Raw genomic sequence first — 106750 nt, 5'->3', positions numbered from 1 at the left:
TAGGCGGCGGCGCCGCCAGTGAGCGTCTCGGCCAGGGTGCGGCACATCTCCCAGATCGGGGCGACCAGGCCGTAGCACTGGCCTCGGTGCTCCAGGCACTCGCCGATCGCGAAGATGGCCGGGTCGGAGGTGGCGAGGGTGTCGTCCACCACCACCCCGCGGTTCACCTCCAGCCCGCAGGCCCGGGCAAGGGTCGCATTGGGCCGGATGCCCACGGCCATCACCAGGAGGTCGCAGGGGAGCACCCGCCCGTCCTTCAGCCTGAGGCCGGCGACGCGGCCGTCCGCGCCGACGATCTCCTCCGACTGGGCCTCCAGCACCGTCTCCACGCCCTTGGCCGAGAGGGCCTCGGTCAGGAGGAAGCCGGCCGAGGCGTCGAGCTGGCGCTCCATGAGCACGTCGAGCAGGTGGACCACCGTCGCGCCCATGCCGCGCCGGGAGAGGCCGTAGGCCGCCTCGATGCCGAGCAGGCCGCCGCCGATCACCACGGCCTTGGCGCCCGGCTTCACGGCGGCGATCATCGCCTCCACATCGTCGAGGTCGCGGAAGGTGACCACGCCGGCCAGGTCCGCGCCCGGCAGGGGCAGGCGGATCGGGTCGGAGCCGGTCGCCAGGATCAGCCGGTCGTAGGGCGCCTCCAGGCCGCCCTCGGCGCGGACCACCTTGGCCTCCCGGTCGATGGCGGTGACCGTGCGGCCGGCGTGCAGGACGATGCCGTTGTCCCGGTACCAGGCCTCGTCGTTGAGGACGATGTCGGCGAAGGCCTTCTCGCCCGCCAGCACCGGCGAGAGCATGATCCGGTCGTAGTTCACCCGGGGCTCGGCGCCGAAGATGGTGATCTCGTAACGGCCGGGATCGCGCTTCAGCACCTCCTGCACCGCCCGGCAGCCGGCCATGCCGTTGCCGACGACGACGAGCTTCTCCTTGACCATGGGGGACACTCCTAGAGACGCAGGGCGCCGGTGGCGCCGGCGAGTTCGGGCCAGGTGCGGCGCCAGCGCGCCTTCACACCGTTCAGGCCGAGCAAGGCCAGCAGGGCGAGGCCGGCGAAGGCGAGGAGGCCCAACTGGTAGGAGCCGGTGACCTGCTTGGCCCAGCCGAGGCTTGAGGCGAGATAGAAGCCGCCGATGCCGCCGGTCATGCCGACCAGGCCGGTGACCACGCCGATCTCGCGGCCGAACCGCTGCGGCGCGAGCTGGAAGACGGCGCCGTTGCCGGCCCCCAGCGCCATCATGGCGAACATGACGAGCGCGAGCGCCAGCCAGGCGCTGCCCGGCTGGAAGCTGGTGAGGGCGAGGCCGAGGGCGGCCAGGACATAGACCACCGAGAGCGTCCGCACGCCGCCGAACCGGTCGGCGAGCGCCCCGCCGACCGGCCGCAGGAAGGAGCCCGCGAAGACGCAGGCGGCGGTGAAGAAGCCCGCGGTCACCGCCGGCAGCCCGTACTCGGAATTGAAGTAGATGGTCAGGGAAGACGAGAGGCCGACGAAGCCGCCGAAGGTCACGCTGTAGAGGCCCATCAGCCACCAGGCGTCGCGGACCTTGAGCACGTCGAGGTATTCGGCGAGCCGCTTGGGCGGCGGCCGGTTCGGCGCGTCCTTGGCGAAGATCACGTAGACGACGAACGCCAGAGCCAGCGGAAGGGCCGCCAGGCCGATGACGTTCTGCCAGCCGAACGCCTGGGCAAGACCTGGGGCGAAGAGGGCGGCCAGCGCCGTGCCGGAGTTGCCGGCGCCGGCGATCCCCAGCGCCAGGCCCTGGTGCTCCGGCGGATACCAGCGCGAGGCCAGTGGCAGGGCGACGGCGAAGGAGGCGCCGGCGACGCCGAGCACGACGCCCAGCGCCAGCACCTGGTCGTAGCTGTTCACGCCGAGAAACCAGGCGAGGAGGAGGCCTCCCATCACGATCAGCTGGCCGATGATCCCAGTGCGCTTCGGCCCGATGTGGTCGACGAGCAGGCCTGCGCCCAGCCGGAGAAGGGCGCCGGACAGCACCGGCACGGCGACCATGAAGCCCTTCTCGGCGGGCGTCAGGCCGAAGTCCTTGGCTATGGCGACCCCCAGCGGTCCCAGGAGCACCCAGACCATGAAGCTGAGGTCGAAGTAGAGGAAGGAGGCGAGAAGGGTGGGCGCGTGCCCCGCCTTGAGGAACGAACGGTCGAGCATGGCTGGAAGGCCCCGTGCGGGATGGACGAAGCGGCGGCGTCGCCTGGGCGATGGAGGGGCTCGTCGTCGAGCCGGTCCGGGGGGCCGCGAACGCCGTTGTCCTGGGCCTGACCTGAAGGAGATGCCGCTCGGTCGATCCCGTCACGCGATCCGCTGCGGCCGTGCTGCGGAAATCATGTTGCAGCGCAAAAAGTCGGCGCCGGCGGTTCCGCCTGACCGATCTTCAGGCGCCTCGGAGCGCCTGATCGAATGGCTGGGAGCTGAAGACCCGACCGGCAGCGGCCTGGGCCTCCGACCCCGCCTGGCCCCAACGCCGCATCTGTCCCGCCAGCCAGGTGGCGTCTTCCGCCGTGGGACGGTTTTCGCCGAAGGCCACCCTGGCCAGGCTCTGGCGGAGGATCTGCACCGGCTGGCCGAGGTGCTCCGGGCGGGCCAGGAGTTCGGCGACCGCGGTGCGGTTCTCGGGGGCGCCCACCCAGGCGGAGGCGCGGACCAGGGCGCGGACGAGGGCGGAGCGGACGTCCGGGTGGGCCTCGCCCCAGGCCTCGCTGATCCCGAGCGCCTTGTCGGGACTTCGCCCGAGCAGGTCCGCCGCACGGGCGAGCACGCGGCCGGCGCCCGCGGCCTCGGCGAGCAGGTTCCATGGCTCGCCGGCGCAGAAGCCCTCGATGACGCCCTCCGCCAGGAGCTCGGCTGTCCGTGGCGGCGGGACGACCGTCAGGCGCACGTCCCGATCCAGATCGAGCCCTGCATCGGCCATCCAGCCGCGCAGCAGATAGGCATGGGCGGAGTAGGGGAACACGACGGCGAAGGTGAGCGGGCTCGCCCCCTCCTCGCGCCGGCGGGCGACCAGCCGCGCCAGACCCTGCGCGCCGTCGGGTCCGAAGGCGGCGGCGAGTCGGCTGGAAACGGTGATCGCCGGTCCATCCCGGCTGAGGATCATCGGAGCGGCCATGGGGACCGGCTCGCTGCCTGCGCCCAGCGTCGCAGCCAGCGGCATGGGGGCGAGCACTTGGGCCGCGTCCAGGGCCCCTACGGCCAGCTTGTCCCGCACCGTGGCCCACGAGGCCTCGCGGCTCAAGGCGACGTCCAGCCCCTCGTCGGCGAAGAAGCCCATGGCCTGGCCCGCCAGCAGGGCGGCGCTGTCGGTGAGCGGCATGAAGCCCAGGCGCAACGTCCGCTCACCGCTCACGGCGCATCTCCCTTCAGCACGCCGGCGAAGGCCAGCAGGTCGGCGGCCACCGCGCCGAGCGGCCGGCCGGTATCCATGGAGAGCTTGCGCAGCAGGCGGTAGGCGGCGTCCTCGTCGAGCCCCCGCTCCTTCATGAGCAGGGCCTTGGCGCGCTCGATGGTCTTCCGGGAGGCAAGGTCGGCCTTGGCCTTGTCGAGGTCCTGACGGAGCTGGTTCATGAGCTGGAAGCGGCTCATGGCGACCTCCAGGACCGATCGCACCCGGGCCGCGGAGAGGCCATCCACCACATAGGCCGCCACGCCGGCCCGCACCGCCTCCTCGGCCAGGCCGGGCTCGGAGCGGTCGACGAACATCACCACGGGGCGCGGATTGGCGCTGGTGGCCTCGCGCAGGCTTTCGATGGTGTCGCGGTCGGGACTGTCGGAGGCCACCACGATGCAGTCGGGCTCGAAGAGCGCGGCCTCCAAAGGATCGAACACGGTGGCTCGGCGCACCTCCAGCGGCTCGACGCCAGCGAGCCCTTCCGCCACGAGGGCGGCCCGGGCCGGGTCGGGATCGACGACGAGGACGCGCATGCCACCTGACTAGGCAGGGTTGACGCCCAGGCCGTGGCTCCAATGCCGCGTTCCGGGACCAACTCCGTGTTCGCGCCTGTCTGGCGATCAGCCGGCGCCGCCTTGTTGGGCGCCTGGGGGCGCGGACTCAGTTCGCGGCGCGGACCAAGACCACGACGCCGGCCACTGCGGCCCAGAAGGCGGCGCCGCCGACAAGCGCTATGATCATGCCCTTCTGCCGGGCGCCCTTGTCACGTGTGTCGGGGGCCTCGGGACCCGGCGCGACCTGCACGAGCCCCCACCCGTCGCCGCGTGGCTCGGCGGCGTCCTGCGGCGGCAGGTCCGTGGTCGTCACTTCCGGCGGTTGGCTCATCTGACGCGTCCCTTCGTCCGATGCCTAATGGCCCAGTGAACCTGCCGGATCAATTGGGCTTTTCAGCGGCCGAGGTTCCCTGTGGCAAGTTCCCGGTCTTCGGGACGGGTCGCCCTACGGGCGGTTGGGATAGAGGTCGTAGGTGCGGCCGCCGACGGTCAGGCGCTCGGTCTTGATCTCCAGGCGCTTGGGGTCGCGGTGGCGATGGCCGTGGGCGGTGACGCGGGCGCCCTTCGGCAGCGCCCGGGCGGTCAGCCCGGCGCGCTGGATGCCGGCCAGGGGCGAGAGCACCACGTCCCAGGTTCCGCCCGGGCCACTGACCCGGATGCGGCCGTGCGGCTGCGCGAGTTCGGCGACCTCGACGACCCCGGTGAGTTGGAACTCCGCGTCGTGGTAGTCGGCCCAGCCATGATGGGCGCCGGCCGGCAGGGGCGCGGCGAGGAGGGCGGCGACGGAGAGCAGGACGGGCAGGCGGGCCATGACAGGGCTCCCGACGTGACGCCGCACCCTAGCAGACTTCACGGCCGCCCGCAGCGGCGCGCGTTCAGCGCGCCGCGACCTTGAGCAGCTCAGGGGCCGGAGCCGGGCTCGTCACCAGGCGCCGGCTGTCGAGGAGCTCGCGGGCGCGCAGGTGGGTCAGGACGGGATGCAGCCCCGCGAGCAGGGCGATGAGAAAGCCAAGGCGGCCCTCGCGCCAGCCCGCGCGGCCGATGTAGCTGACCATGAAGTGGCCGAGGCCATGGACGGTGCCGTAGCCGCCCGCGTGGCCCGTCTCCGCGCGATCCTCGGCCGCCAGCGCGGTGAGGCGGTTGAGCCGCTCCACCAGCCCGCCCACGTCCTCGGCCACCTGGCGGCGCAGCGCACCCTTGAGGGCGCCCCCCGACGCCCCAGAGAGCACGCCGCCGCCGATTCGACGCGGCGGCCAGCGCTTGGCGCCGCGTCGGAACAGTCGCGCATCCCGGGCCGAGCCCAGGACACCGCCCCAGCCGCGCTCCACGAGGGCGCCGGCCACGTAGTTGGCCACGGGGATCTCGAACCAGTCGCCCTCGGGACGCATCTGCAGGGTGGCGCGGATCTCCCAGGCGAGCGCAGAGTCGACCTGCTCGTCGGCCTCGATCTCCAGGATCCAGTCGCCGGCGCAGGCTTCCGCGCCGGCCGTGCGCCGCTGGCTGTCGAGAGGGAAGATGCCCGCGACGAGGTGGGCGCCGTGCCGGCGGGCGATCTCCTGGGTGCGCTGGGTCGGGCGATCCGCGACCAGGACGATCTCATCGCAGAAGGCGAGACGCCGCAGGGCGTCACCCAACAATGGCTCCTCGCCCCGTATCGAGACGAGCGCAGACAGCTTGACCACGGCGACTCCCCAGCCTCCCGCGCGGGCAATTTACGACCCGTTCACCTGTTATGACGCCGCCGTCACGCAGCGCCCCCCAGTCGCAAGGGTCAGGATTTGAGCAAGGGTCCTAGAAGGCGCCGGCGAGCCGGACGCCGAAGGTCCGCGGCCGCTGCGGCGTGACCTGGCGAAGGCCGTCCCGCCGGAAGCTGAAGGGATTGCCGTAGGCGAAGGTGTCGCCCGCGTCGTTGGTCGGGTTGGAGACGAAGACGCCGGCCGACCACCGGTCGGTGGCCACCTCGGCGGCGAAGCGCGCGCGCAGGTAGTCGCCCATCCGGGACGCCCGCGCGGCGTCGAACGAGACGGCGGAACGGCCGACGTAGCTCGCCTCGCCGGTGAACCTGAGGGTCAGCGCGCCGAGAGGGCGTTCGTAGATGGCGAGGAGGCCGCCGGAGACCTCCGGCACGCCGGGAAGCTCGTCGACCAGCTTCGGGGCGAAATCGATGTTCGGCCGGGTGATCTCGGAGGAGGACAGCAGGGTGTTAGCCTGCAGGGAGAGGCCGAAGTCGAACTCGTAGGCGACCTCGGCCTCCAGGCCCAGGATCCAGGCGTCGGTGACGTTGGCGGTGTAGGCAAGGCCGGAGGGGCGGTACTGGTCGCTCTGGATGTTGGTCCAGCGGTTGTAGAACAGTGCGCTGCGCAGCGAGAGGCGGCGGTCGGCGAGCCGCAGCTTGGCGCCGAGCTCATAATTCCTCAGCCGGTCGGGGACGAAGATCGTGCGGCTTGGCCGGATCGGGCCCAGGAAACCGCCGGTGTTGAAGCCGCCGGGCCGAAAACCTTCAGAGTAGAGCGCGTACACCAGGTCGCCGGAGGCGAACTCCCGCTGTACGGACACCATCGGCAGGATGTCCTGGAAGGTCCGTTCGCCCGAGAACACGCGGGAATACCCCGGCGGGGCCGCCGTGACGTCGGCCAGGGTGCGCACGCGGGTTTCGAACAGTCGCCCGCCGGCCACGGCGGTCCAGCCGTCGCCGAAGCGATAGGAGGCCTCGCCGTAGAGGGCCAGTTCGCGGACCCGGTCGCGCCGGTTCTCTCGGTAGATGGTCTCCAGGCGACCCAGCGCCTCGTTGCGCACGCCGAGCGAGGAGGGGGTCTTCTCCAGGGTGCTCGCGGCGTAGGCGCCCACGAGCCATGCGAAGGGGCCGGGCCCCGACGAGCGCAGCACCAGGTCCTCGACCAGCATGCTGACGCGGGCGGACTCGTAGAACAGGCCGAGGTCGGCGACCTCGTTCGCGAAGAAGTCCTCGAGCGCCTCGGAGGCGTCGTACTGGCTGGCGTAGCTGTGCTGGATGTAGGCCACCGACGAGCTGAGGCTGGCCCAGCCGAGTTCGCCGCGCAGCGTGACCGCTCCTTCCGCGAAGTCGTTCTTGTGGGTCTCGCGCAGCTGGTTCACCCGGGCGCGGCCGATGTCGGGTGTGGTGTACTGGGTGTCGTTGGAGCGCAGGCGCTGGCCCGTGGCCGAAACGTCGGCCTGCCAGGCGTCGGACAGCTGCATGCGCAGGGCCAGGCGGCCGCCGTCGCGGCTCGTGCGGTCCACGTTGGAGACCTGGAGGCTCGTGTTGTCCAGGTAACCGCCCTGGACGTCGTGGTAGGCGACGCCGCGCAGGCCGCTCCGGCCCTCCAGGAGCGGCAGGTTGAGGTGTCCCTCCAGCACGCGGCTGGTCGAGCCGCCCTTGGTCCAGGCGAGCTGGCTGGAGACGGCGCCCCCGAAGCTCTCCAGGTCCGGCTTGCGGGTGACGATCCGATAGATGCCGGTGAGCGAGCCGGAACCGTAGAGCGCGCCCTGCGGACCGCGCACCACTTCAACGCGCTCCACGTCGGTGAGCCGCAGGTCCGGGTCGGGGGCGTTGTAGTTGATCGGCGCGTCGTCGAGGTAGGTCGAGACGGTCGAGCGGGCGCGGCCGGTGAAGGCGCCGTCGGAGAGGCCGCGGATCATCAGCTTGTCGCGGCCGGGGCCGAGGTTGGTGGTCAGGACCCCCGCCAGCTGGCCCGTGGTGCGGCCGATATCCGCCGCGCCCGTGAGCTCGAGCTGCGGTCCCGGAATGGCGCTGACGCCGGCGGCGATGCGGCCGAGGCCTGCGGGACGCTTGGTGGCGGTGACCATCAGCTCGGCCACCAGGGTCGGGACCCGGGCGGGCTCCTGCGCCACGGGGGCGGGCGGCGCGATGCGGACGGTGCGCGGATCGACGATCCGGTAGCTGCAGGGCGCCCCGGCGAGCAGGCGGCGCAGGGCGTCCTCGAGGGTGTGGGAGCCGGAGAGGCTGGCGGGACCGCCGGCGCCGCAGGCGGAGGTCCCGACGATCGAGACATTGGCCTGCATGCCCAGGTCGATCAGGGCGTCGGCGTAGGACTTAGGCGGGATGGAGAAGCGGTAGCGGGCTTCGGCCGCGTCAGCGCGCGTCGCCAGCAGGCCCAAGCCTGCGGCGCCCACCGCCCACGCCACATGCAGCCCCCGGCTGGAAATCGCCCCTGATCCCCATCAGCGCCTCGCGTCGTCGCGTCGCAAGATCACGCTGTCGCCGGAACGTACTGCGCTCACCGGAACCAGCAAGGCCAGGCGACGAATGACCGCGTCCTGATCGTCGACGATGAGGACGCCGGAGATCGGCGTCGCCGCGAGCGACGGGTCCTCGATTCGGATCGGGGTCGGGAACTGTTCGTTCAGGTCGGCCACGACCTCACCAAGCGGACGGTCGCGGTAGACCAGACGGCCCGACCGCCAGCCCAGCACCTCCTCCGGCGCGGCGGCGATGACGCGCGCCTGGGGGGAGCCCTCCACGTGATCGAGCCTCTGCCCCGGACGCAGGCGGAAGGCGCGGCCGCCGGCCTGGGGCGTCGGGCGAACCTCGACCAGGCCTTCAGCCACGGTGACCGAGAGGCGGCCATCCCGGCGGCGAACGTCGAACCGAGTGCCGACCACGCGCACGGTGCGGTCCCCGGCGTCGATCACGAACGGACGCCGGGCGTCGGCGGCGACGTCGAACACCGCCTGGCCCTCGTCGAGCACCACCCGGCGTTCGTGGCGCCCGAGGACGACGCTCAGGCGGGTCCCGGCGTTGAGATCGATCGTCGAGCCGTCGGCCAGGGACACCGTCCGATGCTCTCCAACGACGGTCGTGTAGCCAAGCGGACGATCTTCGGTCAGCCGACCGGGCAAGACAACGACCGCGACCGCGGCGGCGGCCGCCAAGGCGCCGGCGGCGAGGTAGAAGCGGCGGCTGTGCTGCGGGCGGACCCGGTCGGCCCGGAGCGCCCGGTCCACGTCGGGGCCGGCGGAGTCGAACTCGCCCCAGACGGCCAAGGCGGCGTCGTAGGCGCGGACATGCTCCGGCGAGGCCTCCAGCCAGGCATCGAAGGCGAGCGCCTCCGACTCGGCCAGGTCGTCGGCCTGCAGCCGGACGATCCAGTCGGCCGCCTCCGACCGCGCCGCGTCTCCGCCGTATGCCCAGGGCTGGTTCATGATCCTTCCCGGCGCGCCCCCCGGCGCACTCCGTCACCAACAATGACGGCGCCGAGCCGCCTCGCCCCCCCGTCCGAGAATGCAATTCGAGGTAGAATCATCGGCCGAGCCTCGCCGTCAGCGTCCTGAGGGCGGCGCTGATGTGCTTCTCCACCGACTTCACCGACAGGCCCATGATGCGCGCGGTCTCGGCGTGGCTGAGGCCTTCCAGCTTGTGCAGGCGGAAGGCGCGCTGCATCTGGGGCGGCAGCTCGGCCACGGCCTCCACGAGCTGGCGCAAGCGCTGGCGTGAGGCCGCGACCTCGTCGGCGGCCGGCGCGTCGGCCACGTCCTCGCCGCCGAGGGTCACGTGCGCGGCGTGGCGCCAGGCGCCCTCCCGCGCGGCGGAGCGGCGCTCGCCGCGAGCCCGGTCAAGCATCAGGTTGGTGGCGATCCGGTAGAGCAGGGCGAGCGGGTTCTCGGCCTCGGTCGTCTCACCGCGGGACGCCAGCTTCAGATAGAGCTCCTGCGCCAGGTCCTCGGCCGCGCGATGGCCCACCCGGGCGGCGAAGAAGCGCACAAGGGTGTCGCGACGCGCGAGATACGTCCGGACGAGGACGTCCTCGTCGCCGCCCAGATTCGGCCCGCTGGATTGGGTGTCCGACACGGATTCGGTGTGCCCCAATCCCGGCGTTGCGCCAAGCGGCGGCTCAGCGAAGGCCCATTTCCGGCGGATTCCGCTATTGCTACCGGTGTCATAGCGAAGCCGGAGTCTTCGGCGCTGGCGGAACGCTGCGTCAGGGCTGTATGCAGCGGGAGCGCGTGCGTCGTTGTGATCCCAAGCGACTGATCCAAAGGCCTTTTCGCGCGTTGAGGGGCGACCCGGCGCTGGAGCTGGGCTGCAACTTGCAGGACCAGCGCCTGCGGGTGTGTTTGTTGATTGCGTTGATCGCGCGGGGGACCTGTCGGTTCCGGCAGATCAAGGGGCCAGGGAGTTGTTTTGAATGAGCCTTAGGACCATCCCGGGACTTGAGCCCGCGCCCACCAAACACGCAAAACTCGTCCAGTGGGTCCGCGAGATCGCCGAGATGACGGATCCGGACCGGGTGGTCTGGTGCGATGGTTCGGACGAGGAGTGGGAGCGCCTCACGAGCGAACTCGTCGCCGCCGGCACGCTCAAGCGCCTCAACCCCGAGAAGCGTCCGAACTCGTTCTACGCCGCCTCCGATCCGCGCGACGTGGCGCGGGTGGAAAGCCGCACCTTCATCTGCTCGGAGAAGGAAGAGGACGCCGGCCCGACCAACAACTGGCTCGACCCCACCGAGATGCGGGCCGACCTGAAGGACCTGTTCAAGGGCTGCATGAGGGGCCGCACCCTCTACGTGGTGCCGTTCTGCATGGGCCCGCTGGGTTCGAAGATCTCGGCCATCGGCGTCGAGCTGACCGATTCGGCCTACGTGGCCGTATCGATGCGGATCATGACCCGGATGGGCAAGGCCGCCCTCGACCAGCTCGGCGAGGACGGCTTTTTTGTTCCCGCCGTGCACTCCGTGGGCATGCCGCTCGGCGAAGGCCAGGCCGACGTTCCGTGGCCCTGCAACGAGATCAAGTACATCGTCCACTTCCCGGAGAGCCGGGAGATCTGGTCCTACGGGTCGGGCTACGGCGGCAACGCCCTGCTCGGGAAGAAATGCTTCGCGCTGCGCATCGCCTCGGTGATGGCCCGCGACGAGGGCTGGTTCGCCGAGCACATGCTGATCCTGAAGCTGACCTCGCCGGACAAGGACGTGCGTTACGTAGCCGCCGCGTTCCCGAGCGCCTGCGGCAAGACCAACATGGCCATGCTGCATCCGACCCTCGAGGGCTGGAAGGCCGAGACGATCGGCGACGACATCTGCTGGATGCGGTTCGGCGAGGACGGCCGGCTCTATGCCGTCAACCCGGAGGCCGGCTTCTTCGGGGTCGCCCCCGGCACCGGAGTCGAGACCAACGGCAACGCCATCGACGCGCTCCACGCCAACTGCATCTTCACCAACGTGGCGCTGACCGATGACGGCGACGTGTGGTGGGAAGGTCTGACGCGGGAGCCGCCGGCCCACCTGACCGACTGGCGCGGCCGCGACTGGACGCCCGAGAGCGGCGAGCCCGCCGCGCACCCGAACGCCCGCTTCACCGTGCCGGCCGCGCAGTGCCCGGTGATCGCCGACGAGTGGGAGGACCCCGCCGGCGTGCCGATCTCGGCCATCCTGTTCGGCGGCCGCCGCGCATCCGCCGTTCCGCTGGTCAACGAGGCCCGCGACTGGCGCCAGGGCGTGTTCATGGCCTCGAACGTGGCGTCGGAAGGCACCGCCGCGGCCGAGAACGCGATCGGCGAACTGCGCCGCGATCCCTTCGCCATGCTGCCGTTCTGCGGCTACAACATGGGCGACTACTTCGCCCACTGGTTGTCCATGGGCGAGGGCAAGGATCCCGCGAAGCTGCCGCGGATCTACTTCGTCAACTGGTTCCGCAAGGACGAGCGCGGCAAGTTCGTCTGGCCGGGCTACGGCGAAAACATCCGCGTCCTGAAGTGGATCGTCGATCGGCTGGAGGGCCGGGCCGAGGCGATGGACACGCCGATCGGCCGTCTGCCGGCGCCGGGCAGCCTGGATGTCTCGGGCCTGGACCTCACCGACGCCCAGCTGGCCCTGCTGCTCACCGTCGACGCCGACATCTGGCGCCAGGAAGCCGCGCTTATCCCGCCGTTCTACGAGAAGTTCGGCGAGCACCTGCCGAAGGCGCTCTGGGCGGAGTACGAGGGGCTCCTGCAGCGCCTGGGGGAGCCCGCGCGCAAGCCGGCCATGGAGCCGGCGGAGTAGTCAACGCGCCTTGAGGAAGACCTGGAGGTCCTGGGCCAGCGCGCGCAACGCGCCCGCCCAGTCTCCGGGGGCGGGCTGGCGGTAGAGCCGCACCGACGGGTACCACGGGCTGTCCGTGCGGTCGTCGTGCAGCCAGCGCCAGTCCTCGCCCACCCACGGCAGCAGGATCCAGCACGGCTTGCCGAGGGCGGCGGCCAGGTGGGCCGAGGCCGTGTCGACGGAGATCACCAGGTCGAGCTGCGCCATCACCGCCGCGGTGTCGGCGAAGTCCTTCAGCGGCAGCGGACTCTCGTCCGGGAGCAGGCTCTGCGCGCCCGGCAGCGACAGCAGGAAGGCCGCGCCCTCGTAGGGCAGGGAACGGTTGTGGTCGTTGGCGTGGGCGGGCTTGCCGCGGGAGACGACGCCGATCCGCGCGCCCGGCCTCAGCTTGTCGGCCAGGGCCTCGCGCCGGTCTTCTGGCGTGTGGAGATAGGCGGTGCGGCCGGGCAGGGTTTCCAGAGTGACGCCGAGGCGGCCCGGCAGCGAGCCCAGCATCGTCCAGGCGTCGGCGACGGGGATGCGCAGCTGCCCCTGCGCAGGAACGACGGCGGCCCCCAGGCCGCCGAACAGGGCGGCGAGTTCCGGCCGTACGACGAGGGTGACGGCGACGCCGCGGGCCACGAGGTCGGGGACGAAGCGGGCGAATTGGATCGCGTCGCCGAAGCCCTGCTCGTCCCAGACGGTGAGCGAGCGCACCGGGCCGCCGTCCCACTCCGGATAAGGCAGGTCGGGCCGGACGCGACCAGCGGCCAGGGCGGCGCGAGCCTCGAACAGCGGCCAAGCCTCCGCGTAGCGGCCGAGCCCCAGGAGCAAGGTGGCCAGGTGCACGGCCACGTCCGCCGCCTGCGGCTGGCGGCGGTGCGCCTCGCGGGCGACGTCCAGGGCCTCCTCCCAGCGGTGCTGGGCTTCGAGGAGGTGGGTCAGGTGGCGGTAGGCCGCGCCGGCGAAGGCCGGGTGGGTCAGGGCCGCGCGATAGGTGGCCTCGGCGGCGGCGACGTCGCCGGCCAGATGCGCCAGGAAGGCGCGCCGCAGGTCGACGGCGCTCACGGTGTCGGTCACGTCGGATGAATCCTGCGGCTGCGCCAGTCAGCCGCCCGCGACGACGCGCAGATTGGGGGCGGCCCCCGGCTTCTCGCCACGCACCTGGGCCACCAGGTCGAAGACCGCGCCGCGGACCTCGGCGTCCTCGCCCGCCGCAGCCAGCGCTTCGAGGCGCGCCACATGGTCGGGGGTGATGCGGACGGCGGGGCTGGAGACGACTTCCATGACGTTCGGCGCGCAGCTCACGGAGCGCTCGTTGTCGTCCAGCAGGGCTTCGGTGAGCTTCTCGCCGGCGCGAAGGCCGGTGATCTTGATCTCCACGTCCTTGCGGCCGGACAGCGCGATCATCTGCTTGGCGAGGTCCATGATCCGCACCGGCTCGCCCATCTCCAGCACGAAGAGCCGCGCGTCGGGCGCGTCTCCGTCGGCGCGGGTGGCGGTGGCGTGCAGCACGAGCTGCGCCGCCTCCGGGATGGTCATGAAGAAGCGCTCCATGTCGGGATGGGTGATGGTGACCGGGCCGCCGCGCTCGATCTGGGAGCGGAAGATCGGCACCACCGAACCCGCGGAGCCCAGGACGTTGCCGAACCGGACGGCCGAGAAGCGCGTGACGTTGGTCTGCTGAGCCCGGATGAGGGACTCCGCCAGACGCTTGGTGGCCCCCATGACATTGGTGGGGTCCACGGCCTTGTCGGTGGAGATCAGCACCATCTGGCCGGCGCCGCAGGCCTTGGCGGCCTCCGCCACGTTGCGGGTGCCGATCAGATTGGTCAGCACGCCCTCCGAGGGGTGTCGCTCGACCAGGGGCACGTGCTTCAGGGCCGCGGCGTGGAACACCAGGTCCGGCTGTTCGGCCTCGAAGACGGCGGCGAGGCGCTGGGCGTTGCGCACGTCGCAGAGCACGGTGCTGCGGGGCAGGTGCGGGAACGCCTCGGAGACCTCGCGGTCGATCTGGAACAGCGAAGGCTCGGAGTAGTCCACGAGCGTGAGCTGGGCGCACTCGTAGGCGGCGACCTGGCGACAGAGTTCCGAGCCGATGGAGCCGCCGGCGCCGGTGACCAGCACGCGCCGACCACGGATCAGCTGGCCGATGGCGCGGCGATCGAGTTCGATGGGCTCGCGGGCAAGCAGTTCCTCGATGTTGAGCTCGCGCATGGGCAGCGGCGTGAGGCCCTCGTGGTGCGCCAGCTCGACGATGGAGGGCAGGCGCAGGAGGCGGATGCCGTCATTGGTGAGGCGGCCTAGCTGGTCGGCGGTCAGGCCCTTCAGCCGGCCCGGCTCCTCCAGGAACAGGATGGCGCGCGGATAGCGGTTCCAGCGGCGCAGGTCGGCGAGCGCCGCGTCGAGGTTCTCGAGGTGGTCGATGATACAGACGCCGCGCACCTGCTGGCCCACGTCGCGAGCCTCGAGTCCGACGATGCCGACGGGCGTGTAGCTCCGGTCATGGCTACGGGCGACGTCGCGGAGGTAGGTGTCGGCCAGCGAGGTCGGACCGATCAGCAGCAGGGAGGGGCCCTGCGCGACCCGGTCGGAGATCGTCTTGAGCGGGGAGAAGGACTCCAGCACCCGCTCGTGCAGGGCGCGCCGCAGGATCCGCACGCCCATGGAGCCCACCATCTGGAAAAGCGGCGCCATGAACAGGGTGGAGCGCGCCAGGCCGCGGGCCCGGTCCATGAGGAAGACGAAGAGCAGGAAGACGCCGACGGTGAGCAGGGCGACGCGCGCCAGCACCAGGGCGTCGGGTATGGAGGTGTAGCGCCAGGGGGAGAGCTCGCGCCGGAAGAGGGCGCACAGCAGGCCGGCGATGGCCCCGTAGAGGACCACCAGTTGCACGAGATCCAGCGAGGGCAGGCTCGCCCGACCGATGTCGGGGCTCAGGGCGATCACATAGGCAAGCGCGAACGCGCCGGCCGCAATCAGCACGTCGACCACGATCGTCTGCGCCCGGAAGGCCATCCGCTCCATGGCTCGTGCTCCAGTCAAACTCTCCGCCCGCAGCATAGGCTTACCGAAGCGACGAGCCAATGAAGGTCGTGAACGGAAGCGAATCGGAGCGGCGTGGCCCCCCGGCCAGCAGGCGGAGCTTAGGAAATCGTCCGCGGGACGCCAACGGAAAAGCCGCCGCGGAGCACCGCGGCGGCCTTGTCGCGAAACCGCAGGTCTCGGCCGGTCAGAAGGCGGCCTTCACCCCCAGGACCACGCGACCTTCGGCGAGGTAGCCCAGGGCGTCCTCCTCGTCGGTGTCCCAGTAGCGCAGGTCGAAGGAGACGTTGTCCGTGAGGGCGAAGCCCACGCCGGCGTTCCAGGTGGTGTAGTCGACGCCGACCTCCACCCACTGTCGGCCGACCGCGCCGGAGACGCTGAACTTGCTCTCGCCGAGCGGCATGGCGGCGTTGGCTTCGATATAGGTCGCATCCCCGGTCTCGCCGAAGAACTCCGGCGAGTAGTAGACGGCCGCGCCGATCGTGGCCGGACCCGCGGCCGTCGAGGCGGCGAGCTTGCCTTCCCAGTAGTCCTCGTTGGGGCCGGACGGCTGGTCCGTGTAGCCGTAGTAGATGAGCCCCAGGTCGAAGGTGACGGCGCCGACAGTCGGCTTGATGCCGCCGTAGATGTCGAACTCCAGGTCGGTGCCGTTGTTGAACTCGACGTTGGAGACCCAGACCCCCGCATAGCCGATGGAGCCGATGGTGGCGTCCACGCCGCCGAAGACCTGCGGATCCTCGTCCGTCTGGCTGATCCCGCGGAACACGTACTCGGTGGCGGCTCCAACGTTGAAGCTGAGCGAGATCGGTCCCTCGGCTTCCTGGGCCTGGGCCGCCCCGCCCAGCGCCAGCGCCCCGAGCGCGCCCAGCAGCGAGAGTTTCAGAGCTTTCATGTCTATCCCCTTGGTCTCCGGCTTGCCTTCGTGGGCTGCCGTGCGCGGCCATGGTTGCGGCGGGCGCGGCGAGTTCAACGGAGAGGGGAGGGCGCCGCCCAGATGGGCGGACCCTGACGGCGGATTGAGCTTAACCGGGCCAAGGCGCCCGGATTTTGGGCAGATCAGCGCGCCACGAGGGGGGCGTAGCCGAGGTGGGTCCCCGCGTCGACCAGCAGGGTCTCGCCGGTGATGTGGCGCGACGCGGGCGCGGCGAGGAACACCGTGGCCTCGGCGATGTCCTCGGGCTTGGAGGCGGCCTTGAGGGGGGTGTTGGCGGCCGTGCCGGCGCGCATCCGGTCGACGGTCGCCTCGGGCAGGCCCTTGCCGAACCAGGGCGTGTCGATGAAACCCGGGCAGACGGCGTTGACCCGGATCTTCGGCGCCAGCGCCCGCGCCAGCGACAGGGTCATCGTGGTGAGCGCGCCCTTCGACGCCGCGTAGGGCACCGAGGAGCCGATGCCGGTGACGCCGGCGATGGAGGCGGTGTTGACCACCGCGCCGGGCCGGGGGGCGGCCTCCAGGAGGCTGCGGCAGGCTCGCACCATCTGGAAGGCCCCCACCACGTTCACGGCGTAGAGCCGGATGAAGTCGTCGGCCGAGACCGCGTCCATGTCCCCGTGCGCGGCGAAGGTCGTGGTGCCGGCGTTGTTGAACAGGGCGTCGATGCGCCCGAACGGCTCGGCGGCGGCGGCGATCCTGCGGCAGTCGTCGTCGGCGGCGACGTCGCCCTGCACGAGCACGGCCCTGGCGCCCAGCGCCTCGACCTGGCGGGCGGTCTCCTCGGCCTCGTCCGCGCTGCGGGCGTAGTTCACGATCACGACCTGGGCGCCGCGCCGGGCGACCTCCACGGCGATGGCCCGCCCAAGGCCGGTGGAGGCTCCGGTCACCACCACCACGAAGCCGTTGAAGTCCCCGCCCGCCATCTCGCGTCTCCCGTTCCCGTTGTTCGGGCCACCTCTAGCCGCTAAAGCCGCGCGCATGGAAGAGACCCGCCTTACCCAGCTCGGCCGCGACGTCCGGGGTTTCGACAGTCCCGAGACGGCGGTGCTGGAGCGCGTGCCCAACCCGCACGCCGACACGACCTACCTCGTGCGCTTCACGGCGCCGGAGTTCACCTCGCTGTGCCCGGTGACGGGGCAGCCGGACTTCGCCCACCTCGTCATCGACTATGCGCCGCGCGACTGGCTCGTGGAATCCAAGTCGCTGAAGCTCTACCTGGCCTCGTTCCGCAACCATGGGGCCTTCCACGAGGACTGCACCGTGGCGATCGGCCGGCGGCTGGTCGCCGAGCTGGACCCGCAGTGGCTCCGTATCGGCGGCTACTGGTACCCGCGGGGCGGCATTCCCATCGACGTGTTCTGGCAGAGTGGCCCGGTCCCGGAGGGCCTGTGGCTGCCGGACCAGGGCGTGGCTCCGTATCGCGGCCGCGGCTGACCAGCAACTCGCGCGCTGGGCGAGGTCCGCCGGCCGGAAGACGCCGCGGAATACTTGGCCGGATCGGACCTTGGCCGAAGCGCTGCAATAGGTCCGGCGGCTCGACTGGACGACGCGAGCTCTCCTCTCGCGCGAAATGGGCCACTTGCCTCGCCGGCGCGGCCCGGCGGGGGTTTCCAAAAGGGCTAATGCGTCCTATACCTAGTCTCGCCCAACTCTCCTCGGGCGTGTCACCTCAGGCCGGACGGTGCGGTGCGCCGTCCGGCCGTTGTGTGTTTGGGGCCCGGCGGTTCAGCCGTCCCAGCGTGTGGTGAGCGCCGCGGGATCGGGCCGCTCCCGCTCCAGCGGAGCCTCCCTGGGCGTCCCCACCAGCATGAAGGCGGCCACCCGCTCGCGCTCGCGCAGGCCGAGGATCGCGAGCGCCTCGGCGTCGTAGGAATACCAGTCGGTGATCCAGTTGGCGCCGTATCCCAACGCCAGCGTGGCGTTCAGCAGGTTCGCGCACACCGCCCCCGCCGAGAGCAGCTGCTCCCATTCGGGGATCTGGCCGGGCTTCGGCGAGGAGACCACCACGACCGCCAGTGGCGGCGCCCTCAGCTTGGCCAGCTTGGCCGCCGCCGTGGCGTCGCCGCGGCCCTCGGCAAGGGCTTCGAGACGCGCGGCGAAGCGGGCCTTGGTCGCGCCGTCGAGGATGATGAAGCGCCAGGGCGAAAGCTTGCCGTGGTCCGGCGCGCGGGCGGCGATACGGAGCAGGTCCTGGACGGCGTCCGCGGGCGGCGCAGGCTCTCCCAGGGTGACGGCGGAGGTGGAGCGCCGCAGGGCCAGGAAGTCCAGCACCTCGGGCGTGGCGCGAAGCGGCAGGGGCGCGCCGAACTCGGGGGCGGGCGGCAGGCGGGCGGTCAAGGGCGCCTCACGGGTTGAGGGTGGATCAGGGTCTGTTTAATGGGCGCCCCAGCCGCAACCGCAAGGTCAGTTGAGAACATGTCGCAAAAACCTGACTGGCTGCGGCCGCACGGCAAGCCGTGGGGCAGGGGCCCCGAACGGCTGGTCTACGACAATCCGTGGATCCGCGTCACGGAGCACGACGCCGTCGCGCCAACCGGGCGGCCGGCGCTCTATGGGGTGGTCAGCTTCAAGAACCTGGCGCTGGCGGTGCTGCCCTTGCACGATGACGGCTCGGTGGTGCTGGTGGGCCAGAACCGCTTCGCGCTCGCCGACTACAGCTGGGAAATCCCGGAGGGAGGCGGGCCGCTGGACGTCGATCCCCTGGAGAGCGCAAGGCGCGAGCTGGCGGAGGAGACGGGGCTGCAAGCGGCCGAGTGGCGCGAGGTGCTTCGCGCGCAGCTCTCCAACTCGGTCACCGACGAGCGGGCCGTGGGCTTCATCGCCTGGGGCCTGTCGGCGAGCACCGACGGCCACGAGGCTGACGACACCGAGGCCCTGACCCTGGCGCGCGTGCCGTTCCGCGAAGCCCTGAACGCCGCCCTGGCCGGCCACTTGCAGGACGTGCTGACAGTGGCGATGCTGCTGCGGGCCTACCATATGGCTCGTGAAGGGTCTTTGCCGGGCGTGCTGGCGCGCGCCATGCTAGGGTAGGGAGAGAGCGGCAAGATGGGCCGGGAAGACGCTATGAGCCAACGTCTGGAAGTCATCGACCCCGCAGCCGCCCCGCCGGTATGGGCCGCGCTGCGCAATGAGGCCTATGCGGCGTCCAAGAACGAGGCGGCGTTGGCCAGTCTGCTGGCCGCGGTGATCCTGAACCACAAGAACCTGGGCGACGCCCTGTCCTACCAGCTGGCCCGCAAGCTCGGCGACCAGGAACTGCGGGCGATGAGCATCCGCGATATCGCCGAGGAGGCCTTCGCCAGCGATCCCGCCCTGGTGGAGACAGCCGAGGCCGACCTGCGCGCGGTGTTCGAGCGCGACCCGGCCTGCAAGGGCTACGTCCAGCCCTTCCTGTTCTTCAAGGGCTTCCAGGCGCTGCAGACCCAGCGGGTGGCCCACTGGCTGTGGACCCAGGGCCGCGAGACGCTGGCCTTCTACCTGCAGAGCCGCTCCAGCGAGATCTTCCAGGTCGACATCCACCCGGCGACCGTGATCGGCCGCGGCGTGTTCATCGACCACGGCACCGGCATCGTCATCGGCGAGACGGCGGTGATCGGCGACGACGTCTCCATGCTGCAGGGCGTGACCCTGGGCGGTACGGGCGCCGAGCGGGGCGACCGACACCCGAAGATCGGCAAGGGCGTGCTGCTGGGAGCCGGCGCCAAGGTGCTGGGCAACATCCGGATCGGCGACTACGCCAAGGTCGCTTCCGGCTCGGTGGTGCTGAAGCCGGTGCCGGCGCACTGCACCGCGGCAGGCGTGCCGGCCAGGCTCGTCAACTGCCCCACCTGCGAGGAGCCGGCGCGCAGCATGGACCACACCCTGGCCGAGGCTGTGTACGACTACGTGATCTGAGGTTTCCGTCACGCCTCCGAGCAGCTAGGTTCGCGCCGAACAGTTTCCCTGATCCTGGAGCGTTGGGCGTGGACGAGAAGGCTATCCGCAAGATCGAAGGCCACCTGCGGGGGACCTTCGCCAATGCGCGCATCACCCTCGTGCCGCGCCCGAAGCAGAAGGACTCCGCCGAGGTCTACATCGGCGAGGAGTTCATCGGCGTGGTGTTCCAGGACGAGGACGAGGACGGCTCCTACATGTTCGAGATGGCCATTCTCGCCGAGGACCTGCCGTAGGGCTTCCGACCGGGAAATCTTGAAACTCCACGCGATTGGTGGCATTTTGCCACCAGCGAAGGAGTTTGCGTCATGGCCGCGCGCCACGCCTCGGTAAAGCTTTCCACCGACTTCCTTGAAGAGGCCCGCCGGGAGGCGGAGGCCTTCAACCGCTCGCTGGGCGCCCAGGTCGAGCACTGGGCCCGCATCGGCCGCCGCTTCGAGAACGCGCCGGGCGTCGGCATCGACCGGGTGCGCGCCGCGCTCGAAGGTCGGCTCAAGCTCGAGGACCTCACCGAGGCCGAGCAGGACGCGGTGATGGGCCGTGTGGGCGATCCCTGGGACGCGCAGACCGAGGCCCACTACGCCGAGTTGGGGCGAACGGAGGGGGCGGTCGGCCGCGACGAGAAGGGGCGGCTGGTGCGACGCGAAGGCGGGCGGCTGCGCCCGGTCGGCTGATCCTTGGCCGAGCTCCGGCCGATCTTCCATCTGCTGGCGGGACCGAACGGGGCGGGGAAGACCTCGCTCTACGGGAGCTTCATCGGCCGCGTGACTGACGCCGAGTTCGTCAATCCGGACCGGCTGTGCTTAGCGCAACTGGGGCGTCATGCGCTGACCCGCGAGGACGCCCAGCTCGGTCAGCGGCTGGCGGAGGCGCGCCGTGACGAACTGATGGCCGCCCGGCGTAGCCTTGTGGTCGAGACCACCTTCTCGCACCCCTCCAAGCTGGATCTCGTGAAGAAGGCGCAGGACCTGGGCTATCGGCTGCAGGCCTATCACCTGAACCTTGAGAGTCCCGACGACGCGGTGGCCAGGGTCGCGTTCCGGCAGGCGCAGGGTGGGCATCCGGTGCCGGAGGCCAACATCCGCGGCCGCTATGCCCGCAACCCGGCGCTGATCCGGGAGGCGGTGCTGATTGCCGACGTGGGCCAGGTCTTCGACAACAGCCGGATCGGCCGGGCACCGCGGCGGGTCATCCTGTTCCGCCGGGGGATCGCCGTGGACGCCGCGCCGGACCTCCCGGCCTGGGCGACGGCGCTCTATGGCGGCGATCTCTAGTTGGAGGGCGCTGGCGGGGTCGCGGGCGCCGCGGTGGTGCTTTCCACGGGACCGGAGCCATCCACGGGCGTGGAGGCGGCCGTGGCGGCCTGCTGAGCCTGCTGCTGCAGCTGGGCGTCCGGGACCTGGCTCGGCGGCGCCTCGGTGGTGACGGTGGCGGTGGCGGTGCCCGTGTCGACCTCGGCCTTGCGCTCGTTGCTGCAGGCGGCCAGGGCCAGGGCGGCGGCCAGGCCGATGAGCGGCGTCTTCATCTGAACGTCTCCTCCTCTTCCCTGGCGCCTCAACCGAAGCGGAGCCGCTTCGTTCCGGATCAGAGGGCGAGCAGGAGCAGGGCCGCGCCGCCGACGGCGACGACGTCCTCCAGCACGGCGGCGGGCAGGTCGCGGCCGAAGCGTCTCGCCAGGCGCATGCGAGCCGCATAGCCGCCCAGCGTGCCAAGCGTCGCCCCGGCCCCGCCGGCGATGGCGCCCGCCACGCCCTGGTCCGCCGACCAGCCGATGGCCGCGCCGCAGAACGCGCCGCTGATCAGGCGGGCGACGAAGGGGCCTGGGGCCTTGCGGCTGGGCGTCTTCGGCAGCTTGTCGCCGACGAGCTCGAGGGCCGCGAGGCCAGTGAGGACCCAGGCGGCGACGGGGCTGTCCAGGAAGGCCAGGGGCGTGTCAGCGAGGGCCACACGTCCGGTCGCCGCGGCCCAGGCCACAGCCGCGGGCGCGGTGAAGGTGCGCGAGCCGGCGACGACGCCCAGGAGCAGGGCCAGGATCAGCATGCCGGTCATGGGACGGCTGGATTGCCGAGGTCGCCGCTACCGGGCGGCGGGCCCAGGTAGTCGCGGGGATCGGCGACATAGGCTCCGGCCCGGACATAGCCGTTGTCGAGGCAGTCGGGCGTCGGATTGCGGGCGCAGAGGTCGTAGTTCAGGCGCTCGAGGGCGTAGTAGCCTTGGGCGCAGCCGGTGAGGCCGAGGCTTGCGGCTAGGAGCGCCAGGGCAAGGGCCGTTCGCATGACGGGTCCTCCTGTGGCCAACGCTAGCGCGCCTGGAGGGTCAGCGCACCTGGGTGACCTTCAGGCTGCCGGCGGGGAGGGGGCCGAGGGGAGGCTGAGGCTCGGCGGTGTTCAGCCAGGCGGCCCAGTGGCGGCGATGGAGAATGACGATCTGCCGGTCGTGATAGGGCGCAATGTCTGGACCGGGCTCGCAGGTGAGCATGGTGAAGCGGTCCTCGCGGGCGAGGCCGGCGATGCAGAAGAGCTCGAGGTCGTCCGCGCGCTCGAACAGCCACTTGGACTTCGGGGATTTCTCGCCCGTGTACTCGTAGAAGCCGTCGGTCGGGATCAGGCAGCGGCCGTGGTCGAACTGGCGGCCTTCCGAGCGGAAGTTGATCACCGGGCCGCCCTTCCCCTTCGGCGGGAAGCCCCAGCGCAGCTGCTTGAGCTCCGCACCCTCGGGGCTGCCGACGATCACCGGCGCCGGCTCCGTGGGGCGGATGGAGTCGCGCGGCTCCAGGTTGGGGGCGCCGCCCAGCCAGTGCAGCGGAATGCTCAGCTGGCTGAATTCCTGGGCGATCCGGTCGAGGGACTGCTTGAAGCGGTATTCGTTGCACATGCGCCGCCAGATAAGGCGCTGGCCGGCCGGTCGTCCATCACCTCGCGAGCCAGGCGGGCGGCGGTTTCCAGCTCCGCCAGGGCGCGACGGCAGCGTTCGGCTTCGCGGTCGAGGCCGCGGGAGACGGCGCCGCGGGCCGCCTCCACGGCCCGCTGCGCCTCGGCGAGAGCGGCGCACAGCCGGCCCGGGCCCCCCTTGCGCCAGGCGTCGAGCGCGGCGAGCCGAAGCGCGGCCTCGGCCTCCAGCCGTTCGGGAGCGGGCGGCCGGTAAGGTCCCGGGCCCATGGCCGACCAGCAGACGCCGCGATGCCGGGCGGCTTCGCGGGCGTGGGCCTGGGCGCGTGCGTCCTCCGCCCGGCGGAGCTCGGTCAGCACGCGCTGATGATCGGCGGGATCGCTCATGCTGAGACTGTAGTTTAAATACAGAAGCCCGCCAAAGAATTGCTGTACCGAATTTACGGCCGAGCTTCAGGCGGCGCCGCGGATGATCCGGCGGGCCTGGTAGGGCGGGATGATGGCGGTGATATGGGCCGCCCATCGGATCCGCGCGTCATGGCGCGTGGGGCCGGCGACGCTCTCCAGGTCGAACCGGCCGGGCCGGGAGCCGCGCAGCAGGCGCTTGACCAGCACCTCGTCGGTGTCGACCTCCACGACCACCACGTGGCCCAGCATGTCGGGCGTCGGCGGCGTGCGCTGGTCTTCGAAGTAGATCAGGGCGCCGTCGTCGGCCACGCCGCGCATCGAATGGCCGACCACGAGGAGGGCGGCCGCCTTTTCTGTGCCGCCCGGCGGAATGGGCGCGAGATCCGTGGACTCCTGGCCGGTGGCGAAGAGGACGGTGCCCTCGGGATTGGCGCCCACGCGACCGACGATCCGCACGAAGCCCGGCTCCGCGGCCGGGCGCATGGGGCCCGCGGCGTCGTACAGCCACTCTGGCCGCACGCCGAAGGCCGCGGCGTACTCCTTGGCCCGGCGGTAGGAGAAGGGCGCGTTGCCATTCTCGTTGGAGGCGTAGGTGTTGCGGTTCCAGCCGAAGGCGTCGGCCGCCGCGGCGGCGGTCTCGAAACCCTTGGCCAAGCGGGCCTCCCGAAGCCTCTGGGAGCGGTCGTCCATAAGAAAAATCCTGCGGCCGTCTGACGCTGTAGATAACCTACAAAATAGTTTGGCGCAATCGCTGTATCTAACATACAGTTCGCGCATGACGACAGCAGCCCACCCCTCCGCCACCCTCGCGAGCGCCGCCTACGCCGCCCTGCGCCACGGCGGCGCGCCGCCCGCCATCGCCCGCGTCCAGCTCGGCCTCGGCCGCAGCGTCGCCTTCAAGCTGGAGAAGATGTTCCAGGCCCGCCGGAGCGGGGGCTGCGACGCCATGCGCCCGCGCTTCGCCCGCCACGACCTGCACGTGAAGCAGGTGATGAGGGCCGGCGGCTTTCCGGTCCTGCCGGAGCGGCGGCGGTGACCAAGCCCGAGGACGCGGCGGCCGTCGTCGCGGGGGCGCTCGCCCGCCGGGAGGCGCCGGAGCGTGGTCAGTTCCTGCGCGAGCTGATGGCCCACGCCGCGGCCGGCCTCGTGGTCATCGAGGGCGACCGGGCCGCGGGCGAGGCCGTCTACCGCCTCGCTGACGCGGTGGTGGCGCGCGGCGGTCGCTGAACACCCCAACATCCAACGCGAGTATCGGCATGGGACGAGTCTTTGATCCGGCGCGGGCGACGCGCGAGCGGCTGCAGGTGCTGGAGCGCCGCGAGAAGGCGAGGGCGGAGGCGCGCGCCGTCGCAGACGGGGTGGCCGAGACCGTGGCCCTGTCGCGCGCCCGGGGCGGCGCCTTCTCGAAGGAGGGCGGCGCGCGGCCGGGCCGGGAGACGCCCTACCGCCGCCAGACAGGCCTGGAATGGCTGGCCCGCAAAGGGCGGCTGACGCCGCTGCAGGCGGCGGCCGGCGAGCGGTACGGCGACGCATACCGCCGCTGCGGGGCGGCGCCGTCCCTCGGTTCCACACTTGAGGTGCAGCCGGGCTCGACCGCGGGCTCGGGGCCGACGATCGGGATGGTGCTGAAGATGGCGGAGGGGCGCCGCCGCGCGGAGGCCACGCTCCACCACTACCGCCGCCAGCTGCTCGGCCAGGCCGACCTGATCGCGGCCTGCGATCTCTGCTGCGGCAAGGAGCTCACGCCGCGGGAGGCGGCCGGCGGAGACCGGGACGCGGCGCGGCTGGAAGCCGTGCTGAAGGTGGCGCTGGATATCCTGGCCGCAGGCCACGCCGGCTGAGGCGCTCAGCCCTCGGTGTCGATGGTCGCCTGCAGGGCTTCGCTGTAGCGCGGACCGGCGACGGTGTCGGGATTCACCAGCTCGTCGACCTTGGCCATCACGTCGGCCGAAAGGCGCACGCTCGCCGCCGCCGCGTTCTCGCGCATGTGGTCGGGACTGGTGGTGCCGGGGATCGGCACGATGATCTCGTCGCGCGCGAGCAGCCAGGCGAGGCAGAGCTGGGCCGGCGTGCAGCCGGCCTCGTCGGCCAGGGCCTCGAAGCGGTCCAGCAGGGCGAGGTTCTTCGCGAAGTTCTCGCCCTGGAAGCGCGGCATGTTCAGCCGCAGGTCGCCGGGCTCCAGCCGGGCGAGGTCACGGACGCCCCCGGCCAGGAAGCCGCGAGCCACCGGCGAGAAGGCGACGAAGGCGACGCCCAGCCTCCGGCAGGCGTCGAGGACCGCGATCTCCGGATTTCGGGTCCAGGGGGAGTACTCGGTCTGCAGGGCGGCGATGGGATGGACGGCGTGGGCGCGGCGCAGGGTCGGGGCCGAGACCTCGGAGAGGCCGATCGTTCGGATCTTACCCTCGCGGACGAGGTCGGCCAGCGCGCCGACGCTCTCCTCGATCGGCACGCGCCTGTCCCAGCGGTGCAGGTAGTAGAGGTCGATCACGTCCGTCTGGAGCCGGCGCAGGCTGTCCTCGCAGGTGGCCTTCAGCACCTCCGGCCGGCCGTTGATCTCGCGCCTGTCGCCGTTGGTCAGGCCGCATTTGGAGGCCAGGACGAAGTCGCCGCGGCGGGCCTTCAGGACCTCGCCCACGAGGGTCTCGTTATGGCCGAGACCATAGACGGCGGCGGTGTCGAGGAAGGTGTAGCCGGCGTCCAGCGCGCCCAGGAGCACGCGTTCGGCCTGCTCGCGCGGCGGGGGCGTGCCGTAGGCGTGGGACAGGCTCATGCAGCCGAGGCCGATGGCCGAAACCTCGAACGGACCGACGCGCCGGGTGTCCATGCCTTACCCCTCCTGATGCGAGCCCCGGGACAAACCGCGCCGGCCCGTGCGGGTCAAGGTGTGTCCTGCCACCGCCAGCCTGAGCCAGGGGCCAGGAACCAAGCTCCACCTAAGTAGTTCTTCCCCGGGTGGGAGATGCCGTGATCGCCGGAACGCGGACGTGCGCCTTCGGGTGCGCGCGCCGCCGGCTGCTCTGCGTTCCCGTCGTGGCGATGTCAGCGTGAGGGTGGGGTGATGAGCGTGGCCTATGCCGCCAAGCCGGTGATGCGGGCCGCCGTTCTGGCGGGTCCCGGGACGATCCGCATGGACGAGGTGGCGCTGCCGGAGCCCGGACCTGGGCAGGTCCGCGTGCGGCTCGAGGGCTGCGGCGTCTGCGCGTCCAACCTGACGCCCTGGGAAGGGCCGGAGTGGATGACCTTCCCCACCGAGCCCGGCGCGCTGGGCCATGAGGGCTGGGGCGTGATCGACGCGGTGGGCGAGGGGGTCGAGGGCCTGGCGTCCGGCGACCGCGTGGCGGCGCTGAGCCACAAGAGCTACGCCGAGTGGGACATCGCCGACGAGGGCGCGGTGGTGAAGCTGCCGGAGGCGCTGGCCGGCAAGCCGTTTCCGGGCGAGCCGCTCGGCTGCGCCATGAACATCTTCCGTCGGGCCGATATCCAGGCCGGCCAGACGGTGGCGATCGTCGGCATCGGCTTCCTGGGCGCGATCCTCACCCGCCTGGCGACCGACGCCGGCGCGCGGGTGATCGCCGTCTCGCGGCGGCCGTTCTCCCTCGACGTGGCGCGGGAATACGGCGCCGCCGAGGTCGTGCCCATGGACGACCACTGGAAGATCATCGAGAGCGTCCGCGAGCTGACCGGCGGGGTGTTCTGCGACCGGGTGATCGAGGCTGTGGGCAAGCAGTGGCCGCTGGACCTGGCCGCCGAGCTCACCAAGGAGCGCGGCAAGCTGGTCATCGCCGGCTATCACCAGGACGGCCCGCGGCAGGTGAACATGCAGCTCTGGAACTGGCGCGGCCTGGACGTGATCAACGCCCACGAACGCGACCCCGAAGTCTATGCCCAGGGAATCCGGGACGCGGTGGAGGCGGTGGCCTCGGGTCGGCTCGACCCCGCGTCGCTCTACACCCACAGCTATCCGCTGGAGCGGCTGGACGAGGCGCTGAACGCGACCCGGGACCGCCCCGACGGCTTCCTCAAGGCCTTGGTGACGTTCGGATGAGCGAGACCCTGGCGGAGAAGCCTGCGCGCAAGGCGCAGAGCGTGAAGCCGAAGGTGGGCTTCCTTGGCGTCGGCTGGATCGGCCGCCACCGCATGGAGGCCATCGCCGCCACGGGTGCGGTGGAGATCGCCGCCATCGCCGACCCATCGCCGGACATGGCCGCGGAGGCGGGCAAGCTCGCGCCGGAGGCCGCGCTCGTCGCCAATCTGGACGAGCTGCTGGCGAGCGGCGTCGACGGAGTGGTGATCGCCACGCCCTCGGCCCTGCACGCGGAGCAGTCGATCAAGGCCTTGGCCGCCGGCGCGGCCGTCTTCTGCCAGAAGCCTCTCGGGCGGACGGCCGCCGAGGTGGAGGCGGTGGTGGACGCCGCCCGCGTCGCCGACCGGCTGCTGGCGGTGGACCTGTCCTACCGTTTCACCGATGGCATGCGGCGCATCCGCGAGGTCGTCCAGGGAGGCGAGCTGGGGCGCGTCTACGCGGTCGACCTCGTGTTCCACAACGCCTACGGGCCCGACAAGGCGTGGTTCTACGATCCGCAGTTCTCGGGCGGCGGCTGCGTCATGGACCTGGGCGTGCACCTCGTAGACCTGGCGCTGTGGACGCTCGATTTCCCTGGCGTCGCGGAGGTCTCCAGCAAGCTGTTCGCCCAGGGAGAGCCCCTGGCGGAGCGTCCGGATCGGGTGGAAGACTATGCGGTCGCGACCGTCGAGCTGGACGGCGGCTGCGCGGTGCGGCTCGCCTGCTCCTGGCGGCTGCAGGCCGGCTGCGACGCGATCATCGAGGCGGCGTTCTACGGAACCGACGGCGGAGCCGCGCTGAGGAACGTCGGCGGCTCCTTCTACGACTTCACCGCCGAGCGCTTCCGCGGGACGGGACGCGAAACCCTGGCGTCGCCGCCGGACGCCTGGGGCGGCCGCGCCGCCGCGGACTGGGCGGAACGGCTCGCAGCCGGTCAGCGCTACGATCCGGCCGCCGAGCGGCTGGTGGACGCGGCGCGGGTGCTTGACCGCCTCTACGGCCGGTAGTCAGTCCGTCTCCGCGAGCGGGGCGCGGATGTCGCACCGCAGCCCTTCGGGCGCGAAGGTGAGATCCACCGCGCCGCCGAGGTCGCGCGCGAGCCCCTGCTGCAGGAGGCGCGAGCCGAAGCCCTGGCGGTTCGGCGGACGCACGGGCGGGCCGCCTTCCTCCGACCAGGTGAAATGGATCTCGTCCGGTTGGCCGTCGCGGCGGCCTGTCTCCCACCCGACGCGCACCTGTCCTGTGGTGTTCGACCAGGCGCCGTACTTGACCGCGTTGGTGGCGAGCTCGTGGACGGCCAGGGCGAAGGCGAGCGCCTGACTCGGACTGAGCCGCAATCCCCGGCCGGAGACCTGCAGGCGCTCGCGGGGATGGAAGGGCTGCATGACCTCGGCCATCACGTCGCGCAGGTCGGCGCTGTCCCACTGATGACGGGTGAGCACATCGTGGGCGCCGGAGAGCGCCATCAGGCGCCCCTCGAAGCTGTCGTGGAACTCGGCCAGGCTTTCCGCGCGGCGGACCGTCTGGGCGGCGATCGACTGGACGGCGGCGAGCGTGTTCTTCACCCGGTGGTTCAGTTCGTTGATCAGCAGGCGCTGGCGCTGCTCGGCGGCGGTCCGATCGGTCACGTCCATGTTCGTACCGACCATCCGCTGCGGCTTGCCGTCGGGGCCGTATAGGATCTTGGCCGCGCCCTCGATGTGGCGAAGCTGGCCGTCTGGACGGCGGATCCGGAAGCGGAACTCCACGTGGTCGCGGCGGGCGGCCACCGCCTGCCGCACCTGCGCCTGGATGGCGGCGAAATCCTCCGGCGCCACGAGCTCGCGCCAGCCTTCGATCCGGCCGTCGAAGGCGCCCGGTTCGAGGCCGAACAGCCGCTCCTCCTCCTCGGACCAGAGGACGCGGCCGCTGGAGATGTCCCAGTCGAAGATGCCGACGCCGTGGGCCCGGACGGCGAGGTCCAGGCGCTGCTCGCTCTCGCGCAGGGCGGCCTCGGCCTGCTTGCGCTCGGTGACGTCGTTGAGCGCCACGCCGATCCCGCCGCCGGCCATCGGGGCCACACGCAGCTCGACCGTGCGGCCCTGGCGGAGGGCCGAGGGGCTCTCGAAGGTGCTGGTGACCCGCTCCTCCATGGCGCGGCGGCAGTAGCGCTCAAAGGGCGTGCCCCGGCCCTGCGGAAACAGGTCCCACATGCTGCGGCCGATCACGTCGCCCCGCGAGATCCCGAAGTACTGTTCGGCGGCGCGGTTGAAGAGCACGTACCGCCAGTCGCGATCGAGGGCGTAGAAGGCGTCGCTGATGCTCTCCAGCACGCTCTCGAGGCGCGCATCGAGGTCGCCCGTGCCGGCGGCGGGGTCCTCCGGGCCGTCGGGGTCATTGTCGCGAGTCTCGGTCACGCACGCCGCCGGACTTGAACTGAAGTCACCGACACCCTCCGCCCCGCGGACGTGGGCGACAAGCGGAAAGGCGCAGCCTCAGGCGTGGCGGGCGAAGACCCGGGTCTTGCCGCCGGGCAGCAGCAGCAGGGTCTCATAGGCCTCCCGCTTGCCGTCCGGCCGCTCCATGCCCGGCGAGCCGAACGGCATGCCGGGGACGGTGAGCCCGAGCGCCTTGGGCTTCTCCTTGAGCAGCCGGGTGATGTCGGCGGGCGGGATGTGGCCGACGGCGACATAGCCCCCGATCTCGGAGACGTGGCAGGACGACAGCTCGTCCGGGACGCCGCGGCGGCGCCAGTAGGGGCTGACGTCATCGACCGTAACCACCTTCGGCTGGAAGCCGGCGCGCGCCATGGTGGCGATCCAGCCCTTGCAGCAGCCACAGGACGCCGTCTTGTAGACGGTGATGGCCGGGCCGGGCGCGGCGAGCGCCGGAGCGGCCGCGGCGGCGGCGCAGAAGGCCAGGAGGGCGCGGCGATGCAGCATGGGTCCACCTCGAACAATAAGCCGCCCCCATAGCACATCGCCGTGCGGCGAATTTGCGGTGGCGCAACCTGATCAGGCGGCGTTGCGGCCCCGACGCAGCCGGTCGAAGTCATCGACGATGGCCTCCAGCGGCGCTGCGGCGCTCTCCTGCGGTGTGGTGCGGCCCTCGAAGAGGATGGAGGTGAGCTCGTCGCGAGCGCGGCGCACCCGGCTCTTCACCGTGCCAACCGGACAGCCGGCGATCTGCGAGACCTCCTCGTAGCTCATGCCGCCGGCGCCCACGAGGATCAGGGCCTCGCGCTGGAAGTCCGGCAGCATGGCGAGCGCCCGGCGGACGTCCTCCAGCTCCACGGTCATCGAGGGGTCGTCGGGGGCCACCAGGGTACGCTCCATGGCCTCGGCGTCGTACTCGCCGCGCCAGCGCAGACGACGCTGGCCGGAGTAGAAGCGGTTGCGCAGGATGGTGGAGAGCCAGGCGCGGAGGTTGGTGCCCGGCTGGAACTGGTGGCGGCAGGAGAGCGCCTTCACCAGGGTTTCCTGGGCGAGGTCCTCGGCCTGGTCGGTGTCGTGGCACAGGGTGCGGGCGAAGGCCCGCATGAACGGCACGGCCTCCAGCAGCGCGGCCTCGAAGTCGTCGCGAACGCGATTCGGTCTCTGGCTCATCTGACCCCCCTTTCGGGGGGCGTAACGTCTCACGGCGGAGCTTGGTTCCTGGGTCGCGGATGTTCCCGTTTTGTGCTTGACTTCCGCGCGTTTTCAGGCATTATTCCGGCAGCATCCAGTCGTGCGTCCCGAGGCTTTGACCCGCGTCAAGGCGGTGGCTGCAAGCCGCGCCTAAGCCGGCAGCCTCTCCGGGAGGCCGTGGTGCGCGAATTCACCATCTATGCGCTCGATGAGAACGAGCAGGTGCGCGCGTCGCACGGCGTCGCGCTGCAGGACGGGGCGGCGGCGAAGGCGTTCGCCCGCGCCCTGCTGGCCGATCACGCGAAAGTCGAGGTCTGGAAAGGGCCGGTGCTGATGCTCCGGGCCGAGCGGAAAGCCGCGGCCTGAGACCTCGTCAGGCCTGGCCGGACCCCTGACCCGACGACTGCTGACGATCCTGGGCGATCTGGCCGCCGGCTTCGCTCTTGCCGCCCTTCACGTCGGCCTGCGGGGAAAGGTGGCCGTCCTTGGCGGCGCCGCCCTCGTGGAGGCGCTCGCCCCTGCGACCGCCCTGGTCCTGCGACTGCTGGTCGTGCTGCTGGCCTGAGGTGCTCATCCGGGGACTCCCTGGGTTTTGGCTCAGGGCCTCAACAGGCCCCGGCGGGCCCCGGTTCCGCGATCAGCCGGCCGGAACGGCGGGCTGCCGTCCGCGGTAGACGCGCACCGACTGCTGCCAGAGTTCGACCACGGCGGCGTGCGACAGCGCCGCCTCGGCGGCGGCCTTCGCCGCCTGGAGATCGGCGGCGCGGAGGTCCCGACCGAACAGGACCTCGCCCTGGGCGCTCAGGCCATAGAGCTTGTAGCTGAGCACGGCCTCAGCAGGCCGGCGGCGGCGCTTCCGCCCGCAGGCGGCGATGGGATTCCTCGAAAAGGAAGCGAGCCGTCTCGGCCAGGTCGGTCGGCAGGGCGGCCTGGCCCGTGCAGTCCGGGTGGGGACAGGGCAGGGCGGTGACCTCCGGCAGGGCGTGGAGGGGCGCCTCCACGGGGCGGCCGCAGTCCCGGCAGCAGACCTCGACGATCCAGTCGGACGACATCGTTCGCTCAACCCCTCGGTGTTCGCACGCAACCTGACCGGGCGGCGGTGAAGAATGGATGAAGCTGTGCGGTGAACGCCGCGCTAGCCAAGGAGCACACATGGACAATCCCCCCGCCGCGCCGGCCACCGATTACGATCCGGAGCTGGCCCGGCAGATCTGCGACCGGCTGGTTTCGGGCGAACTCTGGCGGGACATCCGCAAGACGGAGGGGATGCCCTCCGACGGCGACTACTGGGCCTGGCGGCGGGCGCGTCCGGCGTTCGAGGCGGCGGTGCGCGACGCCCTGCGGGCGGCGGCGGAGGCCCGCTTCGAGCAGGCGCTCGAGGTGGCGATGTCCTCGGCGTCCGACACCCTGCAGGCCGACAAGCTGAAGGTGTCCACCCTGCTGCACCACGCCGAGCGGATGGACCCCGAGCGCTTCGGGCCGCCGAGCGCCCGCCGAAAGGAGGGGCCGGGCGACGCCGGCGGCCATATCCAGACCCTGGTGGTCCGCCATTTCGAGCGCGCCCTCACCGAGGATGGCGCTTCCTACATCCGCGCCATCGACAGCATCCAGCAGGTCGAGCGATGACGGCCGCGACGACGGGCGGCCCGGTCGTCAACATCTGCGATCGCTGGGTCCCGCGGGACTACCAGCAGGACCTCTGGGAGCACCTCATGAGGGGCGGCAAGCGGGCCGACGTGGTCGCCCACCGCCGCTGGGGCAAGGACGAGGTGGCCCTGAACTGGGCGGCCGCGGCGGCGACCCTGAAACAGGGCGTCTACTGGCACCTGCTCCCGGAGGCGGCGCAGGCGCGCAAGGCGATCTGGGATGCGGTGAACCCCCATACGGGGCGGCGGCGCATCGACGAGGCGTTTCCGCGGCAAGCCCGCCATGGGCGCTGGGAGCGGGAGATGAAGATCGAGCTGACCAACGGCTCGGTGTGGCAGCTCGCGGGCTCCGACAACTACAACTCGCTGGTCGGGGCGCCGCCGGTGGGCGTGGTGTTCTCCGAGTGGGCGCTCTCCAAGCCGGACGCCTGGAGCTATGTGCGCCCGATCCTGGCGGAGAACGGCGGCTGGGCGCTGTTCCTCTGGACGCCGCGCGGCCCGGGTCACGCGACGCGGGCGTTCGAGAGCCGCCGCCAGCGTCCGGAGGAATGGTTCACCCTGCAGGCGCGGGCGGACCAGACCGGCGTGTTCACGCCCGAGCAACTGGCGCGCGAGCGGGCGGAGCTGATCGCCGAGCTGGGCTCGGAGGAGGAGGGGGAAGCGCGCTTCGCCTCGGAGTACCTGGTCGACTTCAACGCCGCCACGCCGGGCGCCTACTACGCGAGCCTGCTGGAGGCGGCGCGGCGGGAGGGCCGCATCGGCCGCGTGCCCTACGACCCCGCCCTGAAGGTCGACACGGCCTGGGATCTCGGCATCGACGACTACACCGCCATCTGGTTCTTCCAGCAGGTCGGCCGCGAAGTGCGGGCCATCGACTACTTCGAGACCTCGGGAGAGGGCCTCCAGGAGGTGGTCCGCAAGGCGATCGCGTCAAAGCCCTATGTCTACGGCACCCATCACCTGCCGCACGACGTAATGGTGCGCGAGCTCGGAGCGGCGGGCCGGAGCCGGTACGAGACCCTGTGGGGCCTCGGCGTGTCGCCGATCTCGGTGGGCGCGGCCATGGACCCGGAGGAGCGGATCAACGCCGGCCGGAGCCTGATCCCGATCACCTGGTTCGACGGCGAGAAGTGCGCCGTCGGGCTCGACCGGCTGCGGGCCTATCGCAAGCGCTGGAGCCGGGCCACGCGCAGCTACTCCGGGCCGCTCCATGACGCCGCGAGCCACGGGGCCGACGCGTTCGGTGAGTTCGCGGCCAACAGGTCCGGCGGCAGGGCGGCGAGCCGGCCGCGCCTGCGCGGATCGGGCGAGCCGCTGAGCTGGATGGGGTGAGGTCCGGTCGCGGCGAGGCGGGCGGCGGCCCCACGGCCGGGGGCGCCTGCGACGAACGGCTCCTGCCCGGCCACATTGCCAAGAGGCGCGCCTTGGTGTGAGGTCGCGCCTCTTTGCCGGAGTGAGCTTGGCGTGACCGGGTCCCAAGACGCCGTCGCCGACGCCTGGACGGACGTCGCCGGCGCCGCCCTGCTGAAGGCCATGTTCCAGGCCGCCGACGTCATGGCCGGCGTCTTCGAGCTGCTGGACGGCGACTACCGCTATGTCATCGCCAATGCCGCGACGGCGGCGTTCTACGGACTGCCGCCGGACGGGCTCAACGGCCGGAAAGGCCGTGAGCTGGGGCTGACCGAAGCGCAGGTCCGCCTGAGGCTGGCGACGCTCCGACGCTGCTGGGACACCGGGCGCACGCTCACCCGCGAATACCAGTTCGGCCTGCCGGGGGGGCGGCCGGGCTGGTTCCTCGGCACCTTCTCGCCGATCCCGGGCCCGACGCCGCGGGTCTCGTTCGTGCTGATCGACGTCACGGCGCGCCACGAGGCGCAACGGGATGCGGAGCGGCAGGGGGCGCGCCTGCAACTGGCCCTCAGCGCGGCGGGCCTCGGGTTGTGGGAGTTCGACCTGCAGCGCGACGTCATCAGCTGGGACCAGCGGACCCGCGAGCTGTTCGGCGTAGAGGCCGACGCGCCCATCGACTACGCGGCCTATGCCGCTCGCCTGCTGGAGGACGAGCGGCCGATGATGCGGGCCGCGTACGAAGGGGCCATCCGTGGCGAGAACGGCGGCCGCTATGTCACCGAGCATCGGACCACGGCGCGCGACGGTACGCAGCGATGGGTGCGCGGATCGGGCCAGGTGCTGTTCGGACAGGACGGCGTGGCGAGCCACGTGCTGGGCACCGTGCAGGACATCACCGAGGAGGTGCAGGCCCGGGACCGGCAGGCGCTGATGATGGCCGAGCTGAACCACCGGGTGAAGAACAACCTCGCGACCGTGCAGTCCATGGCCGCGCAGACGGCGCGCCACGCCACGGACCTGAAGGCCTTCACGGAGGATTTCGAGGGGAGGCTGGTGGCGCTGGCGCGCACCCACGACGTCCTCACCCATAACGCCTGGGTCGGGGCGGAGCTCTCGGTGCTGGTGGCGCGCGAGCTCGAAGCGTTCCGGGGACGGGTGCGCACGTCCGGCCCGGAGGTGCGGCTCACAGCCGGCCAGGCGCTCGCGGTCGGACTGATGCTGCACGAGCTGGCCACGAATGCGGCGAAGTACGGCGCGCTCACCACGACCGACGGGCGCATCGACGTGGCCTGGTCCCTGGTCAGGGGTGAACTGGCGCTGACCTGGACGGAGAGCGGCGGGCCGCTCGTCTCACCGCCCGTCCATGCGGGGTTCGGGACCCGGCTGATCGGCGGCCTGACGCGCAGCGACCTGCAGGGTCGGACCGAGACGGTCTGGCGGCCCGAGGGGCTGCAGTTCGAACTGAGAGCGCCGCTCGGCTAGACGCGGACGTCCACGAAGCGGCCGACGGCGGAGCCGGTGAGCTGACGCGGTGCAGACTTCGGCTGCTCGCGCTCGAGGGCCTTGGCGGCTTGCTCGTCGCGGTCGAGCATGACCGGCCGGACCGGAGGGACCGGGAAGAAGGTCACGGGCTGGACGTTCAGCGACATGGCAGAGACGATAGCCCCGCCCAGCTTAACTCCTCGTTACCGGATGCAACCGGCGAACGCCGCTCCGCATTTGAGGCGCCGGACACACGAGGAGAATTCAAATGAGTGGCGTAGGACTGATCATGGCGATCATCATCGGCATCCTGGCCGGTTGGATCGCCGAAAAGGTGATGCGGCGCAATCACGGCATCCTGATGAACCTGATCGTGGGCGTCGTCGGCGCGTTCCTGGGCTCGTTCATCGCGGGCATGCTGGACATCGAGTTCGGCGGCATCCTGGGCAGCCTCCTGGTAGCCACGGCCGGCGCCATCGTGCTTCTGTTCCTGCTCGGCCTGTTCACCGGCCGCAGGCGTGCGCTGCACTAGAACAATCTCCGCTTCTTAGAAGGAAGCGGAGCGATTGAGGTATACGGCGCGTTTACCATGAGTAGACGCGCCGATACCTTTTGGTAAACGGCGCGCCTTCGGGGAATAATTGACGCGATAACGATATTTGTTCGCGAACGCATAATCATAACAGCGGTATCTGACCTGCGACTTTTGAACGCGGGGCCCGCATGAACATCGGATCTCCCCAGGCGCAGGGCGCCCGGGACGCCGTCATTACAGCGATCGAGGCCCTCCGGGCCCGGTCACAAAAGCCGGAGAAGGCCCAGACGTCCGCTTCGGCGAAGCCCACGGCGGCGCCTGCCGCGCTCGTCCCGGCGAACAGCCCCCTCGCGCCGGCCACCGTCCAGGCGTTGCTCGCGGAGGCCGGGAAGGCCGCCGCCGCCGTGGTCGAACAGATCCGGGACAAGGCCGGCGAGGACGCAAAGCCCCCGCCGCCTCCTGTCCCGCAGCCGCCTGCCGCGCCCGCCGCGCAGGGGCAGGCCGCGAGGTCGTCCGGGGAAGAGCCGGGCAAGGACGGCAAGGACAGGTCGAACACCTTCGCCCCCTCTGCGCCGCCCAGCAACGACAACGACGATCCCGATGGCGAGCGGTTCCCCGGCGCGCTGCTCTCGCTGCTGCTGAAGGTCCAGGAGGCGGCCGGGGAGGCTGCGGCCCACGATCCCAAGAGCCCGCTCGGCGAAGTGTTCCACGCCCTGCTGCACCTGGGTCAGGGCCAGGGCGGTCACGGTCACGGTCACGGCCACGGTCATGGAAACGGCAGCGGCCACGGCCACGGGAACGGCAATGGCAACGGTCACGGCCATACCCCGCCGCCGCCGCCGCCTCCGCCGCCTCCTCCGCCTCCTCCGCCGCCTCCACCTCCGCCACCTCCGCCATCTCCGCCGCCGCCGCCGCCGCCGCCGCCTGCGCCGGCTCCGCCGCCGATCCCAAAGGCCGTGCGAGACCCGCCGAAGCTGCTGGAGTTCGTGCGGGAGCGGCTGCATGAGCGGCCGCAGCCGGTGTACCCGACCCTACCGTTCTCGAAGCGGCAGGCGGCTGCGGCGGCGCGTGCGACCGAGACCTTCCAGGTCGCACGCTCGAGCAACCTGCAGCTCACCGCCGCGCGCTCCGTCTACCGGAACGCCACGGCCCTGCCGCTCATCCAGATGGTTCAGCTGCAGAGCAGCCAGTTCCAGTCGAGCTTCTCGGCCTCGGCCTACCGGTCGCGGTTCTCGCTGCTCGGCGGCGGCCGCATCGTCTAGCACCCCACTACCGGCCGTCTCCCCTGGCCCCGTCGCGGACCCCCGCGGCGGGGCCTTTGCTTTTCCGGCCGCAGACGAAGCGAAAGCGTGGAACTTCGGCGGCGCGTCGCGGCTTGAACCGCCGATCGTGACCGGCAGCGCCAGCCGCCTGGCGCGGCGGTGACGAAACGACACGCTTCGGAGACGCAGATGACGAACATTGACCCGATGGGCGCGGGCCCCGTGGATGCTGGCGAGGGCTCGACGGGCTCCGCCAAGGAGAAGATGGGCCAGGCGACCCAGAAGATGCGCGACGAGGCCGCGCACTTCGCGAGCCAGGCGCAGCAGAAGGCGGCCGGCGAGATCGAACGCCGCAAGGCGACGGCGAGCCAGACGCTCGGCCAGTTCGCGACCGCGATCCGGAAGGCGGGCGACGAACTCGCCGAGGGCGACCAGTCGGTCGCGGGGCGGTTCGTCGGCCAGGCGGCCGACGGGCTGGAGAACTTCGCCCGCACGCTGTCGGAACGGCGGCCGGAAGAGCTGCTGGACAGCGTGCGCGACTTCAGCCGCCGCAATCCGACGGCGTTCGTGGCCGGGGCGGTGCTTGCCGGCCTGGCGATCGGCCGTTTCCTGCGCAGCTCCGAGCAGGCGCCGACGGTGGGCGAGAGCCGCAGCTTCGCGACGACCGAAAGCGCGGTGTTCACCGGCGTAGGCGAGGACGGCGGCGGCCTGGGCGCCCTGGAGACGCAGGTCTCCGGTGACATCGCCGGCGTGGCCGGCCCGACGGACACCTTCGGCTCGGATCTGAGCGATGGCGAAGGCGACGACGTCAACCCGGGCGGCGAGATCGACCGCTCGCGGTTCGGTCCGGGGGCCTAGCCCATGGACATGTCACCGCGTGACGACGCGCGCACCATACCCGAACTGGTCTCCGCCCTGACGGGCGACCTGGCCAACCTGGTGCGCAAGGAATCCGAACTCGTCCGGACCGAGGTGGGCGAGAAGCTCTCCCATGCCGGAAAGGCGGGCGGGAAGCTGGCCATGGGCGCAGTCCTGCTGCTCGGGGCCGTGATGGTGCTCCTGCAGGCGCTGGTGATCCTCCTGTCGAAGGTGATGGATCCCTTCTGGGCGTCGTTGATCGTCGGCGTTCTGGTGGGCGTCGGCGGGCTGCTGATCGTGAAGGCGGCCGTGGCGATGATGAAGCCCGAGAACATGGGACCCAACCGCGCCGCGCGGCAGCTGAAGCAGGACGCCCAGATCGTGAGGAAGACCTAGATGACGACGCAAAAGTCCGCCGCGGACGTGGAGCGCGAGGTCGAGGCCTCCCGTGAAGAGCTGGAGCGCACCGTCGAGGCGCTCAAGGACAAGATGACCCCTGGCGAGCTGTTCAACGAGGCCAGCCGCGCCATGGGCGGAGCCGGAAACAGGATGATGATGAAGGTAGTGGATCAGGCGAAGGAAAACCCAGTCCCGGTGGCGCTGATCGGGCTGGGCCTGGCGTGGCTCATGGCGAGCCAGTCCAAGAAGTCCCACGGCTACGCCGGCGCCTATGGCGCAGGGTACGGCGTGGACTACTACGACGACGCCAGCCATGGCGCGTCGGTGAAGGACAAGGTGACGGACAGGGCCCACGCCGTGGCCGACAAGGCTTCGGGCGTGGTCGCTTCGGCCAAGGACCGGCTGAGCCACACGGCGGCGGGCGCGCGCGAGCACACCCGCTCGGCGATGGACGGCGTGTCGTCGGCGGCCGGCCAGGTGCGCGAACGCGCAAGCCAGATGGGTCACCGGGTGAAGCAGCAGGCGACCGACACGTTCGAGTCCGAACCGCTGCTGCTCGGCGCGCTCGGCCTGGCGGTCGGCCTCGCGATCGGCGCGGCCCTGCCGGCGACGGCGGCCGAGAGCCGCTACATGGGTCCCGCCCGCGACAAGCTGATGGGCAAGGGCAAGGACCTCGCCCGCGACCAGATCGACACCGCCAAGGGTGTCGCCCAGGCGGCCTATGGCCGGGTGAAGGAGGAGCTGCAGCGGCCGGAAACCGAAGGTGACCTGCCGACCCGCGTGGGCGAAGCGGCCCGGGCGGGCGCCCAGGCTGTGCGGGAAGGCCTGCACGACCAGGCCGCAAACGGCGCCGGCACGACGCACTAGGGGTTGGCGACGGCCGGCAAGGTCCGGCCGTCGCTACCTTTGGTCGGACTTGCCGGATTCAGCTCAACCTCAAATCGAGCGCCTGCAATCGCGAATGAGTTGCGAAACTTAGGGGGCAAAGTAAACTTTCCGGGATGGACGCGCTGGAACAGCACCTGTTCGCCCTGGAGTTGATCGTCACCTCGCGCCTGGCGATGGATACTCCCGAGACGCGGCGGCAGCTGGCGTCGGCGATCGCCGACGCTCCGGCCGACTGTGGTCCGATCGAGGCGGCGATCCGCCGCCGGGCCCTGGCGATCGTGCGCAGCGCGGACGGTCCGGACGTGGTCTGAGGGCCGGAGGAGGCCGAGGTGGCCACCTACTTCACCAGCGACGCCCACTTCGGGGACCACCGGGTCCTGAACCTCTATCCCCGGCCGTTCCCGACGGTGGCGGAAATGGACGCGGAGCTGATCCGGCGTTGGAACACGGTGGTCACCGCCGACGACGAAGTCTGGCACCTGGGCGACTTCGCGCGAACCGCCCGTCGGGCGAACGAGGTGCTGGCGCAGCTGAGCGGCCGCAAGCACCTGGTCACCGGCAACAACGATCCCGACGACGTGGGCGGCGGTTGGGCGCGCGTGGCGCCCTACGCCGAGATCGAGCGGGAGGGCCGTTTCCTCGTGCTCTGCCACTATCCGTTCCGTAGCTGGAACCGGCAGCACAAGGGCGCCCTGAACCTCCACGGACACAGCCACGGGCGAATGAAGGAGCTCGCGCGGCAGTTCGACGTGGGGGTGGACGTGTGGGATTACCGCCCGGTGTCGCTCGCCACGCTGCTGGCAAGCCGCAAGGGCTAGAGGAGCCGTCCCTGGCCGCCGGAGGACGGCAGCACGGGACCGGGGTCCGGCAGCCGGACATGGAAGGCCGCGCCGGTGGACCGTTCGATCTCCAAGGTCCCGCCGATCTGCTGCACGAGGGAGCGAACCAGCCGCATGCCCAGGCCGTCGCCGGAAAGGTCGCCTGGAAGGCCCTGGCCGGTGTCGCTCACCGAAAGCACCAGACCGGAGGCGATCCGCTCCAGGCGCACGGCGATTTCGCCCGAGCCACGCTCGGGGTAGGCGTGCTTGGCGGCGTTGGTGACGAGCTCGTTGACCACCACCCCCAGGGCCACGGCCCGGTCGAGGGACATGACCACCGGCTCGGCCTGAACCGTGATCCGCACCCGCTCGTCGTCGAGCAGGGATTCCGACAGGCGGCGGCAGAGATCGGTCAGATAGGCGCCGAAGTCGACATCGTCCTTGCGGCTCGAGCGGTAGAGGCGGGCGTGGACGTCGGCGATCGCCTGGATCCGGTCCACCGCCTTCTGCAACTGGGCGCGGACGTCCGGGGCGCTGCCGCGCGCCTGCAGGCCGAGCATCGAGGAGATCAGGGCGAGGTTGTTCTTCACTCGGTGGTTGAGTTCGTCGAACAGCTCCGACTGCCGCGCGTCGGCGGTCTTGCGGTCGGTGATCTCCATCACGAACTGGGCGAGCTGGTCGGGGGCCACGCGGCTCAGGTGGATCTCGAACCAGCGACGGCTGCCCGGTGCATGGTACTCGAAGGTGAGCGGGTCCCCCTTCAGCGCCCGGTCGCAGGCGCCGAGCCACGCCGCCGGCGCGTTGCGGACCACTTCACTGCCGCGCCGACCGATCACCGAGGCGTCCGTGCCGAGCATGCGCAGGATGGCCGGGTTCGCCTCGGCGATCACATAGTCGACCAGGGTCCCTTCGGCGTCGCGCACCGCGTGGACCAGAGCGAAGCCCTCGGAGATGGCGTCGAACAGCGTGCGGTAGCGGAGCTCGCGCTCGGCGAGCCGTTCGTGGCTGGCGCGCTGGCGGTGGAGCAGGGCGCGCAGGTGCGCGCCGCCGTAGGCCATGAAGCCCCCCGAGAAGGCGAAGAGGAGCAGGTTCACCACCTCGGTCGCTGTGAGCGCGCTGTCGCCTGCGCCGGGCAGGAAGACACGCCAACCCAGCAAGCCGCTGGTCACGAGGGCGGTGGTCGCCGCCGGCCATCCGCCGGCGAGTCCGGCGGCCAGGATCACCGGGTAGTAGAGATTGAACGGCAGCAGGTCGGGGACGCGCTGGCCGAGCCAGAGGCGGCACAGGGTGGCGGCGGCGACGAGCCCGAGGGCGAAGAGCTGCGCCAGTCCCGCCTGCACGAGCTGACCACGCCCCTCCGACCGCACGGGTGTCGCGTCCTCCATGGAGCCCCACGCTATTCACAATGCTCGCCCGACAGGCATGGCGCCGATTTCCGCGTTTGGCGACCCACGAATTCTGGGGAATGACAGTTATCAAGCGAAGGAAAGCGTCGGGAGAGTTCGATGAGGGGCGACGTCTGCTCGCAAGTACGGCGGAGGTCGGCGCCCTTTGCTACCGCAGATAGCGCAACGTCCGGCGGCTTTGCCTGTCGTGATCTGCGGAAGCACGCCGGGACGCGCCGCAAGACGGGATGGAGTCCTGCCACGCTGGGTGGCGGTGAGCCTGGGCGGCGCGCCGATCCCGCGTTCCGAGCCGAGGCCGCCAGAGCCGGACACTTTCGCGTCGAAGGGGAACGGCGCGGGTCCCGGCGGGTTGTGGCGGCGACAAGCCCGAACCTCAAAGGAGACCCGCGATGGACGCGACCCACGAACGCGCCGTGAAGGTGCTGAACAGCCTCATCGAGACCACCCTCGACAGCGCCAACGGCTACGAGGAAGCCGCCGAGAACATCCCCGACGGTCAGCTGAAGACGTTGTTCGCGGAGCGCTCGCGCCGCCGAATGGACCTGTCGCGCCAGCTGCAGGAGGAGGTCCGCACCTTCGGCGGCACGCCGGAGCACGACCAGTCGATGCTGGGCAAGGCGCACAACAAGTTCGTCGACATCAAGAACGCCGTCATGGGCGGCGCGAGCGAAAAGGCGGTCATCGACGAGGTCGAGCGCGGTGAGGACTTCATCAAGGGCAAGTTCGAGCAGGCGATGCGCGACGACGACCTGCCGGCGAATGCGCGGAGCGTGGTGAGCCAGGCCTATGAGTCCATCCGCGCCGACCACGACCAGATCAGCGCCCTGAAGCACTCCATGCACTAGGCCCATCGGGTGGGGCGGCGGATGGCCCGCCGCCCCTTGCGCTGCGCGCCAACCCCGGCCTTTTAAGGTCCGACCAACGGCCGGAGGCGCGAGCATGGACGAAGCGGGACGGATTCTGGCCCTGGAGGCCCAGCTCGCAGACACCCAGCGCAGCCTGACGGCGCACGACTTCCTGCTGCGGGCCCTGCTCACGCATCTGGCCCTGTCTGACGCCGACGCTTTCCAGGGCCTGGTCGGCGGGTTCGCCCGGTCAGGCTTCTATGGCGAGCGCGCGGCCGGCGGTCTCACGGGGGAGGTGGGCCACGAACTCACGGACATCCTGGAAGAGGTGGCGGCGCGGGTGGCCGCCCGGAGGTAGGGCCGATGCGACCACTGATCGTGCTGATCGTCACCCTGGCGGCGCTGGCGCTCACCGCGATCGTCTGGGTGGTCAGCGACGGACGGGCGTTCGTGTTCATCCTGCCGCTGCTCTTCGGCCTCCCGTTCCTTTGGCGGCGGCGCGGCTGATCAAATCTGACTGTTACGTAGAAATCCCAGGAACGGGGGCAGTCGCCTGGCGTTGGCCGAGAAAGGCAGGGATTCCCGTCATGATCGACCTGAACACCGCGACCGCGGAAGAGCTCGCGACGTTGCCGAGCGTCAGCCTCTCGGCGGCCTACGACCTGATCCTGTTCCGGCCCTATCTGAGCTGGGAGGAGGTCGAGTACGCCCCCGGCTTCGGCCCGGAACGCGTGGAGGAGATCCGCGCCGCCCAGGCCACGCTGGGGCCGCCGCCCTCGCGGCCGTGCCTGGTCGAGCGCGACCGTCACGATCTGCAGGCCTAGACGCCCCTCACCAGTTGCAGCGGTTGTCGATCCAGAGGGTCATGGAGCCTACCGCCTGGCCGGCGTCGTGCTGCGTCATGCACGCTACGAACGCGGTCTGAAAGCGGGAGAAGCCGGGCGCGCCGCCCGTGAGCATCAGGCGCGTCGTGGCGGTCTCGCCGGCCGCGAGCGCGCAGCTGCGGGCCGTGGCCACGAGCGCGGCGGGCACGGGCCCGGCGGCCCGGAACTCGCCGACCAGCTCGCCGCGGCTTTCGGCGACGGCATATCGCTGCCTGGGCTGGAGGAAGGTGAGCAAGCGCCGGCGCTGCGGGGTGAGGCACTGCTCGGTGGTGAGGCTACCCGACCACAGACTGTCGGCCGGGCCCGCGAAGCCCACATTGACCTTGGGCGTCGGCTGGTAGGTCGCCTCGGCCGCCTCCGCCGCCGTTGCGGCCGCAAGCGCCATGAGAGCTCCAGCGCCCAAGCCCCAGAAACGCATCGGAATTTCCCCTTCCCTGCGCGGAAGGCGCCAGAGCTTGGCCGTAGAGTCAACGGATTCTTAAGGCTCTAAGGTTAACCGCGAGCGTTTATGTTCGTCGTTTGTTCTTGACATTCGCGCGCGTTTTTGCGAGAGTTTTGTCAGCGTTGCCGGTTGCGCCGAGAGTCGAGATGCCCGCTGAGGCCGTGCGGCCATGCGGACTCTATGTGCTGCCGGCCACCCCAACCCAGTCGGACCTGGAGATCGGATACGCCACGCGCGGCGCCCAGCTCGTCGCCTGCGACGCCGCGCGCCGGCTTGCGGTGCAGACCCACGCGGCCGAGCACGCCCTGGAAGACAGTCGCCGGCCCGCCGAGCGGCGGCGCTAGGGGAGGCGGGCGGCGCGCTCGGTCGCGGCGAGTCGGGCCAGGTACGCGCCGACGTCGCGAGGCCAGGCGGAAATCAGGTCGTCGAAGCGGGGATCATCGCGGGCGTAAAGGGCGCGCGCCGCCTCTTCGAAGCCGGGCAAGTCGCCGGCGAGCGTCGCCATCACCTTGTAGAGCGCCTCCTGGGCGCGGCGGGCGCGGTCGGCTCCTTCGCCCGCCCGCCGGGCATCCTCCACGAGCCGCCGCAAGGCGGCAGACGCGCCGCCCGGCTGGCTCGAGAGCCAGTCCCAATGGCGCGGCAGCAGGGTGACTTCGCGTGCGACCACGCCCAACCTGGGACGGCCCCGGCCGGAGCGGACAGGCTCTGCCTCCGGAGCCGGAGCGCCCGCAAAGGCCGGCTCGGGGCTGAAGGGGTCGAGTTCGACCTGGCGCCCTGAGGCGTCCTCGAAGACCAGTATGTTCGCAGCGCCGCGGGCCTGCGCCTCGCGGGCAACCCGCGCGACGTCAGCGCCGGTCCCGGCGGCGAGCTGTCGGCCATCGGCAAAGGCCGTGTAGATCGGCGAAGACATGCGCCGTCTTCAGCCATGGCGGGGGGATCGTCAATATCACCCGGGTAGTATGCGAGCGCGCACGAAAGCAGCGGGCGCCGAAGCGCCCGCTGCCGGGTCTCTCTCGATGAGAAGAGAAGTGGTGCCGCCGGGCAGGATTGAACTGCCGACCTCAGCCTTACCACAGCGCCTGTATAGTTGCGGCCGAGTTCTATAAAGCGCGAAAAAATGCGCAATTACCGCAAGGTCACTAGACTTCCGTCATCTCTTTCGTACGCTGCGGTGCGACGCAATTTCCGGCCCGGTGCTTATCATATGCTTTCCGAAGATGCTGCAGCAATCGTGATATCTGGTCGGCGCGGCTCCCGGCGGCGCCTGACGAAGAAGCGGGTGGAGCGGGCCCCGGTTCCGGCAAAGCCCGGGTTCATCTGGGATGCCGAGCCGGTGGGTTTCGGCCTCAAGCTCACGCCTAACGGAGCCCGGATCTACGTGCTCCAGTACCGGTTCGAGGGGCGCAGCCGGCGATACGTCATCGGCAACCACGGCTCACCGTGGACCGTGGAGACGGCACGCCAGGAGGCGCTCCGTCTTCTTGGGCGGATCCAGGCGGGGCACGACCCCCAGAAGGAGAAGACCGGCGCCCGCCGCGACATGAGCGTGTCCGAGCTCTGCGACCTCTACCTCTCAGAGGGCCTGCGGGCCGCCAAGCCGCTCTCGGTCCAGTCGGCCGAGACCGACATCCGCAACCACATCAAGCCGATCCTCGGCGCACGGCTGGCCGCTTCGATCACGTCCGAGGACGTCGAGCGCATGATGTTTGCGATCGCCGAGGGCCGGACCAAGCTGCGACGGCGCACAGGCCGCCGGCGCGGGCTTTCCCGCGTCCGCGGCGGGAAGGGCGCTGCGAACTCTGCCGTGGCCGTGCTCTCGGCCGCCCTGACGTTCGGGATTCGTCGGGGGGTGCGGCCGGACAACCCGGCGCTCGGAATCCGCAAGTTCCCAGAGAAGAAGATGGACCGGTTCCTGTCGCCTGCCGAGCTGGCGCGGCTCGGCGAGGTGCTGGCCGCGGCCGAAGCCCTCGGGGTGGAGAGCCCCTACGCCATCGCAGCCTTGCGGCTGCTGATCCTGACGGGTTGTCGAAAGAACGAGATCGTCAAGGCGGAGCGGACCTGGGTCGACATGACCCACAGGTGTCTTCGGCTTCCCGACAGCAAGACCGGCGCGAAGGTGGTCCATCTGGGAGAGGCGGCCATGGAGGTGATCAGGAGCGTGCCTCCGCTCGAGGGCAACCCGTACCTGCTGCCGGGGCGCGGCGCGGCTGTGCCGATCGCAGATCTCCAGTCGAGCTGGGAACGGATCAGGGCGGCGGCGGGCCTGAAGGACGTCCGGATCCACGACCTGCGGCACGCATTCGCCAGCTTCGGTGCGGCCACAGGGGAGAGCCTCCTGGTTATCGGGGCGCTGCTCGGCCACAGGGTCGCCACGACCACCGAGCGATACACCCACCTGGCCGACACTCCGCTCAGGGGGGCGGCCGACCGCATCTCCGGCGAGGTGGCCCGTCTAATGGGGCTATCGCTCCCGGCCGAGCGCGCAACGCTGCTGCGCTGCGCAACCCCTGCGGAGCCACCGCCGGGCGCACAGGGCGTGCTCGGCGAGGTGATCCAGACGCGCTGGCTCGACACGCCCGCGGCGGCGGCCCTCCTGGGGAATACGATCGGCACTCTCCAGACCTGGCGATGGATGGGCGTCGGTCCTCCCTTCCGCCGGATCGGCCGGCGGATCGTATATGCTCTGGGAGACCTGGACGCTTGGCGCCGTGAGCACGGCCAGGCCTCGTCCACCCTGGGGGCAAGCACGGCGAATGTCGTCCGCCTGACCGATCACCCGGCACGGCGCAATCGCCCATCAGCCGCGAGTTGAAGCGACCGGCGGAGCTGCAGATAGTGCGAAAGGTGCGACATCGACGGATGGCAAGATAGAAGGGCGCGGGACCTGAAGGTCCTTGGCGCCTGTGGGTGTTGGGGAATTTCCGGGACCCGGCGGGGCGCCAGGGTCCCGCGTCGGACGAAAACACCAGCAACATCAACCGAGATCGCGGGACCATCCCTTGAAACACCGCTTCGTTCACGAAGGGGAAGGGGCTTTCGCGACACGCCGAGCCAAGGCCGGCCGGCGGGAGCGGGTCAAGGCTGCGCAGCGGCAGCTGCGCACCGCGCAGCGGCGGCGAAGCCGGCCTTTACGCGCTCGAAGAGCCGGCCGGCACGCTCGCGCGGCGAGCGAAAACCGCGGCGATCGGGGAGGGGGCGCCTGACCCGCAGGGGCTCATAGACCGGCGCAGCCGCGGCTCCTGGCCGACGCCCCGGTTTGCAGATGGATCTCTCGCCTGACGCCTGGGGTGTCTGCTCCTGGACCACGGGGCAGCTCATCGCGTCGACTTGGCGGGGTTGCTGGCGGATCAGGACGAACTAGGCGTCACCGTCTTTCGCCACCTCGTCGACCTCGTCCTGCGTCGCGCCGCGCGGCTGTTTCGGCTGACGCATCAGAAGGTAGACGACGGCTGTCATCACAAGGATGCCGGCCGCTACAGCTAAGAACGCCAAAACTGACTCCCCCCGGTTCGACACCCCTGCTAGCCGCAGGTGAGTTACAAATGCGTTGCCTACGGATGGTCTTCGGGCGCGCCGTAACCCTTCGTTGCGATTCCTGTGCGACTCGGGGGCTCTGATGAGAGGCTCCCGACTTGCGTAGTTTTGGCTTTACCGGTGCGGCCGCGGTGCTCGCCGTCGCCACGTCCGCCCAGGCGGGCGGTTTCCAGGTCCCCGAGCTTTCGATCCGCGCCCTGGGCATGTCCAACGCCGGCGCGGCCGCGCTGGCGGGCGCCGACGCCCTGGCTTCGAACCCCGCGGCGATCGCCCGCTCTGGCCGAGAAGGCGTGGCAGGCCTGGCCTTCCGCCAGACCTCCCTCGTCCTCGCGGACACCGGCTCGACGCTCACCCGTCCGGGGCAGGCGCCTGTCCCGGCCGGCGGCGCGACCCGCCTGGAGGACGCCGCGGAGGACTTCCACGCCCCCAACCTGGCGATCGCGGTTCCGGTGACCGACCGCGTCGCCGTGGGGCTGGCGGTCACCAAGCCGTTCCACCTGCGGCTGGAGTACCCGGTCCCGTCCTTCGTCCGCTACGACCTGCACCGCAACCGCATCGAGATGAGCGAGGTGCGGGCGGCGATCGCCGTCCGGGCCACCGACTGGCTGGACCTCGGCGTCTCGCTCGACGCCCAGGAGACGCGCGCGGCCCTTGACGCCGCCTCGCCGAACCTCGCGCCGGCCTCCCCCGACGCGCTCCAGCAGCTCACCGCCAAGGGCTGGGATCTCGGATGGGGCGCCGGCGCCCAGGCGCGTTTCGAAGGCCTCACCCTGGCGCTCGGCTGGCGCAGCGCGATCGAGCGTGACCTCGACGGGCGGCTCTCCATGGCCGGCCTCGCCGGGCCGCTCGCCGCCGCCAACTTCGATGCGCCCGCGCAGGTGGGCTTCTCGACGCCGTGGACGCTCAGCGTCGCCGGCCGCTGGCAGGCGACACCGGACCTCGCGCTCCATGCCCAGGTCCAGCGCAACGGCTGGAGCCGGTATGACAGGATCGAACTGGCCTTCGCCGGCCAGACCGCCGCCATCGTCCAGGCCTACGATGACACCACCAGCGCCGCCCTGGGCGCCGAGTGGCGCGTCCGGGACACGGTCACGCTGCGCGGCGGCGTGGGCTTCGACCCTACGCCCACCCCCGACCTGATGCGGGAGCCGGGCGTCCCGGACGCCGACCGCACCACCTATGCGGTCGGCGCGACCTTCGCGCTCTCGCCCGCAGTGAACCTCGACCTCGCCGGCGCCTACGCGGCCTTCGACGACGCACGGCTCAACCGCGACCTAGCGTTCTACGAGGGCACGCCGGCGGCCAGCTCGGCGACCATCCGCGGCGACATCGACCGGGGAGAGCTCACCCTGGGCCTGGCGGTCCGCACGCGGTTCTAAGTCCCAGATCGGGCCCTCAACGGCTCAGCAGGCGACAGCTGCCGGCCACCTTCGGCTGCCTGGCCGTCCGGGGTCGAGGGCAATCCCTCACGGCCGCCTGAACAGGCAATTTTTGAGTCGCTGAAGCGGGCCCAAACCCGAGCGTTCGCCCGTCCCCCAGGCGAGAAGCCGCGTCCTGGCGCTTACTATGTGCTTACCCGCGCATGCCGAACTGATGTTTTGGAGGGTTGGCGTTTCCCCAAGCCTTTGAAAGGCTTGGGGAAACATGGTGCCGCCGGGCAGGATTGAACTGCCGACCTCAGCCTTACCAAGGATGCGCTCTACCACTGAGCTACGGCGGCGAAAGGCGAGGCGCGGCATATAGCGGGACGACTCGGCCTCGTGAAGCCCCAATCGAAGGCGAAGGTGCTTGACGATGCGGACGGGTCGCCGCACCCGTGCGGCATGGCCGCCGAAGACGACCGCAGGACGCCGCCGCCAGAAAGCCGCGAGGCCAAGCTCGCCCAGGCGCTTCGCGCCAACCTTCGGCGGCGCAAGGCCGGCGGCCGGACGCCATCCGTCAAACCTGCACCGGAAGAGGACGCGAAGTCCTGAGCGGCGCTCTTTGCGCGGCCGCGGGCGCACGCTAGATAGCCGGCGGAGAGCTGACTCCGCGACTTCCCGCACAGCGTCGCCGTTTCGAAGGATTGGGATTGGACCGCATCGCCATCACCGGCGGCGCGCGCCTGAAGGGAGAGATCCCGATCAGCGGCGCCAAGAACTCCGCCATCAAGCTGATGGCCGCCAGCCTTTTGACCGACGAGCCGCTGCGGCTCACCAACATGCCGCGGCTGGCCGACACGCGCTTCCTGGGGCGCTTGCTGCAGCGCCTGGGAACCGACGTCGTCGAATCGGACGGCGAGAACGGCTCGGAGACGCTGCTGACAACCAAGGAGATCGTTTCTGGCTTCGCGCCCTACGACCTCGTCCGGCAGATGCGAGCCTCCTTCAACGTGCTGGGCCCGCTGCTGGCGCGAAGCGGCCAGGCCAAGGTCTCGCTGCCGGGCGGCTGCACCATCGGCGCCCGGCCCGTGGACCTGCACCTGAAGGCGCTGGAGGCGCTCGGGGCGCGGATCGACCTGCACGAAGGCTATGTCTACGCCCAGGCGCCACGAGGTCTGCGTGGCGGCGAGATCGACTTCCCCTTCGTGTCGGTCGGGGCCACGGAGCACGCCCTGCTGGCCGCCGTGCTCGCCGAGGGCGAGACGGTAATGACCAACGCCGCCCAGGAGCCGGAGATCACCGACCTGGCGGAATGCCTGAACAAGATGGGGGCGAAGGTTTCCGGGGCGGGTACGTCGACGATCCGCATCCAGGGCGCGACGAGCCTGGCGGGCGCGACCCATGCGGTGCTTCCCGACCGGATCGAGACCGGCACCTATGCCCTCGCGGCGGCCATGGCCGGCGGGGAGGTGCGACTGACCAGGACCCGCAGCGATTTCTTGACCGCGCTTATCGACAAGATGGTCGAGGCCGGCGTGGAGGTGACGCCGCACAACGACGGCCTGACGATCAAGCGCAACGGGGGACGCCTCCGCGCCGTTGAGATCGAGACCGACCCCTATCCCGGGTTCGCGACCGACCTGCAGGCCCAGTTCATGGCTCTGATGACCCTGGCGGAAGGCGAAAGCGTCATCCGCGAGACGATCTTCGAGAACCGCTTCATGCATGCGCCCGAGCTGCGCCGGCTGGGCGCCGACATAACGGTGCAAGGCGGCGAGGCGCGGGTGCGAGGCGTCGAGGCGCTGGAAGGCGCCCAGGTCATGGCGACCGACCTCCGCGCCTCGGTGAGCCTGGTGATCGCCGGGCTGGCGGCGCGCGGCGAGACCGTGGTGAACCGTGTCTACCACCTCGACCGCGGGTTCGAGCGACTCGAGGAGAAGCTCGGCGCGTGCGGGGCCGAGATCCGCCGGATCAAGGGTGACGGCGAGGCGGAGGAGTAGACATGGCCGATGCGCCGCCCCTTCGCCTCCTGGCCCAGGACGAGGCCGACCTCGCCGTCATCTCCGCCGCAATGCAGGACGCGGTCGCCAAGGTGGGCGACATCACGTTCGAGCCCAAGGCGCACCGGCTGACCATCGCCTTCAACCGCTACCGCTGGGAAGCGGGCGGCGGGGCCCGGGTGCGTTCGGCCCTGCAGCTCGGCGGCGTGTTGAAGTTCGAGACCCGCAAGATCCGCCGCGATGCGCCGGACGCCGTGCTGGAGCTCCTGGCCGTCACCTTCGAGCCCGGCGAGGCGCCTGGAGGCGTCGTGACCCTGAGCTGCGCGGGCGGTGGCGACCTGCGCGCCACGGTGGAGTGCGTCGAGGCCGTTCTGGCGGACGTCTCGCAGCCGTGGCCCACGCCCCGCAAACCCGAGCACGAACTCTAGTCTTGGCATGGCGCTCCGGGCCGGCGGTCGCTAAGTAGCCCGCGATGCGCCGCTTCCGCTTCTCCGATCCGGATTTCGAGGCCGCCTTCTGCGCATTCGTGGAGGAGCGCCGGGACACGCCTGAAGAGGTGGACGCCATCGTCCGCGACGTGCTGACGGCGGTCAGGACCGAGGGGCTCTCCGCCCTGCTGCGCTTTGCCCGCGAGTTCGACCGGGTAGAGCTGGACGAAGCCAGCCTGCGGGTCAGCGAGGCGGAGATCGAGGCCGGCGCCGAGGCCTGCCCGACGGAGGTCCGCGAGGCTATCGCTTTCGCCGCCAAGCGCATCCGGGCCTATCACGAGCGCCAGCGGCCGGCGGACCAGCGATTCACCGACGATGCCGGCGTCGAACTCGGCTGGCGCTGGACGCCGCTGGACGCGGTGGGAATCTATGTCCCGGGCGGGCGCGCCGCCTATCCCTCCACGGTCCTGATGAACGCCGTGCCGGCCGCGGTCGCGGGTGTCGGGCGCATCGCCATGGTGACGCCGCCGGGTCGCCTGCAGCCGGCGGTGCTGGCGGCGGCCAAGGCCGCGGGCGTGAGCGAGATCTGGCGCGTGGGCGGGGCCCAGGCGATCGCCGCGCTTGCCTACGGGGCGGGCCCGATCCGGCCGGTCGACAAGATCGTGGGGCCCGGCAACGCCTTCGTGACCGCCGCCAAGCGTCGCGTATACGGCGTTGTCGGCATCGACGCCCTGGCGGGTCCCTCCGAGATCGTTGTCGTGGCGGACGGGGCGAACAACCCCGACTGGATCGCCGCTGACCTGCTCTCCCAGGCCGAGCACGACCCGGCCGCCCAATCCATCCTGATCACAGATGACGAGGCCTTCGCCGCGCGCGTCGAGGCCGCCATCGAGGCGCAGCTCCCGTCGCTGGCGACAGGCGCGGACGCCGCCGCCTCGTGGCGGGACCACGGGGCCGTGGTGCTCGCGCCGCTGGATGAGTCTCCGCCGCTCGTGGACCTGATCGCGCCCGAGCACGTGGAGTTCGCGGTTGAAGCGCCGGAGCGCCTGTCCGACCGCGTGCGGCACGCCGGCGCCATGTTCCTGGGTCGCCACGCGCCCGAGGCGATCGGCGACTATGTGGCCGGTTCCAACCACGTGCTGCCGACCAGCCGCGCGGCGCGGTTCTCGTCAGGCCTCTCGCTCTACGACTTTCTCAAGCGGACTTCGTTCGTGAAATGCGACGAGGCGGCGTTCGCCGCGCTCGCGCCCGCCACGGTCGCCCTGGCGGAGGCCGAAGGCCTGCCGGCCCATGCGCGCTCAGCCGCCATCCGGATGGACGACCGGTGAACGGAACCGCCGTATTCCAACCTAGTTTCTCGGGCACGGCGTGAGCCGAAGCCCTAATCGGAAGTCTTGATGTCCCCCGACGCGAATACGGCCGGCGCCTGGTCCAAGAAGCTCGCCCCTTATCGTGAGCCGAGAACCGGCCGCAGCATTCTCGAGATCGTCGTTACGGCGGTTCCGCTCCTGGCGCTGTGGACAGCGGCCTGGTTTCTCTATGCGCGCGGGCTCTGGTGGGCGGCTCTGCTGCTCGCGGTCCCCTCGTCGCTGTTCCTGGTGCGGCTGTTCATGATCCAGCACGACTGCGGCCACCAGGCGTTCTTCGGCGACCGTAAGGCCAACGACTGGGTGGGACGCATCATCGGCGTCTTCACCCTCACACCCTACGACTATTGGCGGCAGACCCACGCCATCCACCACGCGACCTCCGGGAACCTGGACCGGCGGGGCCTGGGGGCGATCGAGATGCTGACGGTGGAGGAGTACCGCGCCCTGTCGCCCTTGCGCCGCCTCGGCTACCGCCTCTACCGGCATCCCGTGGTGATGTTCGGGCTGGGCCCGGCGTTCGTCTTCTTCCTCATGAACCGGGTGCCGATCGGCATGATGCGCCAGGGGTGGCGGCCCTGGGTGAGCGTGCTCGGCAACACCCTGGCTCTGGTCGTCGCAACCGGCGTCCTCATCTGGGTGTTCGGGCCCGCGCCCGTGCTGATCGTCAACGCCATGACGATGCTGCTCGCCGCCACCATCGGCGTGTGGCTGTTCTACATCCAGCACCAGTTCGAGGGCGCGAGCTGGTCGCGGAACGGCGTCTGGAAGCGGGACGAGGCCGCGCTCGCCGGCAGCTCGCACTATGACCTGCCGCCGGTGCTTCGTTGGTTCACGGCGAACATCGGGATCCATCACGTCCACCACCTGTCGAGCCGCATTCCCTACTACCGCCTCCCGAAGGTGCTTCAGGACTTCCCGGAGCTGAGGCCGATGAGCCGCGTGGGGCTGATGGAGAGCTTCCGGTGCGCCCGCCTGGCGCTCTGGGACGAGGCCAAGGGCCGGCTGGTCTCCTTCCGCGAAGTCAGGGCCTGACGCCGGGCGGGCGCCGGAACCGTGGCTACGGCGAAGGCGTTCGGCGCGGACGCCAGATCGTGAAGGCTCCGCATGTCCGCTGCTCCCGCCGCCGCACCCGCCGCGGCCTCCACCGAGGCTGTCCAGCCGTCGCTTGCCGAGCAGCTTTCCGCCTTTGGACGCGACGCCTGGGCCCATCTGACCCAGCTCGATCCGGGTGAGGCGGGCCTCAACTTCCTGGTGTCGGCCGCGATCCTTCTCGGCGCGCTCGGGCTGATCTGGCTGCTGCGCCGCCTGTTCGACCACTGGGTCCGGCGCTTCGCCGACAGCTGCAACGTGGAGGTGGCCGAGGCGGAGAAGAAGACCTCCCGGGCTGCGGGCCTGTCCTGGGCGCTGGCGCGCATCCTGATCCTCGGCGCGGCCCTGCTGCTGGTGATCAGTGTCTGGGGTATCGACCCGTGGGCCTGGATCTCCGGCGAAGCCGGCGCGCGGCTCGTGCGGCTGGCGCTCATCCTGGTGCTGGTCACCGCGCTGGTGGAGGTCGCGGGCTTCGTCACCCGCCGCTTCGTGGAGGGGTTCGCCTCGCGCAGCCGGGACGGCCGCCGCGCAGCGCAGATCCGTTCGCTCGGCCCGCTGCTGACCGGCTCGATTCAGGGCGTGCTGATCGTCGTCGGCCTGCTCACCTTCCTGTCGGAGCTCGGTCTGCAGGTCGGTCCGCTGCTGGCCAGCGCCGGCGTTGTGGGCTTGGCGGTGGGATTCGGGGCCCAGACCCTAGTGAAGGACTTCCTCACGGGCGTCTTCCTCATCGCCGAGGACGCGGTCTCTGTGGGCGACAATGTCCGCATCGGCGACGCCAGCGGCACTGTGGAGGCCATGACGCTGCGCACCATCCGGTTGCGCAACATGAACGGCACGCTGCACATCTTCCCGTACAGCGAGGCCCAGGTGATCCACAACCGGACCAAGCTCTTCTCCTCTTATCTGTTCGATCTGCAGATCAGCTACGACGCGGACATCGACCGCGCCCTGTCGGTCATGGGCGAGGTCGCCGAGGAGATGCGGGCGGACGCCGAGTTCGGTCCGATGATCACCAGGCCCTTCGACATCCTGGGTGTGGACAAGCTGGGTGACAGTGGCGTCGTGCTGAAAGCCCGCGTCACGACGACGCCCAAGGACCAGTGGAAGGTGGGCCGGGAATACAACCGTCGCATCAAGCTGGCGTTCGATCGCGAGGGGATCGAGATTCCGTTCCCGACGGTGCAACTGGTCGCGCCGAAGCCGCCGATGAAGCCGCAGGCCGGGGAGGGCGCGGTCGACCGGCCCGCCGGGACCCGGTCCTTCGCCCCGCCCGAATCCCCTCCACGAAGCTGAACAGTTCCTGTCAGGCCGGCCCAAAGGGCGTTCAGGCTGGGCCTTCTATGGTCGCACCGTATCGAGGCCGCTGGGCCTCGCGGAACAACGCGAACGGACGGAGACCAAGATGCGGACTTCGAAGATCAACCGGATGATCGGCGGCGGCGCGGCCGCGGCCGTGCTCGCCAGCGCCATGGCGCTGGGGGCCGGCGGCGCCCAGGCGGCCGGCATCAACGGCGTGACCAACTGCTCGGCCCCAGGCGGCAAGCAGGAGGTGGGCGCGGTGCTGGGCGCCGTCGTCGGCGGCCTGGTCGGCAACAAGGTGGGTGGCCGCCATCCCACGGGCGAGACGGTGCTGGGCGCCGCCGCCGGCGCGGCGGCCGGCTCCGCGATCGGCTGCCAGATGCAGAAGAGCACCGCCCGCCAGTATGGCCAGGGCGCGACCTACACCCGCGGGGGCTATCGTCTGTCGTCGTACGTTGCGCCGGCGAGCTACAGCCGGATCGGCGACACCTTCGTGGCCACCCGCTCGGTGAACCTCCGCGCGGCGCCCACCACAGGTTCGGAGCGCGTGGGCTCCCTGCGCTCGGGCGAGCGCTTCCAGGCCCTGGCGCACGTGCGGGGCTCCGACTGGATCCTGGTCGGCCAGGGCGGGGTCGGCGTGGGCTACGTCCACGAGGCCTACGTCCAGCCGGAGGGCTACCGCTACGCCCGCTACTAGCCGTCCTCCAGAGGACCGAAGAGACGCCCGGCGCGATCCGCGCCGGCGTTTTTCGTTATCCGGCCGCCGATCGCGCGGGGCGGGATGACGCGCACCCCCGGTTTGCAATAAAGCTCCCCCACCGCCGCAACGCCGGACCCCATGGCCGACGACGACCGCAAGAAGCACCGCCTGCAGAGCGTCGAGCTGGACGAGGAGTCGCTCGCGGCGGTCTCGCGCGACCAGGAGCAGGAGCGGCAGATCGCCATCTTCGATCTGCTCGAGGAGAACTACTTCGCGCCCGAGGGCGCCGAAGGCGGGCCCTACGACCTGCACATGGGACTGATGGAGAACCGGCTGGTGCTTGACGTGCGAGGCCCCGGTTACGAGCGGCGGCACATCCTGTCGCTCTCGCCGTTCCGGACGCTGATCAAAGACTACTTCATGATCTGCGAGAGCTATTACCAGGCGATCCGCAACTCGACGCCCGCGCAGATCGAAGCCTTGGACATGGGCCGGCGCGGCCTGCACAACGAGGCCTCCCAGCTCCTGCAGACCCGCCTGAAGGGCAAGATCGAGACCGACCTCGACACCGCCCGCCGCCTGTTCACGCTCATCTGCGCGCTGCACTGGCGGGGCTGAGACGCATGGCGAGTGACGACAGCGTCCCAGCGCCGGCCGCGGTGCTCTTCGCGTGCAATCTGAACCGGGTGCGCTCGCCCATGGCGGAAGCCCTGCTGAAGCGGCTGGTCGGGGATCGGATGTTCGTCGACAGCTGCGGGCTCAAGCCCTGGCGGGAGGAGGCGTCGGACGGAGAGGGGGCCGATCCCTTCGCGATGGCGGTGATGGCGGAGATCGGCTGCGACCTCTCGGGTCACGAAGCCAAGACCTTCGATGACCTGCAGGACGATTCGTTCGACCTGGTCATCTCGCTCACTCCCGAAGCCCAGCACCGCGCCGTGGAGATGACCCGCGGGCGGGCGGCGGAGATCGAATACTGGCCGATCTTCGATCCGACGCTGTCGGAAGGATCGCGGGAGGCGAGGCTCGCCGCCTATCGCGAGGTGCGGGACGCACTGGCGGCGCGGATCGCCGAACGCTTCCGGCGCTGACGGCGCCCGCCCATCGACCAACGCCGGGCCGCTGCGTTATAATTCCGGCGCTGTTCACGGCTCGCGACCTGATTTAAAGGCGCGGGCCGTCGTTTTATTCTCCGGTGGGAGCCTGCATGGCGAAGGAAGAGCTTCTGGAATTTCCGGGCACGGTCAGCGAAGTCCTGCCCAACGCGACGTTCCGCGTGAAACTCGAGAACGACCACGAGATCATCGCCCACACGGCGGGCAAGATGCGCAAGAACCGCATTCGCGTGTCGGCCGGGGACAAGGTGCTCGTGGAGATGACGCCCTACGACCTGACCAAGGGCCGCATCACCTTCCGCGTCCGCTAGGCTGCCAGGGCTTGGCCCACGAGCCACAACGCCTGGTGCTGGCGTCCGCAAGTCCCAGGCGGCTCGACCTGTTGCGCCAGATTGGGCTCGAGCCCGCTGCCGTGGTCGCCGCCGAGGTCGACGAATCCCCCCTCAAAGATGAAACCCCGCGGCTGCTGGCGATCCGGCTGGCCGGGGCCAAGGCCGCGCGCGTGGCCGCTGACGAGCCCGCCGCCTATGTGCTGGGCGCCGACACCGTGGTGGCTCTGGGCCGCCGGGTGCTGCCGAAGGCCGAGACCGCGGACGAGGTGCGCGCTTGCCTGGACCTGCTGTCGGGACGGGCGCACCGGGTGCTGACCGCGGTGGCGGTTGTCGCGCCGGGCGGCGGCCGCACGGCCCGGCGGCTCGTGGAGACCCGCGTCCGCTTCAAGCGGCTGTCGCCTCAGGACATCGCAGGCTACCTCGCGTCCGGCGAAGGCCTCGGCAAGGCCGGCGGCTATGGCGTGCAGGGCCGAGCCGGCGGCTTCGTGACCGCCCTGCAGGGCTCCTATCCGGCGGTGGTCGGCCTGCCGCTCTACGAAACCGCGAGCCTTCTGGGCGGGCTGGGATACCGACTGCCATGAGCGAGCGACACCTCTACCTGGACCGCGGGATGGGCGAGAGCCGGGGCGTGGTCACCCTGGACGGCCAGGCCGAGCGCCTGCTTGTCCGTCGCGACGGCGACGACCCGCGGCTGGCGTTGGGCGCCCGCTGCGTCGCCCGTGTCGCTAGCCTTGAGCCGGCGCTCGCCACCGCCTTTCTGGACCTCGGCGGCGGTGCGGAGGCCATCCTGCCGTTCAAGCCGGACGCCAAGCCCGTCAGGGGGCAGACGCTGGAGATCGAGATCCGCAGCGAGCCCCGCCGGGGGAAGCTCGCCATCGCCCGCGCGCTCGGCCCGGGGGAGGGGACGCCGCGCCTGCTGGGGCCGCCGCGCGATCTCGCCGCCGAGCTCAGCGCGCTCGTTCGTGAGGCTGACATCGTGGAGGGCGCCGTCGCCCGGGAGATGGCCGACCAAGCCGAGGCCGAGGCGCTGGAGGTGCTGCACCCGATCCCGGGCGGGGGCGTGCTCGCCGTCGAGCCCACGCGCGCCCTGACCGCCATCGACATCGACCTGGGCGAGCGCAAGGGCGCCGACGCCAAGCGGGTCACACGCCAGGCGAATCTCGCCGCGCTGGGGCTGGCCGCCCGTCTGCTGCGCCTGAAGGGGCTGGGTGGGATCGTCGTCATCGACCTGGTCGGGCGTGGGCACGACGGGAACGCCCTGATGTCCGCGGCGCGCGCGGCGTTCGGGCCGGACAACCCTGGAGTCGCCATCGGCCCCGTCGGCCGCTTCGGCACCATGGAGCTGTCGCTTCCCCGGCGCGTCACGCCCCTGGGCGAGATCCTCTGCCGCGAGGACGGGCAGATCAGCGACCGTACGCTCGCCCAGCGCCTCATACGCCGGCTGGAGGCCGAGGGCGCCGCCCAGCCGGGCGCCCGGCTTGAGGCGCGCTGCGCGCCTGGCGTGGCCGAGGCCGCTCGTCCGCTGGGCGCGCTCCTCGCGGGACGCATCGGCGCCCGGTTCACGATCAAGGCTGATCCGGCCGTCCCGCGGGAGCGCCTCGAGGTTTCCGCCGGATGAGCCGGGCGAAGTGTCCGATCTGCGGCAAGCCGCCGACGGCGGAGTACCGGCCGTTCTGCTCCCGCCGCTGCGCCGATGTCGACCTGCAACGGTGGCTGACCGGCGGCTACGCGGTCCCCGCGGTCGAGGAGGACGACGCCTCGAACGACGAGCCGCCGCAGGACTGAAAAGGCCTGCTGGACTTCGCAAAAGGCCTCTTCTATAGACGCGGCTCCCGCGTCGGCGGCCCGGCGCCTGGGTAGCTCAGTTGGTAGAGCAGCGGATTGAAAATCCGCGTGTCGGTGGTTCGAATCCGCCCCCAGGCACCATTTCCTTTGTCCGGAAAGATCAATCCGCCGGCGACTGCGTCTTGCACAAGCAAAGGCGCCGCGCGGCGCCTCCCGGGCGCCGAAGATTCAGTTATGTGAGCTGGAGTATTCCACAACGCGGTTCCGCGGAAAGTTGCTGCAGCGCAGCATCTAAATTCCCGGCGAAGTGGAAACACGTCGTAGAAAAGTTGGCCTACGCATTGTGCATCGCAGCACCATGGGCGGCAGATGAAATTTCACAATAGCGCGAAGGCTTCTGCCCCCTTGACGCCTTAATAAGGGGTTGCCAAAGGGTCGCAGCCGCACGTCTAAGATAGCGGTAAGACTTCGGGTTCCTTCGGGAGTTCGGGGTCGCCTCGCGCCTTCGAAACGCCAATCTTCCACGAGCAGTTGGGAGTACGCGTTACGGGTCGGGCGCAGCGACAGCGGCTCTGTCGTCTCGGTCCGGTAAAACGGTTCGGGACGGCGGGCTTGTTTCAACTAGGGTGGAGACGCTCTCGCGCGACGACCCTCCGGCCAATCGTGCTAGACCAACCAGGAACTGGCGACAGATGCTCGACAACAAACTGAAGACCCCTTTCATCGCTCTCGTCGGCGCGCTGGCGCTGACGGTGAGCGCGCCGGCGTTCGCCCAGGACGCCGCCGCTCCGGCCGCTCCGGCTGCGGCCGCCCCTGCCGCTCCGGCGGCTGACACCGCGGCCGCTCCGGCCGCCGCCCCGGCCGGCGAACCCGCCGCGGCGGCTGGCGAAGCCGCCGATCCGCCGACCATGAAGCACGCCGGCAAGCTCGGCATCGGCACCATGTTCATGGACGCCGACCCGGTCGTTAAGGTCGTGATGATCGGCCTGGTGCTGGCCTCGATCTTCTCGTGGACGCTGCTGCTCACGAAGCTGCTCGAGTTCCGCAACCTGAACCGCGTCACCGACAACTTCCTCGAGCAGTTCCGCGGCGCGAAGTCGATCAACGACATGAACCGCATCGCGCTCTCGGAAGAGTTCGACGGCAACCCGCTGGCGGACATGGCCGCCGCGGCCGCCCAGGAGATCGAGCTGTCCCGTCAAGCGGGCCTGCAGATCGCCGGCGAGCACCGCGACACCACGATCATGCGCGCCCAAGCCGCCGTCGGCGCGGTGCAGGCCTCCCTGGCCCGCCGCCTCTCCAGCGGCATGCAGTTCCTGGCCTCCGTCGGCTCCAACGGTCCGTTCATCGGTCTGTTCGGCACCGTCTACGGGATCATGAACTCGTTCATCGGGATCGCGAACACCAACACGACCAACCTGGCCGTCGTCGCGCCCGGTATCGCCGAAGCCCTGCTGGCCACCGGCCTGGGTCTCTTCGCCGCCATCCCGTCGGTTATCTTCTACAACTACTTCCAGACGCGGATTTCGGCCTATGGCGCCCGCACTGAAGGTTTTGTCGCTGAGCTGATGAACGCGATCTCCCGGCAGCTCGACAAAGGAGCCTAAGCCACATGGGAGCAAAACTCTCGGGACCGAGCGGCGACAGCCGGTACCAAGAGGAGCAGAACGCGGAAATCAACGTCACCCCGTTCGTGGACGTGATGCTGGTTCTCCTGATCATCTTCATGGTGGCGGCCCCTATGGCGGCCGTCACTGTGAAGGTGGCCCTGCCCCCCGCGGTCGCGCCGCCTTCGACGAACCCGCCGAAGCCGGTCTACATTTCGCTCCAGTCGAACGGGCGGATTTTCATCCAGGACTTCCCGTCGGATCTCTCCACCCTCGGTGACGATCTCCGCACGAACCTGGGGGCGAGCCGTAACCCGACGAAGGAGCGGATCTTCATCCGGGCCGACAAGGACGTGCTCTACGGCGACTTCATGGGCGTTATGAACATGCTGCAGGACAACGGGTTCTACAGCGTGGCCCTGGTCGGCGAAGAACAGTGAGGACGGTGACGCATGGCTGATACTCAAGAAGCCGTCCACGTCCGGCACAATCCGTTCGACGACCCCAAGCCGAAGATGAGCAAGGGGGTCACGATCGCGATCGTGGTTTCCTTCATCGTCCACGTGGTCATCGGCATCTACCTGTGGAAGACGCGGTTCGAGCCGAAGTACCGTGAGTACTCGGACGAAGTGACGGACGTGGCGATCATCAAGCCGGTGCCGCCGCCTCCGCCGCCTCCGCCGCCGCCGCCGCCGCCGAACACGCCGCCGCCGCCGCCGCCCAAGCTGCAGCCGCGACCCCCGGTGGCGATGCCCGACGTGCCTTCGATCCCGCCGCTGCCGGTTCCGCCGGTCGAGCGTCGGATCGAGGCGCCCAGGCCGCCGGCTCCGCCGCCGCCTGAGCCCCCGCGTCCGTCGGTGATCACCCAGCCGGACTGGCTCCGCCGTCCGTCGGGTGAGGACATGGCCCGGTACTACCCGGAACGCGCCCTGCGGATGGAGGCCGAAGGACGGGCGACGCTCAGCTGCACGGTCAACGCCCGTGGTACGCTGGCGACCTGCTCCGTGGCTTCCGAGGAGCCGGAGAACATGGGCTTCGGCGACGCCGCGATGCGGCTCTCCAAGCTCTTCCGGATGCGACCGCAGACCAAAGACGGCCAACCGGTCGACGGGGGAACGGTGCGGATCCCGATCGTCTTCCGCCTGCCCAAGGGCTGAGCCGGACGATCCGCGACAAAGGAACCCCGGAGGCCACCGCCTCCGGGGTTTTTTGTTTGCCGAAGGGCAGGCCCCCGCGGCCGCTTGATCACACCGCCGGTCACGACTAGAACCGGGCGCTCGCGAAGCGCGCCGCCCTAGCTCAGTTGGTTAGAGCGCCAGATTGTGGCTCTGGAGGTCTCCCGTTCGATCCGGGAGGGCGGTACCATCGCAAGACACTGAAAAGGCCGGAGAAACCTCCGGCCTTTTTTCAGTTCACAGAGTGATTTTTGTCACTTTTTTCCACTTTTCCATTTTCCACTTCCTGGAAGGCCATTTCGCGGGCCATGGCGACCCGTCGCGCGGCGGCGTCCGAAAGGCGGGTCCGGTCTGCCTGGCGGCGGTACTGGGTGAAGCTGTGGGCGCTCTGGTGGCCCATCATCGCCGCTCCCTCCGCGTCGCTGCAGCCCGCCAGCGCCAGCTCCACGCCCCGCGTGTGGCGCAGGCCGTGCAGGTCGTAGCGGTCGCTGTCGAGCAGGCCCTGGGCATGCAGGGCGCCCACCAGCTTGGCGAGCTCCTGGCCCAGGCCGTCCTCGGTGTAGGCGAGGCCGGCGACGTTGAAGACCAGCGTCGTTGTCACCACGGGGGCCTCGCCCGCGGCGATCCTGCGCCGGCGGCGGGCGCTGACGGGGGCTGCGTCCGGAATCGCCTCGAGCCAGCGGGCGAGCGCCGGGTCCTCGGGGATGTCCACGTGGACGCCCCGCTTGCCGGAGTGGAAGCGGAAGCGGCCGTCCCGGCGCGCGGTGCGGGGTATCCGCACCAGGTCGCCGCGGCGCGCGCCCGTGTAGCGGCCGATGGCGACGGCGCGGGCGAGGCCCGGGCGGTTCGCGGCCAGGGCGGCCTCGATCACCGTGGCCAGCACATCGTCCGACCAGATCCGGTGCGGCTCCCTGAGCGCCCGTGGGCGGCGGACCTGGCCCACCAGGGGGAACGGGTCGGTCCTGAGCGTTCCGGCGATCAGGCAGGGCTTGAGGACATTCTTCAGGACCTGCAGGCGCAGGTTGGCGGCCCGGTGGCCGCGCCGCGCCCACAGGGTCTTCAGGCGGTCCACATAGGCCGGTGTGAAGGTGGAGACCGGGAGGCGGCCCAGGTCCTCCTCGAACTCCTTGAGCATGAGCCGGTACTCGTACTGGGTGGAGGCCGCCAGGCCCCGGAAGTCGGGGCTTTCCAGCTCATAGGCGCGCAGCGCGGCGCCGAGCGAGGCCGCCGGCGGCGCCGGGGGTGGGGCCCGCTGCGCCAGCAGGGCCTCCACGTGCGCCCTGAGCGCCGCCGGGGCGAGCCCGTCCGGCAGGCGGATCGGGGGCACGCCCTTGCGACGGAGGTAGAGGTAGGTGGAGCCGTCCGCGCCGCGGACCTGTTTGACATGTTTCATGGCTCTCCAGACGCATCCGGGCGTCCACCACCCTGGCGGCGCGCGACGGCCTCGAGGGCGGCCTCCGCGGCGGCGGCGCGGGGCGCGAAGCTCGCCGCGCCCAGGCGCTCGGCCAGGAGGTCGAGGTCAGAGCGGCGCCAGCGGCGGGTGCGGGGCCCAAGGAGGATGGGGTCCAGGCCTTCGCGGGCGAGCAGCCGGCGCAGGGCGCGCGGCGAGAGCCCCAGGTAGGCGGCGGACGTCCGGGCGTCCATCAGGACGGGCCATTCGCGGGCGGACGGAGACATGGTTACGGAACCGCCGGGACGCCGCTTCGGTCCGGCGGGCGCGCAGAGACGTGCGTTCGGCGGGTCGCCGCGGCCGGTCCGGGCTCAGGCGAGCGCGTCGGCGAAGCCGGCGAGGCCCTGTCGTCTCAGCATCGAGACCAGCCGCCGCCGTTCGGCGGCGAGCGCCATGCCGGTGCGACCCGAGCCGGCCGGGATCTTGGCATAGGGATAGGTCACCCCATCCCGCTCGCCGCTGTAGACCGAACACGCGGGGGGGCGGGGTGGCGACGTTGGGAGCGGTGTGCGAACAGGCTCTGCACCGCAGGTGAGAGCGCGTGCATACAGACAATTCTATCGATCTTGTCTGTACGTGGTCATGGTTGCCCGGGGTCTCGGCGGGCTGCGGCCCCGGGCCGCATGGTCAAGCTTGATCCGCGCCGATACCCCGACCACGCCTGGTTCGCGCGGCATGCTCGCGCCGGCGATGGCGCGGCGAGCGGGCCGCGGAGCGGGAGGAGCTTTCCTCCCGCTCCTGCCGTCCTCCACGCTCGACGGCCCGCGGATATCTCATGCCGAGCGTGGGCCAAGGCCGCGCCCGTCCGCGGTCATCCGGCGGGTAGGGATCGCCCTGAGGCTGTGGCGTGTTGTGTCACCTCCCCGCTGTCGCCCCACATTGGGGTTCCCGGAGGTTGCAGGCCGTTCCATTCCTGAGCGAAACTGCCTTGTCGATCACCTCCGAAGGGTGGTCGGCTCGGTGAGCGGGAGAGAGCCGAAGACATCGCCCGCAGCCTGGCTACGTCCCCCTGGACAGGGAGCCGGCCGCCCCCGGGGAGCGTGATGCCCCGTTTCTTTCCATCGTGCTGGCCATCGCCGCTCACACGGCGTGGCCGTGTCCCCGCGACGCCGCCGTGGAGGTGAGCACGGGGGCCCGGCCAGGCAAGCCGCCGGCCGCGCAGGACGCGTCCACGCCATCCGCCGCCTCGGCGCACACATGTGGCCGATCCCATCCGGCGGTCTGTACAAAAGATACAGTTATTCTTTGGCGCCCGTGGCGGCCGCGCTTATTCTCCACCCATGGCCCGCCGCTCCCCCACACCGATCCGGAACTCGCTCTCGCTCAAGCTCGGCGGCTGGCTGGAGGCGCACGCCACCGGCTGGGGCGTGGTTGCGATCCCCATCGTCGTGGTCCTCGTCCTGGCGGCGGAGGGCCTGAGGCTCTGGCTCGGCTGAGGCCGCGGACGCAGTCGCGCCACGGGCGTTTGGGCCGGCGCCTAGATCAGGTCGAGGATCTTCGCCACCGGCCCGGCCCAGTCCCCGTGCCGCGCCTGGCGGAACACCTGAACCGAGGGATACCACGGGCTGTCGTCACGCCCCTGCATCCAGCGCCAGTCCTGGCGCAGGTAGGGGAGCATCAGGAAGGTCGGCTTGCCCATGGCGCCGGCGAGGTGGGCGACGGCGGTGTCCACGGTGACCAGGGCGTCGAGCTGTTCGAGAACGGCGGCGTTGTCCGCGAAATCGCCGAGCGGCTCGGTGAGGTCCACGAGCGGCCGGCCCAACGCTTCTAGGGGGGCGAGCAGGTCCTTCGAGGGCATCGAGCGGTGCGGGTTGGGGGTGGGGCGGCCCTTCCACACGATCCCGATCGCGCCTTTCGGGGCGTAGCCCGCCCACTTCCGGCGACGGTCCTCGGGCGCGGTGAGGTACGGGGCGCCAGGAATGGTCTCCGGCGTCATGCCGAGCTTCCCCGGTATGGAAAGCGGAAGGGTCCAGTAGTCGGGCTGCGGGAAGGTGGTCTCGGCGGACTGCTCCACCACCTCGACGCCCAGAGTGGCGAAGAGGGCGGTGAGCTCGGGCGGCGCCACGAGCGTGACGCGGGCGCCCTGGTCCCGAAGCATCGGGGCGAAGCGGGCGAACTGGATCTGGTCGCCGAAGCCCTGCTCGGGCCAGATCACCAGGGAGCGGCCGGCGAGCGGTTCGCCGTTCCAGCGGTTCGGCAGGTCCAGCGGCTCGGCGTTCTGACCGGGCGCGCCGATGCGGCTTTCGTAGAGAGGCCAGCCTTCCTCGAACTTGCCGAGCCCGAGGAGGAGCTTCGCCACTTCGGTGCGCAGGCTGGGGGTGTCCTGCGGCCCGGCCAGGGCGCGGCGATAGGGCGCCTCAGCCTCGGTCCAGCGGCCCACGGCGTTCAGGAAGCGGGCGAGCGCCAGGTGCGACCAGGGGGCGTCGGGCTTCAGCGCCACCGCTCGGCGGAGCTCGCGCTCGGCCTCGTCGAAGCGGAAGAGCTCGAGCAGGGCGGAACCGTAGTTGGCGCAGGCCTCCGCGCTCTGCGGCGCGGCGGCGGTGATCGGCTCCCAGATCTCCGCGGCGGCCGCGAAGTCGCCAGCGTCCTGCAGGCGCATGGCCTCATGAAAGGACGGCAGGATGTTCGCCTGGGTGATCTGGCGTTTCGGCGTTGCCGCTGCAGGCGCCCGGGCGACGACCTCCCGGACCACAGAGGCCCAGTCGCCGGGCGCGGGCTGCCGGAACAGGGTCATGCTGGGGTACCACGGGCTGTCGGCGCGGCCGCGCAGCCACCGCCAGTCGGCGAGGTAGGGCAGGAGGAGCCAGGTCGGCTTGCCCATGGCGCCGGCGAGGTGGGCGACAGCGGTGTCGACCGTGATCACCAGCGAGAGGCCCGCGATGATGTCGGCCGTGTCCTGCAGGTCCTTGGCGCCGGTATCCTCGGGCGCCAGGCTGCGGGCGCCGGGAAGCGTCAGCAGGGCTTCGGCCGCCGCGTTCGGCAGGGAGCGGCCAGGGTCCGGCGCCTGCCGGCCGCGCACCATGATCCCCACGCCCTGGCCACCGTCGCGGCCGGGCAGATACGGCTGGGCGGGGAGCGTCTGCAGGGTCACGCCCAGGCGACCCGGGAGGGAGCCCGCCATGACCCAGTAGTCATGGCGGGGAATCGTCACCTGGCCTGACGCTTCGATCACCTCGACCCGCAGGCGCCGGAAGAGGCGGGCGAGCGGCGGTTCGACCAGCATGCTGACGCGGGCGCCGCGGTCCGCAAGGGCGCGGGCGAAGCGGGCGTGCATAATCTGGTCGCCCAGGCCCTGCTCGAACCAGATGAGGATCGAGCGCCCCTCCAGCGGTTCGCCCCGCCATTCGGGGAAGGAGAGGGCCGGCTTCGCGACCCGGCCCTGCGGCCGCTCGAAGCGCACGTCGTAGAGCGGGAACCCTTCCTCGTACTTCCCCTGGGCCAGCAGGCTCAGGCAAAGGTTGTCGCGGGCGTTCACGAGCCCCGGCTGTTCGGCCAGCAGGCGTCGCCAGATGACCTCGGCCTGGGCGTCCTCGCCGGCCCGCTGGAGGGCCACGGCCGCGCGGAAGGCGGTTTCGGGGGAATCCATGCCCGGCGCATAGCACGTCGGCCGTCGCCGCAGGTCCGGGATTCTCCGAGACGAGGCACGGCCCGGGTGGCCTGCCCCTCAGGCGCGCCACGCCGCACGGCAGCCTCCCACAGGCCGGCGATCCGGACCTGATAGGCGGCGATCGCGGCCGACATCGCTGGCGCATGAACGGATGCGTTCGGGTCGGTAGCGGCCCTTGCGGCAGCCATCTAGAGTGGACCTTCGGCCGCCGCCAAGCGCAGAGGGCGCCGAGAGCCTAGGTGCAGACCTCTCGGACGCAGGCCCTAAGCCAGCGATGGGCCGGATCCGTGTCCAGGCGTGGATGCCAGAGCATTGAGACGGTGAACTGCCGCTCCGCGGTGGGAATCGGGAAGCTGAACATGCCGTCCCTTAGCGCGTGGGTATGCCGCTCCGGCGTCGTCGCCACCAGGTCCGAGGCCCGGGCTAGCGCGAGCGCCGCCGCAAAGCCGCTGACCGCGCTCACGACCCGCCTCTTCACCCCATCGGGCAACAGGGGGCCGTCCACGGCGTCGTCGTCGAGCCCGGTCCGCGAAACGATGACGTGGCCCGCTTCAGCGTAGTCGGCCAGCGTGATCTTCGGCCGCGCCAGCGGATGTCCGTTCCGAACGACCCCGATCAGCCTGTCGTGAAACAGCGCCTGGCTGCGCAACTCGGGCCCGGTTCCGGCCTCGATGACGCCAGTCTCCAGATCCACCCGGCCTTCCCGCAGCGGAGCGCTGTCCTTGTCCGCCTTCTGGAGGAAATTCAGCCGCACGCCCGGCGCCTCTGCCGCGACCCGCGCGAGCAGGCCCGGCCCGAAGTTCTCAACGAAGCCGTCGCTCGTGCGCAGCGTGAAGGTCCGCGAGAGGGTCGCCGGATCGTGCTGCTCTGCCGGTCTTAGCACCGCCTGCGCCTCATCGACCAACTGGCGGGTTTGCACCCGCAACGCCTCAGCGCGGGGGGTGGGGACGAGGCCTCGCCCGGAGCGCACGAGCAGGGGATCTCCCGTGACGTCGCGCAGACGGGCGAGCGTCCGGCTCGTGGCCGACGGGCTGAGGCGCAGCCGCCGCGCGGCGCGCGCCACGCTCCCCTCCGCGAGCAGAACGTCGAGGGCCACGAGGAGATTGAGATCGGGCGTCTGCATCGAAGCCTCCCTGCGCTCGATATATGGCGCACGATGCACGAATAGAATGCAAATGCTGCGTCTTCCGCCTGGTCTGCGGCGTCGGCACCTTGCTTCGCAGCACGAAGGAGATCGCCATGCGCAGTTCGCTCGACCAGTTCGTCGCCACCGTCCGCTCGGCCTGGAGCCCTCTCACGAGCGATGTGGTGTGCGCCGCCCGCAATGGACTTGAAGCGCTAGCGCGCGCGCCGGGCCAGGAAGCCTGGCTTGCAGACCTGCTCGCCGAGGCGCCGGCAAGCGAGGAACTCCATCGCGATCAGGACCTCGGGTTCGTCCTGCTGGCCCACACCGAGTCACAGGGTCTCTATCGACCGCCGCACGATCACGGGCGCGCCTGGGTCGTATATGCCGTTCCGCACGGCGAGGTGGAGATGCGCACCTACGCCCGGATCGAGTCGGGTGAAGGTCAGGTTCGGCTGGTGCAGCGCGACGCCCGCATAATGCGGGCCGGTGACGCCCAAGCCTACCTCCCCGGCGACATCCACGACACCCGCTGCCTCAGCGCCTCGGCGCTGCTGTTCCGCTTCACCGAACGTGATCTCCGGCACGAAGGGGTCGAAGGACGGTTGACCCGCTATCCGGCACCGCGGGACGGCTGGACGAGCGGCCAGTGAGAACCCTTGCGGCCGCCCCGCCGCGCGGGCCCGAAGGCCGGCCCTCGGTTCAGCGCGCACTCTCCGTCTTCGCCGTCCTGGCTGCGATGACCCTGGTCGTTCTGGACGCGGGCATCGTGAACGTCGCCCTGCCCGAGCTTTCGCGTGTCCTGGTGGTCGGGTCGTCCGAGGGCATCCTGGTGGTGACGGCCTATCAGGCCGGTCTCGTCATGGCGCTGCTGCCGGCAGGAGCGCTGGGAGAGCGCCTGGGGCACCGGCGCGTCTTCACCTTCGGAGTCCTGCTTTTCGCGGCCGCGTCCGCTGGCTGCGCCATATCCCCCTCCCTCCCTTGGCTCGTCGCCGCACGGTTCGTGCAGGGGCTGGGTGGCGCCGCAATCATGGCGCTCGGCGTCGCATTGCTTCGACTGACGGTCGCCCGCGAGCGACTCGGCGCAGCTATCGGCTGGAACGCGCTCACCGTCGCGCTCGCCTCGGCAGCCGCCCCGAGCTTGGGGGCGGCGATCCTCTCCGTCGCTCCCTGGCCCGCGCTGTTCGCGATCAACCTTCCCGTCGCTGTCGCGGCGCTGTTGGCGGCCCGCGCCCTGCCGGCCTCAATCCCTGGCGGCGCCTCACCCGACGGCGTCAGCATGGCGTTGAACGCCGCCGCGTTCGGAGCCTTGATCGTGGCAGGAGAGGCGGTGCTCGCGACGCCCGGTCCGGCTATCGGACTGGCGTTCGCCGGGGTCGTCGTCATGGCGCTTCTCGCCCGGCGTGAAGCCAGCAAGCCTAGCCCACTCCTTCCCCTGGATCTGCTGCGGTCCGAGCCATTTCGTCTCTCCGTGATCGCCTCGATCCTGTGCTTCATGGCCCAGTCCATGGGACTGCTCGCCCTACCGTTCCTGCTGCAACGCGACCTCGGGCAGACGCTCCTGCAGGCCGGCGCCTACATGACGTTCTGGCCGCTCACCGTCGCCGCCACCTCGATCGTCGCCAGTCGGCTGGCGGACCGGGTCCCCACGGCTTGGCTGTGCGCTGCGGGCGCCGCGTTGCTTGCGGTTGGCCTTGCCGGTGCGGCCGCATGGCCGCTGGGCGGCCAGGCGGAGAAACTGCTGCCGTTCCTCGGTCTTTGCGGAGCCGGCTTCGGCCTCTTCCAGTCACCCAACAACCGCAATCTGTTCCTCAGCGCCGCGGCCGAGCGCAGCGGAGCCGCCGGCGGAATGCAGGGAACAGCGCGGGTGACGGGTCAGACCGCAGGTTCCGTGATCGTCGCGCTCCTGTTCAGCGTCCCAGTCTCGGCGCCGTCGGTTAGCCTGGCGCTTGCCGCCGCGCTCGCCCTGCTCGCCGGCCTGGTCAGTCTCTTCCGCATCCCGGGCGAGCAACCGAGACCCGCTCAGGGCTCGCAGGAGAGCTAGCAGGACCTTCGGGAGGCCGACGTGACCTGTGTGGGTCATCAGCAGACCTTCGGCGGTTCGCTTTGCGCCCTGGAGGGCTCCCGCGAACTCGTGGGTCTCAATTGGCAGCGGCGTACGTGTCTCCCTCCGCCGCTGGCGCGATGTCGGCCAGCCGCCGCGCGACCTCAGGCGCCGGCAGCTCGGGCCGGGTGGCAAGGCCGGGGAACACGGCCTCGGGCGGCTGGCTGTCTGGGAGCACGTAGGCGATGCCGCCGTCCGGCGCGAAGGTCGGCCGCACCACCGTGTCGAAGAACGGCTGCGGGACATTGATGCAGCCGAAGGTGATGCGGTTGTCGTCGGGGCTGGGCGACGTCAGGCGCTCGAGGCGCCGCTCGGCGCGATTGGATGTGACGACCGGATGCAGGGAGACGGCCGCCGAGAAGTCGATCCAGAAGGTCTCGCCCTGGCCCTCCGCAGGGCCGAACCGGGCGCGGAACCGGCCCGCCGGCGTGGTGCGCTCATGGGCGGCGATCTTGGCCAGAGGCCGGTCGCCGATGCCAGCGACGCTGTCGTCGCCCGTCGCGAGGCCGATGAGCGCGGGCGAGGAGCTCAGCTCCCGGCCGTCGGCGTCGAACACCGAAACCTCGGCCGACCGCTTGTCGAGGATGAGGAACGGCAGGCCGTTATTGTCGCCGCGCGCCGTCACCCAGGCGGCCATCGCCGTGAGGTCCGTCCGGTCGGCGACGCTGGCGATTGCGGGGTCCGTCTCGGCTCGGGCGTGCGAGGTCGCGGCCGAAAGCCCCAGCGACAGCAGGGCGGCGACGGCGGGTGAGGGGAATCGCATGCCTGTCTCGGGCTCCTCGGGGCGGCGGCATCGGGAGAAGGCGGAGCTGCGGGTCGCGTTCCCGCAGCTCCGCAGATGCGCCTAGTTGCGGGGCCGCCGGCGGACGGACTGCTGCTCGACCGTGTCCACGCGGGTGGTCAGCTGGTCGATCCTCTGGCTGGCGGTGCGGGCGTCGGTGGCCGCAGCCTGGGCTGCGGCGTTGGCGGCGTCGGCGCGCTGGATGGCGTCGCTCGCCTTCGCGTCGACCGCGTTGATGCGGGCGTTCACGGCGGCGATCTGTTCGTCCACATAGCCACGGGTGGCGCAGGCGCTGAGGCCAAGGCCGCCCAGCAGCAGCACGGCGGCGAGCCTGGCGGCCCGGACGGGCGTTCCGGGGATGGACATGAGACATTTCCTCCTGGGTTCTTTGTGAAGCCGCGAACCGTCGTGTCGGAAAGTCGACGGACGGCCGGGCCGCGGATGAAACACTGGAGCTTGGGTCCCGTTCCCGCGCCGCCGCGGCAGGCGGCGCGCGGCCGCGCGATCCGAGGTGGGACCTGCGGGCGCGTCCCCGTCCGCTGAGCGGTCGTTGGGGGCGCGTGAGCGGCGGCGCGGCCCTTCCGAGCGGCCGCGGCGGCAGCTGAAAGTCCGGCCGGAAGGTGGAGGAGGGACGCGGCGGGGCGGCCCCGCCTGATGGGGTCGTTCATCCCGGAGGCGCGCCATGCGCGCGGCAGCAACCCATCCCCCGAACCCCACCCCGGCCGAGCCGCCGCCCGGAATGTCCGACCGGGAGGGCGAGCGGCTGGCGGAGCTTCGGGCCTTCGCCGCCGAGCACGGCCTGGGGGCCCTGTCTGCGGAAGAGGCGCTCACCGTCTTCCTGGCGCGGCCTGCCGGCCGCGCCGCCGGCGTCCTCGCCCGGCGTCTGCTGGACCGCTTCGGCTCCCTCCCCGAGGTCCTGGGGGCGCCGCGACCCGAGGTGGCCCTCCTGGCCGGGCGCCGGGTCGCCCAGGAGGTCCGGCTGATCCACGAGCTGCAGTGCCGGGCGCTCGTGGAGCCGTTCCGGGTCAGGCCGCTGCTCACCGCCTGGTCGCAGGTTCGGGACTATCTCCGCGCGGCCATGGCGGCGGAGCCCAGGGAGCAGTTCCGGGTGCTGTTCCTGGACCGCCGCAATCACCTGATCGCCGACGAGGTGATGTGGCGCGGCAGCGTCGACCACGCGCCCGTCTATCCCCGGGAGGTGTGCCGCCGGGCCCTGGAGCTGAACGCCTCAGCCGTCGTGCTCGCCCACAATCATCCAGGGCGCGATCCGACGCCTTCGGCGGCCGACATCGAGATGACGCGGCAGGTGGTCGAGGCCTGCCGCGCCCTGCGGATCGCCGTGCACGACCACCTCCTGGTGGCCGGCGAAGAGGTGGTGAGCCTGCGGGCCCAGGGGGTGATGTGATGTCGCTCGCCGCCATCGTCCGGGCGTTGGGCGGGGATCTCTACGCCGGCGGCTTGCGGGCCAGCATCCCGGCGCCGGGCCACAGCCCCGCGGACCGCTCGGTCTCCCTGCTGCTGCAGGGCGACCGGGTGATCGTCCACAGTTTCGCGGGAGACGACTGGCGCGAGGTGCTCGGGGTCCTGCGCGCCCTGGGCCTGGTGGACGCGTCCGGACGGCTCCGGCGCGCGACGGCGACGGACGGACCGGAGCGGCCCGGCCGGGAGGGCCGGCGCGCCCTGGCCGCAGCCCTGTGGAGCGAGGGGCGCACGGCGGCCGGCTCGGTGGCGGAGCGGCATGCCCGCAGGCGGGCCGTCCGCAGGAGCCTGCCGCCCGACCTCCGCTTCCACCCCGCAGCGCCGCTCAGCGTCTACGCGCCGGCCGGAGGGCCCAGCCGGCCCGCGCTTCTGGCGGCCGTCCGGGACCTCTCCGGAGCCCTCTGCGCCGTGGAGGTCACCTACCTGTCCCCGGCCGGGGACCGGGCGCGCCTGCGCCTGCCGCGCAAGACGGTGGGCGTCCTGCCGCCCGGGTGCGCGGTCCGGCTCGATCCGGCGGCCGACGCGATGCTGGTGGCGGAGGGGGTGTTCAGCGCGCTCTCCGCCGGCGAGGCGTTGCGGCTGCCGGCCTGGGCCCTGCTGTCCGCCGGCCGCCTGGCGGTGTGGCGCCCGCCTGCGGGCGTGCGGCGCGTGCTGGTGGCGGCCGACCGCGGGACGGCAGGGGAACGCGCCGCAGCGGCCCTGGCCGGGCGGCTGGGCGGGATGGGCGTGGTGGCCCGCGTCCGGTTGCCGCCGGCGCCCTTCGGGGACTGGAACGAGGCCGCGCAGGCGGCGGCGCCGGCGAAGGAGCGGGAGGAGGGGCGGGCGGAGGCGAGCCGGTCCGGGGGATGGTCCGCCGGCGGCTCCGGAGATCTGCCATGACCGCCCTGCCAGCTTCCGCCCCTGCTGCCGCCGCCGCCGCCGAGCCGGTCCGCGTCCGCGTGCGCCTGTCCGACCTCGGCGTCGCGCCTGAGAACCTCAGGGCCGGCGAGCCCGCCGACGACGGGATCCCGCGCCTCGCCGAGACGATCCGCGCGGCCGGCCTGATCTATCCGCCGGTGGTGCGCCGCGGACGGCGGGGGGAGCGGCCCTGGATGGTGCTCGACGGGCGCCGGCGGCGCTTCGCCCTGCTGAAGCTGGTGGAGACCGGCGCCCTCCCCGACGACCACGAGTTCGAGTGCCTGCTGGCCGAGGGGCGGCGGGCCCAGGCCGCAGCCGCCGTGCTCCCGGCCGCCGAGCACGCCCCGGTGCACACGGCCGACGTCATCGAGGCCATCGGCCGGTTGCGGAAGTCGCGCATGGACTGCGCCGCCATCGCCGCGGCGCTCGGCTACGAGGAGCCGGAGGTGCGGCGGCTGGCGGCGCTCGCCGGCGTCCATCCCCGGGTGCTGGACGCCTACCGCAAGGGTCGCCTCGTCCTGCGGCAGGTGCGGCTGTTCGCCAGGCTGCCGGACCGGAAGCGCCAGGCGGACCTCGCCCAGGCGGCGCTGGACGGCTGGTTCCACGACCACCAGCTGCTGGCCCTGGTGCAGGGCGGGCGGACGACCGTCGAGGACCCGCGGTTCGCGCTCGCGGGGCCCGAGGCCTACGCTGCGGCGGGCGGGCGGCTGAAGGCGGACCTGTTCGGCGAGATGCCCGCCGAGGTCCTCGACCCCGATGTGCTGGACGCCGCCTGGCGGACCTCGGTTGCGGCCGTGGCGCAGGGCCTGGCCAGCGAGGGCCTGACCGTCTTCCTGGCCCGGGAGCGCGGTCATCTCCCGCCGGATGGCCTTCGCGGCCTGCCGTTCGTGCACTGGGGCGGACTGGACGAGGCCGCGGCGGCGGCCTTCGACGCCGCCCGGGCGCGGATCGAGGCTGCGGCGGCGCTCGTGGACGCGGCCGAGGCGGGCGAGGCTCGCGCCGCGACCCTCCCGGCCCTGCTGCAGGCGCGCCTCGACCTCGCCCGGCTGACCGCCGGGCAGGGCGTGGTCCGCGCGGTGCTGCTCACGCCGAGCCGGGCGGGGCTCGACGCCACCTTCTACCACGAGCCCGCGCCCGAGCCGGCGGAGCCGGACCTCGACGCAGCGGGGGCGGACGACGAGGCCTCGGGCGGCGAGCGCTCCGCGCCGGAGATCCCGGAGGCCGAGATCCGGGTGGAGGTGGTGGGCGTCGGACATGGCCAACACGCCCTGCGCACGGACATCGCCACCCGTGGGCTGATCCGCGATCTTGCGGACCATCCGGAGGCAGCCCTGGTGGCGCTGACGGCGCAGCTCTTCCGTCACCTCGCCCTGGAGAGGCGGGTCTGGAGCGGCGCATCCGCGCTCGCCATCGCGGCCACGGCCTATGGCCGGGGGGAAGACGCCGTGGAAGGGCTGGACGCCGTCGTCCGGGCCCGGCTGGCGGGCCGCCGCGCGGCCTATCTGGCCGCCGGCCTGCGGCCGATCCCGTGGGTGGCCGGCCTGGAGGCGGACGACCGGCTCGCCCTGCTCGCGGAGCTGGTGGCGGCGAGCCTCGACCTCCACGAGCCGCGCACCACGGGGATCCGGCCCGAGGCGCGGGCGGAGGCCGCGGAGATCGCAGGGCTCTGCGGCGCGGACCTTGCCCGTCACTGGACGCCCGACGCCGCCTTCCTGTCGGCCCACGGCAAGGCGCAGCTGCTGGGCTTCCTGGAGGCCATGGGGGCGGCCGATCCGGGCGCCGGCGCCCTGAAGAAGGCGGAGCTGGTGGCGCGCACGGCGGAGGCGGCGGCCCAGCGTCGCTGGGTCCCGCCGGCGCTCACCTGGCTGTCCCGGGCGGACGGCCCCGGGGCGCAGGCGCCGACCGGACCGCAGGCGGAGGACGACGACTGTGCGTGACCTCCGCTGGACCGGCGACCGGGTGACGGCGCTGCGCACGCTCTGGGCGGAGGGTCGGAGCGCCGCGGAGATCGCGCGAAGCCTCGGCGGCGTCACCCGCAACGCGGTGCTGGGCAAGGTCTGGCGGCTCGGGCTCTGCGGAGGGCGGTCGCACCCTCCGCCGAAGCCGGCCCGACCTCGGCCCGGCCCACCCCGCCGGACGGCGCGGGCTCGCCCGTCGGCCCGCGCAGGGGTCCCGTCGGCGCCGGGGCCGGAGGTCGGGCCGGGCCTGGTGGCCCGGCTCCTCGACCTGGGCCCCCGCCAGTGCCGCTGGCCAATGGGCGATCCGCGGAGTCCGGGGTTCGCCTTCTGCGGGCGCGAGGCGGCGTGCGGGCCGTACTGCCGGGCGCATGCCCAGGCGGCCCACGTCCGGGCCTGATGCGGCCTGCGGAAGGGCGGCCGAAGCCTGGACGGAGGGCCTCACCGGCGCCCGGGGCGCAAGGGACGCGGAGGCTCTCCAGGGGAGCCCTTGCGCCCCGATCGACGGCGAGGCGGGCGGGACCCGGGCTTCGGCCCGTCCCTTCCGTCAGGAGATCGCCATGCGCCCCACCCGTCACAGCTTCCTCGACACCGCCGACCTCGACGCCTTCGACGCCCGCACCGCCGCGCTCGAGGACCCGCGCCCGCACCCGACCGAGGCCGCCCTCACCCAGCTGGGGGCGGCGATCATGTCGGAGACCCTCGACCTGGTGCTGGGCACCGCCCTGGAGGACCACGTCCGCACCGTCGGCGAGGCCCTGCTGGGCGGCCTGCACACCGGCGTGCAGCGGCTCGACCGGGAGGCAGACCGGGCCCGGGACGTGCTCGCCGCCGGCCTGCGCGACTTCGACGGCAGCGAGGTGGCCGACGTCGACCTGCAGTCGGCCCGGCAGGCGGCGGAGGCCGCCGACGTGGCGGCCATGGCGCTGGCCTATGTGCGCGACGCCGCCGCCGAAGCCTATGGCGCGGCGACCGGTGAGGTCTGGTCGCCGTGGCGCACCGGCGGGCGGCCGCTGAGGACGACCGCCGCCGAGATCGAGGCGCGCGAGGCCCTGCGGGCGGTGCGCGAGCGCCGCCTGTCGGCCTGTGCGCCGGGCGGGCCGGTCGTGGCGTTGCGGGGCGCGCCGTCAGCCGTCGCCGAGGCGGACGGCATGCGCCTGTTCGACGCGCTCAACTGGGCCCGCGGCCAGTGGCCGGGGATGGCGCTGGCCATCACCGGAGCGGCGGGACCCGAGCGGCTGGCCCGGTCCTGGGCCGGCCAGAAGGGCGTGCGGCTGATCGTGGCCCGGCCGGACTTCGCCCGTCACGGCCGGGCCGCGCCGTTCCGCGCCAACGACGAGCTCATGGCGCTCGAGCCGGTCTGCGTGCTGGCGCTCACCGCCACCTTGGACGGCGGCGAGGCCGCCGGGCGGCCCTTCGGCCCGGCGCTCGGCCTGCTGCAGCAGGCGCGCGCGCGGGGCGTGCGCTGCGTGCGCATCGGGCGCAAGCCGCCGGCCTAGCTGCGGCCGGCCGGCTCGTTCTCGTTGCCCTCCGGCGCTGAGCCTCGGTTGTGGTCACGGGGTGTTCTTCACCTTCCCGTCGCGCTGGTTGACGCGCCACAGGGTGGCCACCGCGCGTCCCGCGCACCGCGGAGTTCGGGAGGGAACCGCCCGCAGTTTGCATGGATTTTTAATCAGAAAACTTGCATTCTATGGTCAGGAGCCTAGGTGACGCGCATGGACAGGTTTGAGGAATTCCGTCGTCGGTTGCGCCCGGGGAAGGTCTACCGCCGCGCGGATCTGGCGCGGTGGTCGAACGCCGTCGACCGGCATATCCGCCAGGCGGTGGCGGCGGGCGTGCTGGCGAAGGTCCGCGGCGGACTCTACTACGCGCCAAAGCCGACGGTGTTCGGAAAGGCGCCGCCGGCGGATGAAGCGCTCGTGTCCGGCTTCCTCAAGGGCACCGACTTCCTGATGACCTCGCCGAACGCGTGGAACGCCCTGGGTGTGGGCGCCACCCAGCTGCACAACCGCACGGTGGTCTACAACCACAAGCGTCACGAGGACGTGGCGCTCGGCGGCCGCACGTTCGAGTTCCGGCGCAAGGCGGCCTTTCCGAGGACCGCCACCCCGGAGTTCCTGCTGGTCGACCTCGTGAACAACGTGGAGCGCACGGGGGAGGACTCGCGTGCGGTGCTCGACCGCGTGCGCGCCAAGGCGCTGACCTACGACCCGGCCAGGCTGAAGCGCGCCGTCGGCAAGTACGGCAATGAACGGACCAAGCGCGTCTTCGCCCAGGTTCTGGAGGCTCGGGCGGCGCATGCCGCCTGAGCTGCTGCACCGACATCCCCAGTTCGGCGACCTGATCGCCATCGTCGCGGACGAGATGAAGATCGTCCCGGCGCTGGTCGAGAAGGACTACTGGATCATGCACAGCCTCTGGGGATTGCAGAAGGGCGGGCACACCTTCGAGCTGAAGGGAGGAACGTCCCTGTCCAAGGGTTACGGCTGGATCGGACGTTTCTCCGAGGACATAGACATTCGGATCGAGCCTCCGGCGGCGCTCGAGGTGGCCGTTGGTCGCAACCAGAACAAGGCGGCGCACGTCGAGAGCCGCAGGCGCTTCTATGACCATCTCGCGCAGACGTTGAAGATCGACGGTGTCGTCGCCGTGACGCGCGACGAGGCCTTTGACGATCCCACCTATTACCGCGGCGCGGGCATCCGCCTCGCCTATGAGAGCGCCCACGGCTCCGTGGCGGGGCTGAAGGACGGCATCCTGCTCGAGGTGGGCTTCGACGACGTCACGCCCAACGCGACGATCGACATCTCCTCCTGGGCCTGGGACTACGCCGCGCCGCGCGTGGAACTCGTCGATAACCGGGCGAAGGCGGTCGCCTGCTACGATCCCGGCCACACCCTGGTGGAGAAGTTGCAGGCGATCTCCACCAAGTTCCGGGCGCAGCAGCAGGACGGCGTGTTCCGGCCGAACTTCATGCGCCACTATTACGACGTCCATTGCCTCTTGCAGCAGCCCCAGGTGCGGGCGTTCGTCGGGAGCAAGTCCTATGAGGCGCACAAGGCGCGCCGTTTCCGGCAGGCTGACGAGAAGGACCTGACGAAGAACGAGGCCTTCATCCTCTCGGACCCCGAAGTGCGGCGGGAGCTCGCCGACGCGTACGCCGCATCGGCGGCGCTGTATTACCGCGGTCAGCCGCCGTTCGAGGAGCTGCTAGCGACGCTCGAGGCCTGGTGCGCGAAGCTCTAGGACAGCGCACGAAAGGCTCTGCTCCGGGCCATGAACAGTGACGGTCGGCCAAGCCTCTGGAGCGCACACCGACACCGTCGCGGGCGCCTCCTGCTCATGGGCGGTCAAGTCACTGTTCAGGCCAGGGTGCGCTGAACTCCGAGGCGGGCATGCGGAGGCTCGGCTGCGTAGGTCTTCCTCTCGAAGACGCTCCGCAACCGGTTGGCGGCGCCCCCCCAACCCCCAGGTCTGCTTCAAGGGCCTGTCTCACGGGCCGTCGGCCATCCGAGACGTCAGGCTCACGCCGGGCCCCGCGGCTCGGCGCCCGCCGGTGCGGGCGCTTAGTCCGAGGGCTCGTCCGGCGGCGGATCGCCGCCGGGCAGCCGGGCGAACCAGTCCTCCACCAGCGGATCGCGTCGGACGGCGATCTCCGCCAGCTCGCCCAGGGCGCGGCTGAACTGGGCGATCAGGGTGCGCGGCTCCAGGCGGGCGATCTCGGCGCCGGCGGCGGCCTCGAAGTCCTGCACCGCCATCATCAGGATCAGCATCAGCTTGTTGTCCGCGCAGGCCACCGCGAAGGCCGGCGAGCCCAGGGCCAGCGCGGCGAGGATCGCGAAGGCGTCGGTGTCGGTGGCCTGGGCGAAGGCGTGGATCCGGGCGATGTTCAGCCGGCCGCGGCCCGCCTCGAAGTGTTCGTAGGACCGGAGCGGCATGGCCATGGCGTCGGCCACCTGGCAGGCGCGCAGCCGGCGGTGCCGCCTCAGCGACTTGAGCACCTCGGACAGCCGGCGGCCCGCGGCCGGTCCGCCCGCAGGCGCGAGGGGGAACATTGATCGTGACGCCACGCCATCAACCCTGACTTGTGCGTCACTTTTGCCGCAAGCCGCCGTGGGGTCAAACGCCGCGGGAGTTTTCCGGGCGCCCGCCGCATCCCCGGCGAGGAGATAGGGTCAATATTCGGCAGGGATGGCGGGTATGGGCAGGCGGTTGTTTCGATATATCCGGCGTGCACGAAGTATATTTCCCGCAAATTTTTTGCGGGTTCCCCGCAACGGGGTTGCGGTGACTGATCATCGCGCCGTCCCGGGATAATATTTCTCGACAGTGCTGGGCTTGAGATTATCCACTCCGCTGGAATCAAGTCCGGGGCGGGAGATGACAGCCAAACGTGCCGAGCCGTTTCTTGTGGCGCTGGGGGCCCTGCGCGAGCGGTTGCGGCAGGGCGCCTTCGACTATGAGCGCCGCCTGGCCGCCACCGAGATCGCCCAGCAGCTGGCGCTCAGCGCCACCCCCGTGCGCGAGGCCCTCGCCCGGCTGGCCGGAGAAGGGCTGGTGGAGGAGCGGCGGGGGCAGGGCTATTTCGTCCGCCGTCCGGGCGCCGTCGACGTGGCCGACCTCTACCGCATCAGCCAGGCCCACCTGCTGATCGGACTGGAGCCCCGGGGGCTGCAACCCCAGGCGGTAGGGGCGGACCTCGCCCCGGAGCCGGTTGCGGACGGCGATCCGCCGGAGGCGGCGGTGGCGCGCGTGGAGCGCCTCTTCGAGTCCTGGCTGGAGGCCGCGGGCGGCTGGGACCTGCTCGACGCCCACCGGCGGGTCGCCGGCCGGCTCGGACCGGTGCGCCGGCAGGAGCCGCGGCTGATCCCCGACCTGGCTGCCGAGGCCGCGGCCCTGGCCCGGGTGGCGGCGGGCGGCGACCGCGCGAGCCTGCTGGCCGCGGTGCGCGCCTTCCATCGCCGCCGCATCCGCCTCGCCGACCGGCTGGCGGGCCTTCTGGAGCGCCGCCCGCAGGCTTCGCCGTATAGGACCGATATAGTTTGAATAGGGTGAGCCAGGGTTGTGGGATGGTCAGGCCGCAACTTCCAGCGGTGACAAACGGCCTTTGAAGGAGGTCACCATGTCCAAGACCCTCACCCTGCCGGCGCTTCGGCTCGTCTGCTTCGGCGGCGCCCGGGCGCTCACGAACTCGGCCTCAGGCGAGGTCCACCCCGAAGAGATCCCGGTCGACCTGTACGACTGACCCTTCGGGGCCGGCGCCGGTCCTGCCGGCGCCGGCCTTGCCGCACTCTTCCGCCTCGCGGGTCCCATGGAACATCCCCTTTCCCCCGCCGCCCATGCCGTCGCCATCGGCGACGACCTCGTGTTCCTGCAGGTGATGCGGGACGCCTACCTCTGCGTGCCGGGGGCTCCCGGGCGGCTGAGCCTGTCGCGGGATGGCGGGGCCGTCGCCTTGGAGGACCCGGCGCTGCTGGCGTCCCTGCTGGCCGCCGGTCTCGTCGGCGGCGCCGGACCGCGCCTCGGCGTGACGCCGCCGCCGCCTCCGGCCCAGAGCGCCGTGACGGGGGAGGGTCCGGCGCCAGGCTGGCCCGACGCGACCCGCCTCTTACGGGCGATGGTCGACGCCGGACTGGGCTATGGCGGGCGGCCGCTGGCCGCCCTCGTGCGCGGGGTCCGTCCGGCGGGCGTCCCGCCGCCTTCCGGAGCGCCCTCGCCGGAGCTCCTGGCCGAGGCCGCCCGCTTCCACGCCTGGATCCCCTACGCCCCGTTGCCGGGCAAGTGCCTCCTGCGGTCGTTCCTGCTGCTGCGGGCGCTGCGGCGGCGGGGACACGACGCCGCGTGGGTGTTCGCGGTGCGCACCTGGCCGTTCCGCGCCCATTGCTGGCTGCAGGCCGGAGACGTGGTCCTGGACGATCACCATGAGCGGCTCGTCGCCTATCATCCCATCATGGCGGTCTAGGGCGTGGCGATCGGCGACTACCTGGCCCTGGCCTGGCCGGCCGGAAGCGCCGAGGGCGCGGCCCATGCGGCGACGCTGGGCGCCCGGCTGGAGGCCGAGGCCGGCTGGCGGTCGGTGGGAACCACCGACCGCCTCCGTCTCTACACGCCCGCGGCGGGCGGCGCGCCGGTGACGGCGCTCCCCTGCGCGGCCGGTTTCGTGGTCGGGGAGCGGTTCCGGAGCCCAGGGGCCGTCGACGCCGGGGAGCTGCCGCGTCGGCCGGCACAGGCGGCCCTGACCCTGCTGCGGTCGGGGTGGGGCCGGTACGTCGCCCTGCTGCACGGGCCCCCGGGGGAGACGGCGGTGTTCCGCGACCCGCTCGGCGAGCTGGACGCGCTGGTCTGGCCGCTCGCCGCCGGGGTCGAGGCGGTGGCCTCTGACCTGCTGGCGGTCCCGCCATGGCTGCGGCCGCCCCGGCTGTCCCTCAACTGGGACGCCATCGCCGTCTATGTGGCGCTGTCGAGCGCCATGCGGTCCGAGCTGCTGTTCGACGGCGTGGCCGCCGTCACGCCGGGGACCCTGCAACCGCTGCCCCTGGGCCGGGCCGCCATGGCCCTGTGGCGGCCGGCGGACCAGGTTGGCGATAGTCGGCCCGACGAGGTCGCGGCCGGAGAGGCGCTGGCGGCCGCGGTCGACCAGGTTACCAGGGCGCTGGTCGTGGACAGGCCTGCGGTCCTGATGGAGCTCTCCGGCGGCCTCGACTCCGCCATCGTGGCCGGGACGCTGGCGCGGCTTGGCCTCGCCGGGCGGGTGTCCGCATGGCTCAACTATGTGGCGGACCGCACAGAGGGGGACGAGCGGGCGTACGCCCGCGCCGTGACCGAGCGTCTGCGGGTTCCGCTGACGGTGGTGGAGAAGCCGCTCGCCCCACTAAGCGAGGCGGACTTCACCGAGGTCGCCACGGGCGTGCGGCCGGCGCTGCAGGCGGTGGACGCACCCCGCGACCGCGACATCGCCGCCCGCATGGCCGCCCTCGGCGGGGCGGCGGTGCTGTCGGGTCAGGGCGGCGACGCGGTCTTCTTCCAGATGCCGAGCGTGCTGGTCGCCTCGGGCGTGCTGCGCCGGGAGGGCCTGGCCGGGCTGGGCTCGCCGGTGCTGCGCGCCGTCGCCCACCGGACGCGACGCTCGGTCTGGCAGGTGCTGGCGGAGTGCAGCCGGGCCGAGCGGCGCGGGGATGGGCTGCCGTCGCAGCTGTCCCCCCTCGTTGCGCCGGGGGTGCGGAGCTGGCTCGCCGGCCGCGCCCACCCCTGGGTGGAGGACGCCGGAGACATTCCCGGCGCGAAGCGGCTGCAGGTGCAGGCCATCGCCAATGCACAGCTCTACCGCGGCGACTGCCGCAAGCGTCGCGCCGGCGACCTGCTCTATCCCTTCCTTTCCCAGCCGGTGGTGGAGCTCTGCCTGTCCCTCCCCGCCGACCTCCTGGCCGGCGGGGAGCAGGACCGGCGGCTCGCCCGGGCGGCCTTCGCCGACCGGCTGCCGCCGCAGGTGCTGGCGCGCCGCTCGAAAGGGGAGTTGGGCGCCTACTATGGTCGGCTGCTGGCCGCGAGCCTCGACGTCCTGCGGCCCCTGCTTCTGGAGGGCTGTCTGGCCGACGCCGGGGTGCTCGACCGGGCGGCGGTGGCCCGCCAGCTCACCCCGGAGCAGCTGCTGCAGGCTCCGGCCACCGGCGCCATCCTGACCGCGGCGACGGTGGAGGCCTGGGTGCGCCACTGGCAGGGCCGCGTCGGGGACTCGGCGCGCGCGCCGCGCCGGCGGCATTGAGGGCGCGGGGCAAGGCAAAAATGCCCCGTCCGGGAAATAAGTGTTCTCCGCGGGTCGTCGGGCCTTCTGTTTACCCGAACGGGATATTTCAGCTTGACGCGGGTCCGGAAAGGAGAAATTTTCCCGTTCGGGAAATCAGATGGTCACGCCTCAGGAGATCGGTCAGGCCGTCCGCCACGCGCGGAAGGCCTTGGGCCTCCGCCAGGACGAGCTCGCCGCCGCGGCCGGCGTGGGGCTGCGGTTCCTCGTGGAGTTGGAACGGGGCAAGACGACGGTGCAGCTGGACCGGGTGCTCGCGGTACTGGGCGCCCTGGGCCTGCGCCTCGAGCTCGTCCGGCGGAATGGGACCGCCGACGGCCGGGCCGGAGACGCCCCCGGCGCGGGTTCGCCCTCCGGTGAGCCGGTTCCATGATCCGGACCCTGGTCGTCTGGTGGGAGGGGGCGCGGGTCGGGCGCCTCGCCATCGACGCCCACGGGGACCTCGGCTTCGCCTACGACGCCGGCTGGGTGGCCGATCCCCGCCGGCCGGCGGTGTCCGTCTCGCTGCCGAAGCGCCTCGAGCCGTTCGGGCGGCGGGAGACCCGGCCGTTCTTTGCGGGCCTGCTGCCGGAAGAGGCCCAGAGGACGGCCGTGGCCCATGCCCTGGGCGTCTCGGCGACGAACGACTTCCGGCTGCTGGAGCGGCTCGGCGGTGACGTGGCCGGCGCCCTGACCCTGTGGCCGGAGGGCGAGGCGCCGCCCGCGCCGCTGGGGGTTTCGGCCACCGAGCCCCTGGACGACGCGGACCTGCGGTCCATTCTCGACCGCCTGCCGGAGCGGCCGCTCCTGGCGGGGGAGGAGGGGCTCCGACTGTCCCTGGCGGGGGCCCAGCCGAAGCTTCCCGTCGTGCTGCTGAACGGCCGCATCGGCCTGCCCGCGCCCGGCCAGCCCAGCACCCACATCCTAAAGCCCGCCATCGCCCGGCTCCCCGGCGCGACCGGCAATGAGGCCTTCGCCATGCGGCTGGCCGCCGCCCTCGGCCTGCGCGTGGCTGGCGTGGAGGCGCGGCGGGTCGGCGCGTGGCCGTTCCTGCTCGTCGAGCGCTACGACCGGGTGGTGTCGGCTGAGGGGACGATCCGGCGCCTGCACCAGGAGGACGTCTGCCAGGCGCTGGGGGTGACGCCGGAGCACAAGTACGCGTCCGAGGGCGGGCCGATCTTCCGGGACATGTTCGACCTCGTGCGCCGGGCCTGCGTCGCGCCGGCGCCGGCGCTGCTGCGCCTGCTGGACGCCGCCATCTTCAACGTGATGGTCGGAAACGCCGACGCCCACGGCAAGAACTACAGCCTGCTCTACACCGATGCGGGGCTGGACCTGGCGCCGCTCTACGACCTCATGTGCACCGCCGCCTATCCGCAGGTGCACGGCAAGCTGGCCATGAAGGTGGGCGGACGCTCGGTCCTGGAGGACTTCACCGCTGACACCTGGGACCTGTTCGCGCGCGAAGTCGGGCTGGGCGCGCCCTTCGTGCGGCGGCGGGCCGCGGCCCTGGCGCGCGAGGCCCTGGCCAGGATCGGCCCGGTGGCCGGCGAGCTGGCGGAGGCCGGCTTCGGGGACGAGGACCTTGCCCGCGTCGTGGAGGTGGTGGCCGGGCGCGCCAGGCTCCTGCTGGCTTTGGACGAGTCGCGCGGCGCCTGAGCCCGGCCCTGACTGGCCCGCGACACTGCGGATGGCACGGGGGCTGACGCCTCGCGGGTCGGCGGCTAGGCTGGACCAATGCTTGACGTGACCCGCGCCTATGGCCTCGAGTTCCTGCTTCCGGCGGGGGACACGGCCGCAGGTCTGCCCCTGCGCGGGCACAGGGAATTCGACAGGCCGGAGATCGACCTGATCTGCCGCCTCGACCGCGGGACCTTTGTCGATGTGGGGGCCAGCATCGGGGCGATCGCCCTGCCGGTGGCCGCCGCCCGACCCGACCTGAAGGTGGTGGCCGCCGAGGCGCACCGGGGGCTGGCGGGCCTGCTGGCCGCCAATACCTACGGCAACCGCCTGGACAATGTGGAGCCGCACCATGTGGCGGTGGGCCGCACGCCGGGCGTGACGGCCTTGGCCATGCGCCCGCTGCGCAGGATCGGCAACTTCGGGGAGGGGGCCCTCGCCGATCCCGAACCCGCGCCGGAAGAGCCGGTGAGGATGACGACCCTCGACGAGCTTGCGCCCGAAGACGTCGGTTTCGTGAAGGTGGACGTCGAGGGTTTCGAGCCGGAGGTGCTGGCGGGGGCGACCATCACCCTGGCGGAGCGCCGACCCGCCTGGCTCGTGGAGGTGTCCAAGGCTCGGCCCCAGGTGGCGGCTGAGGTGAGGCGTCTCCTGTCCGACGCCAACTATAGCCTCTTCTGGTTCTTCTCCCCCGTGTCCGCCCCGCGCCGCGCCAGGGCGCGGTTCCGCCCGCAGCCGCTGGAGGGCGACCTCTCCTTCCTCGCCCTGGACGGCGAGCCGCCGTTTCCCCTGCCGCCGGTGGGCGCCTCCTGGCCGCAGGACGTCTCCGAATTCCCCCACCTCTCCGGCTGTGGACTGCGCCCGGCCCTGTCGCAGGGCTCAGGCGGCCCGAGTCGCGCGTCCAGGAACCCGAAGGCCCGGGCGTAGAGGTCGCGGACATTGCCGGGGCTCACGATGTGGTGGCGCTCGCCCCAGTAGGTGACCAGCAGGGCGTCCCGGTCCTGCCGGTGCAGGGCCGAGAACATGGCCTCGGCCTGGGTGATCGGGATGTTGTCCTGGTCGCCGTGCATCAGCAGGATTGGCGTGCGGATCCGGTCGGCGGACCACAGGGGGCTGTTTCGGGCGTAGCGGGGGAGGTCCGTCCAGGGCGGGACGCCCATGTCGCCCTGGGCGGTCTCCACCCAGCCGGCGCTCCAGGCGGTCCACAGGCCCTCCTCGGGCCAGGCCCGGTACATGGGCGGGATCGTCCCCCACTTGCTCAGCAGGTCCACCGGCGCGGAGATCACCACGGCGGCGCGGAAGCGGTCGGTCTGGGCGACGGCGGCGAGCGCCGTGTAGCCGCCGAAGCTCTTGCCCCAGAGCGCGATGCGTCCGGCGTCGAAGGCGCCCGCCGTGGCGGGATCCGCCGCGGCCGCATCGACGATGGTGAGGATCCGGTCGGCCAGGCCGGCGGCGGGCTCGCCGCGGGGCTGCGGCGTCGGCAGGCTGGGGACCAGGACCGCATAACCGTGGCCGGTGAGGACGCGCAGGTCGGTGGCGAGGCCGCGGGGCTCCGGGGGATCGGTGGGCCGGGCCCGCAGGGTCTCGCCGGCGTAGGCGCGGACGACCAGCGGCGGGGGCGGGGCGCCGGGCGCCGGCGGCGGCAGGAACAGCCAGCTGGTGAGCGGGCTTCCATCGGGCCCGGCATGGGCGACGGGGACGGCGCGCGGCGGGTCGACGTCGGCGAAGCGGGGGTTGAGGCGGGCGAGGATCCGAGGGGGGCGGTCCGGCCGGGCGAGCTCCAGGCTGTCGAACCCCTGGACGTGGCCGGGCGCGGTGCGGCGGAAGGCGGCGCTGGCGTCGGGACCGGCGGCGAGGAGCATGGCGTCCGGCGGCAGGACGGCCCCCGTGCGGACGCCGTCGGGGGCGAGGCGCACGAGCCGGCGTTCGCCGTCGACGCTGGCGGTGGCGAGGCCGGCGGGGGGGATCACGGTCCGGAGCCGGTCGCCGGTGAGCGGGCGCGGCGCGGCGACGGGTCGGACGTCGGCGAGCGGAAGGCGGGCGGCGCGACCCGCGGGATCGATGCGCCAGGCGACGCCGTCCACGACGGCGACCAGGCCGGCCGGGCCGAGGGCGGTCAGGGAGCGGGGCGCGGCCGGAAGGCTGCTCGTCAGGTTGACCGGGCCGGCGGCGGCGAGGCGATACCAGTCCGGCCGGGAACTTGGGGCCTCGGCAGGCCGGGCGAGCACCACGGGGTCGGCGCCCATCCAGCCGGCCGGGACGAGGGTGGGGCGGCCTTGGGCGACCGGGACGAGGCCCCCGCCGGGGCGGGTGACGGCGCCGCTGGCGGCCGCGATGCGGACCAGCTCGCCCCGGGGCCAGGGGGCGCCGGTGGGGCGGGCGTAGGCCAGCAGCTCGCGGCCGTCCGGCGACCAGGCGAGCAGGTGGGGGAGGAGGTCGCAGGCGGGGCAGGGCGCCGTGCGGATGCCCGTCTGGAGGTCCAGCAGCGTGAGCCGCATGGCCTGGGTCCCCAGGCCGCGGTCGCCCTGCAGGGGCTCGTCGCCGTGCAGGGGGAGGTCCTCGCCGGCCTCGAGCAGGGCGACGGACCGGCCGCCGGGGGCTGTCTCCAGGTCGACGAGCTCGCCCGTGGCCAGCACGGTGCGGCGGCCGCTGCGGACGTCGATCCGCAGCAGGCGGCGCGGGGGCGGCCGGGCGCGGACGCCGGCGAAGGCGCCGCTGCCGAGGATGGTGACCGCCAGCCGGCCGCCCGCGGCCCGGGCCCAGAGGCCGGGCAGGCGCTCGGCGGAGAGCCGGCCCAGCCGCATCAGGACGGGCAGGCTGCCGTCGGGCCGGTCGATGACCAGCAGCTCGTCCTCCGAGCGCCACTGGACGGTGCGTCCGTCCACGGAGAGCTCGGGGGTGACGCCGAGCCACCGGACCTGGCCGGTGGCCAGGGTGATCACGCCGAGGGTCCAGCCCTCACCGTCGAGCCGCTGGACGGCGAGCCGCGTCCCGGCGGGGGAGAAGCCGGCCAGGCTGTGACCGGCGTGCGCCTCGGGCGTGAGCAGGGGGCGGGCCGGGCCGTCGCCGTCGAGCGGCGCGACCATAAGCCGGCTGACGGTGAGCGGGGTGAAGTGGTCGAGGTCGAACCGGGGCGCGGTGGCGTGGGCGTCGCGCCGCTCGACCACCAGCCAGCGGCCGGCGGGGTCGACGGCCGCCGCGCCGAAGGCCTCCTGGGCCAGGAGGTCCTCCACCGTGAACGGCCGGGCCGCCGCCGGGGCGGGGGCCAGGGCGAGCAGCAGGCCGAGCAGCAGGCCGAGCAGCAGGAGTTCCGCCGCGCGGGCGGCGGGCAGGCGGACCGGCATGGGGGCTCACCAGGCGCGGGTGAGCTGGACCCAGGCGAAGCGCCCGATGGGGTCGGCGTTGGCCGGGTCGTAGGCCACCCCGGCGACATTGTCGTAGAAGGGCGGGTCCCGGTCGAAGGCGTTGCGCACCCCGAGCGTCGCGGCGATCCCCTTCAGCGGCCCGGTCTCGGCGGGGGCCAGGCGCAGCTGCAGGTCCACCGAGGGCTGGGCGGCGATGCGGGTCCCGAGGGCGTCCTCGTAGGCGCTGACATAGTTGAGAGCGGCGCCGGCCGTGAGGCGGCCCCGGGTCCAGTCCGCCGTGAGCCGCCCGCGGAAGTCGACCGGGAAGTTGGCGACGCCGGCCCGGTCCACGGCGGCGGCGTCGGGCGTGGTCCGCTGCTCATAGGCCAGGATCCAGGAGCCGGAGGCCCCGAGCGCGATGCGGTCGTCGCCGAGGTCGACGGTCCAGGATCCGGTGAGGTCCACGCCGGAGACCCGCAGGTCGGCGGTGTTGACGTAGCGGTTGTCGGCGATCGCCCCATAGGCCTCGGGCGGGAAGCCGGCCGAGGCCGGGATCAGCGCCGGGCTGGCCAGCAGGGCCTCCATCAGCGCCCGGTCGGCGGCGTTGTCGGCCGGCGAGATGCGGGTGATGAAGCTGGCCAGCGTCGGGTCGGACAGCGCGTTCAGGATGTTCTCCTGCACCGGCTTGCCGATGCGGTCCTCGAAGCGGACCTCGAACCAGGTGGCGCCCAGGCGCAGGCCGGGCAGGGCGGCGGGCGTCCAGTCGGCGCCGGCCGTCCAGGTGGTCGCCGTCTCCGGCCGCAGGTCCGGATTGCCGCCGTTCAGCAGCAGGGTGCGGATCCGCCCCGCGCCCAGCGGCAGCAGGCTCCCGGAATAGGCCTCGGGGTCGTGGACCTCGCGCAGGGCCGGCGCGCGGAACGAGCGGCCGTAGGTGGCCCGCACCGTCAGCCCGTCCACCGGCGCCCAGAGGAGGCCCGCCTTGGGGTTGGCGGTGGTCCCGACGTCGGAGTAGCGCTCCACCCGCCCGGCCAGGGACAGCTCCAGCCGCTCCAGGCCCGGCCGGCGGTTCTCCGGCCCGACCAGCGGCGCGCGCAGCTCCAGGAAGGCCGCCGCCACCGAGCGGGCGACGTCGGCGCCCTGCTGGGGCACGGGCGTGGGCGAGGCGGAGAAGCTCATCCCCGTGCGGACCAGGGTCTCCCGGCGCAGCTGGCCGCCGACCGCGGCCTGAAGGGGGCCGCCTGGAAGGGTGAGCAGCGTCCCGTCCGCCTGCAGGTTGGCGGACATCACCTGGCCGCGGGTGTGGGTGTCGGCGTAGCCCGAGCCGATCACCGCCAGCAGGGCCGGGCTGTTGGCGCCGGGCGTCCCGCTGAACGGGTTGAAGTAGCCGTCCCGGGCGGCGGAGAAGGGCGTCTCGGGCCGGTCTGCGACGGAGCCCACCGCCTCGGCCAGCAGGGCCGTGTTGACCGTGCCCCGCGCGTGGGTGGCGGTCCTCTCCTGGGCGAAGGCCAGGTAGCCCTCGCCCCGCCACGCCCGCGGCAGCCGCGCCGTGGCGCCCAGGGTGAGCGCCAGGCTCTCCTGGCGGCCGTCCAGCCGGGCGTTGCCGACCTCCTCGGCGAAGCTGTAGGCCACCGAGTGGGAGGAAGCCCCGGTGGGGGAGACGAAGAAGGGGTTGGCGCGGGTGACGGCGATGTTGGCGATGGAGCTGGACAGCCTGACGCCGAAGTCCCGGCGGCCGTAGCGCAGGTCGGCGGTGAGCTCCACGGCCTCGCCCAGCTGCTGGTCGGCGGCCACATAGAGGGCGTGCAGGTCCTGGCGCGGCAGGATGTCCACGCCCCGGCGCTGGTTGCCGAGGTTGGCCTGGCCGGCGAGCAGGTCCTGGGGCCTGAGGCCCACGCCGTCCTGGCCGGCCGGGATCGCCCAGCCCACCACGGTGCCTGAGGGTCCCGTCGTCAGGATGTTGCCGGGGAAGGCGTTGGTCAACCGCTGGTCGGAGCCGCCGAACCGCCGCAGGTCGGCGTCGGCCGCGAAGTCGCGGTCGTCGCCGGAGAGCCGGCTGCGCCGCCGGAGTTCGTAGGCGACCAGCAGGCCGCCGCCGTCCCAGCGCCGGCCGAGGAGCTGGGACAGCTGGAGCTCGGTGGGCTCGCCATCCGTGCTCGCGCCCGCGGTGAGCCGGGTCTCCGCCCCCTCGTAGTCCCGGCGCATGATGATGTTGACCACCCCGCCCACGGCGTCCGCGCCGTAGAGGGCGGAGGCTCCGTCCAGCAGCACCTCCACCCGCTGGACCGCGGCGCTGGGCAGGGTGGAGATGTCGGCGAAGTCGCCGAAGCTGCCGGCTCCGGCGAGCCGGCGGCCATTGACCAGCACCAGGGTGGCGTCGGGCCCGAGCCCCCGCAGGTTGACGCTGGAGCCGTAGCCGGAATTGCGGCCGACCCGGTCGGCGCCAGTGGTGCTGGCGCCCTCGTTGGCCACCCCGCTGAAGTTCTGCGGCAGGGCGCCCAGCGCCGCGGCCACCGTCGCGTGGCCGGAGCGGTCCAGGGCCGCCCGGTCGAGGACCAGCAGGGGCGAGGCGGTGCGCGCGCCGCGGATGTGGGTGCCGGTGACCTGCACCTCTTCCACCGTGGCGGCGGCCGCGGCGGGGTCCGGGCTTGTCGTCGTCGCCGCGCCGGGCGCGGTGGCCATCTCGATGGCGGTGTGGTCCGCCTCACCGCCGAAAGGGCGCGGCGGGCCGCCTCCCGGGCCGGCGGTGGGCGTGGGCTCGCTCCGGCGGCGCAGGACCAGGACGCCTGGGGCGGGGCGGGTGATGACGACCTCCTCGCCCGGGAACAGCCGGCGCAGCGCCTCCTCGGCCGTGAACCGGCCGCTGAGCGCCGGGGCGCGGCGGCCCTGCGCCAGCTCCGGCGGATAGAGCAGCTGCTCGTGGGTCTGGGCGGCGAGCGCCACCAGGGCGGCGTCCAGCGCCCCCTCGGGCAGGTTCACGGTCTGCGTAGGTCCCGCCTGGGCGGCGCCGGCGGCGGCGAGCGCGGCGGCCATGGCCGTGGCGGCCGCGAGGCGGGCGAGCCGGCGTTGCGGAGCCCGGGCGGGACGGCGGGTGTGGTGCTGCTGATCCAAGGTCTTCCCCCTTCGACGCCGCCGGATCGGCCTGCCGGCATGGCAGGTCCTCCGGCGCCCGGCGGTCCGTCAGGGGGGAAGACGCAGGGCGGGGCGGGGCGCCCTGGCGGGGGAGCGGAAGATTGTCGCCGTCAACCGGCGGGCGCCTTCAGGACCACGGCGCCGTCGGGGGCGCGGCGGGCCTCGAGCCCGAACAGGCTGCTGGCCGCGGCGACGAAGGCCTCGGTGTCGCCGGTGTCGAACACCCCGTTGACCGGGGCGGCGGCGAGCGCGGGGGCCTCGAGGCTGATCTTGTGCGGGGCGTAGCGGTTGACCTCGGCGACGGCGGCGGCGAGCGGGGTCTCCCGGAAGACGATGCGGCCGGTGGTCCAGCTGGTGGCGCCGGCGGTGTCGGCCGGGCGCGGGGCGGCGGCCCGCCCGGGGGCCACGGTGAGCTGCTGGCCGGGGGCCAGGGTCCAGGCGGCGTGGGTTTCGTCGTCGGCGCGGGCCGCGTCGGCCTGCACCCGGACCGACCCCTCCACCAGGGTGACCTGCACGGTCCCGTCCAGGCGACGGACGTCGAAGCGGGTGCCGAGCGCCCGGACGTCGGCCGCGCCCGCGTCCACCGTAAACGGCCGGGCGGGGTCGTGCGCCACCTCGAAGAAGGCCTGGCCGCGGACCAGCTCCACGCGGCGGCGGTCATCGTGGAAGCGGATCCGGACGCGGCTGTCGGTGTTGAGGCGCACGCGCGAGCCGTCCTCCAGCACCACCAGCCGCTGCTCGCCCACCCCGGTGTCATAGGCCGGGGCGGCGAGGCCGGGCCCGAAGCGCAGGGCGGCGGCGAGCGCCAGGGCGGCGAGACCGGCCGCCCCCCAGGCGAGCGGCCCGCGGGGAAGGCCGGCGGTGCGGCTTCGGGGGCGGCGGTCGAGGGCGGCGTGGGTGGCGGCGCGGATCTCGGGATCCTGGGCCAGGGTCCCGGCCTTGGCCCAGGTCCGCTCCACCTCGGCGTAGGCCTGGGCGTTGGCGGGGGTGCGGCGCCAGTCGCGGAAGGCCCTGAGCGCGTCCGTGGTCACGGCCTGCCGGCCCAGCCTGGCGAACCAGGCCGCCGCCTCGCTGCGGGCGCGGTCGCGTCGATCGCTCATGAAGGGCGTTCGCCTCAGTCGTGGAGACGGGCGGCGCAGGCCGCCAGGGCGCGCGTCATCCGCCACTCCACCGTCTTGGTGGAGATCCCCAAGCGTCGCCCGATCTCGGCATAGGTCAAGCCCCCGAAGCGGCTGAGCACGAAGACCTCGCGCAGCGGCGGGGGCAGGGAGAGCACCACCTGCTTCAGCAGCAGGGCCTCGTCCTGCCCGGGGAGGGCGGGCAGCTCGGGCAGCGGGCGGGCCCCGTCGGCCTCGGTGAGCGGCGGGCGGACGGCGCGCCGGCGGTGCTGGTCGCGGGCGGCGTTGAGGGCCACCGTGAGCAGCCAGGCCCGGGGACGGCGCAGGGCGGCGGGATCCGGTAGGCGGGCGGCGCGCAGGAACGCCTCCTGGGCCAGGTCCTCGGCGGTGTCTCGGCCGAAGCGCAGGCGCAGGACGGCCACGAGCCAGCCGCGGTGGCGGCGGACCAGGGTCGTCAGGAAGGCGGTGTCGGGGACGGCCGGGACGGCGGCGCCGTCCTCGGGATCGAAGGGGGTGTCGGGTTCGGCGAGGTGGGGGGCGGGGCGCATTTGGGAGAGCCTGAAGGGCGGCCGAGTCGTCAAAGTGCTACGTAAAGTCTGTAGATGTAAAGTCGGCGCCACCTGACCCTTCTGGCCCATGAAGCGGGGCGCAGACGTGGGGCGGCTGAGGCGGGTGATCGCCCAGAACGTGCGCCGGCTCCGCAAGGCGCAGGGCTTCAGCCAGGAGGGCTTCGCCGACGCCTGCGGCCTCCATCGCACCTACATCGGCGCCATCGAGCGCGCGGAGCGGAACGTCTCGGTCGACAACATTGAACGGATGGCTGACGCCCTCGGTCTCGAGGGGTGGGAACTCCTGAGGTCGTCCGCGACCTGACCGTGAGGTCGTGCGCCGACGACGCCACTTGGGCTTCGGGCGCGAAGCTGATTCTGCGAAGGAGCGCATCGGGAGTGCCTGCGCGGATATGGAAAAACTGCATATGACGGTTTTCCGTATAGCTCAAGGGCCGCACCAACGGTGGCGGTCCGTCCATGCCGAAGTCAGTCTTCTCGGGAGCGCATCGACATGTCGTCGACGCCCTCGTGGAGGGCCGCCGGCGTTCCGGACTGACCCAAGCGCAGGTCGCCGAGCGGATCGGCCGCGACCAGAGCTTCATCTCCCTCATCGAGAACGCGCAGCGCCGGGTGGATGTGCTGGAGTTCTTCGCCCTGTGCCGGGCGATGGATGTGGATGCGATCGCCCTGCTGAAGCAGATCGAGGCCAAGCTCCCCGGAGACCTGAGGATCTGAGGGGCCTCGTCCGGAAGGGAGAGGCGGAGCCTCAGTAGGGTCTGGGTTCGTCCTGAGCCGAGAGTGCGTCGTCGCTGCGCTCCGATCGGGAAGGGCGGTCTGAGCCGGAGAACCCCAATTCCCATCGAGCTCCCTGGATCGAATGCTGTCCTGGTGGACCGATCCCAGGGGTCGCCTGCAGCGCCAGCGGGAGCATCCGGCGGACGCGGAACCGCACCTTCATTTGAGGCTTGATCCTCCTCTGGAGGTGCTGGTGCTGCTGGATCCGGGAACGACCTGCTGGCGGATGGAAGAGGCCGAGCGGGCCGCCATCATCATCGACATGGCCGACTACTTCACCGCCGCGAAGGCGGCGATGCGGGCCGCCCGGCGATCCGTGCACCTGGTCAACTGGGCGTTCGATCCGGACACGCTCTTCCATCCGCAGCCGGGCGGCGGCGGGCCGGACGAGGACCGCATCGGCCCCTTCCTGACGCGGCTCGCAGACGAGCGTCCCGAAATGGACGTTCGGGTCCTGTGCTGGAAGGCGTCACTGCCGATCTCCGCTACCCAGAACTTCTTCACCCTGAAGGCGCGCCGGTGCTTCGCGGGCAGCCGCGTCCGGTTCCATCTCGACGGAAGCCTGCCGTTCGGCGCGGCCCACCACCAGAAGATGATCATCATCGATGACCACCTGGTGTTCTGCGGCGGCGGCGACATCGGACCGGATCGCTGGGACACGGTGCGCCACCGTGACGACGATCCCCGGCGGTTCCGGCGCGGTAGGAAGTGCTACGCGTCCCGGCACGAACTGATGATGGCCCTGCAGGGGGCGCCGGCTCGGGCGCTCGGGGAGCTCTTCCGCGATCGCTGGCGCCGTGCGACCGGCGAGGAGATCCGTGCAGCGCCCGGCGACACGGGGGCAGCGCTCTGGCCGGCCTGCCTTGAGGCGCGCTTCGGGGCGGTGACCACCGGCATCTCGCGGACCCGGTCGCGATACGGCGACCTCGCGGAGATCCGGGAAAGCGAGGCGCTGTTCCTGGCCATGATCGCCAGGGCGAAGCGCCGCATCTACCTCGAGAACCAGTACATGACCTCTCCGATCCTCGCGGAAGCCCTGGCTGCCCGGCTGGCGGAAAAGGACGGACCGGAGGTGATCCTGGTCTCCACGCTCCACTGCCCCAGCTGGTTCGACCAGATGACCATGGATCGGACGCGGTCGGCGTTCATCGGGCGGCTCGAGCTCGCCAACGTCCACCGGCGGCTTCACGCCTACTGCCCGGTGACCTCCGGCGGCCGGATCATCATCGTCCACGCAAAGGTCGCGATCATCGACGACGACCTGCTGCGCATCGGCTCCACGAACCTGAACAACCGGTCGTGCGGCTTCGACACGGAGTGTGATGTCACGCTGGAGGCCACCGGCGGGGGGGCGATGCAGGCCCGGCGGGAAATCGCGCGCGTGCGCTCCGATCTGGTGGCTCACTGGCTTGGGGTGGCGAGCGAGGTCCTCGATCGTGCAGTGGACAGGGCCGGCGGACTGGGTGCGGCGATCGAGATGCTGCAGGCCGGCGGCCAGCCGCGCCTCCGGCGGTTGGGCCCGAAGCAACTCGGCCCGCTCGCCACCTTCATCGCATCGCACCACATCGGAGACCCGATCGGGCCGGCGGACGCCTGGCGACCGTGGCGGCGCAGGCGGGACATGGAGGCCGCCCTGGCACGGCAGAAGGCGGCGCTCGCGCGCGCCGATCTGCCCGCGCCCGCGGCCGAAGGGGTGCGGGAAGTGGTCTAGCAGCGCGGAGCGGCGTGGCCGCCGATCGGGGCCTCGCTCCAGGCCTTCAGGCATCCGATCTGGTCGAGGCGTGCGAACATCCGGCGTACGTTGCCGGCGTTCTCCTCCATCAGTGTCAGCACCTGAGGCCTGGCGACGGCCGCTGCGGGCACGATCAGGCCCCCCTCCGTGCGCCGGCAGAGGCCCGCCCGTTCCAGACGGGCCGCACGACGGCGCAGGGTCTCGGCGGGAATGTTCAGGCGCGCCGCCAGGGTGGAGATCGGGACGGGACGGCGCAGACGGTCGGCGACGGGGTAGCCCTCCGGGGGCTCACGCCCCGGCAGGTGCTGGATGTTGGCGCGGGCCGCCTCCAGCAGCAGGAGAGCGGCAAGGGGATCCCGCGCCTGACGCATCACGGCTTCGATGAACCGCAACAGATGCTCGGCGAGGATCCGGTTCACCACGCGCACGGGCGGATCATCGCCGTCCCACCGCGGTTCCGTCGTCGCGGTGGGCGATGTCCCGATGTCGGGGAGGGCGCCGGCCGCCAGGAGGTCGGCGTGGAACTGCCTGAGCCGTTCGAAGCGCGCAACGCTCAGCCGCTTGAAGCCGGGGCTCGCCAGGGCCGTCTGCGGGACGACGATCCCGCCGTCTTTGGCGACGCAGGCGCCCTCCCGTGTCAGGCGGGCGATGCGGCGGCGCACCGTCTCGAACGGGAGGCCCACGGACTGGGCCACGGCGTTGACGCTCACCGGGCGGAGCAACGCGTCGGGCGAGGGGGCGTCCAGGGCCCCGTAGGTGAACTGGAGGCCCTGATCCAGCTTGATGGCGCCCAGGTTGGCGTCGATGACAGCTGCGATCAGCAGGCGGTCGACGATGTCGGCGCCGTTCCGGCTCAGGTGGATCTGGTCGAGCAGGTAGGCCAGGGACAGCCGGGTGAGCCGCCACAGCCGGGCGGGCGCCGGACGTCGCGGGTTCGTTGACGGTGTGGCCGGTACCAAGCGCCTTTCCCCTTTCAGCGCGTGCGCCTCCAGCGTTCCAGCGAATGGACGCCTGCGCAATGGGGGCGTTCCGCGTGGGGTGTTCCCCCGGGGACGTGAGATCCGCCGTCAGCTTTCCCGGCTTGTTGGGGCCTAGCCCAGCCGCGGCGTCCTAGGTCCCGGCGCGCAGCCGGCCGATCAGGCTCCGGAACTGTTCGACCTCGCCCGGGAGGAGGGTCTTCCTGGGGTCGTCGTTCGCGATCTCCGCGCGAAAACAGAACTCCAGGCATGCGTTCACGACGGCGAAGGCGGTGCCGTCGCGGGCCCGCGTCCTGATCTTCACCAACTCCGCGATCTCTTTACTCATACGGCAAGCATAGCGTGTTCGGTGAACGCGGTATAGTCCGCGTAAAGAGGGTTGTGAAACGTGGTCGCGGGCCCTCTCGTCCCGCCGCGCCCCCTCCAGGCGCTGCCCAAGGGAGGCGCGCCCCCTGCGCTTGAGGGGCGCCGCCAGACCGGCCGCCCGCCTTCGCCGGACGGGGGGCGGCCGGAAGCGCTCATGGGAACGCGGGATAGCAGTCAGCCGCCAGGGAAGCGCCTCGCCCCGCGCGCCCGTGTTGGGGAATCGTTGGGCCGGTCAGTTGCTCTTCAGGCGCTGCGCCGCCGCGTTCAGCGCCTCGCGGTCATTGCCGTGCCGGGCGATCAGTTCGCGGGCCTCGTCCATCGACAAGCCATGCTGGTCGGCGAAGTAGCGCACCTCGTAGTCTTCGGAACCGGAGACGCGGCTGCGATCCGGCTCTCCGACGTCCTGCTTGTTGTCAGCCATATGTTTTCTCCGTGGGTGAACCCTCGGCAGAATCCCGATCGCCTAGGCGCGGTTCCATCCAGCGGTAGTGCGAGCTGGCGCGGCGTGGCGTCCAGCTCAAAGCGGCGTCTCGCCCGCCCGCTCGCGCACCACCTCGGCGGGGTCCTTGTCCTCGCGCAGGCCGACGAAGCTCGCGTGGCGTATCATCCCGCTGGCCGTCCATTCCTGGAACTCCGCCTGGGCCACCAGCTCGGGCCGCACCCAGTGGACCTCGGCGCTCTTGCGCGGGCTCTCCAGCGCAAACGGGCTCTTCGCCGCCGCCAGCGGCTGCAGCCGCTTGAGCAGCCCCGGGGTCCTGGCGAACCCCCGCTCCAGGCTCCCCACATAGCGCAGCCGGCCGCCTTGGTGGACGCCCACCAGCAGGCCCTTGAAGTGGCGTCCCGGCTCCTGCGTCCAGCCGCCGATGACGAACTCCTGGGCCAGCCGGCACTTGGACTTCACCCAGGTCTCGCCGCGCCCGGCCACATAGCGGCTGTCGCGGCGCTTGGAGACGATGCCCTCTAGGTCCATCCGGCAGGCCGCCGCCAGCAGCGCCGCGCCCGACTGCGGAAGGGGCTCCACCGCCCGGATCCGCGAGGAGGGCGCATCCGCCATCACCTCCGCCAGGATCGTCTTGCGGTCCTTGAGCTGGAAGGTCCGCAGGTCGGTGTCCCCGCGCCACAGCACGTCGAAGGCGAAGAACACCAGCCCCGCCGTCTGCCGCCGCCCGATCGCCGCGCGCAGGCCCGAGAACGCCGGCTTGCCGGCCGCGTCCAGCAGGCACAGCTCGCCGTCCAGTATGCCCTCGAAGCCCAGCTCGGCGACGTCCTCCACGAGCTCCGGCAGCTGGTGGGTCCAGTCGTGGCCGTTGCGGGTGAACACCTGCGCCTCGCCGCGCTCCGCGCGCAGCTGCATCCGGTAGCCGTCGAACTTGATCTCGTGCAGCCAGGCCGCGCCCGACGGCGGCTCGGCCACGAGCCGGGCGTGCTGGAAGTCCACGAACCGCGGCATCGGCTGGGCCACGTACTGCCGCTTCGACGGTGGAAGGCTGTCTCTCGGGCGGCTGGGCAAGCGGGAACCTCCGGGCGCGTGGAGAGTCGAGTCCGTCCGAGACAGAGGAGTTCCCATGAATCCCGAGCATGCCGAGCACGACGCCCTGGGTCACGAACGCCGGCTGGCGGAGGCGCTGGGCGCCCTCGTCCAGCAGGGCGACATCTCCGACTACCGCGACAGCCTGGGCCATCCGCTGACCAACAACCTCGCCTTCCGGCATGCCCAGTCCATCGTCGAGAAGTTCGGGGTGACGCACGAGGATATCTGCGAGGTGCTGGACACCTGCGGCGACGACGGCGCCGAGGCGTCGCGACGGCTGGTGCGGCGGACGGGCGAAGTCCGACCGGCGGACAAGCCGCCGGAGTATCGGACCTGGACGACGGGACCCTGAACTCCACGGAGCCGTGGATTCGCAGTGGGACGGAGTGGCGCCACCTGAGATGTGCCGCATATGTGCCGGGATGCCGAAGCCCATCGCCTGCCGGAGGCGATCGCGGGCGCACACGTTCGCGTAGTTATCGGCTGGACGAAGGGCCTGAGATCCTTCCAGCGCGCCAGACAGGTGTGGCGGCGCGGATCCCCGGTTGCCTTTGCGCTCCAGCAGCGCCCGTATCACAAGATATCGATGTTAGGATGCGACTTGCTGGAACGCTACCACGACTAAGGGTGGTCACGTCCTTGTCGTGAAGCGCGTACGTCGCCTTCGCGCGGATTGCACCGCGCACCCGACCTCGTCCGCGCCCCATCTTCAACTTTCCGGCGGGCGGGCGGCGGGCTACGCCGCTCAGATACAGTCTCAGGCGGTTTATGGAGCGCGGGCTCTTCTGGTCGGTGTGTCGATTCAGGAGCCCATGCGCGTGGCTAATCCAGAACAACGATGGGCGGCTGGGCAAGTCGGCGCGGATTGAGCATGCGCTTCTTGGCTATGCCGTTTTGACCTGTGCGCTTGCCACATTTCCCCGCCTGTCGGTGTGTCTGGCGGCGGCTGTCGTGCTGCGAGAAGGCGCCGCCGTCGAGTTGCTGCAGGACGTTCGGGGGTTTCCTGGCAATCCTCAGGCCGGGGACAGGCTCTCCGACATTCTGGGTGTCGTTTTGGCGGCGACAGCCTTCCTGGTTGGCTGGAGTTCAGATCGGGGCGCGAGATTACGTGAAACCCCGATGCGCTTAGAGTTGCAGTTTGGACCTTGGGGCGCCCGTGATCGGGGCGGGCAGCCGTTCGGCCTGTCCCAAAGCGCCATCCTCCATCTGCCAGCGCCATGTGGATTGTGGTGGGCGATGCGCCAAATGCGAGGGCCGACACCGCACCCAGGGCGGCAGAGTGGCGGAATGAGCCACGCACCATCGAGCGCCCCCTGGGCGGCAAATGAAAACCTCGAAGGGGCCCTCCGCCACCCGGGGTCGTGTTCCCGCGCGGATTACTCAAGCGACACGCCGCTCACCGGGCCAGAGCGCACAGCCCTGGCGATGCTCCGCTGTGGGCGCAATTTCGCCGAAGCCTCGGAGAGTAGCGGTGTCGCCGTGGCGGGACTGCTCGCCTTGTGGAAACGGCAGAGCGCGGACTAGAGACTAGGCGCCTCGGCGGCGGACCATCGCCCTGGCGGCCTCGGTTTCCGGCGCGACCCAGCACCGGCTGTACTCCCAGAAATCGCGGACGACCTGCGCTTCATCGAGGCCGCCGTGCGCAAGGCGCGGTGTCGACGGTGGTGCTGACCGGCCGGTGAGGTGGCCCTGGGTTCGCCACGGCCGCCGCACCCTCGGGGCGGCCAACTCACCTGCTACGCCCGCAGGGGCCCGATTGCCCAGGCCCTGCCGGCCTTGGTGGAATGGTACGGGAGCTTCTGCGGCGCCTGAGCCGCGGGCGGTCGCCCCCGTCAACGTGAACATGGACGAGGGTAATCCGCCCGGCTGGACGAGGCCACCGAGGGCTCTCAATCCTTTGTTTCGACATTTAGAAAGATCGGCCGCCAGTCTCTCATGAAAGCGGATGGGGCCGGGGCGCCGTTTCAGCCACCCCGTTTCAAGGCGTTCACCGCAAGCGTGCCAAGAGTATTGGGGCTCGGGAGCAAGACGCTCTGCATTCGCGCATAGCCGCGGTTCTGAGCAACGACGAGAAGGGCGATCGCGCTCACAGCGCTAATCACAAGGATCACCTTCGCCGCTCCGAGAGCACCCCATATTGGCGCAATGAACACAAAGCCCATCACCGTGAGAGCCACCGTGGTGGCTTCGATGATCGACAGCGCTGCACCTCCGGCGTTGGCCTTGAAGACCGCGGCAATGCAGAGCTTCGCGCTTTGAACGGCTCCCGCCAGCAGCAGAACCTTTGCGAGGGGAATTGCGGGTTTGAAGGAGGCTCCAAACAAAAGCGGCAAGACCCAATCGATCAGCGGCCAAAGAACCGCGGCCGCCGCCGCTGATAGCAGAATTCCAGCGCTGATTGTCGCCTCGCTCAATCCGCGGCGAGTTGACGGATCGGATCGGTGAGTCAAAGCGGGAAACGCAATTAGATCGATCGAGTATCCGATCAGGAAAACCAAATAGGATATCGCAGTGGCGACCGAATAATGTCCGAGTGTCGTCATGGATACGAAGGCGGGTAGGAGAATTTTGTCGGCGTTATCTCGGGTCACGATGGTCAATCTCTGAACGACCATCGTGCGGCCATAGGCGAAAAGGCTTCGGCTCAGACCAGCGCTCGGGCGTTTGCAGGCGAGAGAGGCCCCGCTGAAGAACAAGCCAGTCAGCGTGACGACCGAAAGGGCAATGACGTTCGCGGAGACAATCGCCGCGAGATTCCCGCGCCCGAAAAACCAAGCACCACCAATGAGGGCTAGGTAAAGCGGACCGTTTGCCGCCCGAAGCAGGTTCCAAATTAAGTGCCTAGGGCCGACCTGCAGGAACGAGAGGGCGAGTTGGTTAAGGTGATAGAGAACCGGGTAAGCTAGGAAAATCAGCCCGGCGACGGCGACCATTCCGCCGAGCGGGGCGATAGCCAATATGTAGAACACTACGCAGGCCGCTAGCGCCAAGCTTGATGTCAAGGCCGACGCCATTAGCGATGACGAGATGATTTCGGCCTTGTCCCACTGTCTCAAGGCAAGCTGATAGACGGCTGCCTCGTTGAGCCCAAGCATTAGAACCGGGGCGATAAACGAGTAAGCGGCAACGATGAAGGCTAAATTCCCCCTGTCCTCGGGGCCGAGTAGGCGTGCCACAAGCACCCCTGATCCCAGGTTGACCAGTTGGATCAGGAACGTGGCACCGAAGGTGGCGAAGGTCCGGCTCATGCGCTGTGGAGAGCCGAGGCGGCATCCTGCCTGCCGCCCGGCGCGTCTCCAGCGTTGACGAGCTGTGTGAGTAGGCGACGACCGACGTCGCGCAGAGAGGGGTCGCTGAGCACGCGAGCGTTCGACTGAATGTGTAGCGGGTCGCGCGATGAGAACAGAACGAGTCCATCTGGGTTCGCCGCAATCGCCGCAGCGAGCATCGCTTGGCCGAACATAGTAGGGTTCGCGAGATCGGCTCCGCAAGCCGAGCTCATCCTATCGAGGGTGGTGGGGCTTTCGGCAAGGCGCTTGCGAAGGGGGCCTGCCGCGCTGCGCAGGATGCTGTGCAAGGATGTGGGGACCCCCGAACGGGCCGAGAAGTCGGTCGGACGCCACTCGTGTTGCCAGAGTTGAAATTCATGAGGATGAACTGATCGAATGCGGGCGGTCTGCTCGAACGTCGAGGCGACGCCGACGAGCCCGATCGCGCCGGACGACCGGAGCCGTTCTAGAGCCATCAGAAGTTCATCAGTAATCAGATCGAGTTCCACTTCGTGCAGAAGCAGGGCCTCAACGTGCTCGCGCTGCAGTTCGCGAAGACTGGCGGTCACAGACCGTTCGACAAATTGAGCGGAGAATTGGGCGCGGGTGGTTGATTGCGAGTAAGCTGCCTTACCAGCTCGCGAAGCGAGATTCGGAGCGAAAGCACGCACGCCCCCGCCCACCCATCGCGCGGTGAGGACGACTGACGATCTCACTCGAGAGGGTGGGGCGATGCCGACTTTGGTTGCTACAGTTACTCCGCCGAAGTCTCGCAGCGCCCTGCCGAGCGCTTGTTCCGCCGTGCCCATGCCATAGGCAGGGGCGACATCGAAGTGCCGGATCCCGTTGTCATAAGCCTCACGAATTCGGCGGATGCTCTGGCTGAGAAACGGCCCCCCAAACACTCCGCCGCAGCCATAGCCCAATGAGGAGGTGCGGCTCGGCAATGGAACGGCTGGAGTCATCGTTGGCAAAGCCCTTTGAGGTGAGTGGAGAGCCTCAGGCCTAGAGCGATCGCTGTGAGCGTGGGGTTAGAGAATCCCGAAGTCGGGAATACCGCGGCACCTGCGGCAAACAGGTTGTCGCAGCCGAAAACGCGCAGGTTGGCGTCAGTTACACCATCGCTTTCGCGGCCTGCCATGCGGACCATACCCATCTGATGATTCGCGTCGTCGATCGTGGCCAAGAACGCCGGGTCTCGTGCGAGCAGAGTTGGGCTGAGGTCAATATCAGCGAGCGAAGCGCCCCGGAGCGCGTCTCGGACCGACGTTGCGAAGCGAGCCATCGTATCCAGTTCGGACCCATCGATGTGCCAGTCCAAATTGACACAAGGCATCTCGAGCTCATCGACGTCACGCCGTAGGGTAAGTCGGCTCGTGCGTAGCGGTATCTGCTCGGTCGTGAGGCGAAGCTGAATGCCTTTGTCGGCTGGATTGTACATTCGCCGGTAGCGAAGGTATCGCGTCGCCATCGGGAGTACTATTTTCCTCAGTTCAAAGAATTCGCTGACACTGCGCAAGTCAATTTTTTCAAAGCGTCCGCGCAGCAGGCCGCGGACCAGGATTTTTAGGTTCGCGATATGCTCTGATTGCGCCGAGTTATAGACGAAATGCGCAGCAACGCCGACAAGCCGGTGAGACCTTTGAGCTTGTTCGGATAGCTTGATTTTGGGATGGTGCTTAATCCCAGACACAAACGCGTTGTCGAACGCTTGGTCGAACTTCGCCCGCGAGATGGGCTTCACATCGCCGGCGAAGGCGTCGATGTGGTCCATAAACCCTCGTCCAAGCCACGGATTTTCCGACCAAGGTCCAACCGCCCCGCCCTCCAGCGGAAGCATCATTAGCCGCGCCATCTCAACAGTGCCGTTCGCAAGAACTATGTGACGGCCATGCAGCACCTGGCGTTGGCCGCCGCTCCTCAAGATCACAGGGGCCACACGCTCTCCCCGGTCGAAAGGGGCTAGACCGACGACCGGCGAATTAAGGTAGACGTGTAGATTCGTTCTTGTGGTGAGCTCGGGCCGAAAAAGCCGCGCAAGGTTAGGCTCCGGTGCCCACCGCGTGAAGAACACCTCCAATTCGTCGGGAAGGTTTGGCGGGATGGAAGCCAATCTCTCCCAAACTTCAGCATCACTCAAGGCTGTGACACCCAGCATTTGATACGCAGCGCTGTAGTGCGGTTGCAGATTGCTGTGCGTAACAGGCCATCGCGCATCAGCAACCCACGGCCGTTCCTCGAAGACTACTGAGTCGAACGGCGCCAGCTGCCCGCCCCAAAAATTGGTGGTGCCCCCGAGCGCTCGAAATCGGCCGACATGCAGCCCTTCCAGGGGATATCCGCTCCAAGACGCTCGCCGAAAAATGGACTGCGAAGCGTTCGCTAGCGTGCGTCCACCCGCTTCCAAGAGGGCGACCTTGAGATCGCTGCGCGCGAGATCGATAGCGAGGCACATGCCAACAGCGCCAGAGCCAACGACAATGACATCGTACTCTGTTGTCGCCGGATTGTCGGGAAAGGCATCAACGATCAAGAGTGTGCCCCGCGGAGAACGACAAACTGGTGCGCTCGGACTCCCTCGCGCCAATGCCACCTTCCTTAACGACCAAGGCTCCCAGCGCAAAGAAGAGCATTCGTGCAATGTCCATGAAGTAGCTCACTTGGTGTTGCACGAGCAGCGCAAGCAACACTAGCGCGACGCTGAACATGGTGAGATTCTTGTATTCCGAGATCGTGGCCGCGGCTCTGTATACAGCAGCCAGCACGAGGGTGGCGAACATGCTGAGGCCGACCAAGCCGAGTTCGGCTGCTACCTCCAAGAATATATTGTGGGGATACATTAGCGTCGAGGGGGTTGTGCAGGTATAGCCGCATCCGATCAGGGGGCTGTTTACGAATTGACTAACGGCGAGAGCCTGGACCACTTCACGCGCGCGAAACGCGTAGTCTTCTATCGAATAGCCTGTGTCGAGGCCGAGCGTCTCAAGGGCGACAATCACCAGGCGCGAGAAGCGATCTCTCCCGAGGGTGCCGACCCACTCCACGATGGCTGCTTCAAAGAGGTGGATGAAGACGAGGGCAACGGCGAGGGGTACGCCCGCGAGGAGAATCTGTCTTTGTAAGCGGCGACTTCCACCGATCCACAAGGCGGCTGCGAGCGCGACGGCGGCGCCAAGCAGCGCGCCGCGGGAGCCATTGTCCAACAGAAGAAGCGTGCCCCAGACGATGGCTACCGGCCCAAGCGTCCATGCAACTTGGCCTGGAAGCGTATTGGCGTCTGGGCCCCGCATGTTTCTTGCCTTCCAGGCGAACAGGACGACGGCCAAGCCAACAACAATCCAGATATTCAATGGGTAGGAGAGGCCCACGGCCGTCGCGCCGACGAATATTTGTCTGTCCCAAAGCTGCTGTAGGTTCGGGCTAAGAACGTATGCCAGCGGTATCAAGAGAAATCCGACGAGCATCTCTAGGGCGAAATGCCGACCGTCTCGTGAGCTCGCAATGATGCGGCCCGAGGTGTAGTAGGCTAGCAGCAGCGCGTTGTTCATCAGGAGCTCGATGGACGTCTTGTCTATTTGGGTTGGCGCCCAAGCGTTGGAAATTAGCCGGTAGGCGATGAAGGCGAGCATGAGCGCGTCAATCCGATGAAATCGCACGGAAGATCGGCGAAATTGCACCGCGGCGACCAGCGCTGGTGCGATCGCCATCAATCCCTGGAGCCAACCAGGCAGATAGAAGGCGTGCTCAAGAGTGTAGAGGGATGCCGCCAACGCCAAACCTACTCCTGGATACCGGATCGAGGCGACTAGTGCAGATAAGATGACAAGGATGATGATCATTCGCGCGCTTGTATTCAGGTGAAATCAGGTCTTGCGGGAGAGTCGACGCTTAAGCTTCCCTGCAAGCGCGATCCCGTCCTGCACCCGCGCCTCCCAGGAGGCAGCCACCTTGTCCAGTGCAGGGTAGTCGACGCGTATCTCCGTAGGAAACGTCACCTCGTAATCGCTCATCTTGGATGGGCGGGTCAGGAGGTAGTACGGGTTGAGGCGAGAGCCGTGTGTTCCGCCCTCTCCCGATACACCGATGTTATTTACGAGAGTCCTCGGGGGATAGATGTACAGGCCGCCGTGCATAAAAACAGTGTAGTACCACCTGATAAACCAACTATTCACCCGTCCTTCAGTTGACAGTTCAAGTATATCGCTAAATCGCCGCACGCCAGCGGCATTAAAGAACATCCTGAAGGAGCGAGACGAGAGGATTGCGGGCGCGACCTCTTCGTTTGGATCGAAATGGTCCCAAGCTCTTGACCAAGTCGCCCACCCCCACGGATGCGCAAACGGCAGTGCGAAAGCTGCCTGCCGGCCGCGCAGAGATGGCGTGTCATACAGATAGGCGCCAAGTCCCCACACGCGTTCATCGGACGCGTAGGTATCCAGACCACGGTTGAAATATTCGAGCGTCGCGGGGGAGAGCACGAGATCATCTTCCAGTACGATGGTCCGACCAAAGCGCTGGCAGAGTTCGCTGACGCCAGAGTAGATCGCGTTTTTCAATCCCACATTCTCTTGGCGGAAGCGGGCCTCGATGTTTGGTAATTTAAGGCTGGTGACAAGAGCTCTGACCTCGTTCACCGCAGTGACATCGGAGGCTCCCTTTGGACCGTCGACGAAGATCGTCACATGAGTGTCCGCGAACCCACGGCAGGCCCGCAGACTGTCAAGCATTCGGGCTAGGTGGTCTGCCCGTCTGTAGGCAAAGACGGCGACCGGCGCGAGTGCTGGCTTACTGCGCTTCATTTGTGTGAAGCCCTTCTAGTGCGTCAAAGCGGAGTAGGGGTCAGCTCGACACAATGCAGCGATCAAGGAACCATGCGTACGTACTCGCAGCGCCTTGTTCGAGGTTGATCCGCGGCAACCAGCCCATCCCGCGGAGCTTGTCACCGCTCATCAGCTTGCGGGGAGTGCCATCGGGCTTGGTCGTGTCATTGAGGATCTCACCGCGGAAGCCGACGACGTCGCAGACCAGACGGGCGAGGTCGCTGATGGTGATGTCCTCGCCGGAGCCGACGTTGACGTGCTCGGCGTCAGAATAGGTCTTCAGCAGGAAGACGAGCGCGTCAGCGCAGTCGTCGGCGTGGAGGAATTCGCGCCTCGGCGTGCCCGTGCCCCAGATGGTGATCGAAGGGGCGTTTGCGACTTTGGCCTCGTGCGCCTTGCGGATCAGGGCCGGGAGCACGTGGGAGGAGTCGAGGTCGAAGTTGTCGCCGGGCCCGTAGAGGTTGGTGGGCATGGCGCTGATGAAGTCGCAGCCGTGCTGCTTGCGGTAAGCTTGGGCCAGCTTGATGCCGGCGATCTTTGCGATCGCGTACCACTCGTTGGTGGGTTCCAGCGGGCCGGTGAGGAGGGCGTCCTCCGGGATCGGCTGGGGCGTGAACTTCGGATAGATGCACGACGAGCCGAGGAACAGCAGCTTGCCCACGTTCGCCCGGAAGGCGGCGTGGATGATGTTCCCCTCGATCATCAGGTTTTCGTAGAGGAAGTCGGCGGGCTGGGCGTCGTTGGCTAGGATGCCGCCTACCTTGGCCGCGGCTAGGACCACGGCGTCG

120 protein-coding genes, 3 tRNA genes and 1 pseudogene (2 of these 124 only partly in view) are annotated in these 106750 nt (G+C 70.9%); 69 read left to right on the top strand and 55 right to left on the bottom strand.

Annotated features, from left to right (window positions below):
* The 10 genes from nirB to VM685_RS17210 form a co-directional block, all read right to left on the bottom strand.
* Positions 1-932, bottom strand: partial view of a nitrite reductase large subunit NirB gene (gene nirB, locus VM685_RS17255; protein WP_325461416.1) — the start only. It extends 1522 nt beyond the left edge of the window; 932 of the gene's 2454 nt are visible here — the first part of the coding sequence; the start codon lies at positions 930-932; the stop codon falls past the left edge of the window.
* Positions 933-943: 11 nt separating this feature from the next.
* A complete protein-coding gene (locus VM685_RS17250) occupies positions 944-2164 on the bottom strand; it encodes a nitrate/nitrite transporter (RefSeq protein WP_325461415.1) in 1221 nt (406 codons plus the stop codon).
* 223 nt (positions 2165-2387) lie between these two features.
* Entirely contained in the window at positions 2388-3356 is a 969-nt protein-coding gene (locus VM685_RS17245; protein ID WP_325461414.1) for a CmpA/NrtA family ABC transporter substrate-binding protein, read from the bottom strand.
* A complete protein-coding gene (locus tag VM685_RS17240; protein ID WP_325461413.1) occupies positions 3353-3931 on the bottom strand; it encodes an ANTAR domain-containing response regulator in 579 nt (192 codons plus the stop codon). The genes VM685_RS17245 and VM685_RS17240 overlap by 4 nt, the downstream gene beginning before the upstream one ends.
* Before the next feature lie 127 nt (positions 3932-4058).
* Entirely contained in the window at positions 4059-4283 is a 225-nt protein-coding gene (locus tag VM685_RS17235; protein WP_325461412.1) for a hypothetical protein, read from the bottom strand.
* A 114-nt stretch (positions 4284-4397) separates the two neighbouring features.
* Complete coding sequence (locus VM685_RS17230) at positions 4398-4763, bottom strand: DUF6152 family protein (protein ID WP_325461411.1); 366 nt, start codon at positions 4761-4763, stop codon at positions 4398-4400.
* Between the two features lie 64 nt (positions 4764-4827).
* Positions 4828-5586 (bottom strand): glycosyltransferase family 2 protein, encoded by a 759-nt coding sequence (locus VM685_RS17225; RefSeq protein ID WP_325461410.1) that lies wholly within the window; start codon positions 5584-5586, stop codon positions 4828-4830.
* Between the two features lie 157 nt (positions 5587-5743).
* Positions 5744-8116, bottom strand: coding sequence for a TonB-dependent receptor domain-containing protein (locus tag VM685_RS17220; RefSeq protein ID WP_325461409.1), 2373 nt, complete (start codon positions 8114-8116; stop codon positions 5744-5746).
* A 36-nt stretch (positions 8117-8152) separates the two neighbouring features.
* Positions 8153-9133: a FecR family protein gene (locus VM685_RS17215; protein ID WP_325461408.1), complete on the bottom strand. Its 981-nt coding sequence runs from the start codon at positions 9131-9133 to the stop codon at positions 8153-8155.
* A 97-nt stretch (positions 9134-9230) separates the two neighbouring features.
* Complete coding sequence (locus VM685_RS17210; protein ID WP_325461407.1) at positions 9231-9779, bottom strand: RNA polymerase sigma factor; 549 nt, start codon at positions 9777-9779, stop codon at positions 9231-9233.
* A 337-nt stretch (positions 9780-10116) separates the two neighbouring features.
* On the opposite strand from VM685_RS17210, the gene VM685_RS17205 reads away from it, so the two are divergent.
* Positions 10117-11970 carry a phosphoenolpyruvate carboxykinase (GTP) gene (locus VM685_RS17205; RefSeq protein ID WP_325461406.1) on the top strand — a complete coding sequence of 618 codons (1854 nt, stop codon included), beginning with the start codon at positions 10117-10119 and terminating at the stop codon, positions 11968-11970.
* Here VM685_RS17205 and VM685_RS17200 read toward each other — a convergent pair whose 3' ends face one another.
* From VM685_RS17200 to VM685_RS17185, 4 genes are all read right to left on the bottom strand, one after another.
* A complete protein-coding gene (locus VM685_RS17200) occupies positions 11971-13068 on the bottom strand; it encodes a glycosyltransferase family 9 protein (protein WP_325461405.1) in 1098 nt (365 codons plus the stop codon).
* 27 nt (positions 13069-13095) lie between these two features.
* The gene (locus VM685_RS17195; protein WP_325461404.1) at positions 13096-15015 is read right to left on the bottom strand and encodes a nucleoside-diphosphate sugar epimerase/dehydratase; all 1920 of its coding nucleotides are present in this window, start codon (positions 15013-15015) and stop codon (positions 13096-13098) included.
* Between the two features lie 205 nt (positions 15016-15220).
* Positions 15221-15925, bottom strand: a complete 705-nt coding sequence (locus tag VM685_RS17190; protein WP_325461403.1) for a TorF family putative porin — start codon at positions 15923-15925, stop codon at positions 15221-15223.
* Positions 15926-16089: 164 nt separating this feature from the next.
* Positions 16090-16947: an SDR family NAD(P)-dependent oxidoreductase gene (locus VM685_RS17185; protein ID WP_325461402.1), complete on the bottom strand. Its 858-nt coding sequence runs from the start codon at positions 16945-16947 to the stop codon at positions 16090-16092.
* Between VM685_RS17185 and queF the strand changes: the two genes are divergently transcribed.
* The gene (queF, locus tag VM685_RS17180; RefSeq protein WP_325461401.1) at positions 16946-17401 is read left to right on the top strand and encodes a preQ(1) synthase; all 456 of its coding nucleotides are present in this window, start codon (positions 16946-16948) and stop codon (positions 17399-17401) included. The genes VM685_RS17185 and queF overlap by 2 nt on opposite strands.
* 291 nt (positions 17402-17692) lie before the next feature.
* Here queF and VM685_RS17175 read toward each other — a convergent pair whose 3' ends face one another.
* Positions 17693-18304 carry a nitroreductase gene (locus VM685_RS17175; protein ID WP_325461400.1) on the bottom strand — a complete coding sequence of 204 codons (612 nt, stop codon included), beginning with the start codon at positions 18302-18304 and terminating at the stop codon, positions 17693-17695.
* Positions 18305-18382: 78 nt separating this feature from the next.
* On the opposite strand from VM685_RS17175, the gene VM685_RS17170 reads away from it, so the two are divergent.
* The 5 genes from VM685_RS17170 (at position 18383) to VM685_RS17150 (ending at position 21174) form a co-directional block, all read left to right on the top strand.
* Positions 18383-18997 carry an NUDIX hydrolase gene (locus tag VM685_RS17170; protein ID WP_325461399.1) on the top strand — a complete coding sequence of 205 codons (615 nt, stop codon included), beginning with the start codon at positions 18383-18385 and terminating at the stop codon, positions 18995-18997.
* A 33-nt stretch (positions 18998-19030) separates the two neighbouring features.
* Positions 19031-19861, top strand: a complete 831-nt coding sequence (gene cysE, locus VM685_RS17165; protein WP_325461398.1) for a serine O-acetyltransferase — start codon at positions 19031-19033, stop codon at positions 19859-19861.
* A gap of 68 nt (positions 19862-19929) precedes the next feature.
* Entirely contained in the window at positions 19930-20136 is a 207-nt protein-coding gene (locus tag VM685_RS17160) for a DUF3126 family protein (RefSeq protein WP_325461397.1), read from the top strand.
* Between the two features lie 72 nt (positions 20137-20208).
* Positions 20209-20574 carry a TA system antitoxin ParD family protein gene (locus VM685_RS17155; protein WP_325461396.1) on the top strand — a complete coding sequence of 122 codons (366 nt, stop codon included), beginning with the start codon at positions 20209-20211 and terminating at the stop codon, positions 20572-20574.
* A 3-nt stretch (positions 20575-20577) separates the two neighbouring features.
* A complete protein-coding gene (locus VM685_RS17150; protein WP_325461395.1) occupies positions 20578-21174 on the top strand; it encodes a zeta toxin family protein in 597 nt (198 codons plus the stop codon).
* On the opposite strand, the gene VM685_RS17145 is transcribed toward VM685_RS17150, so the two are convergent.
* From VM685_RS17145 to VM685_RS17120, 6 genes are all read right to left on the bottom strand, one after another.
* Complete coding sequence (locus VM685_RS17145) at positions 21171-21425, bottom strand: hypothetical protein (RefSeq protein ID WP_325461394.1); 255 nt, start codon at positions 21423-21425, stop codon at positions 21171-21173. The genes VM685_RS17150 and VM685_RS17145 overlap by 4 nt on opposite strands.
* Before the next feature lie 59 nt (positions 21426-21484).
* A complete protein-coding gene (locus VM685_RS17140; protein ID WP_325461393.1) occupies positions 21485-21949 on the bottom strand; it encodes a DUF4126 family protein in 465 nt (154 codons plus the stop codon).
* Positions 21946-22176: a hypothetical protein gene (locus VM685_RS17135; protein ID WP_325461392.1), complete on the bottom strand. Its 231-nt coding sequence runs from the start codon at positions 22174-22176 to the stop codon at positions 21946-21948. The genes VM685_RS17140 and VM685_RS17135 overlap by 4 nt, the downstream gene beginning before the upstream one ends.
* A 40-nt stretch (positions 22177-22216) precedes the next feature.
* Positions 22217-22774: an SOS response-associated peptidase gene (locus tag VM685_RS17130; protein ID WP_325461391.1), complete on the bottom strand. Its 558-nt coding sequence runs from the start codon at positions 22772-22774 to the stop codon at positions 22217-22219.
* The gene (locus VM685_RS17125) at positions 22711-23175 is read right to left on the bottom strand and encodes a hypothetical protein (RefSeq protein ID WP_325461390.1); all 465 of its coding nucleotides are present in this window, start codon (positions 23173-23175) and stop codon (positions 22711-22713) included. Before VM685_RS17125 ends, VM685_RS17130 begins: the two co-directional genes overlap by 64 nt.
* Before the next feature lie 66 nt (positions 23176-23241).
* The gene (locus tag VM685_RS17120; RefSeq protein WP_325461389.1) at positions 23242-23850 is read right to left on the bottom strand and encodes a S24 family peptidase; all 609 of its coding nucleotides are present in this window, start codon (positions 23848-23850) and stop codon (positions 23242-23244) included.
* A gap of 121 nt (positions 23851-23971) precedes the next feature.
* Here VM685_RS17120 and VM685_RS17115 point away from each other — a divergent pair, with 121 nt between their 5' ends.
* The 3 genes from VM685_RS17115 to VM685_RS17105 are packed head-to-tail and all read left to right on the top strand — an operon-like array spanning position 23972 to position 25037.
* Positions 23972-24232, top strand: coding sequence for a hypothetical protein (locus VM685_RS17115; protein ID WP_325461388.1), 261 nt, complete (start codon positions 23972-23974; stop codon positions 24230-24232).
* Positions 24229-24423 (top strand): hypothetical protein, encoded by a 195-nt coding sequence (locus VM685_RS17110; protein WP_325461387.1) that lies wholly within the window; start codon positions 24229-24231, stop codon positions 24421-24423. The genes VM685_RS17115 and VM685_RS17110 overlap by 4 nt, the downstream gene beginning before the upstream one ends.
* Before the next feature lie 29 nt (positions 24424-24452).
* A complete protein-coding gene (locus VM685_RS17105; protein WP_325461386.1) occupies positions 24453-25037 on the top strand; it encodes a hypothetical protein in 585 nt (194 codons plus the stop codon).
* A gap of 5 nt (positions 25038-25042) precedes the next feature.
* Here the strand turns inward: VM685_RS17105 and VM685_RS17100 are convergent, their stop codons facing one another.
* Entirely contained in the window at positions 25043-26023 is a 981-nt protein-coding gene (locus tag VM685_RS17100; protein ID WP_325461385.1) for an aldo/keto reductase, read from the bottom strand.
* A 234-nt stretch (positions 26024-26257) separates the two neighbouring features.
* Between VM685_RS17100 and VM685_RS17095 the strand changes: the two genes are divergently transcribed.
* Entirely contained in the window at positions 26258-27244 is a 987-nt protein-coding gene (locus tag VM685_RS17095; protein ID WP_325461384.1) for an MDR/zinc-dependent alcohol dehydrogenase-like family protein, read from the top strand.
* Entirely contained in the window at positions 27241-28269 is a 1029-nt protein-coding gene (locus tag VM685_RS17090; protein WP_325461383.1) for a Gfo/Idh/MocA family oxidoreductase, read from the top strand. Before VM685_RS17095 ends, VM685_RS17090 begins: the two co-directional genes overlap by 4 nt.
* On the opposite strand, the gene VM685_RS17085 is transcribed toward VM685_RS17090, so the two are convergent.
* The 3 genes from VM685_RS17085 to VM685_RS17075 form a co-directional block, all read right to left on the bottom strand.
* Positions 28270-29658 (bottom strand): sensor histidine kinase, encoded by a 1389-nt coding sequence (locus VM685_RS17085; RefSeq protein WP_325461382.1) that lies wholly within the window; start codon positions 29656-29658, stop codon positions 28270-28272. It abuts the gene before it with no gap.
* A gap of 78 nt (positions 29659-29736) precedes the next feature.
* Positions 29737-30183 carry a DUF411 domain-containing protein gene (locus VM685_RS17080; protein ID WP_325461381.1) on the bottom strand — a complete coding sequence of 149 codons (447 nt, stop codon included), beginning with the start codon at positions 30181-30183 and terminating at the stop codon, positions 29737-29739.
* A gap of 72 nt (positions 30184-30255) precedes the next feature.
* Positions 30256-30846, bottom strand: coding sequence for a sigma-70 family RNA polymerase sigma factor (locus tag VM685_RS17075; RefSeq protein WP_325461380.1), 591 nt, complete (start codon positions 30844-30846; stop codon positions 30256-30258).
* A 201-nt stretch (positions 30847-31047) separates the two neighbouring features.
* Between VM685_RS17075 and VM685_RS17070 the strand changes: the two genes are divergently transcribed.
* A complete protein-coding gene (locus tag VM685_RS17070) occupies positions 31048-31233 on the top strand; it encodes a hypothetical protein (RefSeq protein WP_325461379.1) in 186 nt (61 codons plus the stop codon).
* Between the two features lie 7 nt (positions 31234-31240).
* Here the strand turns inward: VM685_RS17070 and VM685_RS17065 are convergent, their stop codons facing one another.
* The 3 genes from VM685_RS17065 to VM685_RS17055 all read right to left on the bottom strand — a co-directional run bounded on the left by VM685_RS17065 (position 31241) and on the right by VM685_RS17055 (position 31919).
* Positions 31241-31441, bottom strand: a complete 201-nt coding sequence (locus VM685_RS17065) for a hypothetical protein (RefSeq protein ID WP_325461378.1) — start codon at positions 31439-31441, stop codon at positions 31241-31243.
* A gap of 63 nt (positions 31442-31504) precedes the next feature.
* A complete protein-coding gene (locus VM685_RS17060) occupies positions 31505-31696 on the bottom strand; it encodes a hypothetical protein (RefSeq protein WP_325461377.1) in 192 nt (63 codons plus the stop codon).
* Positions 31697-31700: 4 nt separating this feature from the next.
* Positions 31701-31919, bottom strand: coding sequence for a hypothetical protein (locus tag VM685_RS17055; RefSeq protein ID WP_325461376.1), 219 nt, complete (start codon positions 31917-31919; stop codon positions 31701-31703).
* A gap of 100 nt (positions 31920-32019) precedes the next feature.
* Between VM685_RS17055 and VM685_RS17050 the strand changes: the two genes are divergently transcribed.
* The 3 genes from VM685_RS17050 (at position 32020) to VM685_RS17040 (ending at position 35345) form a co-directional block, all read left to right on the top strand.
* Positions 32020-32493: a hypothetical protein gene (locus VM685_RS17050; protein WP_325461375.1), complete on the top strand. Its 474-nt coding sequence runs from the start codon at positions 32020-32022 to the stop codon at positions 32491-32493.
* A complete protein-coding gene (locus VM685_RS17045; protein WP_325461374.1) occupies positions 32490-33845 on the top strand; it encodes a hypothetical protein in 1356 nt (451 codons plus the stop codon). The genes VM685_RS17050 and VM685_RS17045 overlap by 4 nt, the downstream gene beginning before the upstream one ends.
* 132 nt (positions 33846-33977) lie before the next feature.
* Positions 33978-35345, top strand: a complete 1368-nt coding sequence (locus VM685_RS17040; protein ID WP_325461373.1) for a sensor histidine kinase — start codon at positions 33978-33980, stop codon at positions 35343-35345.
* On the opposite strand, the gene VM685_RS17035 is transcribed toward VM685_RS17040, so the two are convergent.
* Complete coding sequence (locus tag VM685_RS17035) at positions 35342-35512, bottom strand: hypothetical protein (RefSeq protein WP_325461372.1); 171 nt, start codon at positions 35510-35512, stop codon at positions 35342-35344. The two genes, VM685_RS17040 and VM685_RS17035, sit on opposite strands and share 4 nt — an antisense overlap.
* A 101-nt stretch (positions 35513-35613) precedes the next feature.
* On the opposite strand from VM685_RS17035, the gene VM685_RS17030 reads away from it, so the two are divergent.
* From VM685_RS17030 to VM685_RS17000, 7 genes are all read left to right on the top strand, one after another.
* Positions 35614-35877: a GlsB/YeaQ/YmgE family stress response membrane protein gene (locus tag VM685_RS17030; protein ID WP_325461371.1), complete on the top strand. Its 264-nt coding sequence runs from the start codon at positions 35614-35616 to the stop codon at positions 35875-35877.
* Positions 35878-36068: 191 nt separating this feature from the next.
* Positions 36069-37142 carry a hypothetical protein gene (locus tag VM685_RS17025; RefSeq protein WP_325461370.1) on the top strand — a complete coding sequence of 358 codons (1074 nt, stop codon included), beginning with the start codon at positions 36069-36071 and terminating at the stop codon, positions 37140-37142.
* 189 nt (positions 37143-37331) lie between these two features.
* Positions 37332-38000, top strand: a complete 669-nt coding sequence (locus tag VM685_RS17020) for a hypothetical protein (protein WP_325461369.1) — start codon at positions 37332-37334, stop codon at positions 37998-38000.
* 9 nt (positions 38001-38009) lie between these two features.
* Positions 38010-38396, top strand: a complete 387-nt coding sequence (locus VM685_RS17015) for a phage holin family protein (protein ID WP_325461368.1) — start codon at positions 38010-38012, stop codon at positions 38394-38396.
* Entirely contained in the window at positions 38397-39266 is an 870-nt protein-coding gene (locus VM685_RS17010; protein WP_325461367.1) for a DUF3618 domain-containing protein, read from the top strand.
* A 134-nt stretch (positions 39267-39400) separates the two neighbouring features.
* On the top strand, positions 39401-39598 hold the full coding sequence (locus VM685_RS17005; RefSeq protein WP_325461366.1) for a hypothetical protein: 198 nt from the start codon (positions 39401-39403) through the stop codon (positions 39596-39598).
* A gap of 18 nt (positions 39599-39616) precedes the next feature.
* The gene (locus VM685_RS17000; protein ID WP_325461365.1) at positions 39617-40105 is read left to right on the top strand and encodes a metallophosphoesterase family protein; all 489 of its coding nucleotides are present in this window, start codon (positions 39617-39619) and stop codon (positions 40103-40105) included.
* Here the strand turns inward: VM685_RS17000 and VM685_RS16995 are convergent.
* A complete protein-coding gene (locus VM685_RS16995) occupies positions 40102-41490 on the bottom strand; it encodes a sensor histidine kinase (protein WP_325461364.1) in 1389 nt (462 codons plus the stop codon). The genes VM685_RS17000 and VM685_RS16995 overlap by 4 nt on opposite strands.
* 410 nt (positions 41491-41900) lie before the next feature.
* Here VM685_RS16995 and VM685_RS16990 point away from each other — a divergent pair, with 410 nt between their 5' ends.
* The 4 genes from VM685_RS16990 (at position 41901) to VM685_RS16975 (ending at position 43180) form a co-directional block, all read left to right on the top strand.
* Complete coding sequence (locus VM685_RS16990) at positions 41901-42356, top strand: PA2169 family four-helix-bundle protein (RefSeq protein ID WP_325461363.1); 456 nt, start codon at positions 41901-41903, stop codon at positions 42354-42356.
* 94 nt (positions 42357-42450) lie between these two features.
* The gene (locus VM685_RS16985; RefSeq protein ID WP_325461362.1) at positions 42451-42714 is read left to right on the top strand and encodes a hypothetical protein; all 264 of its coding nucleotides are present in this window, start codon (positions 42451-42453) and stop codon (positions 42712-42714) included.
* A 5-nt stretch (positions 42715-42719) separates the two neighbouring features.
* Positions 42720-42863, top strand: a complete 144-nt coding sequence (locus tag VM685_RS16980) for a hypothetical protein (protein WP_325461361.1) — start codon at positions 42720-42722, stop codon at positions 42861-42863.
* Positions 42864-42943: 80 nt separating this feature from the next.
* Complete coding sequence (locus VM685_RS16975; protein WP_325461360.1) at positions 42944-43180, top strand: ComEA family DNA-binding protein; 237 nt, start codon at positions 42944-42946, stop codon at positions 43178-43180.
* A gap of 7 nt (positions 43181-43187) precedes the next feature.
* Here the strand turns inward: VM685_RS16975 and VM685_RS16970 are convergent, their stop codons facing one another.
* Entirely contained in the window at positions 43188-43625 is a 438-nt protein-coding gene (locus VM685_RS16970; RefSeq protein ID WP_325461359.1) for a hypothetical protein, read from the bottom strand.
* A 203-nt stretch (positions 43626-43828) separates the two neighbouring features.
* Here VM685_RS16970 and VM685_RS16965 point away from each other — a divergent pair, with 203 nt between their 5' ends.
* Complete coding sequence (locus VM685_RS16965) at positions 43829-44026, top strand: hypothetical protein (protein ID WP_325461358.1); 198 nt, start codon at positions 43829-43831, stop codon at positions 44024-44026.
* Here the strand turns inward: VM685_RS16965 and VM685_RS16960 are convergent.
* On the bottom strand, positions 44023-44592 hold the full coding sequence (locus tag VM685_RS16960; protein WP_325461357.1) for a DUF2239 family protein: 570 nt from the start codon (positions 44590-44592) through the stop codon (positions 44023-44025). The genes VM685_RS16965 and VM685_RS16960 overlap by 4 nt on opposite strands.
* A 207-nt stretch (positions 44593-44799) precedes the next feature.
* Here VM685_RS16960 and VM685_RS16955 point away from each other — a divergent pair, with 207 nt between their 5' ends.
* Both VM685_RS16955 and VM685_RS16950 read left to right on the top strand, forming a co-directional pair.
* On the top strand, positions 44800-46494 hold the full coding sequence (locus tag VM685_RS16955) for a tyrosine-type recombinase/integrase (RefSeq protein ID WP_325461356.1): 1695 nt from the start codon (positions 44800-44802) through the stop codon (positions 46492-46494).
* Between the two features lie 820 nt (positions 46495-47314).
* A complete protein-coding gene (locus tag VM685_RS16950) occupies positions 47315-48595 on the top strand; it encodes an OmpP1/FadL family transporter (RefSeq protein WP_325461355.1) in 1281 nt (426 codons plus the stop codon).
* 266 nt (positions 48596-48861) lie between these two features.
* On the opposite strand, the gene VM685_RS16945 is transcribed toward VM685_RS16950, so the two are convergent.
* Positions 48862-48936, bottom strand: a tRNA-Thr gene (locus VM685_RS16945).
* A 103-nt stretch (positions 48937-49039) separates the two neighbouring features.
* Between VM685_RS16945 and VM685_RS16940 the strand changes: the two genes are divergently transcribed.
* From VM685_RS16940 to VM685_RS16855, 18 genes are all read left to right on the top strand, one after another.
* Positions 49040-49189 (top strand): hypothetical protein, encoded by a 150-nt coding sequence (locus VM685_RS16940; RefSeq protein WP_325461354.1) that lies wholly within the window; start codon positions 49040-49042, stop codon positions 49187-49189.
* 98 nt (positions 49190-49287) lie between these two features.
* Positions 49288-50577 (top strand): UDP-N-acetylglucosamine 1-carboxyvinyltransferase, encoded by a 1290-nt coding sequence (gene murA, locus VM685_RS16935; RefSeq protein ID WP_325461353.1) that lies wholly within the window; start codon positions 49288-49290, stop codon positions 50575-50577.
* A 2-nt stretch (positions 50578-50579) separates the two neighbouring features.
* The gene (locus tag VM685_RS16930) at positions 50580-51005 is read left to right on the top strand and encodes a DUF2948 family protein (protein WP_325461352.1); all 426 of its coding nucleotides are present in this window, start codon (positions 50580-50582) and stop codon (positions 51003-51005) included.
* A gap of 44 nt (positions 51006-51049) precedes the next feature.
* Positions 51050-52333 carry a histidinol dehydrogenase gene (gene hisD / locus VM685_RS16925; RefSeq protein WP_325461351.1) on the top strand — a complete coding sequence of 428 codons (1284 nt, stop codon included), beginning with the start codon at positions 51050-51052 and terminating at the stop codon, positions 52331-52333.
* Between the two features lie 69 nt (positions 52334-52402).
* Positions 52403-53407, top strand: a complete 1005-nt coding sequence (locus VM685_RS16920) for a fatty acid desaturase (RefSeq protein WP_325461350.1) — start codon at positions 52403-52405, stop codon at positions 53405-53407.
* Positions 53408-53479: 72 nt separating this feature from the next.
* A complete protein-coding gene (locus VM685_RS16915; protein WP_325461349.1) occupies positions 53480-54757 on the top strand; it encodes a mechanosensitive ion channel family protein in 1278 nt (425 codons plus the stop codon).
* 109 nt (positions 54758-54866) lie between these two features.
* Positions 54867-55460 (top strand): SH3 domain-containing protein, encoded by a 594-nt coding sequence (locus VM685_RS16910; RefSeq protein ID WP_325461348.1) that lies wholly within the window; start codon positions 54867-54869, stop codon positions 55458-55460.
* Positions 55461-55601: 141 nt separating this feature from the next.
* Positions 55602-56081, top strand: coding sequence for a UPF0262 family protein (locus VM685_RS16905; protein WP_325461347.1), 480 nt, complete (start codon positions 55602-55604; stop codon positions 56079-56081).
* Between the two features lie 5 nt (positions 56082-56086).
* Complete coding sequence (locus VM685_RS16900; protein WP_325461346.1) at positions 56087-56551, top strand: low molecular weight phosphatase family protein; 465 nt, start codon at positions 56087-56089, stop codon at positions 56549-56551.
* Positions 56552-56667: 116 nt separating this feature from the next.
* Positions 56668-56886, top strand: coding sequence for a translation initiation factor IF-1 (gene infA / locus VM685_RS16895; protein ID WP_111458197.1), 219 nt, complete (start codon positions 56668-56670; stop codon positions 56884-56886).
* Between the two features lie 11 nt (positions 56887-56897).
* Entirely contained in the window at positions 56898-57488 is a 591-nt protein-coding gene (locus tag VM685_RS16890; protein WP_325461345.1) for a Maf family protein, read from the top strand.
* Entirely contained in the window at positions 57485-58525 is a 1041-nt protein-coding gene (locus VM685_RS16885) for a ribonuclease E/G (RefSeq protein ID WP_325461344.1), read from the top strand. Before VM685_RS16890 ends, VM685_RS16885 begins: the two co-directional genes overlap by 4 nt.
* Positions 58522-58692 carry a DNA gyrase inhibitor YacG gene (locus VM685_RS16880; protein WP_325461343.1) on the top strand — a complete coding sequence of 57 codons (171 nt, stop codon included), beginning with the start codon at positions 58522-58524 and terminating at the stop codon, positions 58690-58692. Before VM685_RS16885 ends, VM685_RS16880 begins: the two co-directional genes overlap by 4 nt.
* A gap of 65 nt (positions 58693-58757) precedes the next feature.
* Positions 58758-58833 (top strand) — tRNA-Phe (locus VM685_RS16875).
* 551 nt (positions 58834-59384) lie between these two features.
* The gene (exbB, locus tag VM685_RS16870; RefSeq protein ID WP_325461342.1) at positions 59385-60299 is read left to right on the top strand and encodes a tonB-system energizer ExbB; all 915 of its coding nucleotides are present in this window, start codon (positions 59385-59387) and stop codon (positions 60297-60299) included.
* Positions 60300-60304: 5 nt separating this feature from the next.
* Positions 60305-60739 (top strand): biopolymer transporter ExbD, encoded by a 435-nt coding sequence (locus VM685_RS16865; protein ID WP_325461341.1) that lies wholly within the window; start codon positions 60305-60307, stop codon positions 60737-60739.
* A gap of 12 nt (positions 60740-60751) precedes the next feature.
* Positions 60752-61456, top strand: coding sequence for an energy transducer TonB (locus VM685_RS16860; RefSeq protein WP_325461340.1), 705 nt, complete (start codon positions 60752-60754; stop codon positions 61454-61456).
* Between the two features lie 131 nt (positions 61457-61587).
* Positions 61588-61664: transfer RNA gene (locus tag VM685_RS16855), tRNA-His, on the top strand.
* Positions 61665-61706: 42 nt separating this feature from the next.
* Here the strand turns inward: VM685_RS16855 and VM685_RS16850 are convergent.
* From VM685_RS16850 to VM685_RS16840, 3 genes are all read right to left on the bottom strand, one after another.
* A complete protein-coding gene (locus tag VM685_RS16850; RefSeq protein WP_325461339.1) occupies positions 61707-62867 on the bottom strand; it encodes a hypothetical protein in 1161 nt (386 codons plus the stop codon).
* Positions 62864-63151, bottom strand: a complete 288-nt coding sequence (locus VM685_RS16845) for a hypothetical protein (protein WP_325461338.1) — start codon at positions 63149-63151, stop codon at positions 62864-62866. Before VM685_RS16845 ends, VM685_RS16850 begins: the two co-directional genes overlap by 4 nt.
* A gap of 84 nt (positions 63152-63235) precedes the next feature.
* Positions 63236-63367, bottom strand: coding sequence for a hypothetical protein (locus tag VM685_RS16840; protein ID WP_325461337.1), 132 nt, complete (start codon positions 63365-63367; stop codon positions 63236-63238).
* Between the two features lie 837 nt (positions 63368-64204).
* On the opposite strand from VM685_RS16840, the gene VM685_RS16835 reads away from it, so the two are divergent.
* Positions 64205-64360, top strand: a complete 156-nt coding sequence (locus tag VM685_RS16835) for a hypothetical protein (RefSeq protein ID WP_325461336.1) — start codon at positions 64205-64207, stop codon at positions 64358-64360.
* A 41-nt stretch (positions 64361-64401) separates the two neighbouring features.
* On the opposite strand, the gene VM685_RS16830 is transcribed toward VM685_RS16835, so the two are convergent.
* Positions 64402-66510: a tetratricopeptide repeat protein gene (locus VM685_RS16830; RefSeq protein ID WP_325461335.1), complete on the bottom strand. Its 2109-nt coding sequence runs from the start codon at positions 66508-66510 to the stop codon at positions 64402-64404.
* Between the two features lie 256 nt (positions 66511-66766).
* A complete protein-coding gene (locus VM685_RS16825) occupies positions 66767-67654 on the bottom strand; it encodes a LysR family transcriptional regulator (protein WP_325461334.1) in 888 nt (295 codons plus the stop codon).
* A gap of 116 nt (positions 67655-67770) precedes the next feature.
* On the opposite strand from VM685_RS16825, the gene VM685_RS16820 reads away from it, so the two are divergent.
* Both VM685_RS16820 and VM685_RS16815 read left to right on the top strand, forming a co-directional pair.
* Positions 67771-68307 carry a hypothetical protein gene (locus VM685_RS16820; RefSeq protein ID WP_325461333.1) on the top strand — a complete coding sequence of 179 codons (537 nt, stop codon included), beginning with the start codon at positions 67771-67773 and terminating at the stop codon, positions 68305-68307.
* Between the two features lie 86 nt (positions 68308-68393).
* The gene (locus tag VM685_RS16815; protein ID WP_325461332.1) at positions 68394-69698 is read left to right on the top strand and encodes an MFS transporter; all 1305 of its coding nucleotides are present in this window, start codon (positions 68394-68396) and stop codon (positions 69696-69698) included.
* A gap of 97 nt (positions 69699-69795) precedes the next feature.
* On the opposite strand, the gene VM685_RS16810 is transcribed toward VM685_RS16815, so the two are convergent.
* Together VM685_RS16810 and VM685_RS16805 are read right to left on the bottom strand one after the other, a co-directional pair.
* Positions 69796-70521 (bottom strand): L,D-transpeptidase, encoded by a 726-nt coding sequence (locus tag VM685_RS16810; protein WP_325461331.1) that lies wholly within the window; start codon positions 70519-70521, stop codon positions 69796-69798.
* An 81-nt stretch (positions 70522-70602) separates the two neighbouring features.
* Positions 70603-70905 carry a hypothetical protein gene (locus tag VM685_RS16805; RefSeq protein ID WP_325461330.1) on the bottom strand — a complete coding sequence of 101 codons (303 nt, stop codon included), beginning with the start codon at positions 70903-70905 and terminating at the stop codon, positions 70603-70605.
* 316 nt (positions 70906-71221) lie between these two features.
* On the opposite strand from VM685_RS16805, the gene radC reads away from it, so the two are divergent.
* The 7 genes from radC (at position 71222) to VM685_RS16770 (ending at position 78116) form a co-directional block, all read left to right on the top strand.
* Positions 71222-71944: a RadC family protein gene (gene radC, locus VM685_RS16800; protein ID WP_325461329.1), complete on the top strand. Its 723-nt coding sequence runs from the start codon at positions 71222-71224 to the stop codon at positions 71942-71944.
* Complete coding sequence (locus tag VM685_RS16795) at positions 71944-72897, top strand: DUF7146 domain-containing protein (RefSeq protein WP_325461328.1); 954 nt, start codon at positions 71944-71946, stop codon at positions 72895-72897. Before radC ends, VM685_RS16795 begins: the two co-directional genes overlap by 1 nt.
* Positions 72894-74852, top strand: coding sequence for a ParB/RepB/Spo0J family partition protein (locus VM685_RS16790; protein WP_325461327.1), 1959 nt, complete (start codon positions 72894-72896; stop codon positions 74850-74852). Before VM685_RS16795 ends, VM685_RS16790 begins: the two co-directional genes overlap by 4 nt.
* Positions 74845-75270 (top strand): GcrA family cell cycle regulator, encoded by a 426-nt coding sequence (locus VM685_RS16785; protein WP_325461326.1) that lies wholly within the window; start codon positions 74845-74847, stop codon positions 75268-75270. Before VM685_RS16790 ends, VM685_RS16785 begins: the two co-directional genes overlap by 8 nt.
* A gap of 160 nt (positions 75271-75430) precedes the next feature.
* Positions 75431-76369 carry an SLOG family protein gene (locus VM685_RS16780; RefSeq protein WP_325461325.1) on the top strand — a complete coding sequence of 313 codons (939 nt, stop codon included), beginning with the start codon at positions 75431-75433 and terminating at the stop codon, positions 76367-76369.
* 216 nt (positions 76370-76585) lie between these two features.
* Positions 76586-77179 (top strand): hypothetical protein, encoded by a 594-nt coding sequence (locus VM685_RS16775; RefSeq protein WP_325461324.1) that lies wholly within the window; start codon positions 76586-76588, stop codon positions 77177-77179.
* A complete protein-coding gene (locus VM685_RS16770) occupies positions 77169-78116 on the top strand; it encodes a nucleotidyl transferase AbiEii/AbiGii toxin family protein (RefSeq protein WP_325461323.1) in 948 nt (315 codons plus the stop codon). The genes VM685_RS16775 and VM685_RS16770 overlap by 11 nt, the downstream gene beginning before the upstream one ends.
* Positions 78117-78436: 320 nt before the next feature.
* On the opposite strand, the gene VM685_RS16765 is transcribed toward VM685_RS16770, so the two are convergent.
* Complete coding sequence (locus VM685_RS16765; RefSeq protein WP_325461322.1) at positions 78437-78925, bottom strand: XRE family transcriptional regulator; 489 nt, start codon at positions 78923-78925, stop codon at positions 78437-78439.
* Between the two features lie 325 nt (positions 78926-79250).
* On the opposite strand from VM685_RS16765, the gene VM685_RS16760 reads away from it, so the two are divergent.
* The 7 genes and pseudogenes from VM685_RS16760 to VM685_RS16730 form a co-directional block, all read left to right on the top strand.
* Positions 79251-79916, top strand: a complete 666-nt coding sequence (locus VM685_RS16760) for a GntR family transcriptional regulator (RefSeq protein WP_325461321.1) — start codon at positions 79251-79253, stop codon at positions 79914-79916.
* A gap of 76 nt (positions 79917-79992) precedes the next feature.
* Positions 79993-80115 carry a hypothetical protein gene (locus VM685_RS16755; RefSeq protein ID WP_325461320.1) on the top strand — a complete coding sequence of 41 codons (123 nt, stop codon included), beginning with the start codon at positions 79993-79995 and terminating at the stop codon, positions 80113-80115.
* A gap of 66 nt (positions 80116-80181) precedes the next feature.
* The gene (locus VM685_RS16750) at positions 80182-80832 is read left to right on the top strand and encodes a lasso peptide biosynthesis B2 protein (protein WP_325461319.1); all 651 of its coding nucleotides are present in this window, start codon (positions 80182-80184) and stop codon (positions 80830-80832) included.
* A gap of 3 nt (positions 80833-80835) precedes the next feature.
* Positions 80836-82632 carry an asparagine synthase C-terminal domain-containing protein gene (locus VM685_RS16745; protein ID WP_325461318.1) on the top strand — a complete coding sequence of 599 codons (1797 nt, stop codon included), beginning with the start codon at positions 80836-80838 and terminating at the stop codon, positions 82630-82632.
* Between the two features lie 139 nt (positions 82633-82771).
* On the top strand, positions 82772-83044 hold the full coding sequence (locus VM685_RS16740) for a helix-turn-helix transcriptional regulator (RefSeq protein WP_325461317.1): 273 nt from the start codon (positions 82772-82774) through the stop codon (positions 83042-83044).
* Entirely contained in the window at positions 83041-84309 is a 1269-nt protein-coding gene (locus VM685_RS16735; protein WP_325461316.1) for a type II toxin-antitoxin system HipA family toxin, read from the top strand. The genes VM685_RS16740 and VM685_RS16735 overlap by 4 nt, the downstream gene beginning before the upstream one ends.
* Positions 84310-84387: 78 nt before the next feature.
* Positions 84388-84942 (top strand): annotated as a pseudogene (locus VM685_RS16730) (FkbM family methyltransferase); the annotation flags it as partial.
* Positions 84943-84995: 53 nt separating this feature from the next.
* Here the strand turns inward: VM685_RS16730 and VM685_RS16725 are convergent.
* From VM685_RS16725 to VM685_RS16710, 4 genes are all read right to left on the bottom strand, one after another.
* Entirely contained in the window at positions 84996-87674 is a 2679-nt protein-coding gene (locus VM685_RS16725; protein ID WP_325461315.1) for a prolyl oligopeptidase family serine peptidase, read from the bottom strand.
* Positions 87675-87680: 6 nt separating this feature from the next.
* On the bottom strand, positions 87681-90782 hold the full coding sequence (locus VM685_RS16720) for a TonB-dependent receptor (protein WP_325461314.1): 3102 nt from the start codon (positions 90780-90782) through the stop codon (positions 87681-87683).
* Positions 90783-90913: 131 nt separating this feature from the next.
* Positions 90914-91903, bottom strand: coding sequence for a FecR family protein (locus VM685_RS16715; protein WP_325461313.1), 990 nt, complete (start codon positions 91901-91903; stop codon positions 90914-90916).
* Positions 91904-91917: 14 nt separating this feature from the next.
* A complete protein-coding gene (locus VM685_RS16710; protein ID WP_325461312.1) occupies positions 91918-92469 on the bottom strand; it encodes an RNA polymerase sigma factor in 552 nt (183 codons plus the stop codon).
* Between the two features lie 88 nt (positions 92470-92557).
* Between VM685_RS16710 and VM685_RS16705 the strand changes: the two genes are divergently transcribed.
* From VM685_RS16705 to VM685_RS16695, 3 genes are all read left to right on the top strand, one after another.
* Positions 92558-92794 (top strand): helix-turn-helix transcriptional regulator, encoded by a 237-nt coding sequence (locus VM685_RS16705; protein WP_325461311.1) that lies wholly within the window; start codon positions 92558-92560, stop codon positions 92792-92794.
* 155 nt (positions 92795-92949) lie between these two features.
* A complete protein-coding gene (locus tag VM685_RS16700; protein WP_325461310.1) occupies positions 92950-93207 on the top strand; it encodes a helix-turn-helix transcriptional regulator in 258 nt (85 codons plus the stop codon).
* Between the two features lie 142 nt (positions 93208-93349).
* Positions 93350-94978: a phospholipase D-like domain-containing protein gene (locus VM685_RS16695; protein WP_325461309.1), complete on the top strand. Its 1629-nt coding sequence runs from the start codon at positions 93350-93352 to the stop codon at positions 94976-94978.
* Here VM685_RS16695 and VM685_RS16690 read toward each other — a convergent pair.
* The 4 genes from VM685_RS16690 to ligD all read right to left on the bottom strand — a co-directional run bounded on the left by VM685_RS16690 (position 94975) and on the right by ligD (position 97804).
* Positions 94975-95958, bottom strand: coding sequence for a hypothetical protein (locus VM685_RS16690; RefSeq protein WP_325461308.1), 984 nt, complete (start codon positions 95956-95958; stop codon positions 94975-94977). The genes VM685_RS16695 and VM685_RS16690 overlap by 4 nt on opposite strands.
* 151 nt (positions 95959-96109) lie before the next feature.
* Positions 96110-96304 carry a hypothetical protein gene (locus VM685_RS16685; RefSeq protein WP_325461307.1) on the bottom strand — a complete coding sequence of 65 codons (195 nt, stop codon included), beginning with the start codon at positions 96302-96304 and terminating at the stop codon, positions 96110-96112.
* A 270-nt stretch (positions 96305-96574) separates the two neighbouring features.
* Entirely contained in the window at positions 96575-96763 is a 189-nt protein-coding gene (locus VM685_RS16680; protein ID WP_325461306.1) for a DUF3606 domain-containing protein, read from the bottom strand.
* A gap of 96 nt (positions 96764-96859) precedes the next feature.
* The gene (ligD, locus tag VM685_RS16675; RefSeq protein WP_325461305.1) at positions 96860-97804 is read right to left on the bottom strand and encodes a non-homologous end-joining DNA ligase; all 945 of its coding nucleotides are present in this window, start codon (positions 97802-97804) and stop codon (positions 96860-96862) included.
* A 103-nt stretch (positions 97805-97907) separates the two neighbouring features.
* Between ligD and VM685_RS16670 the strand changes: the two genes are divergently transcribed.
* Positions 97908-98225 carry a hypothetical protein gene (locus VM685_RS16670; RefSeq protein ID WP_325461304.1) on the top strand — a complete coding sequence of 106 codons (318 nt, stop codon included), beginning with the start codon at positions 97908-97910 and terminating at the stop codon, positions 98223-98225.
* A 1612-nt stretch (positions 98226-99837) separates the two neighbouring features.
* Here VM685_RS16670 and VM685_RS16665 read toward each other — a convergent pair.
* From VM685_RS16665 to fcl, 6 genes are all read right to left on the bottom strand, one after another.
* The gene (locus tag VM685_RS16665) at positions 99838-101121 is read right to left on the bottom strand and encodes a lipopolysaccharide biosynthesis protein (protein ID WP_325461303.1); all 1284 of its coding nucleotides are present in this window, start codon (positions 101119-101121) and stop codon (positions 99838-99840) included.
* Complete coding sequence (locus VM685_RS16660) at positions 101118-102107, bottom strand: aldo/keto reductase (protein ID WP_325461302.1); 990 nt, start codon at positions 102105-102107, stop codon at positions 101118-101120. The genes VM685_RS16665 and VM685_RS16660 overlap by 4 nt, the downstream gene beginning before the upstream one ends.
* Complete coding sequence (locus VM685_RS16655; protein ID WP_325461301.1) at positions 102104-103675, bottom strand: FAD-dependent oxidoreductase; 1572 nt, start codon at positions 103673-103675, stop codon at positions 102104-102106. Before VM685_RS16655 ends, VM685_RS16660 begins: the two co-directional genes overlap by 4 nt.
* Positions 103665-104981, bottom strand: coding sequence for an O-antigen ligase family protein (locus VM685_RS16650; RefSeq protein WP_325461300.1), 1317 nt, complete (start codon positions 104979-104981; stop codon positions 103665-103667). Before VM685_RS16650 ends, VM685_RS16655 begins: the two co-directional genes overlap by 11 nt.
* A 24-nt stretch (positions 104982-105005) precedes the next feature.
* Complete coding sequence (locus VM685_RS16645; RefSeq protein ID WP_325461299.1) at positions 105006-105824, bottom strand: hypothetical protein; 819 nt, start codon at positions 105822-105824, stop codon at positions 105006-105008.
* Between the two features lie 157 nt (positions 105825-105981).
* Positions 105982-106750 carry the 3' portion of a GDP-L-fucose synthase gene (gene fcl, locus VM685_RS16640; protein ID WP_325461298.1) on the bottom strand. The gene runs 179 nt beyond the window's last position, so only the last 769 of its 948 coding nucleotides appear in the window; its start codon lies beyond the right edge, outside the window; its stop codon occupies positions 105982-105984.

The organism is Phenylobacterium sp., assembly GCF_035539035.1.
GTDB lineage: Bacteria > Pseudomonadota > Alphaproteobacteria > Caulobacterales > Caulobacteraceae > Phenylobacterium.
This window is presented reverse-complemented; position numbering and strand designations above follow the sequence as displayed.

What these genes read in the sequence shown, in the direction of transcription:
- VM685_RS16705 (WP_325461311.1), top strand. Translation starts at nt 92,558, where the DNA reads ATGAAGCGGGGCGCAGACGTGGGGCGGCTGAGGCGGGTGATCGCCCAG.
- VM685_RS16795 (WP_325461328.1), top strand. Translation starts at nt 71,944, where the DNA reads ATGTCGCTCGCCGCCATCGTCCGGGCGTTGGGCGGGGATCTCTACGCC.
- VM685_RS16965 (WP_325461358.1), top strand. Translation starts at nt 43,829, where the DNA reads ATGCCCGCTGAGGCCGTGCGGCCATGCGGACTCTATGTGCTGCCGGCC.
- VM685_RS17115 (WP_325461388.1), top strand. Translation starts at nt 23,972, where the DNA reads ATGACGACAGCAGCCCACCCCTCCGCCACCCTCGCGAGCGCCGCCTAC.
- VM685_RS16985 (WP_325461362.1), top strand. Translation starts at nt 42,451, where the DNA reads ATGGACGAAGCGGGACGGATTCTGGCCCTGGAGGCCCAGCTCGCAGAC.
- VM685_RS16770 (WP_325461323.1), top strand. Translation starts at nt 77,169, where the DNA reads ATGCCGCCTGAGCTGCTGCACCGACATCCCCAGTTCGGCGACCTGATC.
- cysE (WP_325461398.1), top strand. Translation starts at nt 19,031, where the DNA reads ATGAGCCAACGTCTGGAAGTCATCGACCCCGCAGCCGCCCCGCCGGTA.
- radC (WP_325461329.1), top strand. Translation starts at nt 71,222, where the DNA reads ATGCGCGCGGCAGCAACCCATCCCCCGAACCCCACCCCGGCCGAGCCG.
- VM685_RS17230 (WP_325461411.1), bottom strand. Translation starts at nt 4,763, where the DNA reads ATGGCCCGCCTGCCCGTCCTGCTCTCCGTCGCCGCCCTCCTCGCCGCG.
- VM685_RS17195 (WP_325461404.1), bottom strand. Translation starts at nt 15,015, where the DNA reads ATGGAGCGGATGGCCTTCCGGGCGCAGACGATCGTGGTCGACGTGCTG.
- VM685_RS16700 (WP_325461310.1), top strand. Translation starts at nt 92,950, where the DNA reads ATGCCGAAGTCAGTCTTCTCGGGAGCGCATCGACATGTCGTCGACGCC.
- VM685_RS16725 (WP_325461315.1), bottom strand. Translation starts at nt 87,674, where the DNA reads ATGCCGGTCCGCCTGCCCGCCGCCCGCGCGGCGGAACTCCTGCTGCTC.
- VM685_RS17145 (WP_325461394.1), bottom strand. Translation starts at nt 21,425, where the DNA reads ATGAAGACGCCGCTCATCGGCCTGGCCGCCGCCCTGGCCCTGGCCGCC.
- VM685_RS17215 (WP_325461408.1), bottom strand. Translation starts at nt 9,133, where the DNA reads ATGAACCAGCCCTGGGCATACGGCGGAGACGCGGCGCGGTCGGAGGCG.
- VM685_RS17015 (WP_325461368.1), top strand. Translation starts at nt 38,010, where the DNA reads ATGTCACCGCGTGACGACGCGCGCACCATACCCGAACTGGTCTCCGCC.
- VM685_RS16665 (WP_325461303.1), bottom strand. Translation starts at nt 101,121, where the DNA reads ATGAGCCGGACCTTCGCCACCTTCGGTGCCACGTTCCTGATCCAACTG.
- VM685_RS16955 (WP_325461356.1), top strand. Translation starts at nt 44,800, where the DNA reads ATGCGCAATTACCGCAAGGTCACTAGACTTCCGTCATCTCTTTCGTAC.
- VM685_RS17030 (WP_325461371.1), top strand. Translation starts at nt 35,614, where the DNA reads ATGAGTGGCGTAGGACTGATCATGGCGATCATCATCGGCATCCTGGCC.
- VM685_RS16695 (WP_325461309.1), top strand. Translation starts at nt 93,350, where the DNA reads ATGCTGTCCTGGTGGACCGATCCCAGGGGTCGCCTGCAGCGCCAGCGG.
- VM685_RS16970 (WP_325461359.1), bottom strand. Translation starts at nt 43,625, where the DNA reads ATGGCGCTTGCGGCCGCAACGGCGGCGGAGGCGGCCGAGGCGACCTAC.
- VM685_RS17065 (WP_325461378.1), bottom strand. Translation starts at nt 31,441, where the DNA reads ATGAGCACCTCAGGCCAGCAGCACGACCAGCAGTCGCAGGACCAGGGC.
- VM685_RS17010 (WP_325461367.1), top strand. Translation starts at nt 38,397, where the DNA reads ATGACGACGCAAAAGTCCGCCGCGGACGTGGAGCGCGAGGTCGAGGCC.
- VM685_RS16850 (WP_325461339.1), bottom strand. Translation starts at nt 62,867, where the DNA reads ATGAAACATGTCAAACAGGTCCGCGGCGCGGACGGCTCCACCTACCTC.
- VM685_RS16715 (WP_325461313.1), bottom strand. Translation starts at nt 91,903, where the DNA reads ATGAGCGATCGACGCGACCGCGCCCGCAGCGAGGCGGCGGCCTGGTTC.
- VM685_RS17100 (WP_325461385.1), bottom strand. Translation starts at nt 26,023, where the DNA reads ATGGACACCCGGCGCGTCGGTCCGTTCGAGGTTTCGGCCATCGGCCTC.
- VM685_RS16885 (WP_325461344.1), top strand. Translation starts at nt 57,485, where the DNA reads ATGAGCGAGCGACACCTCTACCTGGACCGCGGGATGGGCGAGAGCCGG.
- VM685_RS16920 (WP_325461350.1), top strand. Translation starts at nt 52,403, where the DNA reads ATGTCCCCCGACGCGAATACGGCCGGCGCCTGGTCCAAGAAGCTCGCC.
- infA (WP_111458197.1), top strand. Translation starts at nt 56,668, where the DNA reads ATGGCGAAGGAAGAGCTTCTGGAATTTCCGGGCACGGTCAGCGAAGTC.
- VM685_RS16755 (WP_325461320.1), top strand. Translation starts at nt 79,993, where the DNA reads ATGTCCAAGACCCTCACCCTGCCGGCGCTTCGGCTCGTCTGCTTCGGC.
- VM685_RS17005 (WP_325461366.1), top strand. Translation starts at nt 39,401, where the DNA reads ATGGACGCGCTGGAACAGCACCTGTTCGCCCTGGAGTTGATCGTCACC.
- VM685_RS16820 (WP_325461333.1), top strand. Translation starts at nt 67,771, where the DNA reads ATGCGCAGTTCGCTCGACCAGTTCGTCGCCACCGTCCGCTCGGCCTGG.
- VM685_RS16805 (WP_325461330.1), bottom strand. Translation starts at nt 70,905, where the DNA reads ATGTCCATCCCCGGAACGCCCGTCCGGGCCGCCAGGCTCGCCGCCGTG.
- VM685_RS16660 (WP_325461302.1), bottom strand. Translation starts at nt 102,107, where the DNA reads ATGACTCCAGCCGTTCCATTGCCGAGCCGCACCTCCTCATTGGGCTAT.
- VM685_RS17025 (WP_325461370.1), top strand. Translation starts at nt 36,069, where the DNA reads ATGAACATCGGATCTCCCCAGGCGCAGGGCGCCCGGGACGCCGTCATT.
- VM685_RS17155 (WP_325461396.1), top strand. Translation starts at nt 20,209, where the DNA reads ATGGCCGCGCGCCACGCCTCGGTAAAGCTTTCCACCGACTTCCTTGAA.
- VM685_RS16990 (WP_325461363.1), top strand. Translation starts at nt 41,901, where the DNA reads ATGGACGCGACCCACGAACGCGCCGTGAAGGTGCTGAACAGCCTCATC.
- VM685_RS16910 (WP_325461348.1), top strand. Translation starts at nt 54,867, where the DNA reads ATGCGGACTTCGAAGATCAACCGGATGATCGGCGGCGGCGCGGCCGCG.
- VM685_RS17055 (WP_325461376.1), bottom strand. Translation starts at nt 31,919, where the DNA reads ATGTCGTCCGACTGGATCGTCGAGGTCTGCTGCCGGGACTGCGGCCGC.
- VM685_RS16650 (WP_325461300.1), bottom strand. Translation starts at nt 104,981, where the DNA reads ATGATCATCATCCTTGTCATCTTATCTGCACTAGTCGCCTCGATCCGG.
- VM685_RS16995 (WP_325461364.1), bottom strand. Translation starts at nt 41,490, where the DNA reads ATGGAGGACGCGACACCCGTGCGGTCGGAGGGGCGTGGTCAGCTCGTG.
- VM685_RS16760 (WP_325461321.1), top strand. Translation starts at nt 79,251, where the DNA reads ATGACAGCCAAACGTGCCGAGCCGTTTCTTGTGGCGCTGGGGGCCCTG.
- VM685_RS17140 (WP_325461393.1), bottom strand. Translation starts at nt 21,949, where the DNA reads ATGACCGGCATGCTGATCCTGGCCCTGCTCCTGGGCGTCGTCGCCGGC.
- VM685_RS16860 (WP_325461340.1), top strand. Translation starts at nt 60,752, where the DNA reads ATGGCTGATACTCAAGAAGCCGTCCACGTCCGGCACAATCCGTTCGAC.
- VM685_RS16790 (WP_325461327.1), top strand. Translation starts at nt 72,894, where the DNA reads ATGACCGCCCTGCCAGCTTCCGCCCCTGCTGCCGCCGCCGCCGCCGAG.
- VM685_RS16765 (WP_325461322.1), bottom strand. Translation starts at nt 78,925, where the DNA reads ATGTTCCCCCTCGCGCCTGCGGGCGGACCGGCCGCGGGCCGCCGGCTG.
- VM685_RS16710 (WP_325461312.1), bottom strand. Translation starts at nt 92,469, where the DNA reads ATGCGCCCCGCCCCCCACCTCGCCGAACCCGACACCCCCTTCGATCCC.
- VM685_RS16835 (WP_325461336.1), top strand. Translation starts at nt 64,205, where the DNA reads ATGGCCCGCCGCTCCCCCACACCGATCCGGAACTCGCTCTCGCTCAAG.
- VM685_RS17020 (WP_325461369.1), top strand. Translation starts at nt 37,332, where the DNA reads ATGACGAACATTGACCCGATGGGCGCGGGCCCCGTGGATGCTGGCGAG.
- VM685_RS16740 (WP_325461317.1), top strand. Translation starts at nt 82,772, where the DNA reads ATGGTCACGCCTCAGGAGATCGGTCAGGCCGTCCGCCACGCGCGGAAG.
- exbB (WP_325461342.1), top strand. Translation starts at nt 59,385, where the DNA reads ATGCTCGACAACAAACTGAAGACCCCTTTCATCGCTCTCGTCGGCGCG.
- VM685_RS16825 (WP_325461334.1), bottom strand. Translation starts at nt 67,654, where the DNA reads ATGCAGACGCCCGATCTCAATCTCCTCGTGGCCCTCGACGTTCTGCTC.
- VM685_RS17125 (WP_325461390.1), bottom strand. Translation starts at nt 23,175, where the DNA reads ATGAGCGATCCCGCCGATCATCAGCGCGTGCTGACCGAGCTCCGCCGG.
- VM685_RS17095 (WP_325461384.1), top strand. Translation starts at nt 26,258, where the DNA reads ATGAGCGTGGCCTATGCCGCCAAGCCGGTGATGCGGGCCGCCGTTCTG.
- VM685_RS17190 (WP_325461403.1), bottom strand. Translation starts at nt 15,925, where the DNA reads ATGAAAGCTCTGAAACTCTCGCTGCTGGGCGCGCTCGGGGCGCTGGCG.
- VM685_RS17105 (WP_325461386.1), top strand. Translation starts at nt 24,453, where the DNA reads ATGGGACGAGTCTTTGATCCGGCGCGGGCGACGCGCGAGCGGCTGCAG.
- VM685_RS16930 (WP_325461352.1), top strand. Translation starts at nt 50,580, where the DNA reads ATGGCCGATGCGCCGCCCCTTCGCCTCCTGGCCCAGGACGAGGCCGAC.
- VM685_RS17035 (WP_325461372.1), bottom strand. Translation starts at nt 35,512, where the DNA reads ATGTCGCTGAACGTCCAGCCCGTGACCTTCTTCCCGGTCCCTCCGGTC.
- VM685_RS16845 (WP_325461338.1), bottom strand. Translation starts at nt 63,151, where the DNA reads ATGTCTCCGTCCGCCCGCGAATGGCCCGTCCTGATGGACGCCCGGACG.
- VM685_RS17075 (WP_325461380.1), bottom strand. Translation starts at nt 30,846, where the DNA reads ATGAGCCAGAGACCGAATCGCGTTCGCGACGACTTCGAGGCCGCGCTG.
- VM685_RS17130 (WP_325461391.1), bottom strand. Translation starts at nt 22,774, where the DNA reads ATGTGCAACGAATACCGCTTCAAGCAGTCCCTCGACCGGATCGCCCAG.
- VM685_RS17080 (WP_325461381.1), bottom strand. Translation starts at nt 30,183, where the DNA reads ATGCTGCATCGCCGCGCCCTCCTGGCCTTCTGCGCCGCCGCCGCGGCC.
- VM685_RS16780 (WP_325461325.1), top strand. Translation starts at nt 75,431, where the DNA reads ATGCGCCCCACCCGTCACAGCTTCCTCGACACCGCCGACCTCGACGCC.
- queF (WP_325461401.1), top strand. Translation starts at nt 16,946, where the DNA reads ATGGAAGAGACCCGCCTTACCCAGCTCGGCCGCGACGTCCGGGGTTTC.
- VM685_RS17170 (WP_325461399.1), top strand. Translation starts at nt 18,383, where the DNA reads ATGTCGCAAAAACCTGACTGGCTGCGGCCGCACGGCAAGCCGTGGGGC.
- VM685_RS17050 (WP_325461375.1), top strand. Translation starts at nt 32,020, where the DNA reads ATGGACAATCCCCCCGCCGCGCCGGCCACCGATTACGATCCGGAGCTG.
- VM685_RS17135 (WP_325461392.1), bottom strand. Translation starts at nt 22,176, where the DNA reads ATGCGAACGGCCCTTGCCCTGGCGCTCCTAGCCGCAAGCCTCGGCCTC.
- VM685_RS17185 (WP_325461402.1), bottom strand. Translation starts at nt 16,947, where the DNA reads ATGCGCGCGGCTTTAGCGGCTAGAGGTGGCCCGAACAACGGGAACGGG.
- VM685_RS16670 (WP_325461304.1), top strand. Translation starts at nt 97,908, where the DNA reads ATGAATCCCGAGCATGCCGAGCACGACGCCCTGGGTCACGAACGCCGG.
- VM685_RS16680 (WP_325461306.1), bottom strand. Translation starts at nt 96,763, where the DNA reads ATGGCTGACAACAAGCAGGACGTCGGAGAGCCGGATCGCAGCCGCGTC.
- VM685_RS16880 (WP_325461343.1), top strand. Translation starts at nt 58,522, where the DNA reads ATGAGCCGGGCGAAGTGTCCGATCTGCGGCAAGCCGCCGACGGCGGAG.
- VM685_RS16905 (WP_325461347.1), top strand. Translation starts at nt 55,602, where the DNA reads ATGGCCGACGACGACCGCAAGAAGCACCGCCTGCAGAGCGTCGAGCTG.
- VM685_RS16900 (WP_325461346.1), top strand. Translation starts at nt 56,087, where the DNA reads ATGGCGAGTGACGACAGCGTCCCAGCGCCGGCCGCGGTGCTCTTCGCG.
- VM685_RS17235 (WP_325461412.1), bottom strand. Translation starts at nt 4,283, where the DNA reads ATGAGCCAACCGCCGGAAGTGACGACCACGGACCTGCCGCCGCAGGAC.
- VM685_RS16815 (WP_325461332.1), top strand. Translation starts at nt 68,394, where the DNA reads ATGACCCTGGTCGTTCTGGACGCGGGCATCGTGAACGTCGCCCTGCCC.
- VM685_RS16685 (WP_325461307.1), bottom strand. Translation starts at nt 96,304, where the DNA reads ATGAGTAAAGAGATCGCGGAGTTGGTGAAGATCAGGACGCGGGCCCGC.
- VM685_RS16810 (WP_325461331.1), bottom strand. Translation starts at nt 70,521, where the DNA reads ATGCGATTCCCCTCACCCGCCGTCGCCGCCCTGCTGTCGCTGGGGCTT.
- VM685_RS16735 (WP_325461316.1), top strand. Translation starts at nt 83,041, where the DNA reads ATGATCCGGACCCTGGTCGTCTGGTGGGAGGGGGCGCGGGTCGGGCGC.
- hisD (WP_325461351.1), top strand. Translation starts at nt 51,050, where the DNA reads ATGCGCCGCTTCCGCTTCTCCGATCCGGATTTCGAGGCCGCCTTCTGC.
- VM685_RS16750 (WP_325461319.1), top strand. Translation starts at nt 80,182, where the DNA reads ATGGAACATCCCCTTTCCCCCGCCGCCCATGCCGTCGCCATCGGCGAC.
- VM685_RS16865 (WP_325461341.1), top strand. Translation starts at nt 60,305, where the DNA reads ATGGGAGCAAAACTCTCGGGACCGAGCGGCGACAGCCGGTACCAAGAG.
- VM685_RS17240 (WP_325461413.1), bottom strand. Translation starts at nt 3,931, where the DNA reads ATGCGCGTCCTCGTCGTCGATCCCGACCCGGCCCGGGCCGCCCTCGTG.
- VM685_RS17045 (WP_325461374.1), top strand. Translation starts at nt 32,490, where the DNA reads ATGACGGCCGCGACGACGGGCGGCCCGGTCGTCAACATCTGCGATCGC.
- VM685_RS17250 (WP_325461415.1), bottom strand. Translation starts at nt 2,164, where the DNA reads ATGCTCGACCGTTCGTTCCTCAAGGCGGGGCACGCGCCCACCCTTCTC.
- VM685_RS16980 (WP_325461361.1), top strand. Translation starts at nt 42,720, where the DNA reads ATGCGACCACTGATCGTGCTGATCGTCACCCTGGCGGCGCTGGCGCTC.
- VM685_RS16975 (WP_325461360.1), top strand. Translation starts at nt 42,944, where the DNA reads ATGATCGACCTGAACACCGCGACCGCGGAAGAGCTCGCGACGTTGCCG.
- VM685_RS16960 (WP_325461357.1), bottom strand. Translation starts at nt 44,592, where the DNA reads ATGTCTTCGCCGATCTACACGGCCTTTGCCGATGGCCGACAGCTCGCC.
- VM685_RS16940 (WP_325461354.1), top strand. Translation starts at nt 49,040, where the DNA reads ATGGCCGCCGAAGACGACCGCAGGACGCCGCCGCCAGAAAGCCGCGAG.
- VM685_RS16775 (WP_325461324.1), top strand. Translation starts at nt 76,586, where the DNA reads ATGGACAGGTTTGAGGAATTCCGTCGTCGGTTGCGCCCGGGGAAGGTC.
- VM685_RS17090 (WP_325461383.1), top strand. Translation starts at nt 27,241, where the DNA reads ATGAGCGAGACCCTGGCGGAGAAGCCTGCGCGCAAGGCGCAGAGCGTG.
- VM685_RS16915 (WP_325461349.1), top strand. Translation starts at nt 53,480, where the DNA reads ATGTCCGCTGCTCCCGCCGCCGCACCCGCCGCGGCCTCCACCGAGGCT.
- VM685_RS16830 (WP_325461335.1), bottom strand. Translation starts at nt 66,510, where the DNA reads ATGGATTCCCCCGAAACCGCCTTCCGCGCGGCCGTGGCCCTCCAGCGG.
- VM685_RS17205 (WP_325461406.1), top strand. Translation starts at nt 10,117, where the DNA reads ATGAGCCTTAGGACCATCCCGGGACTTGAGCCCGCGCCCACCAAACAC.